The sequence below is a fragment of the Cryobacterium sp. M91 genome, from assembly GCF_002929615.1.
Lineage (GTDB): Bacteria > Actinomycetota > Actinomycetes > Actinomycetales > Microbacteriaceae > Cryobacterium > Cryobacterium levicorallinum.
Window position 1 is genome coordinate 1 of the sequence record NZ_PJJT01000076.1, and the last position, 101,911, is coordinate 101,911.

General features: G+C 64.5%; 95 protein-coding genes, 2 tRNA genes and 1 pseudogene. 36 read left to right on the plus strand and 62 right to left on the minus strand.

What is annotated here, in order from left to right; all coding sequences use genetic code 11:
• Positions 1–89: 89 nt before the first annotated feature.
• The 3 genes and pseudogenes from CXY80_RS05105 to CXY80_RS05115 all read left to right on the plus strand — a co-directional run.
• Positions 90–899, plus strand: a pseudogene (locus CXY80_RS05105) (IS256 family transposase); the annotation flags it as partial.
• Positions 900–995: 96 nt separating this feature from the next.
• Positions 996–1,187, plus strand: coding sequence for a hypothetical protein (locus tag CXY80_RS05110; RefSeq protein WP_104131832.1), 192 nt, complete (start codon positions 996–998; stop codon positions 1,185–1,187).
• A 45-nt stretch (positions 1,188–1,232) separates the two neighbouring features.
• Entirely contained in the window at positions 1,233–1,808 is a 576-nt protein-coding gene (locus CXY80_RS05115) for a hypothetical protein (protein ID WP_104131833.1), read from the plus strand.
• A 230-nt stretch (positions 1,809–2,038) separates the two neighbouring features.
• On the opposite strand, the gene CXY80_RS05120 is transcribed toward CXY80_RS05115, so the two are convergent.
• The 5 genes from CXY80_RS05120 to serS form a co-directional block, all read right to left on the minus strand.
• Positions 2,039–2,127 (minus strand) — tRNA-Ser (locus tag CXY80_RS05120).
• Between the two features lie 102 nt (positions 2,128–2,229).
• On the minus strand, positions 2,230–3,534 hold the full coding sequence (locus CXY80_RS05125; protein ID WP_092452485.1) for an LCP family protein: 1,305 nt from the start codon (positions 3,532–3,534) through the stop codon (positions 2,230–2,232).
• A gap of 86 nt (positions 3,535–3,620) precedes the next feature.
• Positions 3,621–3,705: transfer RNA gene (locus CXY80_RS05130), tRNA-Ser, on the minus strand.
• A gap of 122 nt (positions 3,706–3,827) precedes the next feature.
• On the minus strand, positions 3,828–4,643 hold the full coding sequence (locus CXY80_RS05135) for an HAD family hydrolase (RefSeq protein WP_092452482.1): 816 nt from the start codon (positions 4,641–4,643) through the stop codon (positions 3,828–3,830).
• A complete protein-coding gene (gene serS, locus CXY80_RS05140; protein WP_104131834.1) occupies positions 4,640–5,920 on the minus strand; it encodes a serine--tRNA ligase in 1,281 nt (426 codons plus the stop codon). The genes CXY80_RS05135 and serS overlap by 4 nt, the downstream gene beginning before the upstream one ends.
• 63 nt (positions 5,921–5,983) lie before the next feature.
• Here serS and CXY80_RS05145 point away from each other — a divergent pair, with 63 nt between their 5' ends.
• Positions 5,984–6,967: a diacylglycerol kinase family protein gene (locus CXY80_RS05145; protein ID WP_104131835.1), complete on the plus strand. Its 984-nt coding sequence runs from the start codon at positions 5,984–5,986 to the stop codon at positions 6,965–6,967.
• 32 nt (positions 6,968–6,999) lie between these two features.
• Here the strand turns inward: CXY80_RS05145 and CXY80_RS05150 are convergent, their stop codons facing one another.
• Complete coding sequence (locus tag CXY80_RS05150; protein WP_104131836.1) at positions 7,000–7,491, minus strand: hypothetical protein; 492 nt, start codon at positions 7,489–7,491, stop codon at positions 7,000–7,002.
• On the minus strand, positions 7,488–8,444 hold the full coding sequence (pheA, locus tag CXY80_RS05155) for a prephenate dehydratase (RefSeq protein WP_104131837.1): 957 nt from the start codon (positions 8,442–8,444) through the stop codon (positions 7,488–7,490). The genes CXY80_RS05150 and pheA overlap by 4 nt, the downstream gene beginning before the upstream one ends.
• Positions 8,445–8,479: 35 nt before the next feature.
• On the opposite strand from pheA, the gene pgm reads away from it, so the two are divergent.
• Positions 8,480–10,096: a phosphoglucomutase (alpha-D-glucose-1,6-bisphosphate-dependent) gene (gene pgm / locus CXY80_RS05160; protein WP_104131838.1), complete on the plus strand. Its 1,617-nt coding sequence runs from the start codon at positions 8,480–8,482 to the stop codon at positions 10,094–10,096.
• Here the strand turns inward: pgm and CXY80_RS05165 are convergent.
• Both CXY80_RS05165 and CXY80_RS19410 read right to left on the minus strand, forming a co-directional pair.
• Complete coding sequence (locus CXY80_RS05165) at positions 10,093–10,797, minus strand: amidase domain-containing protein (protein WP_158251571.1); 705 nt, start codon at positions 10,795–10,797, stop codon at positions 10,093–10,095. The genes pgm and CXY80_RS05165 overlap by 4 nt on opposite strands.
• 27 nt (positions 10,798–10,824) lie before the next feature.
• Positions 10,825–10,962: a hypothetical protein gene (locus tag CXY80_RS19410; RefSeq protein ID WP_158251572.1), complete on the minus strand. Its 138-nt coding sequence runs from the start codon at positions 10,960–10,962 to the stop codon at positions 10,825–10,827.
• A 180-nt stretch (positions 10,963–11,142) separates the two neighbouring features.
• On the opposite strand from CXY80_RS19410, the gene CXY80_RS05170 reads away from it, so the two are divergent.
• Positions 11,143–12,558: a GH1 family beta-glucosidase gene (locus CXY80_RS05170; RefSeq protein WP_104131840.1), complete on the plus strand. Its 1,416-nt coding sequence runs from the start codon at positions 11,143–11,145 to the stop codon at positions 12,556–12,558.
• Positions 12,559–12,681: 123 nt separating this feature from the next.
• Here the strand turns inward: CXY80_RS05170 and CXY80_RS05175 are convergent, their stop codons facing one another.
• Complete coding sequence (locus CXY80_RS05175) at positions 12,682–13,605, minus strand: LLM class F420-dependent oxidoreductase (RefSeq protein ID WP_092452458.1); 924 nt, start codon at positions 13,603–13,605, stop codon at positions 12,682–12,684.
• Positions 13,602–14,498 carry a site-specific DNA-methyltransferase gene (locus CXY80_RS05180; RefSeq protein ID WP_092452455.1) on the minus strand — a complete coding sequence of 299 codons (897 nt, stop codon included), beginning with the start codon at positions 14,496–14,498 and terminating at the stop codon, positions 13,602–13,604. The genes CXY80_RS05175 and CXY80_RS05180 overlap by 4 nt, the downstream gene beginning before the upstream one ends.
• A 49-nt stretch (positions 14,499–14,547) precedes the next feature.
• Here CXY80_RS05180 and CXY80_RS05185 point away from each other — a divergent pair, with 49 nt between their 5' ends.
• Positions 14,548–14,886 carry a GNAT family N-acetyltransferase gene (locus tag CXY80_RS05185; RefSeq protein WP_092452452.1) on the plus strand — a complete coding sequence of 113 codons (339 nt, stop codon included), beginning with the start codon at positions 14,548–14,550 and terminating at the stop codon, positions 14,884–14,886.
• A 71-nt stretch (positions 14,887–14,957) separates the two neighbouring features.
• Here CXY80_RS05185 and CXY80_RS05190 read toward each other — a convergent pair whose 3' ends face one another.
• Complete coding sequence (locus CXY80_RS05190) at positions 14,958–16,010, minus strand: biotin/lipoate A/B protein ligase family protein (protein WP_104131841.1); 1,053 nt, start codon at positions 16,008–16,010, stop codon at positions 14,958–14,960.
• Positions 16,011–16,019: 9 nt separating this feature from the next.
• Positions 16,020–16,862 carry an alpha/beta fold hydrolase gene (locus CXY80_RS05195; protein WP_104131842.1) on the minus strand — a complete coding sequence of 281 codons (843 nt, stop codon included), beginning with the start codon at positions 16,860–16,862 and terminating at the stop codon, positions 16,020–16,022.
• Positions 16,863–16,946: 84 nt separating this feature from the next.
• Here CXY80_RS05195 and CXY80_RS05200 point away from each other — a divergent pair, with 84 nt between their 5' ends.
• Together CXY80_RS05200 and CXY80_RS05205 are read left to right on the plus strand one after the other, a co-directional pair.
• On the plus strand, positions 16,947–17,438 hold the full coding sequence (locus CXY80_RS05200) for a MarR family winged helix-turn-helix transcriptional regulator (protein WP_104131843.1): 492 nt from the start codon (positions 16,947–16,949) through the stop codon (positions 17,436–17,438).
• A 5-nt stretch (positions 17,439–17,443) separates the two neighbouring features.
• Positions 17,444–18,853 carry an MFS transporter gene (locus tag CXY80_RS05205; protein WP_104131844.1) on the plus strand — a complete coding sequence of 470 codons (1,410 nt, stop codon included), beginning with the start codon at positions 17,444–17,446 and terminating at the stop codon, positions 18,851–18,853.
• An 83-nt stretch (positions 18,854–18,936) separates the two neighbouring features.
• On the opposite strand, the gene CXY80_RS05210 is transcribed toward CXY80_RS05205, so the two are convergent.
• Positions 18,937–20,217 carry a peptide MFS transporter gene (locus tag CXY80_RS05210; RefSeq protein WP_104131845.1) on the minus strand — a complete coding sequence of 427 codons (1,281 nt, stop codon included), beginning with the start codon at positions 20,215–20,217 and terminating at the stop codon, positions 18,937–18,939.
• Between the two features lie 166 nt (positions 20,218–20,383).
• Here CXY80_RS05210 and CXY80_RS05215 point away from each other — a divergent pair, with 166 nt between their 5' ends.
• From CXY80_RS05215 to CXY80_RS05230, 4 genes are all read left to right on the plus strand, one after another.
• Positions 20,384–21,310, plus strand: coding sequence for a 2-hydroxyacid dehydrogenase (locus tag CXY80_RS05215; RefSeq protein ID WP_104131846.1), 927 nt, complete (start codon positions 20,384–20,386; stop codon positions 21,308–21,310).
• Positions 21,311–21,350: 40 nt separating this feature from the next.
• Positions 21,351–21,680, plus strand: a complete 330-nt coding sequence (locus CXY80_RS05220; RefSeq protein WP_092452431.1) for a metal-sulfur cluster assembly factor — start codon at positions 21,351–21,353, stop codon at positions 21,678–21,680.
• A gap of 244 nt (positions 21,681–21,924) precedes the next feature.
• On the plus strand, positions 21,925–22,626 hold the full coding sequence (locus CXY80_RS05225) for a FadR/GntR family transcriptional regulator (RefSeq protein WP_104131847.1): 702 nt from the start codon (positions 21,925–21,927) through the stop codon (positions 22,624–22,626).
• A gap of 12 nt (positions 22,627–22,638) precedes the next feature.
• On the plus strand, positions 22,639–24,033 hold the full coding sequence (locus tag CXY80_RS05230) for an alpha-hydroxy acid oxidase (protein WP_104131848.1): 1,395 nt from the start codon (positions 22,639–22,641) through the stop codon (positions 24,031–24,033).
• 37 nt (positions 24,034–24,070) lie between these two features.
• On the opposite strand, the gene CXY80_RS05235 is transcribed toward CXY80_RS05230, so the two are convergent.
• From CXY80_RS05235 to ddaH, 5 genes are all read right to left on the minus strand, one after another.
• Complete coding sequence (locus CXY80_RS05235; RefSeq protein WP_104131849.1) at positions 24,071–24,442, minus strand: type II toxin-antitoxin system death-on-curing family toxin; 372 nt, start codon at positions 24,440–24,442, stop codon at positions 24,071–24,073.
• Positions 24,439–24,645, minus strand: a complete 207-nt coding sequence (locus CXY80_RS05240; protein ID WP_170851596.1) for a ribbon-helix-helix protein, CopG family — start codon at positions 24,643–24,645, stop codon at positions 24,439–24,441. Before CXY80_RS05240 ends, CXY80_RS05235 begins: the two co-directional genes overlap by 4 nt.
• 45 nt (positions 24,646–24,690) lie before the next feature.
• Positions 24,691–25,653, minus strand: a complete 963-nt coding sequence (locus CXY80_RS05245; RefSeq protein WP_104131850.1) for an acetylxylan esterase — start codon at positions 25,651–25,653, stop codon at positions 24,691–24,693.
• A gap of 152 nt (positions 25,654–25,805) precedes the next feature.
• Entirely contained in the window at positions 25,806–27,068 is a 1,263-nt protein-coding gene (rocD, locus tag CXY80_RS05250) for an ornithine--oxo-acid transaminase (protein ID WP_104131884.1), read from the minus strand.
• 26 nt (positions 27,069–27,094) lie between these two features.
• Entirely contained in the window at positions 27,095–27,949 is an 855-nt protein-coding gene (gene ddaH / locus CXY80_RS05255; protein WP_104131851.1) for a dimethylargininase, read from the minus strand.
• 226 nt (positions 27,950–28,175) lie between these two features.
• On the opposite strand from ddaH, the gene CXY80_RS05260 reads away from it, so the two are divergent.
• Positions 28,176–28,613 carry an Lrp/AsnC family transcriptional regulator gene (locus CXY80_RS05260; protein WP_092452413.1) on the plus strand — a complete coding sequence of 146 codons (438 nt, stop codon included), beginning with the start codon at positions 28,176–28,178 and terminating at the stop codon, positions 28,611–28,613.
• Positions 28,614–28,622: 9 nt separating this feature from the next.
• Here the strand turns inward: CXY80_RS05260 and CXY80_RS05265 are convergent, their stop codons facing one another.
• A complete protein-coding gene (locus CXY80_RS05265; protein WP_104131852.1) occupies positions 28,623–29,393 on the minus strand; it encodes an ABC transporter permease in 771 nt (256 codons plus the stop codon).
• A gap of 169 nt (positions 29,394–29,562) precedes the next feature.
• Between CXY80_RS05265 and CXY80_RS05270 the strand changes: the two genes are divergently transcribed.
• The 3 genes from CXY80_RS05270 to CXY80_RS05280 all read left to right on the plus strand — a co-directional run bounded on the left by CXY80_RS05270 (position 29,563) and on the right by CXY80_RS05280 (position 31,430).
• Positions 29,563–29,937, plus strand: a complete 375-nt coding sequence (locus tag CXY80_RS05270) for a GntR family transcriptional regulator (RefSeq protein WP_092452408.1) — start codon at positions 29,563–29,565, stop codon at positions 29,935–29,937.
• A 141-nt stretch (positions 29,938–30,078) separates the two neighbouring features.
• The gene (locus CXY80_RS05275; RefSeq protein ID WP_146070684.1) at positions 30,079–31,071 is read left to right on the plus strand and encodes a hypothetical protein; all 993 of its coding nucleotides are present in this window, start codon (positions 30,079–30,081) and stop codon (positions 31,069–31,071) included.
• The gene (locus tag CXY80_RS05280) at positions 31,068–31,430 is read left to right on the plus strand and encodes a GntR family transcriptional regulator (RefSeq protein WP_369828635.1); all 363 of its coding nucleotides are present in this window, start codon (positions 31,068–31,070) and stop codon (positions 31,428–31,430) included. Before CXY80_RS05275 ends, CXY80_RS05280 begins: the two co-directional genes overlap by 4 nt.
• A gap of 63 nt (positions 31,431–31,493) precedes the next feature.
• Here the strand turns inward: CXY80_RS05280 and CXY80_RS05285 are convergent, their stop codons facing one another.
• The 4 genes from CXY80_RS05285 to CXY80_RS05300 all read right to left on the minus strand — a co-directional run bounded on the left by CXY80_RS05285 (position 31,494) and on the right by CXY80_RS05300 (position 40,484).
• On the minus strand, positions 31,494–32,483 hold the full coding sequence (locus tag CXY80_RS05285; RefSeq protein ID WP_104131854.1) for an NAD(P)-dependent oxidoreductase: 990 nt from the start codon (positions 32,481–32,483) through the stop codon (positions 31,494–31,496).
• A 10-nt stretch (positions 32,484–32,493) separates the two neighbouring features.
• On the minus strand, positions 32,494–35,532 hold the full coding sequence (locus tag CXY80_RS05290; protein WP_233195014.1) for an alpha/beta fold hydrolase: 3,039 nt from the start codon (positions 35,530–35,532) through the stop codon (positions 32,494–32,496).
• Positions 35,533–35,757: 225 nt separating this feature from the next.
• Complete coding sequence (locus tag CXY80_RS05295; RefSeq protein ID WP_092452398.1) at positions 35,758–36,780, minus strand: 3-oxoacyl-ACP synthase III; 1,023 nt, start codon at positions 36,778–36,780, stop codon at positions 35,758–35,760.
• Positions 36,781–36,902: 122 nt separating this feature from the next.
• Positions 36,903–40,484 (minus strand): bifunctional proline dehydrogenase/L-glutamate gamma-semialdehyde dehydrogenase, encoded by a 3,582-nt coding sequence (locus tag CXY80_RS05300; protein WP_104131886.1) that lies wholly within the window; start codon positions 40,482–40,484, stop codon positions 36,903–36,905.
• A gap of 156 nt (positions 40,485–40,640) precedes the next feature.
• On the opposite strand from CXY80_RS05300, the gene CXY80_RS05305 reads away from it, so the two are divergent.
• The 3 genes from CXY80_RS05305 (at position 40,641) to CXY80_RS05315 (ending at position 43,935) form a co-directional block, all read left to right on the plus strand.
• Complete coding sequence (locus CXY80_RS05305; protein WP_092452395.1) at positions 40,641–41,606, plus strand: LysR family transcriptional regulator; 966 nt, start codon at positions 40,641–40,643, stop codon at positions 41,604–41,606.
• 135 nt (positions 41,607–41,741) lie between these two features.
• On the plus strand, positions 41,742–43,343 hold the full coding sequence (locus CXY80_RS05310) for an NAD(P)/FAD-dependent oxidoreductase (RefSeq protein WP_104131855.1): 1,602 nt from the start codon (positions 41,742–41,744) through the stop codon (positions 43,341–43,343).
• A gap of 85 nt (positions 43,344–43,428) precedes the next feature.
• The gene (locus CXY80_RS05315) at positions 43,429–43,935 is read left to right on the plus strand and encodes an SRPBCC domain-containing protein (protein WP_092452531.1); all 507 of its coding nucleotides are present in this window, start codon (positions 43,429–43,431) and stop codon (positions 43,933–43,935) included.
• Positions 43,936–44,036: 101 nt separating this feature from the next.
• Here the strand turns inward: CXY80_RS05315 and CXY80_RS05320 are convergent, their stop codons facing one another.
• Positions 44,037–44,684 carry a GNAT family N-acetyltransferase gene (locus CXY80_RS05320; protein WP_233195016.1) on the minus strand — a complete coding sequence of 216 codons (648 nt, stop codon included), beginning with the start codon at positions 44,682–44,684 and terminating at the stop codon, positions 44,037–44,039.
• A 194-nt stretch (positions 44,685–44,878) separates the two neighbouring features.
• Here CXY80_RS05320 and CXY80_RS05325 point away from each other — a divergent pair, with 194 nt between their 5' ends.
• The 4 genes from CXY80_RS05325 to CXY80_RS05340 all read left to right on the plus strand — a co-directional run bounded on the left by CXY80_RS05325 (position 44,879) and on the right by CXY80_RS05340 (position 49,055).
• Positions 44,879–45,769, plus strand: coding sequence for an HNH endonuclease signature motif containing protein (locus CXY80_RS05325; protein WP_158251573.1), 891 nt, complete (start codon positions 44,879–44,881; stop codon positions 45,767–45,769).
• A 319-nt stretch (positions 45,770–46,088) separates the two neighbouring features.
• Positions 46,089–47,237 (plus strand): methionine ABC transporter ATP-binding protein, encoded by a 1,149-nt coding sequence (locus CXY80_RS05330; RefSeq protein WP_104131857.1) that lies wholly within the window; start codon positions 46,089–46,091, stop codon positions 47,235–47,237.
• A complete protein-coding gene (locus CXY80_RS05335; RefSeq protein ID WP_092448170.1) occupies positions 47,234–48,001 on the plus strand; it encodes a methionine ABC transporter permease in 768 nt (255 codons plus the stop codon). Before CXY80_RS05330 ends, CXY80_RS05335 begins: the two co-directional genes overlap by 4 nt.
• A 37-nt stretch (positions 48,002–48,038) precedes the next feature.
• The gene (locus CXY80_RS05340) at positions 48,039–49,055 is read left to right on the plus strand and encodes a MetQ/NlpA family ABC transporter substrate-binding protein (RefSeq protein ID WP_233195019.1); all 1,017 of its coding nucleotides are present in this window, start codon (positions 48,039–48,041) and stop codon (positions 49,053–49,055) included.
• 682 nt (positions 49,056–49,737) lie between these two features.
• Here CXY80_RS05340 and CXY80_RS05345 read toward each other — a convergent pair.
• Entirely contained in the window at positions 49,738–50,406 is a 669-nt protein-coding gene (locus tag CXY80_RS05345; protein ID WP_199182228.1) for a thioesterase family protein, read from the minus strand.
• Here CXY80_RS05345 and CXY80_RS05350 point away from each other — a divergent pair.
• The gene (locus CXY80_RS05350; protein WP_104131859.1) at positions 50,405–51,043 is read left to right on the plus strand and encodes a LysE family translocator; all 639 of its coding nucleotides are present in this window, start codon (positions 50,405–50,407) and stop codon (positions 51,041–51,043) included. The genes CXY80_RS05345 and CXY80_RS05350 overlap by 2 nt on opposite strands.
• Here CXY80_RS05350 and CXY80_RS05355 read toward each other — a convergent pair.
• Positions 51,040–52,152 carry an alpha/beta hydrolase gene (locus CXY80_RS05355; RefSeq protein ID WP_233195022.1) on the minus strand — a complete coding sequence of 371 codons (1,113 nt, stop codon included), beginning with the start codon at positions 52,150–52,152 and terminating at the stop codon, positions 51,040–51,042. The two genes, CXY80_RS05350 and CXY80_RS05355, sit on opposite strands and share 4 nt — an antisense overlap.
• Before the next feature lie 74 nt (positions 52,153–52,226).
• On the minus strand, positions 52,227–52,688 hold the full coding sequence (locus CXY80_RS05360) for a YbhB/YbcL family Raf kinase inhibitor-like protein (protein WP_092448208.1): 462 nt from the start codon (positions 52,686–52,688) through the stop codon (positions 52,227–52,229).
• A 119-nt stretch (positions 52,689–52,807) separates the two neighbouring features.
• On the opposite strand from CXY80_RS05360, the gene CXY80_RS05365 reads away from it, so the two are divergent.
• The 3 genes from CXY80_RS05365 (at position 52,808) to CXY80_RS05375 (ending at position 55,530) form a co-directional block, all read left to right on the plus strand.
• A complete protein-coding gene (locus CXY80_RS05365) occupies positions 52,808–53,713 on the plus strand; it encodes a rhodanese-related sulfurtransferase (protein WP_092448167.1) in 906 nt (301 codons plus the stop codon).
• Between the two features lie 81 nt (positions 53,714–53,794).
• Complete coding sequence (locus CXY80_RS05370; RefSeq protein ID WP_104131860.1) at positions 53,795–54,697, plus strand: ATP-binding cassette domain-containing protein; 903 nt, start codon at positions 53,795–53,797, stop codon at positions 54,695–54,697.
• On the plus strand, positions 54,694–55,530 hold the full coding sequence (locus tag CXY80_RS05375) for an ABC transporter permease (protein ID WP_104131861.1): 837 nt from the start codon (positions 54,694–54,696) through the stop codon (positions 55,528–55,530). Before CXY80_RS05370 ends, CXY80_RS05375 begins: the two co-directional genes overlap by 4 nt.
• Positions 55,531–55,560: 30 nt before the next feature.
• On the opposite strand, the gene pepD is transcribed toward CXY80_RS05375, so the two are convergent.
• The 6 genes from pepD to CXY80_RS05405 all read right to left on the minus strand — a co-directional run bounded on the left by pepD (position 55,561) and on the right by CXY80_RS05405 (position 63,546).
• On the minus strand, positions 55,561–57,057 hold the full coding sequence (pepD, locus tag CXY80_RS05380) for a beta-Ala-His dipeptidase (RefSeq protein WP_104131862.1): 1,497 nt from the start codon (positions 57,055–57,057) through the stop codon (positions 55,561–55,563).
• Positions 57,058–57,115: 58 nt separating this feature from the next.
• On the minus strand, positions 57,116–58,123 hold the full coding sequence (locus tag CXY80_RS05385) for an ABC transporter permease (protein ID WP_092448163.1): 1,008 nt from the start codon (positions 58,121–58,123) through the stop codon (positions 57,116–57,118).
• Positions 58,123–59,691: a sugar ABC transporter ATP-binding protein gene (locus CXY80_RS05390; protein ID WP_092448162.1), complete on the minus strand. Its 1,569-nt coding sequence runs from the start codon at positions 59,689–59,691 to the stop codon at positions 58,123–58,125. Before CXY80_RS05390 ends, CXY80_RS05385 begins: the two co-directional genes overlap by 1 nt.
• A complete protein-coding gene (locus CXY80_RS05395; protein ID WP_092448161.1) occupies positions 59,655–60,704 on the minus strand; it encodes an ABC transporter permease in 1,050 nt (349 codons plus the stop codon). Before CXY80_RS05395 ends, CXY80_RS05390 begins: the two co-directional genes overlap by 37 nt.
• A gap of 96 nt (positions 60,705–60,800) precedes the next feature.
• Positions 60,801–61,955, minus strand: coding sequence for a sugar ABC transporter substrate-binding protein (locus CXY80_RS05400; RefSeq protein ID WP_092448160.1), 1,155 nt, complete (start codon positions 61,953–61,955; stop codon positions 60,801–60,803).
• Positions 61,956–62,124: 169 nt separating this feature from the next.
• Positions 62,125–63,546: an epoxide hydrolase family protein gene (locus CXY80_RS05405; RefSeq protein ID WP_158251575.1), complete on the minus strand. Its 1,422-nt coding sequence runs from the start codon at positions 63,544–63,546 to the stop codon at positions 62,125–62,127.
• Between the two features lie 101 nt (positions 63,547–63,647).
• Here CXY80_RS05405 and CXY80_RS05410 point away from each other — a divergent pair, with 101 nt between their 5' ends.
• A complete protein-coding gene (locus CXY80_RS05410; RefSeq protein ID WP_092448158.1) occupies positions 63,648–64,595 on the plus strand; it encodes a 3-keto-5-aminohexanoate cleavage protein in 948 nt (315 codons plus the stop codon).
• 83 nt (positions 64,596–64,678) lie between these two features.
• Positions 64,679–66,214: an FGGY family carbohydrate kinase gene (locus tag CXY80_RS05415; RefSeq protein WP_104131889.1), complete on the plus strand. Its 1,536-nt coding sequence runs from the start codon at positions 64,679–64,681 to the stop codon at positions 66,212–66,214.
• A gap of 53 nt (positions 66,215–66,267) precedes the next feature.
• On the opposite strand, the gene CXY80_RS19085 is transcribed toward CXY80_RS05415, so the two are convergent.
• The 14 genes from CXY80_RS19085 to CXY80_RS05490 form a co-directional block, all read right to left on the minus strand.
• Entirely contained in the window at positions 66,268–66,711 is a 444-nt protein-coding gene (locus CXY80_RS19085; protein WP_146070685.1) for a hypothetical protein, read from the minus strand.
• A gap of 365 nt (positions 66,712–67,076) precedes the next feature.
• Positions 67,077–67,754 (minus strand): 2-oxo acid dehydrogenase subunit E2, encoded by a 678-nt coding sequence (locus CXY80_RS05430; RefSeq protein WP_092448155.1) that lies wholly within the window; start codon positions 67,752–67,754, stop codon positions 67,077–67,079.
• Entirely contained in the window at positions 67,751–68,623 is an 873-nt protein-coding gene (locus CXY80_RS05435) for a class II fructose-bisphosphate aldolase (RefSeq protein WP_092448206.1), read from the minus strand. Before CXY80_RS05435 ends, CXY80_RS05430 begins: the two co-directional genes overlap by 4 nt.
• 34 nt (positions 68,624–68,657) lie before the next feature.
• Complete coding sequence (locus CXY80_RS05440) at positions 68,658–70,214, minus strand: glycerol kinase GlpK (RefSeq protein WP_104131866.1); 1,557 nt, start codon at positions 70,212–70,214, stop codon at positions 68,658–68,660.
• Positions 70,211–71,917: a glycerol-3-phosphate dehydrogenase gene (glpD, locus tag CXY80_RS05445; RefSeq protein ID WP_104131867.1), complete on the minus strand. Its 1,707-nt coding sequence runs from the start codon at positions 71,915–71,917 to the stop codon at positions 70,211–70,213. Before glpD ends, CXY80_RS05440 begins: the two co-directional genes overlap by 4 nt.
• Positions 71,918–71,979: 62 nt before the next feature.
• The gene (locus tag CXY80_RS05450) at positions 71,980–72,222 is read right to left on the minus strand and encodes a biotin/lipoyl-containing protein (protein ID WP_092448152.1); all 243 of its coding nucleotides are present in this window, start codon (positions 72,220–72,222) and stop codon (positions 71,980–71,982) included.
• Between the two features lie 37 nt (positions 72,223–72,259).
• Positions 72,260–73,291: an alpha-ketoacid dehydrogenase subunit beta gene (locus tag CXY80_RS05455; protein ID WP_092448151.1), complete on the minus strand. Its 1,032-nt coding sequence runs from the start codon at positions 73,289–73,291 to the stop codon at positions 72,260–72,262.
• Positions 73,288–74,271: a thiamine pyrophosphate-dependent dehydrogenase E1 component subunit alpha gene (locus CXY80_RS05460; RefSeq protein WP_199182229.1), complete on the minus strand. Its 984-nt coding sequence runs from the start codon at positions 74,269–74,271 to the stop codon at positions 73,288–73,290. The genes CXY80_RS05455 and CXY80_RS05460 overlap by 4 nt, the downstream gene beginning before the upstream one ends.
• 116 nt (positions 74,272–74,387) lie before the next feature.
• Positions 74,388–75,257, minus strand: a complete 870-nt coding sequence (locus CXY80_RS05465) for an HAD-IIA family hydrolase (RefSeq protein WP_104131868.1) — start codon at positions 75,255–75,257, stop codon at positions 74,388–74,390.
• Entirely contained in the window at positions 75,254–76,765 is a 1,512-nt protein-coding gene (locus tag CXY80_RS05470) for an FGGY-family carbohydrate kinase (RefSeq protein ID WP_104131869.1), read from the minus strand. Before CXY80_RS05470 ends, CXY80_RS05465 begins: the two co-directional genes overlap by 4 nt.
• A complete protein-coding gene (locus CXY80_RS05475; protein ID WP_092448148.1) occupies positions 76,765–78,210 on the minus strand; it encodes an iron-containing alcohol dehydrogenase in 1,446 nt (481 codons plus the stop codon). The genes CXY80_RS05470 and CXY80_RS05475 overlap by 1 nt, the downstream gene beginning before the upstream one ends.
• A complete protein-coding gene (locus CXY80_RS05480; RefSeq protein WP_233195027.1) occupies positions 78,207–79,130 on the minus strand; it encodes an ABC transporter permease in 924 nt (307 codons plus the stop codon). Before CXY80_RS05480 ends, CXY80_RS05475 begins: the two co-directional genes overlap by 4 nt.
• A 116-nt stretch (positions 79,131–79,246) precedes the next feature.
• A complete protein-coding gene (locus CXY80_RS05485) occupies positions 79,247–80,854 on the minus strand; it encodes a sugar ABC transporter ATP-binding protein (protein WP_233195029.1) in 1,608 nt (535 codons plus the stop codon).
• 84 nt (positions 80,855–80,938) lie between these two features.
• Entirely contained in the window at positions 80,939–81,940 is a 1,002-nt protein-coding gene (locus CXY80_RS05490; RefSeq protein ID WP_158251576.1) for a substrate-binding domain-containing protein, read from the minus strand.
• A 239-nt stretch (positions 81,941–82,179) separates the two neighbouring features.
• Here CXY80_RS05490 and CXY80_RS05495 point away from each other — a divergent pair, with 239 nt between their 5' ends.
• A complete protein-coding gene (locus tag CXY80_RS05495; RefSeq protein WP_092448145.1) occupies positions 82,180–83,169 on the plus strand; it encodes a sugar-binding transcriptional regulator in 990 nt (329 codons plus the stop codon).
• Between the two features lie 45 nt (positions 83,170–83,214).
• Here the strand turns inward: CXY80_RS05495 and CXY80_RS05500 are convergent, their stop codons facing one another.
• The 12 genes from CXY80_RS05500 to hemE form a co-directional block, all read right to left on the minus strand.
• Positions 83,215–83,565: a hypothetical protein gene (locus tag CXY80_RS05500; protein WP_104131871.1), complete on the minus strand. Its 351-nt coding sequence runs from the start codon at positions 83,563–83,565 to the stop codon at positions 83,215–83,217.
• 125 nt (positions 83,566–83,690) lie between these two features.
• Positions 83,691–85,064, minus strand: a complete 1,374-nt coding sequence (gene hemL / locus CXY80_RS05505; RefSeq protein ID WP_092448143.1) for a glutamate-1-semialdehyde 2,1-aminomutase — start codon at positions 85,062–85,064, stop codon at positions 83,691–83,693.
• Complete coding sequence (gene hemB / locus CXY80_RS05510) at positions 85,061–86,044, minus strand: porphobilinogen synthase (protein WP_104131872.1); 984 nt, start codon at positions 86,042–86,044, stop codon at positions 85,061–85,063. Before hemB ends, hemL begins: the two co-directional genes overlap by 4 nt.
• A gap of 58 nt (positions 86,045–86,102) precedes the next feature.
• Entirely contained in the window at positions 86,103–86,891 is a 789-nt protein-coding gene (locus tag CXY80_RS05515) for a uroporphyrinogen-III synthase (protein ID WP_104131873.1), read from the minus strand.
• A 4-nt stretch (positions 86,892–86,895) separates the two neighbouring features.
• On the minus strand, positions 86,896–87,849 hold the full coding sequence (gene hemC / locus CXY80_RS05520; RefSeq protein WP_104131874.1) for a hydroxymethylbilane synthase: 954 nt from the start codon (positions 87,847–87,849) through the stop codon (positions 86,896–86,898).
• Complete coding sequence (locus CXY80_RS05525) at positions 87,846–88,970, minus strand: ferrochelatase (RefSeq protein ID WP_233195031.1); 1,125 nt, start codon at positions 88,968–88,970, stop codon at positions 87,846–87,848. Before CXY80_RS05525 ends, hemC begins: the two co-directional genes overlap by 4 nt.
• Positions 88,970–89,722: a hydrogen peroxide-dependent heme synthase gene (hemQ, locus tag CXY80_RS20035; protein WP_104131876.1), complete on the minus strand. Its 753-nt coding sequence runs from the start codon at positions 89,720–89,722 to the stop codon at positions 88,970–88,972. Before hemQ ends, CXY80_RS05525 begins: the two co-directional genes overlap by 1 nt.
• A gap of 72 nt (positions 89,723–89,794) precedes the next feature.
• Positions 89,795–90,043: a DUF3618 domain-containing protein gene (locus CXY80_RS05535; RefSeq protein ID WP_092448138.1), complete on the minus strand. Its 249-nt coding sequence runs from the start codon at positions 90,041–90,043 to the stop codon at positions 89,795–89,797.
• On the minus strand, positions 90,030–90,449 hold the full coding sequence (locus tag CXY80_RS05540; protein WP_092448137.1) for a phage holin family protein: 420 nt from the start codon (positions 90,447–90,449) through the stop codon (positions 90,030–90,032). The genes CXY80_RS05535 and CXY80_RS05540 overlap by 14 nt, the downstream gene beginning before the upstream one ends.
• A 75-nt stretch (positions 90,450–90,524) precedes the next feature.
• Positions 90,525–90,938, minus strand: a complete 414-nt coding sequence (locus tag CXY80_RS05545) for a hypothetical protein (RefSeq protein ID WP_104131877.1) — start codon at positions 90,936–90,938, stop codon at positions 90,525–90,527.
• 225 nt (positions 90,939–91,163) lie between these two features.
• Positions 91,164–92,690, minus strand: coding sequence for an NAD(P)/FAD-dependent oxidoreductase (locus CXY80_RS05550; RefSeq protein WP_104131878.1), 1,527 nt, complete (start codon positions 92,688–92,690; stop codon positions 91,164–91,166).
• Positions 92,691–92,698: 8 nt separating this feature from the next.
• Positions 92,699–93,805 carry a uroporphyrinogen decarboxylase gene (hemE, locus tag CXY80_RS05555; RefSeq protein ID WP_104131879.1) on the minus strand — a complete coding sequence of 369 codons (1,107 nt, stop codon included), beginning with the start codon at positions 93,803–93,805 and terminating at the stop codon, positions 92,699–92,701.
• Positions 93,806–93,877: 72 nt separating this feature from the next.
• Here hemE and CXY80_RS05560 point away from each other — a divergent pair, with 72 nt between their 5' ends.
• On the plus strand, positions 93,878–95,257 hold the full coding sequence (locus CXY80_RS05560; RefSeq protein ID WP_104131880.1) for a glutamyl-tRNA reductase: 1,380 nt from the start codon (positions 93,878–93,880) through the stop codon (positions 95,255–95,257).
• Between the two features lie 117 nt (positions 95,258–95,374).
• On the opposite strand, the gene CXY80_RS05565 is transcribed toward CXY80_RS05560, so the two are convergent.
• A complete protein-coding gene (locus CXY80_RS05565; RefSeq protein WP_104131881.1) occupies positions 95,375–96,424 on the minus strand; it encodes an alcohol dehydrogenase catalytic domain-containing protein in 1,050 nt (349 codons plus the stop codon).
• Between the two features lie 73 nt (positions 96,425–96,497).
• Positions 96,498–97,883, minus strand: coding sequence for a glycine--tRNA ligase (locus tag CXY80_RS05570; protein ID WP_104131882.1), 1,386 nt, complete (start codon positions 97,881–97,883; stop codon positions 96,498–96,500).
• A gap of 163 nt (positions 97,884–98,046) precedes the next feature.
• Here CXY80_RS05570 and CXY80_RS05575 point away from each other — a divergent pair, with 163 nt between their 5' ends.
• From CXY80_RS05575 to CXY80_RS20045, 4 genes are all read left to right on the plus strand, one after another.
• Positions 98,047–100,320: a carbon starvation CstA family protein gene (locus CXY80_RS05575; protein WP_104131883.1), complete on the plus strand. Its 2,274-nt coding sequence runs from the start codon at positions 98,047–98,049 to the stop codon at positions 100,318–100,320.
• Positions 100,320–100,553, plus strand: coding sequence for a YbdD/YjiX family protein (locus CXY80_RS05580; RefSeq protein WP_092448129.1), 234 nt, complete (start codon positions 100,320–100,322; stop codon positions 100,551–100,553). The genes CXY80_RS05575 and CXY80_RS05580 overlap by 1 nt, the downstream gene beginning before the upstream one ends.
• Before the next feature lie 94 nt (positions 100,554–100,647).
• The gene (locus CXY80_RS20040) at positions 100,648–101,073 is read left to right on the plus strand and encodes a hypothetical protein (RefSeq protein ID WP_233195033.1); all 426 of its coding nucleotides are present in this window, start codon (positions 100,648–100,650) and stop codon (positions 101,071–101,073) included.
• A 12-nt stretch (positions 101,074–101,085) separates the two neighbouring features.
• Positions 101,086–101,787 (plus strand): hypothetical protein, encoded by a 702-nt coding sequence (locus CXY80_RS20045; RefSeq protein WP_233195035.1) that lies wholly within the window; start codon positions 101,086–101,088, stop codon positions 101,785–101,787.
• The last annotated feature ends 124 nt before the right edge of the window (positions 101,788–101,911 follow it).

Below are 101,911 nucleotides of genomic sequence, written 5' to 3' on the forward strand. Positions count from 1 at the left end.
CAAAGACCGCACACCCCATCAGGCCATGAGACGATTAGGACACAGAACTAAGGCACACACGATTCGCAACGACCAGTAGAAACTGCCCCCTCTACCCGGTGATCTTCCTCGACGCGTTGATCATCAAAATTCGTGATGGTGCTCACGTGCGGAACAAGGCCGCGCACATCGCAGTCGGCGTGGACATGGACGGCATCAAGCACGTGTTGGGTATCTGGGTGCAGCAGACCGAGGGCGCGAAGTTCTGGGCCGGCGTCTGCGCCGAGCTGGCCAACCGTGGCGTGAAGGACGTCCTCATCGTTTGCTGCGACGGCCTGACCGGGTTCCCCGAAGCGATCGAATCGACCTGGCCACAGGCGACCGTGCAAACGTGTGTCGTGCACCTGCTTCGCGCCGCGATGCGGTTCGTGAGCTACAAGGATCGTAAGCAGATCGCGACCGCGTTGAAGCCGATCTACACCGCGGCCACCGCCGACGCGGCCTGGGACGAGCTCACCATGTTCGCGGCTTCGCCGCTCGGCGTGAGGTATCCGGCGACGGTGAAAACGTTCGAGGACGCGTGGGAACGCTTCACCCCGTTCCTTGCCTTCCCGCCCGACCTGCGCCGCGTCATCTACACAACGAACAGCATCGAGTCGCTGAACTACCAGCTGCGCAAAGTGACCAAGAACCGCGGTCACTTCCCCAGCGATGAAGCCGCGATCAAGATGCTGTGGCTCGCGATCTGCAACATCGAAGACAAACGCGCCCGAGCCCGAGCCAAGGAGCGCGGCGGCACCCGCGAGACCACACGCAAGGCCGCCGGCCGCCTCGTCGAAGGCCAAATCGTGACGAACTGGAAGCTCGCCCTCAGCCAGCTCGCCCTGGTCTATCCAGACCGAATCAACCCCCACCTCTAACAAAATTCCCAACACTTACACAAAACACTTGACAGGCTCCGAGGCTGTAGAACCGGTCGGGGAACTCGGGCCGGTTCAGACACCCTTTAGGCCACTTTGGCCGAAATTGGCGCCAAGCCGGTCTTCGACTACGACAAAGACGAACAAGGCCAGACCACCTTCTACGAGGACCTCATCCAAGTCGGCGGCCAGTGGTACGTGAACTACATGCCCCAGGACCTTATCCACGCCCTCGACCTCTACCGAAAGGACCGGAAGGCTGCTGACACCGGCGTGCCCGTTGACTAGGAAACGCCCGAAGACGACGCCATCCTCTCCAGCGACTCAAACCCCGTGCGTCAAGCCAAAGAACTGCGAGACCAGCGAATCGCCGAACGTGAAAAGTACCGCGCCAAGCCCAAGGGCAAGTGCCGGCCCGACGGCTCACGCCAATACCTCTATCCTGACCCCAAGAACTACGACGGTTTAGCCGTCGACCACAAGACCGGTGAACTCATCGAGCCCATCCGCAAGAAGACCGTCGTGATACCCGCCGGGAAAGACCCCGCCAAGGACAAAGCCCTGAAGTACGGGCAGACCTACCCCCACAAAAGTCCAGTGTGGAAGGGTTTCTACGCACTGCGCAACACCGTCGAATCGCAGAACGCATTCATCAAGGACTCCGCAACCGAAGACATCGCCTCCCCCATGAAACGGCGTGCGCGTGGCAATACCTTTGCGTCGCTGGCCGTGACACTCGCACTCGTCTCAGCCAACATCCGAAAGATTTTGACGTTCATTCAGAGCGAGCTGGCCCGAGTGCCGCTCACCTCGAAGAACAAGTCCTTCGCGAGCACGTACTATTCCAGCGCTGAAATCACGGCGGCGACGCCACCCACCGACACGGCGCCGTCACCACCACCCAGCTAGCCGCCCGGTCGTCAACAATTCCGTTACCTGCAGCAAAAGTCGCTTCGCCCTGCCAAAAACAGGGCGCAGCGGTGTTTAACCGCCGACCACGCGCCGATCACAGCATTTCTTGGGGCTAGCACTCCCAGAATCGGCGCCTTAACGCAGAAAACCGGCGATGCGATCGCCGGTTTTTTGTTGCCGCAAGAATTTCGTAAACTAAACGCCGGAATTACGTGAATTCCTCGATGCGGAGACGGAGGGATTTGAACCCTCGGTACCCTTGCGGGTACTCCACCTTAGCAGGGTGGTGCACTAAGCCGAACTATGCGACGTCTCCTTGGTGTCCGCTTGCGCAAACACACTCCCCCATCTTAGCCGTACCCCGGGCATCCGTTCTGACCATGAAAAATCACGGCCCGAAAACGGATGCCAGGCCCGGCTACTGGTTTTCGAGCGTACGGCCCCTGGTGCAGGTGTAGTCGCCAGCGGTTTGGCCGGTCACCGACTCCGACAGCACCACGCCCGGGTCTTCGGTGGCGACGGGAGCCTCGGTCGCAGTCGGATCGGCGGTCGCCGAAGGATCGGCCGTTGCCGCGGGATCGGTGGTCGCGGACGGTTCCGGCTCGGCTTCAACGGGAGCGTTCGGATCGGCCTCGGTGCCGCGCCCGGTGGTTCCGCTCAGGGTCAGCGGCTGGTCGGCGGCAACCGCCTCGAACAGGTTGTCGAAGGCCGGCTGCACGGCTTTCACCCCGCCGGTCGTACTGCCGGTCGGCACCTGCGCGAAGACAACCTGGTCGAGGTCGATGTCCTTGAGCGCGATAGCAATGGACGCGAGGGTCGTCACACTGCTCAGGCTGTCGGAGAGGCGCATGTTGGCCGTGACCGCCTTGGCCAGGGCGTACACCTTGGTCGGGTCAGAGAGCGTGTCAGCGCTCTTGATCGTGCGCACGAGCGACGACATGAACAACTGCTGGTTGTTGATGCGGGTGAGGTCGCCACCATCGCCGAGGCCGTGGCGGGTGCGCAGAAACTGCAGAGCCTCGTAGCCCTCGAGCGTGTGCTCTCCCGGGTCGAGGAAGGTTCCGGTGTACTCGTCTTCGATGCGGGTGGCCACGCAGACCGGAACGCCGCCAACGGCGGAGGACATGGCCATGACGCCGCTGAACTGCACCTCGGCCGCAAACGGGATGGAGAGGCCGGTGAGTTTCTCGACGGTCAGCACGGTGCAGGCGAGTCCGCCGTAGGTGAGCGTCGTGTTGATCTTCTGGCTGCTCATTGCGCTGTGCGACCCGCTGCCGTCTTCCTTTGGGCAGGAGGGGATGGCGACGAACATGTCGCGGGGAAAGCTGATGACCGAGGCGTTGCTGTGGTCTTCGGAGATGTGCAGCAGCATGGTCACGTCGTTGAGGTCGCCGGTGGAATCCTCCGGGCCGAACCTGGCCTCCTGGCCGACGCGACTGTCGCTGCCGACGACGAGCATGTTCACGCCCCCGTCGATGGCGCCGATCGACGGAACCGGACCGTTGCCCTCATTGGCCAGGTGCACGCTCGGTGGCGCGCTCTGAACGACGTCGTAGGTGGCAATGGCGGCCACGGAGAATCCACTGACCAGAACGACCGCCACGCTGCCCGCAATGAATTTCGCAACGGCAACCGCAGCGTTCGACTTTTTGAGCCGGCCGTGACGGGCAACAGTTTTGAGGTTCTTGGAACCGGCACTGCGGGGGCGAAGTTGGTCGCTCACTCATGTCCTCTCATCGGGTTGTGGGCTTGGGTCAGCCTGAGGCGACAATCATTGTGCGCCGGTGGTGGTGCGTTTCACTGGTGCTGCGGAGGGCGTGGGATTCGAACCCACGAGACATTTCTGCCCACCAGTTTTCAAGACTGGCTCCATCGGCCGCTCGGACAGCCCTCCCGGTTTGCCCATTCCCAGCACGAAAATGCCCTGCCGGGAAGAATTGGGCGAACTGGCCCGATTCTAGCGGATGGCAGACTGCTCAGGCTGACAGAGGTGCCTGAAAAACGGCTGGATGCGAGTCAGAGCGTGCGCAACACCGTGGCCAGGCCATCGCTGGTCACGTTGCCGGTGATCTCCGACCCAGCGGCGAGAACGTCGTCGGGCGACTCGCCCATGGCCACGCCACGACCGAATTCGGCGGCCCATTGCAGCATGTCAATGTCGTTGCGTCCGTCGCCGACGGCCATCACGCGCTCACGCGGCACACCCATGGCCACGCGCACCCGCTCCATCGCGGTTGACTTGTTGACGCCGTCGGGGGCGATATCGAGCCAGGCGGTCCACCCGATCGCATAGCTCACCCGGTTCAGCCCCATGCGCTCGACCACCTGGAGAAAATCCTCCATGTCGTGGTCGGGCGAGATGACGACCACGCGGGTCGCCTGGTGTTTCAGCAGCTCGTCAAAGTCGACCCGTTCACTGTCCATGCCGATCGTGGCATCGGGAATCGGTTCGGTGTAGCGGTAAAAGCCATGCTCGTCTTCGACCGCAAAGCGGGCCGAGCCGAGGTGCGCCCGAATCGAGGTGAGCACATCGCTCGGGTCGAAGGTTTCCACCCATTCACGGCGGTAGCCGAGCGGGGCGGTGGCGTCGCGGTGCATCGTGATGGCCCCGTTGGAGCAGACCACGTAGCGCGGCGAAATTCCGAGTCGGTCGAGAACCGGCAGGGCAGCGGCGGCCGAGCGCCCGGTGGCGAGCATAACCTCGTGGCCCTGCAAGGCGAGCCGGGCGACCTCGTCGATCACGGACTGGCTGATCGAGCCGTCCTCGTGCATCGTGGTGCCGTCGATGTCGAGGGCGACCAGCCACGGCTCTTCGCTGACGATCGACGTCACTTCGCGCCCTTCACCTGGAGGGGCGTGAGCACCTCGAGGCCGCCGAGGTAAGGCCGCAGCGCCTCGGGGACGCTCACCGAGCCATCCGCTTGCTGATGCGTTTCGAGCATGGCGACGAGCCAGCGGGTGGTGGCGAGCGTGCCGTTGAGGGTCGCGACCGGCGCAGTCTTGCCCGATTCGGTGCGATAACGGATGTCCAGGCGGCGCGCCTGGTAGGTGGTGCAGTTGCTCGTGCTGGTCAGCTCGCGGAACGCGTTCTGGCTGGGCACCCAAGCCTCGATGTCGAACTTGCGGGCGGCGCTCGACCCGAGGTCGCCGGCGGCCACATCGATCACCCGGTAGCTCAGGCCGAGGGACTGCAACATGCCCTCCTGCAGGGCCACGAGGCGATCGTGCTCGGCTTCGGCATTTTCGGGCAGCACGTAGGTGAACATTTCGAGCTTGTTGAACTGGTGCACGCGAATGATGCCGCGGGTGTCTTTTCCGCCCGAACCGGCCTCGCGGCGGTAGCAGGTGCTCCAGCCGGCGTAGCGCAGCGGCTCCTCGGACAGGTCGAGGATCTCGTCTTTGTGGTAGCCGGCAAGAGCGACCTCGCTCGTGCCGGTGAGGTACAGGTCGTCGGCGGGCAGGTAGTAGACCTCGTCGTTGTGCTCGCCGAGAAAACCGGTACCGTCCATGATTTCGGGGCGCACGAGGGTGGGGGTGATGAGCGGCACGAAGCCCGCTTCGAGTGCCCGGTCGAGCGCCATGTTCATGAGCGCGATTTCGAGGCGGGCGCCGATGCCTTTGAGAAAGTAGAAGCGGGTGCCGGAAACCTTGGCGCCGCGGGGCATGTCGATGGCACCGAGCAATTCGCCGAGTTCTAGATGGTCGCGCGGTTCGAAGTCGAACACGGGGGCCTCGCCGTGGGTGCGCAGGGTCACGAAGTTGGCCTCGTCACCGGCCGGAACGCCGTCGATGATGGGGTTGGCGATGGTTTTCACGATTGCCGTGAAGCGGGCATCGGCCTCGCCGGCGATGACCCCGGCTGCCTTCACCTCGGCGGCAAGACTCTGCGCTTCGGCGACGAGGGCCTTCTTCTGCGCACTGGGCGCGGCCGCGACACGCTTCCCGAACAGGTTCTGGGCTGCCCGCAGGTCTTCGAAGGCTGTGATCGCAGAACGCCGTTCGGCGTCGGCGGCGAGCGCGGCTTCTACCGCTTCGACGGAGTCACCACGGGCCCCCTGCGAACGCTTGAAGAGGTCAGGGTTTTCGCGTAACAGCACCGGATCAATCACCCGGCCAGTCTACAAGTGCGCGCTGACGGGCAAACGCGGAGTCAACCCAGTAGCCTAGGCCTCGTGACCGCCTCCGAACGCCGCAACCAGCACGCCGCCGTCGTCTACAACCCGGTGAAAGTTGACCTCGCCAAGCTGCGGGCCAGCGTGGCCGCGGCCGAGCAGTCTGCCGGCTGGGGCGAAACGCAGTGGTTTGAAACGAGCAAGGATGACGTCGGTCAGGCCGCCACCAAACAGGCGCTCGGCGCTGGCGCTTCGATGGTGCTCTCGGCCGGCGGCGATGGCACGGTTCGCGCGGTAGCCGAGGCGCTGCGTGACTCCGGCGTGCGCATGGCGATCGTGCCGTCGGGCACCGGCAACCTGCTCGCGCGCAACCTCGATCTGCCGCTCGGCAGCATCGACGCGGCCACCGCGATCGCCTTCAGCGGCGAGGACAAGTCCATCGACCTCGGCGTCGCCAGCATCACCACCGAGGCCGGGGCGGTCGAGGAACACGTATTTCTGGTCATGGCCGGTGTCGGCCTCGACGCGCAGATGATCGCCCACACCCGCGACGACCTGAAGAAGCAGGTGGGCTGGCTCGCCTACGTGGACGGGGTTGCGCGGGCACTGCCGAAGGCGCGGCCATTTCGCATCCGCTACAGCGTTGCCGGACGCACCGACCGCCCGGCGCAGGTGAGCGCCATTCTCGTCGCCAACTGCGGACTGCTGCCGGGAAATATTCAGTTTCTGCCTCACGCTCGCCTCGACGACGGCATTCTCGACATTGCCGTGCTGCAGCCCAAGGGTGTGCTCGGCTGGCTGACCATCTGGCGACGGGTGACCTGGGAGAACGGCGTGCTGCGTCGCTCGGCGGTGGGGCGACGCATGATTGCGGCTACGGAGTCATCGAATGAGCGCGTGATGACGACCCTGCGCGGGCCCGATATTCGCATCGCTCTTGAGCACCCGCAGGATTTCGAGCTCGACGGCGACGAGTTCGGGCTGGTGCAGAAGGTGCGGCTGAACGCCGATGCGGGCGCGCTGATCGTGCGTGTGCCGGCCTGAGTGAGATGGCCTGAGTGAGATGGCTGAGCTAGCTATCGGCGCGACGATCGGGAACGCCACCGCAGGGCGTGGGCGAACAGCAGGCCCACAACGGTGAGTAGACCGGTGGAGATCATTGCGGGCGCGAGAGCGTAGATCAACTGCTGCATCACCATCTCGATGGGTACCTCCGCACTCGAGGATCCGGCGAAGCCCGAGCTGAAATAGGTGGCAGTAATCGTGCGCACCTGCAGGATCATCCCGCCGATGATGAGGGCTGGCCCAAGAATCCACAAGGCGATGATGAACGGATTACGCGGCTCGTATTGGTCGAGAGGCTCGTCGTCGTCAGCTGTACCGTCTGCAGGCACGGGAAGCGCGCCCGAGTCGCGCCCGGCTGTGCCGACGAATGCTTCTGGCTGGTTGGGAGAGGTGGGCGCGAACAGTTCGGTCATCGCCGAGCCACCGGAATCCGCCGAGTCACCGGGCTCATAGCCACGCTGATACCGGGCATCGTGATTCGGGTCAAAGCGCGGGTCGGTCATTGGGTGGGCTCCCCCGCGATCAGTCCGCGCAGCCAGTCGCGGGCCTCGATGAAGATGCCGTCGTCGTAGCGCGAGGTGAACTCGATCGGGCGCTTGTCGGCCCGCGGATACGACCCGAGAAAGATCACCTTGGGGCTGAACCGGCGTAGGCCCAGCAACGCGTCGGCGACCCGTTCGTCGAGGATGTGCCCCTCGGCATCGACGACGAAGCGGTAGCGACCGAGGGAATCGCCGATCGGCCGGGATTGGATGAGGCTGAGGTTCACGCCGCGGGTGGCGAACTGCTCGAGCATTTCGAGCAGGGCACCGGAGCGGTCACTTGGCAGCTCGATGATGAGGCTGGTCTTGTCGGCGCCGGTCGGTGCGGTGAGTTCGGCGGTGCGGCCGACCAGCACGAACCGAGTGACGGCGTTGGGGTTGTCCCCGATATTCGAGGCGAGAACGACGAGGTCGTGGTGTTTGTCGATTCCGGGCGGGGCGATCGCGGCATCCGCTTGATCGGTGCTTAAGAGGGCGGAGGCAGCGGCGACGTTGCTCGATGCGGGGATGTGGCCGTGGCTCGGCAGGGTCTGTTCGAGCCAGATGCGGCACTGCCCGTAGGCGACCGGGTGCGCATTAACGACCCGCACGTCGGCCAGAGTCGCGCCTGGGCGGGCGACGAGCACGAAATTCACCGGCACCAGATATTCGCCGATAATGCGCAGGTTTGGCACGCTGGCCAGGGCGTCCTGCGTGGCGGTGACGCCGCCGTCGACGGAATTCTCGATGGCGATCATGGCCGCGAAACTGCGGCCGGAGACGACATCAGCGAAGGCCTCGCCCACGTTGTTGACCGGGCGCCAGATCTGGCCGCGCGCCTCGGGCACCTGCGCGAGGGCCGCTTCGGTAAAGGTTCCGGCCGGGCCCAGATAGCTGTAGGTGCGGGTCTGGGCTGGATTCGGCGCGTCGGGCATGGCTGACAGCCTACCGGTGGTGCCAGACTGTGCTCATGAGCGAACGCGCGGGCACCCGAGCCCTGGAATCTGACCTGATCGACGTCGATGGGCTGGTCAAGGCCTATTACGATTTGAAACCGGATGTCGCGGTCCCAGCCCAGAGGGTCGTTTTCGGCACCTCCGGGCATCGCGGGAGTTCGCTGAACACCGCGTTCAACGAGGACCACATCAGCGCCACCACCCAGGCCATCGTGGAATATCGCGCGGGCCAGGGCATTACAGGGCCCCTGTTCATCGGCACCGATCCGCACGCCCTGAGCGGTCCGGCCTACACGACCGCCCTCGAGGTGCTCGTCGCCAACGGCGTGCGTGTGCTGGTCGACGAGTTCGACGACTACGTGCCCACCCCGTCGTTGTCGCACGCCATTTTGGCCTACAACCGCGGCGAGCACGGCGACCTGGCCGACGGCATCGTCGTCACCCCGAGCCACAACCCGCCAATGGACGGCGGCTTCAAGTACAACCCGCCGCACGGCGGTCCGGCCGACAGCGACGCCACTTCCTGGATCGCGGGCCGCGCCAACGAGCTCATCGCGGGCGGCCTCGACGGCGTGCTACGGAGCGAGCCGAGCGCCGTGGAAACCTACGACTTTCGCGGCAACTACGTCAACGACCTCGAAAACATCATCGACATGCAGGCCATCCGCACCAGCGGAATCCGCATCGGCGCCGACCCGCTCGGCGGCGCGAGCGTCCGCTACTGGGGCGCCATCCGCGACCGCTACGAAATCGACCTCGTCGTGGTCAACCCGAAGGTCGACCCGACCTGGCGATTCATGACGCTGGACTGGGACGAGAAGATCCGGATGGATCCGTCGAGCGCGTCGGTGATGGCATCCGTTGTCGCGCACAAAGACGAGTACGACATTCTGACCGGCAACGACGCCGACGCCGACCGGCACGGCATCGTCACGCCCGACGCTGGCCTGATGAACCCGAACCACTTTCTGGCCGTCGCGATCGACTACCTGTACAGCCACCGCGAAGGCTGGAAGATCGACGCCGCAGTCGGCAAGACTCTCGTCTCGTCGACCATGATCGACCGGGTCACCGGCTTTCTCGGCCGCGACCTGTGGGAGGTGCCGGTCGGCTTCAAATGGTTCGTGCCCGGCCTCATCGACGGCTCGGTGGCGTTCGGCGGCGAGGAGAGCGCCGGCGCGAGCTTCGTGCGCTTCGACGGCACCGTCTGGACCACCGACAAGGACGGCATTCTGTTGGCCCTGCTGGCCGCCGAGATTCTCGCGGTCACCGGCAAGACGCCCTCGCGGCGGTATGCGGAACTGACCGAGCATTTCGGCGCACCGTCCTATGCGCGAGTGGATGCCGCGGCCACGCCCGCGCAGAAGGCCGCCCTGGCCAAGCTCGACGGCTCGATGATCACGGCTACGGAGTTAGCCGGCGAGAAGATCACCGGCAAATTCAGCGTTGCGCCCGGCAACGGCGCTGCGATCGGCGGAGTGAAGGTCACCACCGAGAACGCCTGGTTCGCGGCGCGGCCGAGCGGCACCGAAGACGTCTACAAGATCTACGCCGAGTCGTTTCTGGGTGACGACCACCTGGCGCAGGTTCAGCTCGAGGCCAAGGCCATCGTCGACGCCGCGATCGCCTAAGGAACACTCCAGTAGTACGCCGTGCCGCCCGGGTGATCCACGGTGATTGCCGTGTCGACCGAGCGGAAGTCGGAATCGAGGGTGTGCCCGGCGAACGAGATCTCGATCGTGTCGCCGACCTTCTCCACCCTGGTGACAATGGCGGTGTGGTCGCGGTCGCCGGAATTGTCCCAGTCGAACTGCACGATGTCGCCGACCTTGACCTGATCACGCTGCTGATCGGTCAGGGCGGCGGCCTTGCCGGTCTGCGCGATGTAGTTCATGAATGCTGTGGAACTGCGCCAGGCGGCCGAGGCGTCGTAGGCGTTGCCATTCTTCGGGCTCGACCAGACGCTGTCCATGGTCCAGCCGCGGGCGATCATGGCCTGGCTGGCGAAGTTGACGCAGTCGTTCTCGCCGAGCACGCCCCACTCGGCTGTGTTGTAGTTTTCCAGGCTCCAGTGCGCGAGGAGGTAATCGATCTGCGCGGCGACGGGGGCGCTGAGGCCAGGCTCCGCCTCGACCGGGGCCGCAGCGGCCGTGTCGGCGGGGGTGGCGCGAACCGGTTCCTGCGTTGTGGCTGAGGTTGCGGAATCCGGTGTCTGCGCCGTCTTGGTGGGGTCGGCCGGTCCTTCGAGGGCCTGCACGACGAGCGCCGTCGCGCCGACCGCGAGCACGGCACCCACGGCCGTCGTCAGGCCGAGTCGCTGCCACCTTGTCAACTGCACGTTGTACTCACTTCTGATTGTTTAAACGCTGAGCGCGGCGCTCAGATAAAGGCCGATCGCCGCGAGCGCGACGACCACTCCAACGATGAGAACCCCGATCAAAAACCGGCGCCGGGTGCGCCGCTGATCGGCCTCGGTGGGTTCGTTGTTCTGCAACATGTTTCGAGCTTAGCTGCGCCGAATCTGAGAGCCCCGAATGCCGCGTGCATCCCTGCCGAGATCTCAGCCGCGACGACCCGTTCTGGGCGATTGCGGGGAGGGTTCGACTTGATATCCGCAGTTACGCGAGCCATCGTCAAAGCACTGGTCCAATGTCTCGCCGCGGGGTACCGTTTCGTCATGTCGCAGATCACACCCACACCGTTCACCTGGCCGCACGGATTTCTCTGGGGGTCGGCGACGGCCGCCGCGCAGATCGAGGGCGCCGGCCACGCCGGTGGCAAGGAAGATTCGATCTGGGATGCGTTCGCGCGGGTGAAGGGCGCCATCGCGGGCGACGACGACCTTGAGACAGCGGTCGATCACTACCACCGGATGCCCGCCGATGTGCGGCTCATGTCCTCGCTCGGCCTCGACGCCTACCGGTTCTCGACCAGCTGGGCCCGCGTGCGCCCGGGCGATCGAGCGATGAACCTCGAGGGGCTGGACTTCTACTCCCGCCTGGTCGACGAGCTGCTCGGCGCCGGCATTCTGCCCTGGCTCACCCTGTACCACTGGGACCTGCCGCAGGCCCTCGAGGAGGAAGGCGGCTGGGCGAACCGCGACACCGCCTACCGGTTCGTCGACTACGCAAGGGATGTCTACTCCGCGCTGGGCGACCGGGTCACCCACTGGACCACCTTCAACGAGCCGTTCTGCTCCTCACTGCTCGGCTACGGATCGGGCGCCCATGCGCCGGGCCGGCAAGATGGCCGGGCTACGGTCGCTGCGGTGCATCACCAGCACCTCGCGCACGGGCTCGCGGTGAACGCGCTGCGCTCGGCCGGGGCGCAGAACCTCGGGATCACCCTGAATCTCACAAATGCCGTACCGCGCGATGCGGCCGACCCGATCGACATTGAAGCGGCCCGTCGACTCGACTCGCTCGCCAACCGCATCTTCCTCGACCCACTGCTGCGCGGCACCTACCCCGACGACACCCTGCACGACCTCGAGCCGTTCGGACTCGCCGAGGTCATCCACTCCGATGACCTTTCCATCATCAGCTCCCCGCTGGATTTTCTGGGGGTCAACCACTATCACGATGACCTCGTGAGCGGCCATGCGGATGCCTCGGCGACCGATGGTCACGCCGGAGGCGCCGACCGGCCCGTCGGTTCGCCGTGGATCGGATCGGAGTACATCACCTTCCCCAGCCGCGGACTGCCCCGCACCGCGATGGACTGGGAGGTCAACCCCGACGGCCTGCGCCTGCTGCTGGTGCGGCTCGGTCAGGAGTACGACCGGCTGCCGCCGCTCTACGTCACCGAGAACGGCGCCGCCTACGACGACACGGTGAGCGCCGACGGCGCCGTGCACGATGCGGAACGCACGGAGTACATCGTGGCGCACATCAACAAGGTGGGTGAGGCGATCGCGGCCGGCGCCGACGTGCGCGGGTACTTCGTCTGGTCACTGCTCGACAACTTTGAGTGGTCGTACGGCTACGAGAAACGGTTTGGCATCGTGCGGGTCGACTACAAGACGCTCGAACGCACGGTGAAGGACAGTGGGCGCATGTACGCGGCGCACATTCGGGCGGCACAGGGGGGCTGAGCCGGGCGCCGCCCGGGCCTCGCGGCACGTGTTTAGGAGGTTGGCACTGGTTTGAACACGTGCGAGCTCCCCAAACGCTTGCCACCGACGGATGCCGGCGCCGCGGCATCCGCTCGGCGCGCCTCAGCGCAGCTGCGGAACCACCTCGGCGGCCAAAAACTCCAGGTGCTCGAGGTCGGACAGATCCATGATCTGCAGGTAGACGCACTCGACGCCGGAATCGGCGAGAGCGCCGAGTCGGTCGACGATCTCGGAGGCGGTGCCTGCAAGGCCGTGCTCACGCAGCTCGGCCGGCTCGCGACCGACCGAGGCCGCCCGGCGGGCGAACTCCGTCTCATCCGAGCCGCCGACGGCGATCAGCGCCGCCGAGTAGGTGAGCTCGGCCGGGTCGCGGTCGATGGCCTCACAGGCCGCCCGCACGCCGTCGAACTTGCCCGCAATGTCGGCGAAGTCGGGAAACGGCAGGTTGAACTCGGTCGCGAAGCGAGCCGCGAGTTTCGGGGTGCGCTTGGCACCGCCGCCACCCACGATCACCGGCACTCGCGCCTGTGTGGGCTTCGGCAGCGCCGGCGAATCGACGAGGGTGTAGTGCTCGCCGGCGAAGTCGTAGCGGGCCCCGACCGGGGTGTTCCACAGCCCGGTGATGATCTCGAGCTGTTCCTCGAGCAGGCCGAACCGTTTGTCCGGAAACGGGATGCCGTAGGCGAGGTGCTCCTGCTCGAACCAGCCGGTGCCAAGGCCGAGCTCGACGCGCCCACCCGACATCTGGTCGACCTGCGCGACCTGGATGGCCAGAATTCCCGGCGGCCGGTAGGTCACCGAGGAGACCAGGGTACCCAAACGGATGCGTTTTGTCTCCCGCGCCAACCCGGCGAGGGTGGTCCAGGCATCCGTCGGGCCGGGCAGGCCATCACCGTCACCCATGACCTGGTAATGGTCGCTGCGAAAGAATGCGTCGAAGCCGAGCCGCTCGGTGGCCTGCGCGACGGCCAGGACGTCATCGTAGCTGGCACCCTGCTGGGGCTCGGTGAAAATGCGAAATTTCATGGGTTCTCCTGAGTTAGTTCTAGAAATTCGACGCCTGGCACCAGCTCGAACCGGGCACGCATCACGACGAGTGCTTCGGGGTTCTGGTCGATCAGTACGAAGCGACGGCCGAGGGCGGCCGCGACGGCTCCGGTGGTGCCGCTGCCAGCGAAGAAGTCGAGCACCCAGTCGCCCTCGCGACTGGACGCCTGGATGATGCGCCGCAGGATTCCGACCGGTTTCTGGGTGGGGTAGCCGGTTTTCTCCTTGCCGGTGGGCGAGACGATGGTGTGCCACCAGACATCCGTCGGCAGTTTGCCCTTGGCGACTTTTTCGGGCGTGACCAGACCAGGGGCCATATACGGCTCCCGGTCTACGGTCGTGGAGTCGAAGTAGTAGCTGGCCGGATTCTTCACGTAGACCAGAATCGTGTCGTGTTTGGTCGGCCACTTGTTCTTCGATTTGGCACCGTAATCGTAAGCCCAGATGAGCTCGTTGAGAAAGCATTCCCGGCCGAACAGGGCGTCGAGAAGCACCTTGGCGTAGTGCGCTTCGCGGTAATCGAGGTGCAGGTAGAGCGTGCCGTCGTCGGCCAGCAGCCGCCAGGCCTCGATCAGGCGCGGCTCCAGAAAAGCCCAATAGTCCTCAAACTGGTCGTCGTAGCCGAGCAGGTCGCCCTTGATGCGCTCGTAGCGCTGGCCCTTGAATCCGGTGATCGTTCCGGTCGCGTGGGATCCATCGGTGGCGACCGAACGCACCGACGTGGTGGTCTGGCGTTTCTGTGACCGGCCGGTGTTGAACGGCGGGTCGAGATAGATCAGGGTGAAGGCACCGTCCGGCAGGCTCGGCAACACCTTGAGGTTGTTGGCGTGGATGACACGGCTCGGACTGGTCGGTGTCCACGAGAAAGGCATTTGTCTATTCTTTCAGCCTCCGCGCCGTCTATCGGTTTAGTCTGTCTGGATGACTGCTGAATCGGCTACCATCCACTCGCAGGATCTGGCTGAAGCCGGCACTCTGCAGGTGCGCCACACCCCCGAGCAGAACCGGTACACGGTCTGGCTCGGCGACGACTGCGTCGGCCTGGCCGACTACGTCACCACGCAATCGGCGGTGCATTTCACTCACACCGAGGTCGACCCGACCCGGCGCGCCCACGGTTTGGCGAGCATCCTGGTCGAGCAGGCGCTCGACGACGTGCGCGTGCGCACCGACCTGGCCGTGGTGGCCGATTGTTCGTATGTGGCGCATTGGATCGACACGCACGCGGAGTACCAGGACCTGCTGACCCGCGGCCGGTAGCCGGTAGCCGGTAGCCGGTAGCCGGTAGCCGGTAGCCGATTCTGGGTGAGCGGATGTCGGCATCCGCTCATCTAGGGAACCCGGGTCAGCCATTCCTCGGTGCTGAACTTGTTCGCGACGAGCTCGGTGGCCTTGGCGTATTCCTCGGCGGTGACGTCGCCCTCGGAGGCATCGTAGAGGCCGGTGAAGGTCTCCTTCATGCGTTCGATGATCTCGGCACGGCTCAGGCCGGTCTGGCTGCGCAACGGATCGACGCGCTTGGCGGCACTCGTAATGCCCTTGTCGCTGAGTTTTTCGCGGCCAATGCGCAGCACCTGCACCATTTTTTCGCCGTCCATGTCGTAGCTCATGGTGACGTGGTGCAGTACGGCGCCGCTTCCGAGACGTTTCTGGGCGGCCCCGCCGATCTTGCCGGTCGGGCTCGTGATGTCATTGAGCGGCTGGTAGTGCGCGTCGATGCCGAGCGATTTGAGCGCGGTGATGACCCACTCGTCCAGAAAGGCGTAGGAGTCGGCGAAGCTCATGCCCTGCACGAGGTCGGTCGGCGCGTAGATCGAATAGGTGATGACCGAGCCGGCCTCCATGAACATGGCGCCGCCGCCGCTGATGCGCCGAACCACGGTGAAGCCGTACTTCGCGGCGTTCTCGGGGTCGACCTCGTTTTTGAGCGACTGAAAACTGCCGATGACGACGGCCGGTTCGTTCCACTCCCAGATGCGTAGGGTGGGTTGGCGTCGTCCCTCGCCGACCTCGGTGGCGAGCACCTCGTCGAGGGCCATCTGCAGCACGGGCGCGACCGGCGTCTGGGAGTGGATGATCTGCCAGTCGTAGTCGCGCCAGGTGCTCGCCTGCGCGAGCGACCGACGAATGGCGACCGCGACGGCCTCCGGCGAGAAGCCGAGCAGAATCGCGCCGGCCGGCAGCGCGCCACGCACGGCGTCCGCGATCGCAGCGGCCGTACTGCCGGCGGGCAGGCCGGTCACCGCCGCGTTGATGTCCTCGAGGGCATCGTCGGGTTCGAGAAAGAAATCCCCGGCCAGACGAAAATTGGCGATGACATCGTCGACGACATCGAGATCAACGACGACCAGTTTGCCGCCCGGAACCTTATATTCACCATGCATGGTTTCAGCCTACGGCGTGAATCGTTCGTCGAGCCAGGAGACGAGGTCGCCGATGACCTCGTCGCGGTTGATCTCGTTGAAGACCTCGTGGCGCGCACCCGGGTACACGATCAGGCGCACATCGCGCAACCCCGACCGCTTGATATAAGAGGTCACCAGTTTGAGCGCGCTGCGTTCGCCGCCGACGGTGTCGTCGCCGCCGACTAGCACGAGCATGGGCAGTTCGCTGGGCAGATTTTTCGCTGGCCGGCCGAACAGGCGGGCAGCCTCACGCAGGCCGAACAGCTTGGCGAGCGGCGTCGCCGTGGTCAGCGGGTCGGCCACGAACGCCTGCGCTACGGCCGGGTCCCGGCTGAGCCACTCGACTCCGGTCGTGCCGAGTGTTTTGTGCTTGCGGTTAAGGTCGCCGCCGTCGAGATAGCCCGGCCAGCGGTAGGCGCTGCCGGAGAGCACGATCGCGTCGTACTCGGCGGCGTGCGCGTTCACGATCATTTGGGCCATGAACGATCCCCAGCTGTGTCCGAGCAGCACGAGGGGCAGTGTCGGGTTTTCTGAGCGGATGATTCCACTCAGCTTATGCACGCCGGCCACGGCCGCGCGCAGCCCGCCGGCGCCCAGCCGACCAAGTTTCGTGTGGTCACCGCCATGCTGGGCTAGCCCGGTCTGGCCGTGGCCGAGGTGGTCGTCGGCGTAGACGCTGTAGCCGGCTCGATTAAGGTCCGCGGCGAGCGCCGCGTAGCGCTGGGCGTGTTCGCCGACGCCGTGGGCGAGCTGGATCACGGCTTTGGGGGCGTCGATCGGCCAGACGTAGTAGGTGACGACCAGGCCAGAGGCATCCGTATATGTGGGCACGAGGATATTCTGCCCTGTTCCGGGCCTGCTGCCAATATACTTAGCATAGCTAATTTGCTATGCTAAGGATATATGGAATCACGAATGCACCCCAAGACCGCGGCCCTCGGCGTCATCAAGGCGCAGCCGCCCCTGAACAGCGAGCCCGTCGCGGCGAACAACACCGCCGAGCTCAGCCACGAATTTCGTCTGGCCAACGGCCGCCTCGCCCGCCGCCTGCGCCAGGAGAAGGCCGAGAACGAACTCGGCAGCGGCCAGTTCTCAGCCCTCGGCGTGCTCTACGTGCACGGCCCGTTAACGCTCACCGAACTCAGCGAGTTCGAGCGCGTCACCCCGCCGTCAATGACCCGCACGGTCAAATGCCTCGTCGATGCCGGCCTCGTCGCCCGCACCGATTCCACCCTCGACGGCCGCAAGATCGTGCTGCGCACAACGGATGCCGCGAGCGAGATGATGACCGAGACCCGCAAGCGTCGAGATGCCTGGCTGGTGCAACGCGTCGCCCAGCTCAGTCCCGCCCAGCGCAGCACCCTCGCCGATGCGACCATCATCATGAAGGAGCTCGCCGACAGTTGAGTGCCATGTTTCGCTCGCTGAGCGTCGTCAATTACCGCATCTGGTTCGCGGGGGCTTTGGTGTCGAACATCGGCACATGGATGCAGCGCACCGCCCAGGACTGGATCGTTCTCACCCAGCTCACCAACTACGACGCGACAGCGGTCGGCATCACCATGGCGCTGCAGCTCGGCCCGCAGCTCGTGCTCATGCCGTGGTCCGGCCTCATCGCCGACCGCTTCAACCGGCGCAAGCTGCTCATTCTCACCCAGACCCTGATGGGCCTGCTCGCGCTCGGCCTCGGCATTCTGACCGTGCTCGAGGTGGCCCAGCTCTGGCACGTCTACCTGTTCGCCCTCGGCCTCGGCGTCGTCGCCGCCATCGACGCGCCCGCCCGTCAGACCTTCGTCTCCGAGCTCGTCGCCGAAGACCAGCTGTCGAACGCGGTCGCGCTGAACTCAGCGTCATTCCACGGTGCACGCCTGATCGGGCCGGCCGCCGCCGGTCTGCTCACGGTCGCCGTCGGCGCCGGCTGGGTCTTCATGATCAACGCGGTCACCTTCGCCGCGACCGTCTTCGCCATGACGCTGCTGCGCACCCACCAGCTACGTCGCCAACCGAAGGCAAGCCGGGAGCGCGGCCAACTCCTCGCCGGCTTCCGCTACGTGCGGGGTCGCTCCGACATCGTCGTCGTCATGATCGCGGTCTTTCTGATCGGCACCTTCGGCCTCAACTTCGCCATCTTCACCTCGACCATGGCCACAATCGAGTTCGGCCAGGGCGCTGCAGAGTTCGGCCTGCTCAGCTCGATCATGGCCATCGGCGCTGTCATCGGCGCGCTCCTCGCCGCCCGGCGCAGCCGCGCCAGGCTCCGCCTGATCGTGCTCGGCGCCGCCCTGTTCGGCCTGGCCTGCGCCCTGTCGGCCATTATGCCGACATATGCCACTTTCGCCATATCTCTCACCCTGGTCGGCCTGTCGTCGCTCACCCTGATGACCACCGCGAACGCCTACGTGCAAACGACGACCCGCCCCGAGATGCGCGGCCGCGTCATGGCGCTCTACATGGCCATCTTCGTCGGCGGCACTCCCCTCGGCGCCCCGCTGGTCGGCTGGGTAGCGGATGCATTCGGCCCGCGCTGGGCGCTCGGCCTCGCCGGGGTCTCCGGCCTGTTGGCCGCACTGGTCGTGCTGTTTTGGATGGTGCGGTATCGCCGGCTTCGGGTGCAGGTGCATCCGTTCTCGGCGCCCCGGGTGCGCGTTCTGCACGCCGGCGACGGGCGCGAGGCGCCGTCGGTGCGGCCGAGGCGCCGAGGCCGGTCCGCCGTGCTGGAGCGGGAGCAGGCGCCGGCCGCGCCCGAGGGATCGGAGCCCGACCTCGATCGAGAGACCGCGACCCGGGAGATCGCGATCGTCGAGGCGACGGTTCCGCGCTAACTTCGGGCGGTTGCCACTGAGTAGACAACTTCGATGGGTTACGACCCCGCAGCACCCGACAAAGTTGTCCGCTGAAGGACGGCCTAGCGAACCCCACCCATCAGGCGCAGCACCGGGCGGGAGATCAGAACGAGCAGGAGCCCGAGCACAATCGCGATGCTGCCGAGCGCGCTGAAGTAGACCCGCCCTGGCGCAGTGGCGTACCAGGTGGCGAGCACACCCGACACGGCGGAGCCGAGCGCGACCGAGAGAAAGAACAGAGCCACCATCTGTGTCTTGAAGACCTCCGGCGCGAGCTTGGTGGCGACCGAGAGTCCGACCGGTGAGAGCAGCAGCTCGGCAATCGTAAAGACCAGCAGAATTCCGATCATCGCCAGGAGTGGCGTCGAGTTCGCGGCACCGCCGGCGAACGGCAGGAACAGCAGGAAGGCGCCGCCCATCACGGCGGTTCCCACCGCGAACTTGATCTGCGTGGAGGGCTGCCGCGTTCCCAACCTGGTCCACAGGGAGGCGAAGATGCCGGAGAGCACGATGATGAGCACGGGATTGATGGACTGCACACAGGACACCGGCATCTCCCAGCCGAACAGCGCGCGGTCGAGTCGCTCGTCCGAGTAGATCGTGACGACCGTGAATTGCTGTTGGTAGAGCGACCAGAACGCCGCACTAGCGATAAATAGCGGAATGAAGGCGTAGACCCGTTTGCGCTCGACCGTGGTGATCTGGCAGTTCGTCAGGATCACCACGAAGTAGGCAATTGTCCCGACGATCGTCAGCCCGATCACGATGGTGACCAGATTGCTCGCGGTAATCATCCCGGTGAGCCCGAGCACGACAATAACGCCGAGCGTCGCGATCGCAATGACGGTGTAGCGGGGCCAGCGTGAACGCGGCAGAGGATCGGAAACCCGCCGGGCGGCATCCGGCGCGTAGAGCGTGCCGACAACGGATGTTGCGTTCGCCTTCAGTCCACCGCTGCCGATAGCCACCAGGATGAGGCCAGCGACGAGCCCACCGATTCCGGGCACGACGGCCAGGGCGATGTGGCCGAGCATAATGGCGATGGCGCTGCAGAACAGCACCCGCTCCGAGCCGAGGAGACGATCGGCGATCCAGGCGCCGAGGATCGTTGCGAGGTAGACGCCACCGCCGTATGCACCGACGATGCCGGCCGCAGTGGTCTGCGGGATTCCCAGGCCGCCGTCGGCCGCCGAGAAGTATAAATACAACAACAGGATGCCCTGCATGCCGTAAAAGGAAAACCGCTCCCACATCTCGACGCCGAAGATGTTGGCGAGTGAACGCGGCTGTCCAAAGAAGGAGCGGTCATCGCGGGCAGCGGCGTGGTCGACGACTTTGCTCATGCGCCATGATTATCAATCGCCCCGGGAGAAAACATCGACCGGCTCCTGCCGAAGCAGGAGGCACACCGCCGGAACCCCCGACACGGGCGCGGGATGGTCCAGGCGACCTCGCCGCTCTACACGCCACCCTCGGCTCCGAGCACCGGTGTCCGTCTAGGCTTGACCGATGAGCTCCGAAACCCTGCGCGTCAGCCTGCCCGACCCCGACCTGCGCGCCGCCCTCGGCGAGCTGCCCGATGGCGTCGAGGTCATCGAGTGGGCGATGGAAGGCCCGGCACCTATTCCCGAGATCGACCTTGTCGTGACACCGTACATGGGCGCCGCCAACCGGGTGGCCCACCTCGCGGGCGTGCGCACCCGGCTCGTGCAGAGCCAGTCCATCGGCTACGACGGCATCGACACGCTGCTGCCCGCCGGGCACGTGTTCGCCAACGCCGCCTCCGTGCACGAGACCTCGACCGCCGAGCTCACCCTCGCTCTGATTCTGGCCTCCCAGCGCGGCATCGACGACTTCGTACGCGCCGCCGAGCGGGGCGAGTGGGCGCCAGCGCAGCACGCGAGCCTGGCCGACCGCACCGTGCTGCTGCTCGGTTACGGCGGCGTCGGCCACGCCATCGAAACCCGGCTGCTTGCCTTCGAAACCACGGTCATTCGCGTCGCCCGCACCGCCCGCACCGACGAACGCGGCACGATCTACGGCTTCGAGTCCCTGCCCGAACTGCTTTCGAGGGCCGATATCGTCGCGGTCGGCGTGCCGCTCACGCCGGAAACCACCGGCATGGTCGATGACGCGTTCCTGTCGCTCATGCCGGGCGGCGCCCTGCTGGTGAACATCGCCCGCGGCCCGGTCGCCGACACGGAGGCGCTGCTCGCTCACGCCACCAGCGGCCGAATCCGGCTCGCGCTCGACGTGACCGATCCGGAACCGCTGCCGGCGGGGCATCCACTTTTCGCGCTGCCCAACGTGATCATCTCCCCCCACGTGGGCGGCGCCTCGAGCGCGATGCTGCCACGCATGGCCCTGCTCGTTCGCCAGCAAATAGAACGGATGCTGCGCGGCGAGACCCCGATCAACGTCGTGTTGACGAGTTAGTCGGGCACTGCGCGCCCCGCCGCGACCGTAGGCTGGGACCATGGTCTCAGCACTCACTCCGGCACGCCAGGATGACATCGAAGAAGCACTCAAAAACGTGATGGACATCGAGATCGGCATCAACGTCTTCGACCTCGGCCTGATCTACGGCCTGGCCTGGGACGACGACACCGACACACTCGTCATCCAAATGACCCTCACCTCGGCCGGCTGCCCCGAGCAGGAGGTATTGACGGAGCAAACCGAGCAGGCCCTCGTCGGCGTGGTCGAACGCCATCGGATCAACTGGGTCTGGATGCCGCCGTGGACGCCCGACAAGATCACCGACGACGGTCGCGACATGATCAGCGCCCTCGGTCTGAGGCTGTAACCACCCACTGTCTCTGCGGCTGGGGCAACCCGGCCACGTGCTCCTGCCTCGAACGGATGCCTGAGTCCCGCGCGAGTTACTTCCCTCCGCCCTGGTGCGCCCGGGCGACGCGCGTCGCGCTGTCGCTTGGTGCAGACGCGTGTGCACCAAACGGGCGCTCCCAAGTTATGACGATTTGCCTATCGCGCGACCGGGTGATCCTCGTGTAACCTGTGGTCAGACCACATGATTCTGAGAGGACCCGATGACCGCCCCACGCGCCTGGCAGGTCGTGCTCGACGCTGTTGAACGCGACCTGCTCGACGGCCGGCTCAGCCCGGGAGACCACCTGCCGCCCGAGCGCACCCTTGCCGCCGACCTGGGCGTCGGCCGATCCAGTGTACGCGAGGCCCTACGCGTGCTCGAAGTGCTCGGTCTGATCCGCACCGCGGTCGGTTCCGGTCCCTCGGCGGGCGCGATTATCGTCGCCCGCCCCGGCGGTGGCATGTCCGCGCTCATGCGCCTGCAGGTCGCGGCCCAGGGCTTTGCGGTGGCCGACGTGGTCAAAACCCGACTCGTGCTTGAGGGCTCGATCGTCACCGACCTCGTGGCCGCAGGCTCCCCCGACCTGGCCGCCTCCGCGCAGATCCTCACCGCGATGGAAAACCAGACCCTCACCGAAGCCGAATTTCTCGCCCTCGACGCGGCGTTCCACCTCGCCCTCGCCGAAACGAGCGGCAACCAGGTCGTCACGGCGACGATGGCCGGCCTCCGCAGCGCGATCGAGGGGTACGCGCGGGCCGGCGCGGCGGGCCTCGAGAACTGGCCGGCAACATCCGCTCGCCTGATGCTGGAGCATCGCGGCATTCTGGCCGCCATTCTGTCCGGTGAAGCGGATGCCGCCCGCCTCGCGATGCACGCCCACATCTCCGGCTACTACGCCGAAACCCACCTGCGCGATCACTAGAGAAGGACGACCATGGTTCAACGACGCATCCCCAAAATCAAAGATCTCGCCCCGCTGATGAAATTCAAGAGCCCGGAGCTCAACGCGAAGAAGCGCCGGCTGGCCGCCGCGCTCACGATCGCGGACCTGCGCGCCATCGCCCAGAAGCGCACGCCGAAGGCCGCCTTCGACTACACCGAGGGCGCGGCCGAGGCCGAAATATCGCTCGGCCGGGCCCGCCAGGCCTTTGAGGACATCGAGTTCCACCCGTCGATCTTGCGCGACGTGTCGACCGTGACGACCGGCTGGGATGTGCTCGGGGCGCAGGTTTCGCAGCCGTTCGGTATCGCGCCCACCGGATTCACCCGCATGATGCAGACCGAGGGCGAGACCGCCGGGGCGCACGCGGCGGCTCGGGCCGGAATCCCCTTCGCGCTGTCGACCATGGGTACCACCTCGATCGAAGACGTCAAGGCCGCCAACCCGAACGGCCGCAACTGGTTCCAGCTGTACATGTGGAAGGACCGCGACCGGTCGATGGCCCTCGTGGACCGGGCCGCGAAGGCCGGTTTCGACACGCTGCTGGTGACCGTGGACGTGCCCGTGGCGGGCGCCCGGCTGCGCGACAAGCGCAATGGCTTCTCGATTCCGCCGGCGCTCACCCTCGGCACGGTCCTCAACGCGCTGCCCCGGCCGGAGTGGTGGATCAACTTTCTGACCACCGAACCGCTCGTCTTCGCGAGTCTTGACCGCTGGAGCGGCACGGTCGCTGACCTGCTCGACACGATGTTCGACCCCACGGTCGACTTCGAGGACCTGGCCTGGATCAAGGCGCAGTGGCCCGGCAAGGTCGTCGTCAAGGGCGTGCAGAACCTCGAGGACGCCAAGCGCCTCGTCGATCTCGGCGTCGACGGCATCACCCTCTCGAACCATGGCGGTCGCCAGCTCGACCGGGCGCCAATTCCGTTCCGCCTGCTGCCGCAGGTCGCGCGCGAGGTCGGTGCGCACACCGAGGTGCACCTCGACACGGGCATCATGTCGGGCGCCGACATCGTGGCTTCGATCGCGCTCGGCGCGCGCTTCACCATGATCGGCCGCGCCTACCTCTACGGCCTGATGGCCGGCGGTGAGGCCGGGGTCGACCGCACGATCCAGATTCTGTCGGAGCAGGTCAGCCGCACGATGCGGCTGCTCGGAGTGAACTCGCTCGAGGAGCTGAACCCCGGGCACGTGACGCAGCTGTCCCAGCTGATGCCGGTCGCCGCTCCCATGGTCGCCGCGGCCGAGGCTGTTCCCGCGCGGAAGGCTCCGGTACGCAAGGCTCCGGTAGGCACAGCCGCTGCGCCGAAACAGAGCGTCGGTGCATCCGCTGCCGTGACGGTCACGCCGGTCAAGCGGGCGCCGAGGAAGACGGCACCGCCGAAATAGCCCCCGCGGCGCAGCCCGGTCCGGGTTGCGCCGCGGCTTATGGCCGTTGGACCCGATGCGCCGCGATGCGGCGTTCAGATTCGTCGAGGTCGATAATTCCTTCGGCGACGCCGATCACGAAGTCGAACCCCTCGTTGGCGGTGAAATCGTGAGCAAATCCGTTGATCCACAAAAAGAGAACCATCAGGGTCCAACCGGTGCGCTTGTTTCCGTCCACGAGCGGATGATTACGCACGAGCGATTCGAGCAAGGCTGCGGCCTTGCGATCAAACGTCGGGTAGGCATCCGTTCCAAACATGGACGCCGACGGCCGGGCCAGCGCAGATGCGAGGAGGCCGGCGTCCCGTACGTGGAATCCGTAGCGCTCGGTCACCTGAAGCGCGTCGGCGACCTCCAGGTATCGGGTCATGCGTCTTCGAGCCGCTGCAGCAACTCGGCGTCATGGGTCAGTACGAACTGTAGGCCCGACTCGATTTCATCTCGACGCGAGTAGCGGTCGACAATCAGCGTTGCCCCCTGCAGCAGCAGAGCGTGCTTCGACACGTGTTGTGCCGCCGCGAGCTCTTCCAGTTGACGATCGAGCTCCTCCGGGATGCGCACATTGATAGCCATACCAAAATGGTACCGCCATTGGTTTTTGGCGGCAAGAGCCGAACGTCAGGCCAGGTTCTCGCGGAACGCCCGCAGTGCGAGCGCGTCGTCTTCCCAGGCGCCGCCCTCATGCCCGTTGTATGGCCAGACCGTGATCTGCTTCGGGCCGGCATAGTTGTTGTAGGCCGCGAAGACAGTCGATGGCGGGCAAATCGGATCCATCAGTGCCGCCGTCATGGTCACCGGCGCGGTGGCCCGCTTGGCGAAATTGACGCCGTCGAAGTAGGACAGCACGTCGTGCACACGAGCCACCTTGAGCCGGTGGGTCGCCAGATATTGGCCCAGCTCGCGGTACGGCTGCGCGTCGGTGATAACGGATGCCCGCGGAAAGTCGCACAGAAACGGCACCCGAGCGACCACGGCGGAAAGGTCCGGAACCAGTCCGGCCACGGCGAGTGCGATTCCACCGCCCTGACTGGTGCCCATCACGCCGACGCGGGCTTCGTCGACGAGCGCCAGGCTGCGGGCCGCCGCGACGGCGCGCACGGCGTCGGTGAAGAGGCGGCGGTAATAGTAGGTCTCGCGGGAGTCAATGCCGCGAGTCATAAACCCTGGGACCTGTGGGCCGCTCCCGGCGTCATCGGCAGTATCGCCGGCGCTGCCGCCGTAGCCCTGCCCGCGCAGGTCCATCTCGAAGTGGGCGAAACCGGCGGATGCCCACAGCAGATTCTCGAAAGCCTGCCCGCGTCCCCGGCCGTAGCCGTGAAACTGCACGATGGTCGGCAGCGGACCGCTCGCGCCGACGGGCACCCGCAGCCAGGCCTTGATCGGCTGCCCGCCGAAGCCGGCGAAGGTCAGGTCGAACACGTCCAGCGTGCTGAGCCCGGCGTCGACCTTCAAGGCTGTGACATTAAGCGGATGGCCCTCGGCCTCGGCGAGGGTGTCGGCCCAGAACGCGTCGAAGTCGCCCGGGTCGGCCTGGCCGCTGCGATAGGCACGGAGTTCGGCTTCGGGCAGGTCGGTGTACATGCCCTTCAGCCTAGAGCCGCCCGCCTGGCGCCGTAGCCGTCACGCAGGGGCATCCGCTCTTGCGGTGGCTGATTCAGGAAACGCGCGTTCGCCGAGCCGCGATCCCCGCGGAACGGGGCGGGCCGGGCCGGTGCCGCGAACCGACCGGAGGCCTACTTCGCGGCGGTGAGGTCGGCCAGCACCAGGCGCAACTGCTCGACAGCCCAGTCCACGTCGTCAGCCGAGACGACGATCGGCGGGGCGAGCCGAATGGTCGAGCCGTGGGTGTCCTTGGCGAGCACGCCGCGGGCGAGCAGCGCCTCGCAGACGACGCGGCCCGGGGCCAGCGCGGGGTCGATGTCGATGCCGGCCCAGAGACCGACGCCGCGCACCTCGACCACGCCGTGGCCGATCAGCGCCGAGAGCCCGGCATGAAGGCGTGCACCGAGTTCGGTCGCTCGCTTCTGGTATTCGCCCGTGGCCAGCATTTTCACGACGGCCAGGCCCACGGCGGCGGCGAGCGGGTTGCCACCGAAGGTGGAGCCGTGCTCGCCGGGGTGCAGCACTCCGAGTACGTCGGTGTTGCCGACGACCGCCGACACCGGCACGATGCCGCCACCGAGGGCCTTGCCGAGCAGGTAAAGGTCGGGCACGACGCCGACCAGGTCGCAGGCGAAGGTCGAGCCGGTGCGGCCGAGCCCCGACTGGATTTCATCGGCGATGAACAGCACGTTCAGACGCGTCGTAATCTCGCGCACGGCCGGCAGATAGGCCGCCGGCGGCACGACGATGCCGGCCTCGCCCTGGATCGGTTCGAGCAGCACGGCGACGGTGTTCTCGTCGATGGCAGCCTCGAGCGCCGCGGCGTCGCCGTAGGGCACGGTGCGAAAACCGGGTGTGAACGGTCCGAAACCGGCGCGGGCCGATTCGTCGTCGGAGAAGCTGATGATGGTGGTGGTGCGGCCGTGAAAGTTGCCGGCGGCGACGATGATGTTGGCCAGATCGGGCGCGACGCCCTTGACTCGGTAGCCCCAGGCGCGGGCGACTTTGATGCCGGATTCGACGGCCTCGGCGCCGGTGTTCACGGGCAGCACCATGTCTTTGCCGGCGAGTTCGGAGAGCGCGGTGACGAACGGGCCGAGCTGGTCGTTGTAGAAGGCGCGGCTGGTCAGCGTGATGCGGCCGAGCTGCGCACGGGCGGCGTCAAGCAGAACCGGGTTGGAGTGCCCGAAGTTCACGGCGGAATACGCGGCGAGACAGTCCAGATAGCGGTGACCGGCGACATCCGTTACCCAGGCGCCGTCACCGGTCGCGACAACGACCTCGAGCGGGTGGTAATTGTGCGCGGCGTGCGCGCTTTCCTGGGCGATCAGTGCGGTGGCTTCAGGCGAAACGGATGCTACGGGCACGGTCTCGGCGGTCAGGTTCGTGGTCATATCGTGCTCCTTCAGGTTGGGCGCGGTCATCGGCGCAGCTCGAGCGTGCAGCACTTGACGCCGCCGCCGCCGAGCAGCAACTCGGACAGGTCGACGCCGATCGGGTTGTAGCCGCGGGCGCGCAGCTGCTGTTCGAAGTCCTTGGCGCGGGCGGCGATGACGACGTTGTAGCCGTCGGAGTAGGAGTTGAGTCCGAGGATGGAGGCATCCTCTTCGGTGACGATAATGGCGTCGGGATAACGTTCCTGCAGAATCGCGAGGCTCGGAGCATCGAACGCGCTCGGCAGGTACGCGATATTGCTGTCATCGAGCACGGCAACGGCGGTGTCGAGGTGGTAAAAGCTCGGGTTGATTAGGCGCAGGGTGATGACCGGGCGGCCGGCGATAATCGAGAGCTCTGCATGGCTGTTCGAATCGCTACGAAAGCCGGTGCCGGCCAGAATAACGTCACCGACCAGCAAAAAGTCGCCCTCGCCCTCGTTGGTTTCGATCGGCACGCGCACGTCGAAGCCGTTGGTGCCGAACCAGTCCATGTAGGCGGGACCTTCGGGCTGGCGCTGTACGTGGGTAAACTTGGCGCCGTAGGCCTGGTTGTCGATGACGAATCCGCCGTTGGCCGCGTAGACCATGTCGGGCAGGCCGTCGATCGGCTCGATCAGCTGCACGTCGTAACCGAGGCCGACGTAGGTGTCGTACAGGGTCTGCCACTGCTCGACGGCGAGCGAGGTGTCGGTGGGCAGGGCCGGGTCCATCCAGGGGTTGATGCGGTAGACCACGGTGAAGAACTGCGGCTTGCACATGAGAATGGTGCGCTTGGTGGCGGTGCGCACCGGAACGGCCGATTCTTCGGAGAGGACGGGGGTGGCTGAGTTGATCGACATGAGGCTCCTTCGTCGTTTCGCGGACCTGAAAACCCACGAAACGTAGGGTGAATGGCGGACCAGGTCGCTCACGAGAGCCCAGCGCGATCGAACCACGATCGTTCCGGGACGCCAGCCTTAGTCTCACACAGCACGATTCAACGTTTCACGCTGATCTGCGCAATAAATCTTCGAGAATGACCGTCGGGACGCACGTTTGCGCACAGCGATCGCCTAGACTCGGCCCATGGACAACCTAGACCACAGCATTCTCGACCTGCTGCGCCAGAATGCGCGTGCCGGCTACGGCGATATCGGATCCGTCGTGGGGCTGTCGGCATCCGCTGTGAAACGTCGCGTTGATCGGCTGGTGGCCGACAAGGTCATTCGCAGCTTCACCATTCAGGTCGACCCGGCCGTCGACGGTATGAGCACGGAAGCCTATGTCGAGCTGTTCTGCCGCGGCACGGTGGCGCCCGACGAACTGCTGCGCATTCTCTCCGGCGTGCCGGAGGTGGTCGATGCCGGAACGATCACCGGCAGCGCCGATGCCATGGTGCACATTCGCGCCCGGGACATTCCCGGCCTCGAGGCGGCCCTCGAAAAGGTGCGCCTCGCGCCCAACGTCGACCACACCCGGAGCGCGATCGTCTTGTCCCGCCTGATTCACCGTTCGGTCGAGTAATTTCGAGGGCTAGTCCGTGGGGACGGGCTTTTGGCGCACCGGGCCGACCAAGTGCAGCAGGGTTACCGCGGCGATCGACCCGGCGCAGAGGATGCCGGCGAGCACGACGATCTGAAACCGGCCGGCCTCCAGCGGCGATGCTCCGCCAAAGAGCGCGCCGACGAACGCCCCGGGCAACGTCACGAGGCCGGTGGTTTTGGTCTGATCCGTGGACGGGATGATGGCGAAATAGACCGCTTGCCGGGCGAGTTCCCGGGTGGACTGGCTCGGTGTGGCGCCGAGCGCGAGCCAGCCCTCGACCTCGTCCCAGTGGTCGCCGACCGCTTCGGTGAAGCGCCGACCGCTCAGCGTCGCGATCGACATGGCATTGCCGATGACGATGCCGCCGATGGCGAGCACGTAGCGCGGCGAAAATTCAATCGCTCCGGTCGTGAACACGATCGTCAGCGTGACGACAACACCGAGCCCCATCGCCGCAGCAACCCGTACCAGGTGGCGCCGGTTGAAGCCGATCCTCCGGGCCACCGTGCCAACGGCCGCCGCAAACATGACGAGCAGTCCGACACCGACCCAGAGCGGATCGTTGATGATTCCGCTGAGGATCAGGCTGATCGCGGCCAGCTGCAGGGTACCGCGCAGCAGGGCCAACGCCGGCGCGAACGGATGCTGCGTGCGATAGCCGCGCAGCACCGTCACGACCACCGCCAGAAGCAGCATGACACCGACCAGGGTGGGCAGCAGCCCGGCCAGCTGGGCGGGCAGATCGGCCGGGAAAGTCATGAGTTCGAGCCTACCGAGCCGCCGCGGCCTCACGAACGGTGCTTCGTGGGCGTTGAGGCAGGCAGGCACCCGCGCTCTCGGACATTCTGGAGGAACGTACCAACGGTATGCTGTTGCAGCATCCGTTGTAGCGGGGCAAAATTGTCCATAACGTTGAACGGAGGGTCCCGTGCCCGCTTCCTTTGTTGCCATTGATTCCCAGTCGAGTACGCCGCCGTTCGAACAGTTGCGCAGCCAGGTGATTGCGGCCGTGCGCTCCGGCGAGCTCGCCCACGACACTCGCCTGCCGACCGTGCGTGCCCTCGCCGCTGAACTCGGCCTCGCCACGAACACGGTCGCCCGCGCCTATCGTGAGCTGGAGCGTGACGCCGTCATTGAAACCCGCGGCCGATTCGGGTCATTCATCGCTCCCAATGGCGATGCGGCGGCGCGGCAGGCCCAGGCGGCCGCCGCGTCGTTCGCCGCTCGCATTCAGCAGCTCGGGGTGAGCCGGGAGGAGGCGCTCGCTCTCGTCACCGAAGCTCTGGAGCGTCCCAGCGCCTGAACCGCTGGTGCTGTGCTCTTTCTGGGTGCATTGAGTTTTCGCGGTCAGGCACGGCCAGGACAGCTTTTCCTGCCGAGCACCTATTGCCACAGTTGTTTGTATTGCTACTCTGGTACAAAACGCACACAAAGGGAGGGTTTTGTGAATCCGGTCTTGGTGATTTTGGCAGCGCTGGTGATGGCGGGTCTCGGCATCCGTTTGGCCTATATCTCAAGAGCCGAACCGCGCAGACGGATGCTGCACGCCTACTCTCAGCAGGTCGGGCTCGCGTTGGTGCCCGGGATCGTTCCCGAGCTGTCGCGCCGACTCTATCGCCGGGAACGTGCCGGGGTCGTCGGAGCGATGATCGGACTCGTCGTCGGAGCGGCGGCGCTCGTCTCGATGGGCGGGAGCGAGAGCCCGTGGAACGGACTTCTGGTCGGGGTCACGATGACGGTTGCGTCGACAAGCGCCGTGATCCTCAACGATTCGCATGCGGCCTTCGCCCCGGTTCCCGAGGCGCCGCGACTCGCGCGCAGCCTGTCGCCCCGGCTGGCCGACTATGTCACGCCGCTCGACCGCACGTTTTCGCTGGGATTCCTGGCGCTGGCCACCCTCGGCTACATTGCCGTGCTCGGAGTCATCGCGATCAACCCTGAGCGGGTGTTCGATGACGTTTCGGTGCGAACTATTCTCTGGCCGGCCGGACTGCTCCTGGCCCTCGCGGCTGCAGCGAGCCTGCTCACCTGGGCGGCAGCCGGGGCGCTGCTCGATCGCGGCCAGCCGGCCAGCACATCCATCGAACTGGCCTGGAGCGATGCCTTTCGCAGCACCACCCTGCGCAGCCTGGTCGGGATCCCGGGCATCATTGCGGCCGTCAGTACCTGCGTGTTGTTCCTGTCACTCAGCGACTCGATCTATCTGCCGGAGCCCGGCTCGGTCGGGGAGATTCTGGTCGAATCGTTCACGATAATGGGACCGGTGCTGGTCTTCGCCCTAATCGGTTGGAGCGTGACGAGCCTGCGCAATCGCAGCACCACGCACTACCTGCGTCGACTGTGGCCCGAGACAGCCATGGAACTCGACCGGCGCCGGCGCGGCCCAACCGCCGACAACTGGCCCGACGAAGACAGCCGAGAGAAGACCTCGGCATGATGCTGCTGGTCGATCCGCGCTCCGCCACACCGCCCTACGAACAGTTGCGGGTGCAGGTACTCGCCGCCGTTCGTGCGGGTTCACTGGCCCCCGGCGACAAGCTGCCGACCGTGCGCAAACTCGCGGACGATCTGGGGCTCGCCGCCAACACCGTGGCCCGCGCCTACCGTGAGCTCGAGCGCGACGAAGTAATCGAGACGCGCGGCCGCAACGGTTCCTTCATCGCCGCCAGTGGGGATGCCGCCCAGCAGCACGTGCAGGCCGCCGCCGCCGCGTTCGCCGCCCGGGCGCGCAAGCTCGGCGTGGCCCCCGAGGAGGCGCTCACGTTCGCGCGCGCGGCCCTCGGGTTTCGCGCGTAGCGCCTGCCGCCCACACCAAAGCGGTCTGGGCCCGAGCACAGTGGTGGGCGGAGCGGGTCGCAGCTAGGGGCGAGCGCGATAGTGCGCGGCGAGACGCCCGAAGCCCTCGTCAAGTGAGACCGCGGGGGTCCAGTGAAGGTCGGCGCGGGTGCGGCGCTGGTCGAACCAGTGCGCGGTCGAGAGCTGTTCGGCCAGAAACCGGGTCATTGGCGGCTCGTCGACACCCGGGCGACGCCGCCAGATGGCCTCGATGAGCGAGCCGACACCGCGGGCAGCGGATGCCGGCACCCGCCAGGTCGGCGCCGGCACGTTGGCCGCGCCGCAGATTCCGGCGAGGATGTCCGCAACTGGGCGCGGTTCCCCGTTGGTGATCACGTAGCTCTGGCCATGCACGGTGACAGCTGCGTCGAGCGCGGCATGAATGGCCGAAGCCGCGTTATCGACGTAGGTCGTGTCGATCAGTGCAGCGCCGTGGCCGAGCAGCGGCAGCCGACCGGAGCGCGCACGGTCGACGATGCGCTCGATCAGCTGGGTATCGCCGGGACCCCAGACCAGGTGCGGGCGCACGGCGACCACGCTGAATCCGGGAGCATCGGCGGCCAGCGCGAGCAGTTCGGCGTGAGCCTTGGTGCGGGCGTAGTCGCCGCGAGCGTGTTCCGGCGCGGCCGGCAGCGCGTCCGAACCCATGATCGAACTGCCGGCATGAGCGACCGACGGTGAGGACACGTAGACGAACCGGGAGACGCCGGCCTGCTGCGCAGCCTGCAGCACCGTGCGGGTGCCGCCGACATTCACCGCCGCAAACTCGTCCGGATCCCCGGTGAGCGAGACCTTCGCGGCGAGGTGCACGACCGCGTCCATGCCGCTGACGGCATAGGCGAGACCGGCGTACGGGGTGTCGGCCGGCGTCGTGATGGAGCCGTGCACGTCCTCGACGCCGGCCACGCCGGATGGCCGCCGCTGAAAGGTGCGCACCTCGTGCCCGGCCGCGCTGATGCGCTCAGCGACGGCGCGACCGAGAAAGCCGCTGGCTCCGGTCACCAGCACTCTCATGGCGCGCCCCTCATGGCTTAGTCCAGCGACCGCCAGAGAGGATGCCGGTGGCCCAGCGCGACAGCCGGCTGCGGTCGATCTTGGAGTTGTGCCGAATATCGGTGGGCAGTCCGGGCACGACGAGCACCGCGGCGACCGGCGAGCCGACAGCGGCGCGCACGGCGGCGGCGAGCGGAGCGGATGCCCGGTGCACGCTGCGGGCCGGCGGCACGGTTTCGATCACGGCGACCTGCTGCTGGGTACCGACCGGGCCGACCCCGACGAAGGCCGCACGAGCAACGTCGGGCAGCGTTTCGATGCGCTGCTCCGGACCGACCGGGGTGACGACGCCACCAGCGGTCACGATGACATGCGGCATGCGGCCCTCGACCCAGAGGCGGCCAGCGCTGTCGAGGTGACCGACGTCGCCGGTTCGATGCCAGCGTTCGCCGGGCACCCCGCCGCGACGCGAGGCCCGTTCGGTGAGCCAGAGCCGGTCGTAGTGGTCCTTGACGTGCGGCGCCGACACGACGATCTCGCCGGTCACGTTGGGCTGCTCCGACAACTCACCAACGGATGCCCCACTCGCGTCGAGCGCGCTGATCCGGATGCGCGTGGTCTGCGTCGACCCCCCGACGCAGACTCCCCCGGCCGGGTTCACTTCAGCCGACGTTGCAATGAGCGCGGCCTCACCATCTCCGCCGGTCGAGCTTGCCGAGACCGCAGTGTCGGGCAGTGAGGCAGTGGACGGGTCCGACTCGCCGTCGTGCGCTGCGGCATCCGCTCTGCGAGGCATGGAAACACTCGCAGTGGCAGCCCGGATGCCCTCGAGCGTGATGTCGGCCATGAGCAGGCCCTCGGTCATGCCGTACGGGGTGTGCGCGGTCGCTTGCGGCATGAGCGTCGCGGCCTGGGCGAGCAGGCTCTCGGAGATTGGCGCGCCGGCCGAGAGAAAACGCTGAACCCCGGCGAGGGCCGCGTGATCGGCGGGGGTGAGCGCGCCGGCGGTCGCGACGACGTTCACGAGCGCGGCGGGCGAGAGAAAGACGACCGTCGCGTCGATGGCGGCCACGGCGGCCGCGACGGCGGTGGCGGTGAGGGTTTTGGGGGCCGTGACGTCCATATCGGGGGTGACCGAGCGGGCGCCGAGGGCCGGGCCGAGCAGGGCGAACGGGGCGAATCCGGCGACGAGACCGGTTCCGACGCCCACTCCGTACTGCAGAAAGAGGGCATTGCTCACAGCAGAGAGCTGGCCGTGCGTGTAGACGACGCCCTTGGCCGGGCCGGTCGATCCGGAGGTGAACAGTACGGCGGCCGGGTCGGTCGGTGCGGGGCCGGGCGGGAGTGCGTCGTCGGCGTCCAGGCGCGCCTGGCCCAACTGCACGAGCTCGGCGAGAGTCTGCTCGATGCTCAGGAGCGCGCCCATCGGTGCCGGGTAGCGCGCCGTGGAGATTTTGCGTCCGGGCCAGCCGAGGGCGCGGGCGGCCATGAGGCCGGGCGCTGCGCCGATGACGAAGTCGGGACGAGCGCCGCGCACGGCGCGAGTGAGGCCGGCCAGGCCGAGGCCGGCATCCGCTACGACAACGATCGCGCCGATGCGCACGCAGGCGTAGAGCACCGCTGTGAGGTCGGCGCTCGGCGGAACCAGCAGCGAGACGCGGTCGCCGGGCTTGACGCCGATGAAGACGAGACCGGCCGCGATCTGGCGTACGCGCCGCGACAACAAGCGCCAGCTGACGGTGCGTGGGGCCGGCTGCATATCGACGAGGGCGGTCTCGTCGGAGTTTTGCAATTCGTCGAGGTAATACCAAAGTGGATGCGTCCCCGCGGCTTCCCACGCGGCTTGCGGTCCCCCTACGGCGGTCTCGGCCAACGGAGATGGTGCGACCGCCTCGGCGCCCGAAGTGGCGGTGAGCAGCGTGCTGGACGCTCCCATCCGCTGATCGAGCTTGCCGAGATCGCCAGTCCGGGAGGGGGACGTGACCGCATTAGCCGCATCGTCGGGAGTGACCGCGACAGCGTCGCCGAGCCAGAGCAGCGCGGCAGCACTGTAGTCCGCATCCTCGGCCAGCAGATGCCCAGCGCCCTCGAACCGGTGCACGCGGGCGTGCGGCATCCGCCGGGCCAGGTCGTCGAGGTAGCGGTCGCTGAAGATTGGATCGCGGGGACCCCAAAGCAGCAGCGTCGGCACCGCGAGGGCGCGCGCGCCCTCCGCTATGCGGTCGAGTTCAGGCCGACTTTCGTGGCTCAGTGCGACCGGAATGTCGGCGACGAACCCGCCGATTCCCCCGCGTCGAGCGCTCGTCAAATACGGAGCTCGGTAGCCTCGCTTGACCTCGGTCGATAGCGACGGATGCGCCAGCGCCAGCGTCGTGGCCAGAAACGCCGGCGTCGCCACGGTCGCCGGGCCGAGAATTCCACGACCGAGGGCGAGCCGCAGTGGCGCCGGAATCGGATCGCCAGCGCTCTGATGCACCGCCGTATTGAGCAGCATGACTCCGGCCAGCAGTTCGGGGTGGTCGACGGCCCAGCCGAGCGAGACGACTCCTCCCCAGTCATGGCCGAGGGTGACGACCGGGCCGGCCAGGTCGAGGGCGTCGGTGAGGTCGCCGAGGTCCTGCACCCGGCGGGCCAGTGGGCGAAAACCTCCGGTGCGCTCGGAGAAACCCATGTCAAGCTGGTCGACGGCGATCACGCGCCAGGCGAGCGCACCCGACGCCGCTGCATCCGTTGCCGACGACAGCAGGCCGCGCCAGAGGTAGGACCAGGTCGGGTTGCCGTGCACGCACAGAATCGTTCCGACCGGAATCACGCCGAGCGCGTCGAGCTGCGGGCCATTGTCGAGCAGGTGCCAGCCGTGCGTCACGCCACTCGCCGTGCTGCCGGTTGCCGCGGCACCCAAATCGCTGCCCAACCCACCCGCTAGGCCGCCTGCAGCGCTGCCTTCCGGAACCTCGATCAGGCGCGACCACTCTGGGTCGAGCCCCGTCAGTCCGGCCGGCGGGAGTGTCGCCGGGGCTGGCACCAGGCGCGGAAGGCGGTTAGCTGCGGTTGCGCGGGAAGTGGTCACAGTGTTTCTTCTCCGATTGGGTCATGCACCTGACTACCGAAATCCTGCTGCTGGTTGCTTGGCCGTGACAGTGCAGCGGATGCTCGTCCAGTCATTTAATGGGGCCAAAGGTGGCACCTCGCGAGGTGCCTCGTTCAGCCCAGCCAACCGAACGGCTACCTCCTGCGGCAACGTAGGCTCCGGTGCCCAGAGGCATCCGGACGAAGTGGCTGGAGGCCAACACGATCACCAGACGAGTTCCATCATGGCGGTGTTGAGGCCGGAACCGACGCCCATCAGCAGCACCCGGTTGCCCGGTTGCAGCTTCGACGCCTCCTGGGAGAGGGTGATCGGAATCGATGCCGGGCCGACATTGCCAAGCTTCGGATAGGTCAGCGGAACCTTGGTTTTGTCCATGCCAGTCGCCTTGACGATGGCGTTGGTGTGCACGTCCGAGACCTGGTGCACGATGTAGCGGTCCATGTTGGACCAGCTCCAGTCGCGCTTCGCCTCGGTCCAGGCCGACACGACCAGTTCCATGCCGCCCTTGAGCAGCGCCTTCGCGTCGGTGAACATGCCATCGACGCTGCCGACGCAGAGTCCGTTGAACTGAGTGGCCGCGCGGGTGACTCCTCCGAGGATGCGGTGGCCGGCGGGGTGGGCATCCGCTGGACCGAGCACGGCGGCGGCAGCGCCGGAGCCGAGGGTGAGGCTGGCGAACTCACTCATGAAGTCTTTGCGCTTGATGCCCGGGCGACCGAGGCGGTCAATCGTGTTGGTCTGGATCTCGTCGGCGTCTTCACCGTCGATGATCACGGCGTACTTGATCTGCCCGCTGTCGATGAGCTGGGCGGCGAGGGTCATGCCGTTGACGAAGCCGAGGCAGGCGTTGGCAATGTCGAAGTTGATCGCCGACGACGGCAGGCCGAGGCCGTGGTGAATACGCACGGCAACAGAGGGTTCGAGGTGCTTGCGGGTGACCGAGGTATTGATGAGCAGGCCCACGTCGCTCGGCTTGATGCCAGCCTCTTTTAGCGCGATTTTGCCGGCCTTGACCGCGGCGTCATCGAAGGTCTCGTCCGGGCCCCAATTGCGTCGCTCGTAGACACCGGCGACGCGCTGCAGCAGCCCGGTCGGCAGTTTGAGGCGCGTCAATACGGGCTTCAACCGTCGGTCGATTTCTTCCGACGTCGTGATCAGCGGCGCCATCAGACTCGCGACCGACAACAAGGCGACGTTTCGATGCGTCGTCGTCGCGTTTCCGTTCAAGCGTGAACCCCTGTCGAATTGTGGACAGCGGTAATCATACGTCCCCTAACAGTTTGACCCACGAAACTGTATGTAAACCGCACGTGGCCTGTGTGCCCGCTCGGGGCACACAGGCAGATGGGCTAGATCACACCGTCCGAGAGCGTGCTCGGGTTACCGAACCGGTGCGCGGTGATCGAGATGGCCTGTTCGCGCAGGAACGGCAGCACCTCGATGCGGCCGGCCTGGGTGACAGCGTTCGAATACACCGCGATGTCCGGGCTGCCGGCCAGCGCCTCGGCGAGAGCGGATGCCGCCTCCCGCGCCCCGAGCACCGGGTCACTGCCGATCAGACGCACCCGGCTGGCGGTGATGCCGCCGGTGCGGGCCCGTGCGAGCCACTCCTCGTCGCTTTCGATGAACACCGGAATCTCGCGGTCGGCCAGGATATTGCGCACGGCTGGCGGAACCGGAATGGTGCTCGAGACGTCGAAGCGCGACGTGGACAGCGTTGCGGCGGCGATCACGCGCAGCAGCTGGGCGAGCGTTCCCGACTCGGTCAGGCGCACGGTGACCGGCAGCGCGCGGTAGCGGAACAGGTTGCGCTCCACTCCGAGCCCGGTGGCGTCGCGCACGACGTTGAATTCCTCGCGCCAGGCCAGGGCGTCGCTCACGGCCGAGCGGCGCAGCACGTCGAAGTCGGCGTAGTCGAGGAACGGCTGGCTGGCTTCGATGATGTCGGTGACTCGCTGCTCCAGGCCACGCAGGTGCAGCGTCGAGCTGTTGCGGCCGGGTTCGTTGACCCAGCTGCCGAGGCCGAGCAGGTAGTTCGGTCCGCCGGCCTTGGTGCCGGCGCCCACGGCCGAGCGCTTCCAGCCGCCGAACGGCTGACGCTGCACAATAGCGCCGGTGATGCCGCGGTTGACGTAGAGGTTGCCGGCTTCGATCGTGTCGACCCAGAGGGCCAGCTCGTCGGCGTCGAGCGAGTGCAGTCCGGTGGTCAGGCCGAAGTCGACGGCATTCTGAAAGCGGATGGCTTCTTCCAGATTGCGTGCGTGCATCACGCCGAGTACCGGTCCGAAGAACTCGGTCAGGTGGAAATACGATCCGGGCGTGACGCCGGTGCGGATGCCCGGCGACCACAGCTTGCCGGTCTCATCGAGCTGCCGGGGCTCTACCAGCCACTGTTCTTCGGCGCCGAGGGTGGTGAGCGCGTGCAGCAGTTTGCCGTCGGCCGGCATCATGATCGGGCCCATCTGGGTGACCGGGTCACTCGCCGGGCCGACCTTGATCGAGGTCGCGGCGTCGACCAACTGGCCGAGGAACCGCTCCGACTTCGCGACCGATCCGACCAGAATCACCAGGCTCGCGGCCGAGCATTTCTGTCCGGCGTGGCCGAAGGCGCTCTTCACCACGTCGGCGGCGGCCAGGTCGAAGTCGGCCGACGGCGTCACAATGATGGCGTTCTTGCCGCTTGTTTCGGCGAGCAGGGGCAGGTCATGACGGAATGAACGGAACAGCTCGGCCGTCTCATAGCCGCCGGTGAGGATGACCCGGTTCACCGCGGGGTGCGCGATGAGCTTGGCGCCGAGATCGCGGTCGGGCAGGTTCACCAGCGCGAGCAGCTCGCGCGGGATGCCGGCTTCCCAGAGCGCTTCGACGACGATGGCGCCGGTGCGCTGGGCTACTGCGGCGGGCTTGATCACGACGCCGGCACCCGAGGCGAGGGCGGCGAGGACACCGCCGGCCGGAATGGCGGTCGGGAAGTTCCACGGCGGGGTGACCACGATGAGCTTGGACGGCACGAAGATGGCGCCCTGCACCCGGTCGAGGTCTTTGGCTCGTTCGGCGTAGTAGTTGGCGAAGTCGATGGCCTCGCTCACCTCGGCGTCACCCTCGGCAATGGTCTTGCCGCACTCGCTCGCCATGACCTCGATCAGGCGGTCACGGTTCGCGGCGAGCGCCAGGGCGGCGCGGTGCAGCACGGCGGCACGTTCGGCGCCGGTCTTCTGGCCCCAGGCGTTTCCGGCTTCGAGCACACCGTCGATGATCGTATTCAGCGCTGCCTCATCGGCAACGGCGGCGGCCTCGACCGTCTCGGTACCGAGAACGGATGCGTCGGCGCGGGCCAAAATCCGACGGCCCCAGGCGCGGTTCGCGGGCAGCGACGGGTCGGTGTCCGGCTCGTTGTGGAACGTCGAGTGGGTGGGCACCGAGCCGCGGGTGATACCGAGCAGTACGCCGGTCAGTTGCGGGTCGTCGTCGGCGGCGGTCTCGGCGTCAAGGCTGCGGGCATCCGTTGCGGCGGCGGCCAGGCGATCAAGGTCGTAGCTGCTCGAACGATCCTGCACGCGGTTGGGGGTGGGGACCCGGTCATCGAGCGCGTCGAGCGAGGCCTGGAAACGGGCCTTTTCGCGGTCGAACAGCTCGGGGTTGCTGGTCAGCTCGAACACGGCCGACATGAAGTTCTCCGAGCTCGCGTTCTCTTCGAGCCGGCGAATGAGGTAGCTGATGGCCACGTCGAACTCTGAAGGGTCGACGACCGGTGTGTAGAGCAGCAGCTGGCCGACGTCCTTGCGCACGGCCTGGGCCTGGCCGGTCGCCATGCCGAGCAGCATCTCGAACTCGACCTTGTCGTCGACGCCGCGGGCGACGCTGAGCAGGTGCGCCCAGGCCACGTCGAACAGGTTGTGGCCGGCGATGCCGAGCTTGACGGCATCCGTGTTCTGCGGGGTGAGCGCCCAGTTGAGCACCCGCTTGTAGTTGGTGTCGCTGTCTTGCTTGGTGCCGAAGGTTGCGAGCGGCCAGTCGTGCACGGCGGCATCGACGTGCTCCATGGCGAGGTTGGCGCCCTTGACCAGGCGCACCTTGATTGGGGCCCCGCCGGCCGCGCGGCGGTTCTGGGCCCAGTGGGTGAGGCCCTGAATGGCGCTGAGGGCGTCGGGCAGGTAGGCCTGCAGCACGATACCGGCCTCAAGCTGGGCGAGCTGCGGCTGGTCGAGCAGGCCCTCGAACACCGCAATGGTGAGGTCGAGGTCGCGGTATTCCTCCATGTCCAGGTTGATGAATTTCGGGGTAGCGGATTGTGCTGCGAACTCAAACAGCGGTGTCAGGCGCTCGATCACGCGGGCGACGGTCTCGTCGAACGCCCACATCGAGAGCTGGCTGGCGATCGAGGACACCTTGATCGAGACGTAGTCCACGTCGGTGCGTTCGAGGATGCGCTTGGTGCCTTCGAGGCGTTCGAGCGCTTCTTTCTCGCCGAGCACGGATTCGCCGAGCAGATTGATATTGAGGCGGTTGCCGCCTTCTTTCAGGTGAACGAGCGCGGGGCCGAGCTTGTCGGGGGTGGCGTCGACGACGAGGTGGCCGACCATCTGGCGCAACACGGTGCGGGCGGCCGGGATGACGACCCAGGGCAGCACCGGTCCGAGCATTCCACCGAGACCGATCGCCGCGCGCATCGGTGCGGGCAGAAAACCGGGCGCCTTCTTGGCGACCTTTTGCAGGCTGTAGCCGGCGACCATCTTGTCTTCGGGACGCATGACGCCGTCGACGAATCCCACCGTGAAGTCGAGGCCGTTGGGGTCCTTCAGCACGCCGGCGAGCCGCTCGGCCGCGGCATCCGCTGGGATGGTGGCACTTTCGTCAAGCCATTTCTTAACGAGCTTGACGACCTCCGAACTGAAATCCTCGTTGGCGGGACGGGTGGAGGCGTTGGTCATGGTCACGAGACTAGTCTTTCGTTCGCGGTGGGTGGCTCTGATGCTTCAAGTCTGAGGCCAGCCTATATTTAGCAAAAGCAATTGTTTATGCATGATATTCGTTACAATTTCTAATGATTTGGTTTTCGGTGGGTTGATGGGTGTAAGGGGCAGTGGATGCTGGACGTCAGGCGGCTGCGACTGCTGCGTGAATTGAAGATTCGCGGCACCCTCGCCGGGGTCGCCGAGGCCCTCGCCTACAGCCCTTCGGCGGTGTCGCAACAGCTCGCGCTGCTCGAAAAGGAGGCCGGCGTCGTGCTGTTGAAGAAGGTCGGCCGCCGGGTGCAGCTCACGCCGCAGGCCGAGATTCTTGTCGAGCACACCACCTACCTGCTGGAGCGACTCGAACTCGCCGAAGCGGACCTGCGCGCGAGCACCACGACCGTGTCGGGCACCGTGCGGGTGGCCGTGTTCCAGTCGGCGGCCCTTGCGGTGATTCCCCGGGCGCTCACCTTTCTGGCGGAAGACTATCCGGCGCTGCGCGTCGAAGTGACCGAGCGCGAGCCAGAACGTGGCCTGTTCGAGGTCGCCGCGCGCGACTTCGACCTCGTACTCGCCGAGCAGTACCCCGGCCATACTCGCGCGCACTGGCCCGACCTCGACCGGGTCAATCTGGCCACGGATGCGCTGCGGCTCGCGGTGCCGCCCGAAGATGCCAGCTCGGGCCGCGTGCGTGCGGCGACGCTGGAGGAGACCGCCGGGCTGCCCTGGGTGATGGAACCTGTCGGCACAGCATCGCGGCAATGGGCCACGCAGCTCTGCCGCTCCGCCGGGTTCGAACCGGACGTTCGGTTTGAGACCGCCGACCTGATCGCGCACATCCGCTTGATTGAATCGGGCAATGCGGTGGGCATTCTGCCCGACCTGGTTTGGGCGGGGCGGATGCCGGCCGTGCAGCTGCACGATCTGCCGGGCACCCCGCATCGCACCCTGTTTTCGGCCGCGCGCCGGTCGAGCGCGCAGCGGCCGGGGGTGGTCGCGGTGCGCGGCGCCCTCGACCGGGCGGTGAGCAAGGTGGCAAAGCCCACCGAATCCGACCCGCTGGAGCCGCCGCGCCCGTTCGAGCCCCTCGCGCCGGTGTAGCGGGCCGCCCTCCTCCTCCTCCTCCTGCGAGAGCGGGTCAAGTGCTGCTTCAGCACCCCCGAAGCAACCGTTTACCCGCTTTCGCGTGCAGACGTGGGCGCGGGGTGACACGGAGCCGGTGGGTAGGCTCGGCGCATGAGCGAACCCACACACGACGTCGTGATCATCGGAGGCGGCCACAACGGCCTCGTCGCCGCCACCTACCTCGCCCAAGCCGGACGCAGCGTACTCGTGCTCGAGCGGGAGCCGCAGGTCGGTGGCGCTGCCATTTCAACGGATGCCTTTGCCGGCGTCGATGCGCGCCTGTCGCGCTACTCCTACCTGGTGAGCCTGCTGCCGGCCAGAATCATTCGCGAGCTGGGGCTCGACATTGAACTCGCCCGACGGCGGTATTCGTCATATACGCCGATGCCGGGCGTCGCGTCTACTGGCAGCGCGTCGGCTGACAGCGCAGCCGGGCTGCTGGTCGATCACGGCGACGCCGCGGCGACCAGGGACTCGTTCGCGCGCATCGGGGCTGCGGCCGATTTCGACGCGTGGAACGCGTTCTACGAGGACACCGCTCGACTGGCGCGCGCCGTGTTCCCCACGGTCTGCGAACCGCTGCTCACCCGCTCGGAGGCCAAGCGGCTGGTCGACGACGACGAGCTCTGGACCGCGCTGATCGAGCAGCCGCTCGGCCTGACCATCAGCGACCGCTTCGAGAACGACCTCGTGCGCGGCGTCGTGGCCACCGACGGGCTGATCGGAACGTTCACGAGCCTCGCCGACCACAGTCTCGACGCGAACCGCTGCTTCCTGTTCCACGTGATCGGCAATGGAACCGGGGACTGGGACGTGCCGATCGGCGGCATGGGCGCCGTGACCGGGGCGCTCGAGCGGGCGGCCCGCGCTGCCGGCGCGCGACTTGAAGTCGGGGCTGAAGTCACATCGGTCAGCGCCGATGGAGCCGTGGAGTACTTCCAGGAGGGTCGCGTCAAGAGGGCGCACGGCGGGGTGATTTTGGCGAACGTCGCGCCCTGGTCGCTGCGGGAGCTACTGGGCGCTGGAGAAACGGCATCCGCTGTAATAGAAAAGCCGGAGGGCGCGCAGGTGAAGGTCAACCTGCTGCTGACCCGGTTGCCGCAACTGTTGGACGCGAGCGTCGCGCCCGAGGCCGCGTTCGGCGGCACTTTTCATATCAACGAGTCGTACGAGCAATTGCAGGCCGCGTATGAGCAGGCGCTGGCCGGAGAGATTCCCTCCGTTTTGCCGTGCGAGATCTACTGTCATTCGCTGACCGATCCGAGCATTCTTTCGCCCGAACTCGCCCAGGCCGGGGCGCACACGCTCACCGTTTTCGCCCTGCACACGCCCCATCGCGCGCTCACCGAGACCAACAACGACGAGATGCGGGCGCAGTTGCAGGCCGCAGTGCTGCGTTCGCTCAATTCGGTGCTGGCCGAGCCGATCGAACCCCTCATAATGACGGATGCTGCCGGTCGTCCCTGCATCGAAACCAAGACCACGCTCGACCTCGAGCAGGCGCTGAATCTGCCCGGCGGCAATATTTTTCACGGCGGGCTGTCCTGGCCGTTCCTCGAGGATGACGAGCCGCGCGGCACGCCAGCCGAGCGCTGGGGAGTAGCCACCTCGCATCCGCGCATATTGATCTGCGGGGCCGGTGCGAGGCGCGGCGGCGGGGTCAGCGGGCTCGGCGGCCACAACGCCGCGATGGCCGTGCTCGAGGGTGCGTAGTAGACGGATCAACGCTTGTAGCCGACGGGTTGAAAGTGGCCTAGCCTGAGAGAAGACTCGCGTTTCACTCAAAGTGGAGGTCACCATGTCAGCCAAGCCCACCGGTCGTCTCGTTCACCGCGAGGACGGCCTGTACCTCATGCTCAATCGGCTCTTCAATGCGCCGATCGAACAAGTCTGGGCGAGCCTGACCCGCCCGGCCGAGCTGGAGAAGTGGATCGGCACCTTTACCGGTTCGCCGGCCACCGGAGCGGTCAAGTTCAAGATGACCGCCGAACCCGATGCTAAGTGGGAGTACGTGAGCGTTCGCGAATGCCAGGCTCCGCACCGGTTCAACGGTGATTTCGGCAAGGGTGAGGATTCCTGGCGGGCCATGTTCCACCTGGTCGAGGGCGACGGCATGACCAACCTGACCTTCGGGCAGCGCCTGCGGAGCCCGTCGGAAGCTTCCACGGTTGGCCCCGGATGGGACTACTACCTCGATCGCCTGGTGGCCTCGCGCGCCGGTCTGCCGCTACCGCAGTGGGAGCACTACTACCCCGCGCACGCCCAGTTCTACAAGGACCTGATCGTTCCTGCTCGCACCGCCTGAACGCTAACGTTCGGCGAATTGCTCTGGGTCTGCGGCCTCACGGCGCAGACCCGGGGTTGCGACGACGTCCGGTGCCTGGCACTGCTGGCTCGGCGGCTTCCTCAGCGCGCGCCCGCAGCCCAGTGGTCTCTCGTGATTGCATAATCGACATTGCCTTGGTCGGAGCCGGGGATAGGGCCGGCGATCCCTTCGTCGCGAGTGCCTAGATAGGTCAGGCCGAGGCGACTCATCACTGCACGAGATCCTGCATTGACGGTCATCGTTTCGGCGAAGATTTGGGTCAGCCCCACGTCGTCGAAGCCGTAAGCGAGCAGGGCGGCGGCACCTTCAGACGCCAATCCCTGGCGCCAGAAGTCTGGCTTCAGGCGATACCCCAGTTCTGCTTGCCCTCGCGCATCGTCGTCCGCCGGCGCAAGGAGCCACCAGCCAACGAACTCTGCTTCAAGAAAACCAGCCCAGAAGCCAAGACCGTCTCGCGCTACGTCGAGCCGTTCTTGATGGTGCTTTTCCACTACCGAACGATCCCGAGGTGAGCCGGCCCCCAGATAACGCATGACGCCGGGGCTTGCGTCAAGGGTGACCTCGTATTCGAGATGCTCGTGTGCCAGTGGAATGAGAACCAACCGGCTGGTCTGGAGGGTGCATTGGATCATCTCCCGACTATTGCAGCCAGCCAGGCTACCGGCCAGTTCGAAGTGGGCGCGGGCGGACAGGAGAACGGCGCGCTGTTGGCCACGGAGATTGCCCACTTATGGCCAACGGATGGTACTGGCGATGTCAGGTTTATGCAGACCTAGCCCCAACTGCCCACGCCCCCGACGCCGAGCGGGCTGGCACTCACCGCGAGGAGGCACCCCGCTCCCGAATATCGTATACAACTCTGAAAAATCTTCAACACATTACTGAGGATATATCGTCTTCAGGTGCTCTTTCAGCTATAATTATGGGTGCCGGCGCGATCACTCCGGAGACCGCGGGACTGTCGGGAGCGGGCATCCGCTTCGCACCCGACTACCTGCGGGCGCAAGCGATGGAATGGCAGGGCCGGCTCGACCCCGACGGCACCGCCCCGGGAGACGACGCCGTCGAGGCAAAGAGCACACTGACGTTCGGCCTGCTCCGCAACGGGCTCTACCCGCTGCGCGCCGACGTCACCGCCGAACTCCGCGGTGTTATGGACACCCTCTTCGACACCTACCTGTCGGCGCGATCCCGCACCCCCATCTTCCTACCCACCGAACTGCTCGAGAGCCGCAATAAGCCCGAGCTGGACGGCATCGACGGTATCGACGGGGTGGAGAGCATCCCCGGCTCGGCCACTTTCGGCACGGAACCATTCAGTGCCGACCCATTCACCGGCGACCCCCGATTCGACGGAGACCGCCGCACCGCCGGCGAGAAACGCGCCGACATCCTCCGCGCCATCCTCGAAGCGGCCGCACGAGACCCGAAAACCCCAACCATGGGCGGAGCCGTCCCCACCGTCATGGTGCACATCAACGCCGTCGACCTCGACCAGGGCCGCGGCGTCGGCTGGATCGACGGCATCGAAGCACCCGTGTCGTTTCGCCGGGTGCAAGAACTCATCTGCGCAGGCGGCTACCAGCAAGCCCTCTTCGGCGAGAACGGCGACGTGCTCTACCTCGGCGACAAAATCCGCTGCTTCACCGCCAAACAACGCGCCGCGATCGCCGCCCGCGACGGCGGCTGCATCATCCCCGGCTGCACCATCCCCGCCCGCTGGACCGAAGTCCACCACGTCCTCCCCTGGCACGAAGGAGGGCTAACCAACATCGACAACGTGCGCTGCCCGGCCCCAGCCACCACCACGTGATCCATAGAGGCTGAAGGGTGCAGGTCGTCGACAACGTGCGCTGGTTCGCCCCACCAGCGAGCATCGACCCCAGCCGCAAACCCAAGCGCCGCTGGAAACTTTTCGTACCGAGACCACCACGACCCCCCGGGCTGTTTTCTGCTGGTTGAGCAACGCGCTCTGGCACGAGTCGAAACCCCGCCGCATCTTCTGATTTCGAGACGATCGCTCCGAGACCTGCTCAACCAGCGGAAGTCGTTCGCGTCACACATCGTCACGCGACGCAACATTGTTTCGCCGCGGTTAGGCGCCGCGCCGCGCCGACAATAGGCTCACGGCCATGATCAGCATCGAACAACTGACCAAGGTCTACGGTCACGGCGCCAAAGCGACGGTCGTCCTCGACCGGCTCGACTTCCGCGTCGACGCCGCCGAGATCTTCGCCGTCGTCGGACCGAGCGGCGCCGGCAAGTCGACCCTCGCGCAGTGCGTCAACCTGCTCGAGCGGCCCACGTCCGGTTCGGTGCTTGTCAACGGCGAGAACCTCTCCCAGCTCGGCGAGCGCCAGCTGCGCGCGGCCCGCCGCCGCATCGGAACGATCTTCCAGTCCGACGGCCTCTACAGCCGTCGCACGGCCGCCCAGAATGTCGCGTTACCGCTCGAATACCTCGGCGTCACCACCGCCGAGGCGAAGCGCCGCGTCGCCGAATTGCTCGACCGCGTCGGGCTCTCCGACCGCGCCGGACACTACCCGCACCAGCTCTCCGGCGGCCAGCGCCAGCGCGTCGGTATCGCCCGCGCGCTCGCGTTGCGCCCGCAGGTGCTGCTCTCCGACGAGGCGACATCCGGCCTCGACCCCGAGTCGACGGCATCCATCGTCTCCCTGCTCAAGGAGCTTCGTGACGACCTCGACCTCTCCATCCTGTTCATCACCCACGAGATGGACACCGTGCTCCAGGTTGCGGACGCCGTCGCCCGTCTCGACCACGGCCACATCGTCGAGTCCGGGCGCATCGTCGACTTGCTGCGCGACCCGGCATCCGCCCTCGGCCGCGCCCTCCGCCCGGCCCGCCCGCACGCCACACCGCAGCTGGGCGAGACGCACTGGTTCGTGAGCTACACCTCCGGCGCGGTGCCGGCCGACTGGGTGCTACGGCTGGCCAGCGAGCTCGACGCCCCGGTCTCCGTGCTCGGCGCGTCGATCGAGACCGTCGCCGGCCAGACGGTCGGGCACGCGAACATCGGCGTGCGCGCGGTCGAACCGGCCCTGCTTGTTGAGACTGCCCGCCGCCTGGGGCTGGATGCCCGGCCCGTGCCCGAGGATCCGGAGGCTGCGGCTCTGGCCGACCGGTCGGCGGAGGAGTCTTCGAGGTCCTCGGATGGCGGGCGTTCGACGTCCGCGGATGCGTCCGCCCCGGCTGCGGCAGGCGACACAACCCCGGCGGCCTCGATCTCGTCCACAGTGCCCGCACTGGAGCGTGTTGCATGAGCGCTGCCCTGAGCGTGCTCGCCACCGGCATCCGCACGGCCCTTCCGACGAACAACAACGTGCCGATCGCCGAGATCCCGGCGCTCGTGTTCCCGGCGCTGATCGACACCCTCATCATGGTCGGCATCGTCATGGTCATCGTCGTGCTGGTCGGGGTGCCGCTTGGCGCGCTCGTGCACAACCTCGCGCCTGGCGGCCTAGTCGAGAACCCCGCGCTACACCAGTCGATCAGCTGGATCGTCAGCATCGGCCGGTCGCTGCCGTTCCTCATCCTGATGGCGTCGATCGTTCCGTTCACGCGCTTCATCACCGGAACCAACATCGGCATCGCCGCGGCCGTCGTGCCGATGGCGATCGCCGGGATCGCGTTCTTCACCCGCATTGTCGAGAACTCGCTGCGTGGCGTACCGCCCACGCTCGTGCGGGTCGCGAGGGCGTCCGGTGCGTCGCCTCTGCAGATCGTCCGCACCGCGCAGTTGAGCGAGGCGCTGCCCGCGATCATTGGCGGGCTCACGATCAACACGATCGCGATGATCGAGTACTCGGCGATCGCCGGCACGATCGGCGCCGGCGGCATCGGATACGTGGCGGTGACCTACGGCTACCAGCGCTTCGACAACACCGTCATGCTCGCGACGATCATCATCCTCGTCGCGACGGTCGCCACGGTGCAGCTGCTCGGAGACCGGCTCGTGCGACTGGCGACGCCGCACGCCCGCGAGCGCCAGCCGAGGCGCGCGAAGTCGATGCCCGTCCCACGCTGAGCGCGGGGACGCTTCCGTCGAACCACCCTTGCCTGGCATGAGTCTCCCCACCCGGCATCCGCTCGACCCTGCCACCCGCCCGTTCACGCCACTGCGTCACCACGACTCCAGCACCTCGAAAGGAAACACCATGTCCCAAGGCACGATCACCAAACCCACCTCGCAGGACCCCGACGAGCCGCACGGCTTCGAGCTCAAGACGCGCCGCCGCTGGCCCTGGATCGCCGGCGCCTCGGTGGCCGTCGTCGCGGTCGCCGCCGCGATCGGCATCCCGCTGCTCAATCCGAGCGTCTCGCCGAACGAGGTCGCGGGCGCCACGCTCGTCATCGCGACGGCGGAGGGCAACGCGGCCGAGCAGGCCCTCGTCGAGTTCGTCGCCAAGAACGTGGCCGCCGACTATGGGATCACGGTCGCCTTCAGGGGACTCTCCGACAGCAACACGATCAACCGTGCGGTGAGCGAGGGCGAGGTCGCTGGCACGATCTACCAGCACAAGCTCTGGCTGAGCCAGGTGCTCGAGGCCAACCCCGACTTCCGGGAGACGGCGGCGACACCGGTCTTCCGGTGGGGCTTCGGGCTATGGTCCGAGAAGTGGGGCAGCGTCGAGGATATCCCGAATGGCGCCACCATCTCGCTCTACTCCGACCCCGCCAACGAGGCACAGGGGCTATGGCTGCTCGAGAACGCCGGGCTCATCACCCTCAAAGACGGCGCAACCGCCGGCACCGCGACCCAGGACGACATCGCGTCGAATCCGAAGAACCTGAAGTTCGTGCTGCTCGACTTCGCCGCCCAGTCGCGCGCGCTGCCCGACATCGATGCCGCCGCCGGGTACACCGAGTACTACCTCGCCGCAAAGATCCCGCTCGAGCAGCAAATCTTCGCCCCCGCCGCACCGGACGACTTCGCCGGCCAGCTCACGATCGGCAGCGACTACGCCGACACCGACAACATCAAGAAGCTCGTCGCGGCCTTCCAGGACCCGGCCGTGCAGAAGTTCCTCGCGGCCGATCCGTCGGTGAAGGGAATCCTGCTGCCACTCAACAAGCAGTAGCGCGACTGGCGGGGATCGGATGCCGCCAGCATCCCGGCCCCTTTCCCTTTCACCATTCGGGAGTTCCTGGGCGGTGCGACCGTCAGAATTTAGGAGTATCTGGCCAGCATGACCTTCGAGGGCCGGGGCGCTGTCCCACCAGCAACATCCGCCTCGTGGGCCACACCAAATCCTGAATGATGATGGCCACCCGTTTCGCCACCTCCTGAATAATGACAAAGAGCGTTCGCTATGGGCGAGCGAAAAGGGATCACATTTGCTCAGAAAGCCCGCCTGAGCTTGAATAAGCAACGTAACTCGGGAGCCCGGTAGGGCGATTGAAGGCAACGAATTAGGCACCGAAGGCGCATCGTACCTCGCCACAGGCCAAGGTTGGGGTCGTATTAGCAACGTATCGACAACGGGGTCCTATTGTGCTGGTACCACCACCACATGATCGACATCAGCGGCTGGAAAATCCGCATGATCCACGGCCGACCCCAACTACTCGGCCCACTCCTCTGGGACCCGTCCCAAATCTGGCGACCCGCCCAAACCCACCGGGCCAATACGCCCAGCCCGGAACCACCCTGGCGCACGTGAGCCGAAGAGGTCGATTTTCATGGAAAGACCAAGCGCCCCGCAGTCAAGTCGCCCTCGCGTTGCGAGCATGGATTCCCCCGACGTCACCGTATCCGCGCGGTTAGTTCCAGATGCTGGGGGCGGGAGCGCGCGTGGGCGGGACCGCCGCGGTGGCTGCCCACTCCAGCAGCCAGTCGGGCACGCTCACGTTGTCGGGGGCGACGCCGATGGCCTCGAGCAGTTCGTCGATCGTGACGATTCCACCGGTGCGCTTGAGAAAGCGACCACGAATGTGACCGTGGGCGTAGATTTCGGGCGTGCCATCGGCATCCGGTCGTACGAAGCGCTGCTCGACGTACACGGCTTTCTCATCGAACCCGATGATGCGCGACTCGACCGTGAACTTCTGGCCGAGCTTGAGCGACTTGCGAAAACTGATCGTTTCCGACACGACGACCGGATACCAGCCTTGCCGTTTGAAGATCGTCCAGACGCCGGTGCGGTGCAGCATGTCGAAGCGGGCCACGTCCATGATCGACAGGTAGACACCGTTGTTCATGTGCCGCAAAATGTCCTGGTCGGTGGGCAGCGTCACGAAGTTGGTGCGCGCCACGTCGAAGTGACCGAGCCGGGGGCCGAACTGCGACAGCAGGGCATGGAGGAGGGTTCTGAAGAACATATGCACGACCACGATGCTAGCGAGGCCGCGGTGCAGGCGAGCAATCCGTTGTGGGTGAGCGCCAGCATCCGTCTCTCCAGACCAGCTTGCCTGCACGATATGCTCAAACATGGTTTCCCTGCCCACCCTGCTGACGTTCGCCCTCGCGTCGATCGCGCTCATCGTCATTCCCGGCCCGACCGTGCTGTTTGTGATCGGGCGTTCGCTCGCTCTCGGACGCCTCGGTGGCTTTCTCAGCGTTCTCGGCAACGCTCTCGGTCTGATTCCGGTGATCATCGCGGTTTCGCTCGGACTCGGCGCAATCGTGACCCAGTCCGTGCTGCTGTTCACGATCGTGAAGTTCGCCGGTGCCGCGTACATCATCTATCTCGGGGTGCAGGCTATTCGAAACCGGCACAAGGCGGCCCGGATGAGCGAGGCCCGCGTGGCGCGTAAAACCAAGTGGCGGCTCGTGTTCGAGGGGTTCGTGGTGGGGCTCAGCAATCCGAAGTCGCTCGTGTTCTTCATCGCGGTACTGCCGCAGTTCGTGAACTATCGGGCTGGCGATGTGCCGCTGCAGCTGGCAGTGCTTGGGCTGGTCTTCGTGGTGCTTGCCCTGCTCGGCGACAGCACCTGGGCTCTCGCGGCCGGCACGGCGCGGACCTGGTTCGCAAAATCACCGAAACGCGTCGAGAATCTCTCCTCGGCCGGCGGCGTGATCATGATCGGGCTCGGCGGGGTGCTCGCCGCGACCGGCGCACGGTCCTAAACAGCGACCACCGCGCGCGGCGCGACCGCACGCACGAAGGCGCCGAGGCGGCGGTAGACCTCCTGCGATTCCGGATGCGAGTCGTCCTGCTGCCAGGTGTGCTTGGTGTTGACGCTGCGACGTCCGTAAATCAGGGTGTCCACCCAGATCTTGCGCGCCCGCAGCGCCTCGATGAAGTTGAGGTTGGCGCGATAGAAATAGTCCCGCTCCGAGGTCGTGACGAACACCGGCGGAAAGCCCCGGTCGAGCCACTCGATCGGCGACATGAACCGGGCAGCTGTGCGCAGGTGCAGCCCGCGGCCCCGCTCGGGCAGCAGCATCCGCACGAAATTGAGGCTCAAGACGAATCCGCGGTCGAACAGCACCGAAAAGTCGGCAATGCTGCAGTGCTGCACCAGACCGCGCAGATGGCGGGCAGTGACCGGGGGACGAATGCCGTAGTGCTCGGCGAGTTCGGGCGCATAGGCGGCGGCCGTGAGCAGCGCGGCGATGTGGCCGCCCGCGGAATCGCCACCGAGCACGATGCGCGTCGGGTCGCCGCCATAGGCCGCGACATTGCGGGCGACCCAGTCGAGCACCGCGTTGCCGTCCTGCATCATGTGGCCCAGCTGAAACCGCGTCGCCATGCGGTAGTTGGCGTTGATGACGATCATGCCCTCAGCGGCCTGGCTTGCGCAATATTTGGTCAGCGGATCCTTGTCGCCCGAGGTCCAGCCGCCACCGTGAAAGTACACGTAGACCGGCAGGGGCGCCGCTACGGCATCCGTGCGCTTGGGCACGAGGACGTCGAGCCGGTGAATCTTCTGCCCGTCGCCGATGTAGTCGATATCGAGGTCGTACTCCACGGAGTCGATCGGGTGCAGATTGAACTTGTGCACCGGTGTCGCGGGGCGCAACATGAGTGCGCGCCAAGCCCAGACCGGCAACCGACGGATGCCCGTCTCCCGATGCGTAGACCGATCAACGGTGACACCGTCCGCGTGCAAACGGATACCGTGCAGCCAGGCCGGTGCGCGGCGGTCAGCGCGGGCGGTGCCCGCCGAAGTCGAGGGGTGTGCTGCGAAGGGAGTGGGACGAACGATGTCGAATGCGGTACTGGTGTAACTCATCACCTGAGGTTATGTCGACTCCCCCGAATCCCCGCTGAGAGCTACCCCATATGGGGTGAACTCCCGGTTTCAACTCAGGCAGCGGATGCCCCGCCCGCGACCCCGGTCGCCTCCAGCACCGCACGCGCGAGCGTGTGAAAGTGCAGGTTGAAGCCGAGAACGGCCGGCGTCGACTGCGCGTCGAGATCAAGCATGGGAACGTCGACGGCGTGCACGATGAATTGGTAGCGGTGGGTGCCTGTTCCCGGCGGCGGTCCGGCACCGGAGAAGGAGGTCAGGCGCTGCTCGTTCGGCAACACGAGCGAGCCGGACGGCAGGGCATCGACTCCGGCGGGCAGCTCGGTCACCGATACCGGCAGGTTCGCTACCGCCCAGTGCCAAAACCCGGAGCCGGTCGGGGCATCGGGGTCGTACACAGTCAGGGCGAAACTCCGGGTCTCGGGCGGGAAGCCTGTCCAGGCCAGCTGGGGGGAGACATCCGCTCCCCCGGCACCGGCACCGTATTGGGGCGCGGCGAGGGGGCCGCCGTCGGTCATGTCGGCGCTCGTGAGAGAGAACTGGGGCACTTCGCCGAAGCGGGCGAGCGGATCTACGGTCACGAGGGGCCTCCTATTTGTTGTGCGGCCAGCCTACGCGCCCCTAATAAAATGGGCTCATGGCCATTCCGAAGATTCTGCTCTATTACATCTTCACTCCCCTGGCCGATCCAGACGCTGTGCGGCTCTGGCAACGCGACCTGTGCGCCGGGCTCGGCCTGCGCGGGCGCATCCTGATCTCCAAGGACGGCCTGAACGGCACGGTCGGCGGCGACCTGCCGGCGATCAAGAAGTACATTCGCAGGACCCGCGACTACCCGGCGTTCAAGAACATCGATTTCAAGTTCAGCGAGGGCACCGGGCTCGACTCGCACGGCCACAGCCTCGACTTTCCCAAGCTCGTGGTCAAGGTGCGCGACGAAATCGTGAGCTTCGGAGCCCCCGGCGAACTGCGCGTCGACGCGAACGGCGTCATCGGCGGCGGAACCAAGCTGCAACCGGCCGAGCTCAATATGCTCGTCGCCGAGCGGGGCGATGAAGTCGTCTTCTTCGACGGGCGCAATAAGTTCGAGGCCGAGATCGGCCATTTTCGGGACGCGGTCGTGCCGGATGTGGCCAATACCCGCGAGTTCGTGGCCGAGCTCGACAGCGGTAAATACGACCATCTCAAGGGCAAGCCGGTCGTGACCTACTGCACCGGCGGCATCCGTTGTGAGGTGCTGAGCGGTCTCATGAAATCGCGCGGATTCGGCGAGGTGTACCAGCTCGACGGTGGCATCGTGCGCTACGGCGAGACCTTCGGCAACGAAGGCCTGTGGTCGGGTTCGCTCTACGTCTTCGACCAGCGGATGTCCATCGACTTCGCCCCAGAGGCTGCCGTACTCGGCAGCTGCCAGGTCTGCGCGGCACCGACCACGAACATGCGCAACTGCCGGGACGCCTCCTGCCGGGAGCAACTCGTGGTCTGCCCCGAGTGCGTTGCGCTGGCTGCTCCGACCTGCGAACAGCATGCCCTCACCAAATAATCCCCGGTCGGCAGCCGAAAACACCCAAACGGGGAATAGGCTGGGAGCACTATTTCTTGAAGCAGCACAGAGGGGAGTCGGATGCCTACCGGCGCGCTCATCGAGTTCACGAACATCAGCAAACGCTTTGGCGGTGTCATCGCGGTCAACGATCTGTCCTTCACAGTCGAACCCGGCCGGGTCACCGGCTTTCTCGGACCGAACGGCGCCGGAAAGACCACTTCCCTGCGTATTCTGCTCGGGCTGGTCGCCGCGAGCAGCGGAACGGCCACCTTCGGCGGCGTGCGCTATCGCGACCTGCCGCATCCGCTTAAAACGGTCGGGGCCGCCCTCGAAGCGGCGAGTTTTCACCCGGGTCGTTCTGCTCGCGACCACCTCGGCGTCTACGCCATCGCCGCCGGACTGCCGCGCACCCGGGTGCTGGAGGTGCTCACCCAGGTGGGCCTCGCCGCCCATGCCGCCCAACGCGTCGGCGGTTACTCGCTCGGCATGCGTCAGCGCCTCGGCCTCGCCTATGCCCTGCTCGGCGACCCGGGCGTACTGGTTCTCGACGAGCCGATCAACGGGCTCGACCCGGAGGGCATCCGCTGGATTCGGGGGTTTTTGCGCGACATGGCCGCCGAAGGACGCACCGTTCTGGTCAGTTCGCACCTGCTCTCCGAGGTGCAGCAGAGCGTCGACGATGTCGTCATCATCGCCCGCGGCGAGCTCGTGCACCTCGGGCCCTTGTCGAGCCTCGACACGGATGCCGCGGCCCAGACGATCGTGGATTCTCCCGACCGCGAGAACCTCGCCACCGCACTCACGGCGGCCGGCATCACCTTCACGACCGGCCGCACCGGACTAATCGCGGCAACCAGCGACCCGGCCCTGCTCGGCCACCTCGCCTTCGAAGCCGGGGTCGAACTGAGCGTGCTGCATCGGCAGAAAGCCGGCCTGGAAGACTCGTTTCTCGCCCTCGTCGGCGGAGGCCACTCACTATGACTTCGTTCCTGCGGTCCATTGCGGCCGAATTCGCCAAGATTTTCACCACTCGCCTCTGGTGGATACTCGCCCTCGTACTGTTTGGCTACATCGGGCTGCTGGCCGGCGGCCTCGCCGCTCTGTTCTCCGGGCTTCAGTCCGGTGTGATCAGCCCCGATACTGTAAATACCGGCGGCGGCGCGCTGAGCGGTTTCGGGAGTCTCCCACCCATCATCTATAGCTTCGCATCGTCGGTCGGCTACGTCTTTCCGGTGCTGATCGGTGCCCTCGCGACGACCGGCGAGTTTCGCCACCAGACGCTGACCCCGACGTTTCTGGCGACACCACGCCGCGGGGTCGTGCTCGGCGCCAAGACGGTCACACTCCTCTTGGTCGGCGCGGCATTCGGTCTCATCGCGCTGGCGGCATCCGTTGGTATCGGCGGCGGCGTCATGAGTGCTTTCGATGTGGATGCGCTGCTACTCGATTCGGAGACCTGGCTCCTGGTAGCTCGTTCGGTGCTCGCCATGGCCCTGTGGGCCGCGATCGGCGTCGGTCTCGGCGTGCTCGTGCCCAATCAGGTCGCCTCGATCGTGATCGTGCTCGCCTTCACCCAGTTCGTCGAACCTCTGCTGCGGCTCGCGGCCTCTTTTCTCGAGGTCACCGCGAAGATCGGCAACTTTCTACCCGGTGCCGCCTCCGACGCCCTAGTCGGCGCGAGCATCTTCACGGTTATGAACCCGGCCGGCGCAGCGCCCCTGGACTGGTGGCAGGGCGGCCTCGTGCTGCTCGGCTACGCGCTCGTGGCCACCGTCATCGGGTACGCCGTGAGCTGGAAGAAGGACGTCAGCTAGCTGCAGCCCCACGGCGCTACCGGCGCGTGCCTATCCCAGTCGCGACACGACACTCTTAATCAACGGCCAGACGCGCTCCACGGACTTGTGGTTCACCCGCTCCGCTGACGAATGCAGGGCTTGAAGCTCAGTGCCGATCGAGATGATGTCGGCTACCGGCACCCGCATGCTGAACATGCCCAGCTCGAGTGAGCACTGTGACACCTCAATGTTGGGTTCTTTGCCGAGCACGTCACGATAGGCCTCGGATGCCGCTGCGAGCAGCTCCGAGTCAGGACGATACGGGAACTCTGCAGCGTCGAGGCCGTAGAGTTCGAACACGACCCCACCGGCGGCGAGCGCGACGAGCGCCTGTATTCGCTCGACCAACTCGTGCTTCCGCGAGGTGAGGGCAGACGTGACCGTCGACATCACGCGCGCACCTTCAGGAGCCGGCCGCACCGTTCCGAGGTTGTTCGACGTCTCTACGCGACCGGGAACGTGAAGGTTCCAACTGATCACCCCATGAGGAATGAGGCGCAAAATGGACATGAGCCGCAGCCCTGCGCCGCGTGAAAATGAACTATCGGGGCGTATTGCACTCTTGAGCTCGACGCGAATAGCAGGGTCAGAAAGCTCGTACTCTCTCTTGAGCTCGCCGTCTAGCTGGGCAATGAGCGCCTCGATCGAATCAGTGTCTGCGTCTCCGAAGACGATGACAGCGGATGCGTCGGCCGGGATCGCACTGTTCTGGGCGCCTCCGAACGGGTTGCTAATGCGCAATTCGTGCGCACCCGCCAATTTGTGGACCGCACGAGCCAGCACCTGCAGAGCGTTCGCCCGCTCCAGCTGAATGTCGAATTCGCAGTGACCGCCGTTGAGCCCGCGCACCTCAAGCGAGCGCGCACTGGTCAAGTCAACAGGCACTGGCTCAAACTCACCGGGGACATCAACGGTGAACGTCACGTCGCCGCTGCACCCCGCGAGGATCTCCTCGTCCGTGATCCAGTTAAAATCGATCATGCGGCGCCCAACAAGTTGCCCGACGTTGAATTGTCCGGCCCCCACCTTGCCCTTTTCCTCCATGGCGGTGAGGACTGCCTCCAGCGGCGGATGAGGGATGTCCTTTGATTCAAGCAACGCAAGTATGTAGGACACTCCGATTCCGTTGTCCGCGCCCAGAGAGGTTCCAGCCGCCGAGATGTACTCGCCGTCGACGAGGAGGCTCAGCGGTTGTTTCACGAAGTCGAACTCGACCCCCTCTGCCTTTTCGCAGACCATATCCAAGTGGCCGTGCAGGATTAGCGGTGCTGCATTCTCAAGGCCGCCCTGACCGGGCTTGCGCACGAGTACGCAGTGCAGGTCATCCTTCGTCGCCTCGAGTCCACACGAGCGCGCGAAATCCACAACCCAGTTGGCGACCTGCTCTTCGTTACCCGAGCCTCGCGGGATGCTCGTGAGCACCTCGAAGAATCGGAAAACCTCGCGGGGCTCGAGGTCTTTAAGCACGCCAGAGTTGGTCGCTTCCATGATGTCCATAGTGGGCATGTGTGTTCCCTCTCGTTTGTTACTTGCGTTTGTTACTTGCGTTTGTTCGTTACGTTAATTACTTAACAATGCTTGATTTGTTGCGCGACATGGTGAGGGCAACCACCGCGATGATGACCGCGCCGTAGACCAGGCTCTGCGCTTGGGCCTCGATGCCGACCGCGGTCGTCGCGATGGGAACAAGGGCAATGGTCAGCGCTCCGAAAATCACTGTGAGCGGATTAACTACACCTCCGGAGATCGACGTTCCTCCGATTAGAGCTGCGGCGATGGCGGGCAGCAGCAGGTCGCTGCCCAGGCCGGTGGGTGACGCTGACCCCGCCTGCGCGATGATCGCGATGCCGGCGAGTCCGGCGGCAAACCCGGAGAGAGCAAAGGCGAGTACCTTGAGCGCGCGCGTTCGCACCGCGGAGAAGATCGCTGCGGATTCGTTCTTTCCGATGGCCGTCATTCCACGGCCGATGCGGGTGTACCGCAGAAGCACCCAGAGAGCGACCGCAAGCAGGACGCCCATCCAGAACGTCATCGGCACATTGGCGATCCCGCTTTCGTACAACGAGTGGACGCCCTCCCCGTTGCTGGCGACGTAGACGGTCGTCCGGCCGCTGACCACGAGCGCGACTGCTTGAAAAATTCCCAACGTGCCCAGTGTCAGCGCGAAGGACGGTACCTGCGCGTATGCCAGGATCAGACCGTTCACGGCGCCAAAGGCGGTGGTGGCCAGGAGCACGATGATCGGAGATAGTCCCGCTACGGGCCCGAGCGTGAGTGCAAGAAGAATTGCGCCCAGCAGCCCGATCGCGGCATTCGACAGGTCGATCGACCCGACGTTGAGCACCATGGCCTGCCCGAGTGCCAGCAACAGGATGGGGGCCGACGACGACGCGATTACCGCGAGCCCTCCGCTCCCGATGAATGCTGGCGTGAGGATCGCAACAACGGCGAGTATCGCAAGGAAAATGACAATCGGGCCAATCGCATGCCAGCCTCCGATGCGCTTCATAGACTGCAACTTTTCGCGGGCAGGCACGGCGATCTTCGTTGTCTCGCTGTCAGTCTTGAACATCACAGCATCCTTTCGAGCAGGTCCAGAGTGGCGGGATTATCGTGCCCAAGGTCGTAGACGCCTGAGATCCGACCGTCGCGCATCACCACGATGTCGTCGGCGATGTCAAGCGCCTCTTCGATCGTGTCGGGAATGAGGATGATCGCGGTTCCGTCATCGCATACCGACCGGATCTGCGCTTTGACTGTCTCACCCGCGCCCGGGTCGAGGCCTCGGAGTGGGTGGTCAAGTACGAGCGCCTTCAGCTCCGAAGAGTTCAACCACTTGGCAAGGACGACCTTCTGCTGGTTACCGCCAGAAAAGTCCTGAAGCATGTGCTCGGGCTCCCGAGGCCGGATGTCCAGCTTCTCAAACCACATACGTGCCAGAGACAGCCTGCGTCGGGGAAGCTCGAACGGCCCGATGGCGGCGGAACCTGGATGCGTGAGCGTGATGTTTTGATCCGCCGGCATTTCCCCGACCATTCCCTCAGTCTTGCGCTCCGCGGGAACGTAGCCCACACCAAGGGCGACGGCCTTCTTAATGGACAAGTGGTGCCCGGAGTAACCCGCGATCGAGATGGATCCGGAATCGAAGCCCTCTGCCCCAAATATCGCTCGCGCTACGGACTCTCGGCCGGAACCACTAGTACCCAGAATGGCCAGGATGCGACCCGGGTAGGCATCGATCGATACCTCAGTATAGGCGCCGGCCTTCGTGAGATCGTGGATCGAGATGACCGGGCTACTGTCCGGCTCAATACTGTGGCGGTCTCGAACGGCGGCATGAGTTTCCCGACCGACCATGAGCCGGAATAGTTCCTCTTCGGTCACGTCATCGACTCGTCGGTCGGCGATCAACTCGCCATCGCGCATGACGACGACGCGATCGCAGATACGCATGACCTCGTCGAGTCGGTGCGAGACGAAGATTACCGAGCCGATGTTGCGAAGCTTGGAGATTTCCCTCTCCAGAATTTCGGTCTCCGTTCTCTCCAGAATCGCGGTCGGTTCGTCGAGGATCACGAGAGGAGTCGTGTGGCTGGAGGCACTTACCCGGATCGCCCGTGCGATCTCCACCATCTGGCGATCAACGAATGACAGGTCGCTGACCCGCGTTCTCGGATTCAAGTGCGATCCGATGAGGTCGAGCGCCTTGGCTGCGTCCGCGTGGAGGCGTCGCCAGTTGTATAGCCCCAACCGGTTGATCCCGCCCCGGCCGATTGGGGTGTTGACCTCGATGTTTTCGGCGACGGTGAGGTTCGTGAACAGTGATTGCTCCTGGTGCACGACCCCAATCCCTGCGCGCAAGGCATCGGCTGGTCCGCGGAACTGGACTTCCCGTCCGTTTACCGCGATTGTTCCTCCATCGTGCCGATAGTTGCCCGAAAGTATTTTTAGTAGCGTGGACTTGCCAGCGCCGTTCTCTCCAATAAGGCCGATGACCTCACCGGATCGAATGCTGAGGGACACACCGCGAACGGCATGATTCGATCCAAAGCTTTTAGAGACTGCGTCCAGGTGAAGCACTGCGGGAGTTGTGGTCACGTCGCTCACTTTGCCACCCGCAATCTGTCGCGCTGAGACCACGCTGCGAACACGATTGCCGCGACCAGGATCACTCCGGTGACGGCCGACTGATAGCTCGATTCGACGCCGGAGAGGATGAGTCCATTATTGAGGATCGTCAGCAAGAACACGCCCAGTACGGTGCGCAGGATTCCCCCTTTTCCGCCGCCGAGGTGCGTACCTCCGATGACAACCGCAGGGATGACGATGAAGAGCACACCGGAGCCTACGGTGGGCGACCCGATGTCGAGTTGGACGGTGGCAAGGATTCCGCCGAGGCCACTGAGCACAGCGGCAATGGCGAAGACGGCAACCTTGACGCGGAAAGCGGGAAGGCCCGCCGAGCGCACGATCGTCTCGCTGTTTCCAATAGCAAGAGTTACCCGGCCGATTCGGGTACTGCGTAGAACGAGTATGCCGAGGCCAATAACGATCAGCGCCACCCAGAAGGAGTTAGGCAGACCGAGGGTAATGTGCGAAGTCCAGCCGCTGAGCGCCTCGTCTTCGAGGCGAGGGAGAAGGTCGGTCCCGTAGAGCATTGTGGCGATTCCGAGCCCTACGTACCACATTCCCAGGGTGACGATAAAAGAGGGTACTTTTAGTGCGGTGAAAATGAGGCCGCTGGCGACACCCAGCACGACGGCCACGCCGAGGGCGATGACCCAAGCCCATGGTCCCAGGTCCGCTCCTCCACGCGAGTTGGCGCTGAGGAGGATCCAGGTCATTCCGGTTGCCCCCATGACCCCCTCCACGGACAGGTCGATGGATCCGAGAAGGATGACCAGGGTCGCGCCGACGGCAACGATCAAGGGAATGGCGGACTGGGTGAGCACGTTCTGAAAGTTGGATGCCGTCAGAAAACGCTCGTTAAACAGGGAAAAAACACCGATAAGGACGGCCAGAGCCACGAGTAGACTCAGCGGCTCGGCCAGACCCCGGAACCGAGCGCGGCGCTCGATACCGGATTCGCGGATCCTGATCGCGGTGGTATTTATGCCTCCCGCGCCCTGTTCCGCTAAAACTTTGTGAACCATGAAAATTCTCCTCGCAGATACCGATCACATAATGGTGATGCGCCTGTTCCCGGCCCTCGTCTGTTGACGAGGGCCGGGAACAGGCTGGCCGTAATACTACGACGTGGGCAGGACCTCTGGTCCGCCGCCGCCGACGAGAGTCGCCGGCTCGGTGTCCCACGGGCCAGTCTTAATGAGCTCATCAACGAAGTTAGCTGCAGCATCGGGACCGTCGTACTGAAGGTAGTCGTCTAGCGTGTCGGGCGTGACGCACTTGATGTCGAAGAAACTCGTGCGCTTCTCCTTGGGCAATTCGGACGGGACGATCTCTCCGGTCGCGGCCAGGTAGGCCGTGTAGAGGCCGATGGCGGAGGCCATGTAGCCGCGGTGGAAGGTTTCCCCGACAATGGCGTTGTTGCCGTAGCCGTTCTTCATCATTTCCACGGTGTCGGGGTACAGACCGTCGGAGGCGAACTTGACCTTGTCCAGCAAACCCGCGTCCTCGAAGGCCTGGATCGCGCCAAGCTGCATGCCGTCATCGGCACTCCAGACGCCGTTGATCTGATCCCCGTACTTCGCGATCAGGTCCTTGGAATTCTGGTTGGCGAGCTGCGGGTCCCAGTTCGAAGCCTGCTTCTCGAGAATTTTGATGTCGGGGTAGTTCTCACGCATCTCGGCTTCGAAGCCGGCGACACGCGTCGCGCTGGTCGTGCTGTCCTCCACGCCAGGGAACATGATCACGTTGCCCTTACCTCCCAGCGAATCACCGATTGCCTTAGCGTTGCAGCGGCCTGAGTCCACGCCAGCGTGCTTCTGAAAGGCCACAAAGTTGTCGCCCGAGTCCCAGGGCTCGAAGTCGTCGGGCTTGTTCCACCAGATCGATACGAAACCGCCGGCACGCTCCACGGCGTCCACGATTGTCGGGGCGTCCGAGCTCGCCACGGTGTTGACGAACATCACGACCTTCTTGCCCTGCGCCAAAATCGCCTGAATCTTTGAGATTTCAGTCTGCGACGAGCCCTGCGAGTCAATGATCTCGAGAGGAATGTCCAGTTTTTTGGAGAGGGCCTTCGCTCCCTCAATGTTGGCGATGAAGTAGGGGTTGGTGGTGTTGATCACGGATGCAACGAGGACTAGGTCCTCCTTAGCAATCGGCCCAGAGGAAGCCTTGTCGGCTCCGCTTGCGGTTGACGTGCACCCGGCGAGTGCGAGCGCAGCAACAGCCGCGAAGGCCGCGAGGCGGAGAACGCCGCGTTTGTTCTTGAGAGACATCTTTGACTCCTATATTTAGTTCTACTGCATTTTTATTCAGTAGATCGGTATTGATTCATAGTGACATTATGCGAGTGGACGTGCACATGCAAGAAGTTTTCGGTCAATGCCCCACACGTGACCGAACCGTTATAATTCGGCTCCGACGTGGGGAGCTCTTCTTGGGGCGTCAGCTCAGAGTTCGGAAGAAATCCCGAACGTCGGCCACGTAGATTTCCGGTTCCTCCAGAGGCGCGAAGTGGCCACCGCTGCTGTGCACCCGGTACTGCTGGAGGTTAAAGTACTTCTCCGTCCAGGTTTTCGGCGGCTTGTAAATCTCGCCCGGATAGATCGAAACCGCGGTCGGCACTCCCACGACGGGGACCCGGTCATGACTGGGCGTCCACGGGTTCCCGCGGCACTCCCAGTAATACCGGGAAGACGTTCCGCCTGTTCCCGTGAGAAAGTACACCGCGGCGGTCGTGATCAAGTCTTCCTTAGGCCAGACACCCTCGAATGCCTCCGTGCCGCTACCACGTTCCGCGAGGCCCCAAAAATACCGCTTCTCCGTGATCCAAGCCAACTGGGCGGCCGGGGAGTCGGCGACGAGCGCCGCAAGCGTCTGTGGCTTCGTCAACTGGAGCTCCCCGTAGCCGCTCTCATTCTCGACGAACAACTTGCCGCGTTCAAACCAGCCTGCTTCGTCAGTCGAATATTCGCTCGAAGCCGGCAGTCCCAGAGCAGGGTCGTACTCGACACCCTCGGGCTGGTCGGGATGCTCCGCGAGGTAGTGCGACAACTGAGCGGGAAAGTGCGTGTAGACGCCGATGACGTCGGATTCGTACTTGTGCCCGTGCTGCTGGGCGATCAGCGCCCCCCAGTCCCCCCCAGCGGTGGCATAGCGCTCATACCCGAGCACCTGCTTCATCAGGACGTTCTCGAGATCGGCGGTCTTCCAGAAATTCCACCCCGTCTCCGTCAGTGGCGAGGAGAACCCGTAGCCGGGCAGAGAGATGAGAACCACATCGAACGAATCACACTCCTGACCGCCGAATTTCACCGGGTCGGTCAGCGGCTCGATGATTTTGCGAACGTCCCAGAAAGTCCAGGGCCAGCCATGGTGGAGAAGCAGCGGCTTCGGGTTTAGGCCCTTGCCGCGCACGTGGATGAAGTGGAGGGGAACGCCCATCAGGTCGACCTTGAAATGTGGCAGCTCGTTCATCCGGCGCTCCACAGCACGCCAGTCATACTCATTGATCCAGTAGTCGATAAGAGTGCGGTGATACTCGGTGTTGTATCCGTACCGCCAATCTTCGTTGGCGAAGTCTTGCGGAAAGCGTGTCCGCTTCAGCCGCTCCATCATGTCGTGAAGATCTGCATCGGGGATACGGATCTCGTACGGACGAACATCAAAAGAATTTGACAATCTTGAACCTCCTTGTTCAGTGCAGGACACGTATCGAATTTTATATTCAGCATTTGCGTGTATATTCACTTTACATCCCGACGGGGTATATGTGGCGACGAATCGTGCCAACTGAGAAGTTGCGCTCGTTCGTCTATTCATGCGGTTCGGCGAAAGGCTGGTCGACTCGAAGTTGAGCTCCAGCACCTGCGCTACAGTCTGCGGACGGGAACCGAACGTCGTTGTTCGGCTTTGCGAAGGCATCAAATCGCTGCACATGCAGCCCTCGTGAGAAAGAGAAGTGAACCATGGGCACTGCCCTCGACAAATATGCAGATATGAAGCCGAACTGGGATTATCCGGTCATCATCGAGTCTCACATCAACGGCATCCGCACGAAAGAAATGAACCCGAACACCCCAATTTCTTACGATGAAATTGCGGAAGATGCTATTCGGTGCTGGGAGGCCGGCGCGGGCGCGATCCACGCACACAACACCAGTTTCGATCTCATGGGCAAAGACGCGTACAAGGACTACATGCGCACCTGGGACAAGGTGCTGCAGAAACATCCCGACATCACCTGGTACCCCACCACCTGTAATAACCTTCGCCTCAAGGGAGACGAGAACGGGCTTCAGCACGTACCCTTCCTCGTCGAGAACGCAAACGTTCGAATCGCCTGTGTCGACACCGGGCTCACGCTCTTCGCTACAGAAACGGATGCCGATGGTTACCTCATCGGCCCCGAATTCGGTTTCAACTACGAGCGCGTTGCCAGCCAAATCAGGATGCTGCGCGAGCACAATACCCCCATGGTCTTCGGCGTCTACGAACCAGGGCACCTCCGGCACGCCATGCACTATGTCAACAACGGGCTCTCCACGCCCGGATCGATGTGGGATTTCTACCTCATCGGAGACTATGGTCTGACCGCTACGAAACCCATCGGAACGAACGGCATGAAGCCGACTCTGGAGAGCTTGTATTACTACCTCTCGATGATCGAGGAAGCGAAGGTCAAGCACCCCTGGTACATCTCGATCTGGGGCCAAGGGGCACTCGACGACACCTCGATCCTCCGCAGGGCCATCGAGCTCGGGGGCCACATTAAGACTGGACTGGAACTCTTCTACGATCCGGCCCGCAACCCCACGAACCTTGAGCTGCTTCAGCAGGCCCAGGAAATCGCCCGTGAGGTGGGCCGCCCCATTGCAACCCCGGACGAGACCAGAGCTCTGTACAAAATCAAGTAATTCACTTCCGGCGAATCTTTGACAAGCTGCACACGTCATGTGAGCCTTGGAAACTTGCATTCAATGATGAATAGGTGTTCAACATGTCACCCAGCACCAAGATTGTTCTCCCGGCAATTGTGGCCGTGGACCAAGGAACCAGCTCAACGAAGACAATCGTCGTCGACGGAGAAGGGCGAATCCTTAGTCGTGCTTCCGTCAAGGTATCCCGGGTAGATGCCCGACCCGGCTGGGTCGAACAGGACGCTGAGGAAATAAGGTCGAGTGTTATTAGTTCGATCACTGCGGCACTCGCAGGGCTGGATGGTGACGTCGACATTCGCGGAATCGGCTTGAGCAACCAACGCGAGTCGGCCGTTGTCTGGGACCGGGAGACCGGCAAGGCACTTGGCCCCATGCTCGGCTGGCAAGACCGTCGAACAGCAAGTCGGGTAGCGGAATACGAGGATCTGGGCTGGGGCGACATTGTGCGCCACAAGACGGGGCTCCCGCTTGACCCCATGTTTTCGGCTCTGAAAATCCAATGGCTGCTTGACCAGATCGACCCTGATAGAACCGCTTCGATGGCCGGTCGTATTGCAGTCGGGACCGTGGACTCCTGGCTTGTTCATTCCCTTACCGGGGAACATCGGATTGAACTCGGCAACGCGAGCCGCACTCAACTATTGAATCTCGAGTCAGCGAGCTGGGATCTCGAGCTCCTCGAGCTTTTTCAGATTCCTCTCCGGTGCATGCCGCGTCTCGCGGCATCAAGCGAACCAACTGGCCCCATTGTGGGTGTGCCAGTGCTGCCTGCGGATACTCGGATTTACGCAGTACTGGGCGATTCTCACGCGGCTCTTTTTGCTCACGGGGTTCGAGGCCCTGGACAAGTCAAGGCGACGCATGGCAGCGGCAGCTCGGTCATGGGATTGCTCCAACCGGGCGCGCCAGACCCTGCCGACAGGAGGGGTTTGGTGCGCACCATCGCGTGGGCCACCCCTGATCCGGTATACGCTTTCGAGGGCACAATTCTTTCCACCGGCGCCACTCTCCTATGGTTGGGTCAGTTGCTGGGAATGGGCCCCGGACAGTTGAGTGCAATCGCCCAGACAGTTTCCACGAGCCAAGGTGTGGACTTGGTACCTGCTTTTGCAGGCCTGGGTGCCCCTTATTGGGACGAGAAAGCGGTTGCTGTGATTTGTGGGTTTGGTCTTGGAACCAAACCCGCTGAGCTGGCCCGTGCAGCCTTCGAATCGGTGGCTCTTCAGACGGAAGCTCTATTCGAGGCCGTCGAACAGCTATTGGGTGCACGAATAGAGACCGTACTCACCGATGGAGGTCCGTCACAGAACGATTGGCTCATGCAGCTGCAAGCAGATTTTAGCCAACGAGACGTCATTCGTAGCAATATCGCGGAGCTCTCAGCTACCGGGGCCGCCCATTTGGCGGGCATCTCGTCGGGGTTATGGAGCGCCGACGAATGCGCACGACTCCCCCGCGAAACCTCAGTCTTCCTTCCCGGCATGGACCCAGTGCAATCTCTTGTACGCAGAGAACGCTGGCGATCGGCTGTCGCCCGCTCCCGTGGGCGTTCTGCCGATTACCTACCGAGCGACGAAGAAAAAAATTCAAGCTGACCAATGCCACGCCAGAAGCAACGACTGTTTCGCCCCCTGAATTCATTCGTGGATCATGATTCCAGGCGATTCGCTAAGACGTGATACTGAATTTCGCCGCTCCGATGACCAGCAAACGCCCGAACGATGGACTCGGTAACATCGCCGGCGGTCATTCCTCTCGCTTCAGAGAGCACCGACCCGAATGTGCGTTCGTTCCAGGCGAAGTCGAGCTCACGGTTCACCGCGACCAGAACGTCGATGAGTGCACCAGTTTCAGCGACGGGAATTGAGGCACTCATGAGGCGTGCGCCACGTGTCACGCGTTGCGCCGTTCCCACGAGCTTCACCTGGCCGCGGGCATTAACACTGTAAGTTCCGGGGCAGTATTCGCCCGGCACGGGACCCACCCGCGCATCCACTCCCAACTCTCGCAGGACATCAGCGAACTGATTCCCTACCGTCTTGAAATGAGCTTCGTTATCGAGACCTCCGTACGCACCATCTTCAACGTTCACGAGATCAACGACTAGGCATGATTCATCGTACGCAACCGCTCGTCCTCCGGCGGGTCGTATCACAGGCGTGAATCCATGGCTGGCAGCTGCGCTCACCGCAGCAGGGAATCCAGGGAGCAAGCTCTCGCGTCGACTGAAAGCAACGGTCGGCTCCGGCTGGTAGACCCGAACCAGCCGGGGGGTTTCTGGGTTCGCCGCGACGTACTTGAGCATTCGCAGAGATACGTCCAGATCCCCAGCTGCGCCGTGTCCGACGCTGTGAGTGACGAGCAATGCATCCATACGTGATTCTCGCAGATTGGCTGGTTCCGGGCCGCGAGTCGTCACTCCAGACACAGACGACTCATCCGAGCGGCGGGAGTTGGCTAAACGGCAATCGGAGTGGTGAGGGCATCACTGAATGCCTTCAGGAAAGTTGCGCCGGTGGCTCCGTCTACTGAGCGGTGGTCACAGGTCAAAGTGAACTCCGCGATCGGTAGCCACTCGCCACCCGCCTCGGTCCAGACGTGTCGTTTCTTTGTGGCCCCGACAGCGAGGATCGCGGACTGCGGAATGTTAAGAATTGCATCGAATCGATCGATTCCCATCATCCCGAGGTTGGAGATGGTGAAGGTTCCGCCGGTGATGTCGTCCCTGACCAGGGTTCCTGTGCGGGCGCGATCGACAGCTTCACGACGGCGTGCCGCGATCTCAGTCATGGTCAGGCGATCAGCACCGTGGATTACCGGCACCGTGAGGCCCTTATCGGTGGCCACGGCGACGCCGACATTCGCCTCACTAAAAACGGTCACTTCATCGTCACCGACGTAGCTGTTAAGTGCTGGCACTGCAATAAGCGCCTGAGCTGCTGCTGCGACCAGGACGTCCGTGACGGTCGCTTCCGGCACAACCTGCTTTACCTTCGAAGCTTCCGTCATATCAATCTCGATGGTCAGGTGGAAGACTGGCGCTTCCCACGCCGCTACCATACGACGTGCAGCTGTGCGCCGGATCCCTTTCAGCGGCGTTGTCACTCCGACGGGCGCAGCCGTTGTGTCGCTCATGCCGTGACTGCCTGGGCGAGATTCTGGTTCTGCGATCGATCTGCGCAGCCGAACTCGCGCATCTTCTGAACGGTGGCTTCGATCATTTGACGCCGGCCTTCAGCCATTCCGTCTTCTAACTGACGATCGCCTAGTGCCCAGGTTTCTTCTATACCGCGGCGGAAAGCATGACGCAGGTCGGTGTCGGCATTGAGTTTGTTAATCCCCGCAGCGATCGCAGCACGAATGTCATCGAGCGGAACGCCGGATGCGCCGTGAAGGACCAGGGGGATGCCGGTCACGTCGCGAATGCGCGCAATGCGTTCGATGTCGAGGGGCAACGGCTCCGTAGCCGTCACACCGTGCATAACCCCGGCCGAAATTGCCAGAAAATCGACCCCGGTTTCAGCGACGAAGCGTTCGGCTTCGTCCACGCTCGTGTAGAAGTCCGGCCAGTTGATGGCCGTATTCGCATCCGGGATCTTGCCAAGTTCAGCTTCCACCGGAACGCCGAATGAGTGACAAACTTTTACGACATACTTCGTGGCTTTGATATTGTCTTCAAAGTCCAGGTGGGAGCCGTCGAACATGATGGAGTCAAAGCCCAGCCGCAGGGCTTCGAAAACTTCGTCATACGTTCCGTGGTCAAGGTGAATGACGGCTTGGGCGTCTGATTTGCTCAGTTCGCGCTGTGTCATCCGAAATGATTCGGCGAGACCCATGTGTGGCACTACCGCGCGCCCCACTTGCATGAACACAGGGGCATCCGCCAATTCGGCCGCCTGGAGCAGCGCCTGTGTTGTCTCGACGTTGTGCATGTTGAAACCGCCAACGGCGTAGCCTCCGCGACGGGCGCTTTCAACTATTTCTGCCGGGTCAAATTTGCCCATGGTCATTCCTCTTTCGTTCGTGTTGGGGATATTTTTAGCGCGCAACCAGCAGCGGCTGGTTGTCTGCGGGAAGTATTTGTGAGGAGGGTTTGCGAAGGGGCAACCCGCGGGCGGCAGTGACAGCATCCTGCCAACCGGCGTAGAGCTCCTCACGCCGCGTCTCCGACATGGCTGGCTCAAATACACGCTCGACTCGCCAGGACGCAGCGATGTCGTCCGCCCCGTTCCACAGGCCAACGCCGGATCCAGCGACGTGCGCTACGCCGAGGGCAGTGCGTTCGAGTCCATGCGGTCGATGCACGGCTATGCCGAGGATGTCTGCTTGAAATTGGCAGAGGAAATCATTCGCAATCCCCCCACCGTCGACTTTGAGGGTGGGTATGCGCATACCACCTCGGGCTAGGGCGTCGATGTTGTCGCGAGTTTGGTAGGCCATTGCCTCTAGGGCCGCCCGGACGACGTGCTCAATGCCAGTTTCTAGCGTGAGCCCAACAATCGCACCCCGAACGTTCCGGTCCCAGTGCGGGTCGCAGAGTCCGGCAAATGCCGGAACAAAGTACACGCCGCCATTGTCGGGAACACTGGCAGCAAGCGCTTCGCTGCTTTCCGAAGAATCAATCGCCCGCATTTTGTCGCGAAGCCAGTGCAAAGTTTGACCGCTATGAAAAACGACGCCCTCGGCTTCATAGGTCGTTCGACCGCCAAGCGTCCACGCGACGCTGCTGGTCATACCGTCAACGATTAGGGGTGCATCGCCGACGTTGACCGTGAGGACACCCGCCGTTCCATAGGTGTTCTTCGCGGATCCGGCTTCCAGACATGCCTGGCCAAAGAGTCCGGCTTGCTGATCAGCCAAAATGGCCATTACCGGAACACTCGCCGCGTGGCCGCCCGGCAGCACGGCAGCATCTAAATAGCCAAAACAGGAGTCGGATGGCACGACTTCAGGCAGCAACTCCATCGGGATACCGTACGCAGCGCACAGCCATTCGTCCCACTTGCATTCGCCAATATTAAACAAGGCGGTACGCGAAGCCGAACTGGGATCCGTCAGGTGGGAGCGCCCACCGGTGAGATTCCATAACAACCAAGTTTCGACGGTGCCAGCGGCTAGTTCTCCCAGCTGCGCCCGCCTTCTCACATCTGGCACGTGCTCGAGGAGCCAAGCCAGCTTGCCAGCCGAGAAGAACGAGTCGTTGCGCAGCCCCGTCCGGGCGCGGATTTGCCCATCGAGGCCGTCGGCTGACCACCGAGCGACGATGTCATCTGTCTGCTTCGACATCCACATGATTGCGTTATAGACCGGCTGCCCGGTTTGACGGTCCCAGATGAGGCAGGTTTCACGGTGGGTAGTCACGCCGACCGCGGCAATGTCGGAAGCGGTCACGCCTGCCTGGGCCATGGTTCGGTCCATGGCCCCCTTCGCAGCGTTCCACAGGTCCCACGGGTCAAGTTCGACCCAACCCGTAGAGGGGAAACGTGCCTTAATCGGTGTTGCGGATTCGCTTACGATTCGACCGTCAGGATCAACGAGTATCGCTCGCGCGCTGCTGGATCCTTCATCTAGCGCAAGAACATAGCGCTTGCTCACGTGGTTTCCCCTGAACCGGTGCCGGCCGCATCAATACCATTCGACTGCGATTTCGGGGCGCGGCCGGGCACAGCAAGATGTTCCAGCCACTTCTCGTAGCCGGCAATTTCCACCGCGCGGCGCTGGGCGTCCCAGCCCAGAGTCTCGCCCAAAATGCCGGCTGCCCGAGATACCGAAGCCAATCCGTGACCGGGTTCAAAAGCGATGAGGGTGCGTCGTGCATACACGTCCGTCAGCGACTTGGCCATTTCATACTTCACCGCAAAGACCAGCTCTGCCGCGATCGCATTCGACAGTGGGTCGAATTTTTCGCCGAGCGAGGCATCCGCCCTGACGAGATCCAACACGGAATCCGCGCGAACTCCGTAAATTTTCAGGAGTCGCTTCTTGGTTTCCCGGTCCAGGCCAGGTGCAGCGATAAATGCCTTCTGAAATTCCGGCCAGTTCGCCACGCGTGCGCCGGGTAATGGCATATCCCGCGTGCTGGTTTTCGTTCGTGGTCGACCCAGGCTGCGGTACGTGATATCAACGGCATCTTCGGCCAGCTGACGGAACGTGGTCAGCTTGCCGCCAACGACGGAGAACAAGCCCTTTCGCCCAGTACCAGCGTGGTCATGAATGACGTGGCTCCGGGGGATCTTCCACTCCGGCACCCCGGGGGCATACGGCAGCGGACGCACACCGCTGTAGGTGAAGAGGATGTCGTCGACGGTGAGCTTCGCCTGCGGAATGAGTGCGTTCACCTCGGCGAGGAGGTACTCAACCTCATTGGACTCCGCACGCGCGGTTCCCGGCTCGTCGTCGTACAACGCGTCGGTGCACCCGATCAAAAAGCGCCCCATCCACGGAATGACCAGAACAAGGCGTCCGTCGGACTGAGACTCGTAGTAGACCACGTCAGTGGGCGCGCCCTCGAAGGCGTCAACAATAATGTGGCTGCCCTTTGAACCGCCAATGAGCTGCTTCTCAGTCTGGGCCAGATTGGATTTTGGCGTGGCATTCAACACCCAGTCCAACCAGGGCCCCGCCGCATTCATAACCACGGAACCATAGATTTCACGGCTTTCACCGGTCGCGGCGTCGGAGTAGCGCACGCCGGTTACGGTCGTACCGCGCGACAGGAGCGAGTCCACCCTGGAGTGTGTCAGGATGACGGCGCCATCTGCCTGCGCGGCGATGGCGAGCTCAACGCACAGGCGTTCGGCGTATTCAACCTGGCCGTCGATGAACAGCGCCGCACCGCCGAGCCCCTTTTTTTCCATTCCGCCAAAGCGCGCGAGCACTTTCTCGCGGGACAGGATGCGATGATTCGGCGGCGTTTTATCAAACGACAACACGTCATAGGCGATCATGCCCAGCCGGATCAACCATGCCGGACGCTTATTCTTTGCGTAGAACGGCATGAGCAACGGAACGGGACGGACAAGGTGGGGCGCCAGTTTGAAGAGGCGCTCTCGCTCCTTGAGCGATTCGCGCACCAAGGCAAAATCCTTGTGCTCAAGGTATCTCAGACCACCGTGAATGAGTCGTCCAGACCACGCTGAAACACCGCTGCACAAGTCGTCTTGTTCAACCACGGCCACACGCAGGCCGCGGGAGGCGGCGTCCCGAGCTATGCCAAGGCCATTTATCCCAGCCCCGATCACAATGAGATCAAATGGCACCACGGGAAGTGGCGACGCTTGTACTTCTTCGTTCGACATGAGTTCCTTGCTGTCTTTCGTAGAAAGTTGGCCTGACTGCGCACCCCGCCCGCCCGCCATGGTTAGTCCGTCTCGATGACCGCGATAACGGTGCGAACCGGAACGGTCTCACCCTCCGCCATGAGGATTTCGATGAGCGTTCCAGTAGCCGGCGACTCGAGAGATTCTTCGACTTTTTCCGACTCGATGTCCGCGAGAGGCTCGTCCTCTTGAACCTTGTCTCCCACCTTCTTGAGCCACTCAACGATGGTGCCTTCACTCATTCCCATGCCCCACTGGGGCAACAGAACATCCACTCTAGCCATGCGATTTCCTTCTTTTCTTAAGCGCTCGTGCGGTAAATCAGCGGATGATTGACGCTGATGTAAGTGCAGGTTCCAGATCGAGAACACGACGAATCGCGGCGGCGATGGTCAGTCGTGTCGGATACATCTGGCTCTCCAACGACGGGCTGAACGGTATCTGCATGTCGGGAGCCGTAACGCGAACGATCGGCGCTCGAAGGGCGTCGAACGCGTCCTCAGCCACGATGGCGCTGATCTCAGCGGCGGCACCACACGTGCGGTGGGCGGGCTCGGCAACGACGAGGCGACCAGTTTTTACCACCGAACGGACTATGGCGTCCCGATCGAGGGGAACAAGCGTGCGCGGGTCGATAATTTCCACCGAAACGCCTTCGGCGGCAAGATCCTCTGCTGCAAGAATTGCCTCCGGAACGGAACCTGAAATGGCGACCACGGTCACGTCGGTACCTTCACGCACAGTGCGAGCGACACCGAGGGGTATCCAGAATTCGTTGTCGTCGACCTCTTCCTTCGTTCCCCACAAGAGACAGGCCTCGAAGGTAAGCACCGGGTCGTCGGAATCGATTGCGGCGCGAAGCAGTCCCTTGGCATCTGACGGGCTCGACGGCGCGATGATCTTCAACCCTGGCACGTTCATGAACATCGGGTACGGGCGGTCAGAATGGTGAGCTCCCGTATTCATGCCATAGAACATGGCGGAGCGAAAGACGACCGGCATAGAAGCCTGTCCACCAAACATGTACCGGTTCTTGGCCACCTGATTGACGAACTGGTCCATGGCCATGTACAGGAAGCTGGAATAGGAGAGGTCAACGATTGGCCGCAGGCCGGTCATAGCGGCGCCCGCGGCGGCGCCAACAATTCCCTCTTCCGAAATTGGAGTGTTTCGGATCCGGTTCTTTCCGTACATCTGTAGGAAGTCACCCTTGTCGCTGCGGGACTTTCCGCCACCGGTGGTGCCGTAAACGTTTGCTTCGACATCCTCGCCGATAATGACGACGCGTTCATCAGCGTCCATGGCTTCGCGTTGTGCGGCGCCGATGGCGCCCAAGTAACTCATTACACTCATGCCGCTACCTCCTTGTCGGTATAGAGATCGTCAAACGCTACTGACGGATCGGGGTAAGGACTTTGGTTGGTGAACTCGACGGCAGCATCCACCTCGGCGAGAACATCGGCTTCGAGTTCGTCCAGCTGTGCCGGATCGAATCCCTGGCCCTCAAGGTACTCGCGGAGCATAACGATGGGATCTTTGCTGAGCCAGGCGGCGCGCTCGTCGGCGTCCCGGTAGTCCGTCTTGAGACGAAGGCCTTCGGAGTGCTCGTTGTAGCGGTAGGTCACAACTTCAACGAGCGAGGGGCCCTCGCCAGCACGAGCGCGATCGACCGCTGCGCTCACTGCTTCATACACGGCGAGGATGTCCTGGCCATTTTCGACCCGGATACCCGGCATTCCGAAGCCGGCCGCACGCTCGGCGATGACGCCGGACGTAACCGTGTGCGCGGGAGTGCTCAGCGCATACTGGTTGTTCTCGCATAGGAAGATCATGGGAAGCTTCCATACGCCAGCGAGGTTCATCGACTCGTAGAGGACGCCCTGGTTGGCTGCCCCATCTCCGAAGAACGCGAGAGCAACCTTGCCGTTGTTCAAGACTTTCGACGACAGCGCTGCGCCGGTGGCGATAGGAATCGAGGAACCGACGATTCCCGACTCGCCGAGGCTTCCCACGGCGAAGTCGGCCAGGTGAAGGGAGCCGCCCTTGCCCTTGCAGACTCCGGTTGCCTTGCCGACGAGTTCGGCCATTAGCGGACCCAGCGGTGAGCCTTTGCCGATCGGGTGGCCGTGGCTGCGGTGGTTCCCGGACATGTAGTCACCGTCGCCGAGGGCCATAGTCGCCCCGACGACCTGAGCTTCTTGACCAATGCTGGTGTGCACCGTGCCGGGGATGTGACCGCGCTTGACCATCTTCGAGGCTCGCTCATCGAACGCTCGAATCCGCAACATGCGCCTCTGCATCTCGAGCAGAGTATCGCGTGACAAATCTGCCATCGGAACCGCCTTTCACCAACGCCTGCGTTGGACTCAACATCCAGAGAGCCTGAATATATATACTGCCTGTGATTGACTATTCTACGCGGGTCTATGTTGGCGACGCAAGGCGACCGCTAGATATTCCAACCGAGTTCGTCTCGAAGCTGGGTCGGAATCAAATGATCGACCCGGTCGAGCACAAAGGATGGTCGCTGATCGCTCTCACGCTCTTCCACCATGGCGATTGAACTGTCGCCGGTGAGCACGAGGGCGGAATCCATGACCGCGTTGAGAGCCATTTGAATATCCGTGTACAGACGGTCGCCGACCATGATGCAGTCACGGACATCCATTTTGAGCGCTTCGGTCACGGTGTCGATCATGATCTGATCCGGTTTGCCCGCATTGGCCTGACTCTTGACGCCCGTGCACGCCTCGATCGCTGCGACAATGGCCGCCGCATCGGGCTGGCCGCGGCCGCCGGGGAATGGGCAGAATCGATCGGGATTGGTCGTGACCAAGATGGCGCGACCGAATTGCCAAATGGCGTCGAAAGCGATCTGAAGCTTTCGGTAATCGAACGTGCGGTCGTAGCTGGCGATGACGATGTCGATCTCTTGGGGATCTTCGGACATGCGAATTCCGGCGTTCCCGAGGGCCCGAATCAGGGGTGCTTCCGCGATCGGAAATACCACGGCGCCCGGATGCTCCCGCTGCAGCCAGGCCACAATACTCACCACAGAATTGACCACGTCTGATTCGTTAATCTGCAGGCCCAGACGCTCGAACTTTTCCACGTACATTCCCGGGTCGAGCGTGGGGTTGTTCGACAGGAAAACCGTCCGGCTCCCGCGTTCCTGCAGGTATTCGATCAGTCGCCGAGCACCGGGGAGCAATTTATCGCCGAGGTAAATGGTGCCGTCGAGGTCGAAGACGTAAGCCGGGTAGATACGAAGGGGAGAAGTTCGCAGAGATTCGACGCTGGCGTGTGTCGATGTGATCATGTCAGGGCTTTCTTGAGGGCAGAAAAAACGGGGCGTACTGATGGGTAAATTTCTTGATAAACCGCGAAGAATCGGTCGTAGGTCTCCGCCAGGTCTTCATTGGGGTCGAACCGTTTACCGAAGGAGGTCATTGCAGAGCTGGCCTCCCGCACTGTGGGATAGATCCCAGCTCCGGCCGCCGCCAGCATTCCCGCGCCCAGGCACGTGCTCTCCTGCTGTCCCGAGATGAGAATGGGGCGCCGCAGTACGTCGGCGAGGATCTGACACCACAACGCGCTTTGGGTGCCGCCTCCCATGGCTACAACGAGTGAGATCGGTTCCGACAGACCAAGTTCAACTCGATCGAAACAGAGGCGAAGTTCATAAGCCAGACCCTCCAGTACCGCCCGATAAATGTGCGCTCGACTGTGGATGCCGGTCAGGCCGAGGATTATTCCGCGTGCGTTGTGGTCCCAGTACGGGGTCAGTGCCCCGTTCCAGTAAGGGACCACGAGCAGACCGTTGCACCCCGGAGCGATGTGCGCAGCCTCTAGCTCCAGGCGCTTCTCAATGGTGCCAGCGGGTTCCTGGACGTCTGGAGATTTCTCGACGAATGTGTCAATGAACCAGTTGATCATGTAGGTTCCGGCACCAATAAAGGATTCGAACGTGAAGGTGTCCGGAATAGACCCGGTGAGCGCACGGTAGGCGGAATTCGGTGAATAGGTGTCGCTGTAGGTGCCCGCTACCAACCCGGTGCCGAGATTGAGGTAGGCCCTACCGGGTTCGGTGATGCCCGCACCCAGTCCGGCGGCTTGTCCGTCGCCGGCGCCCGATATCACGCGCAGGCCTTCCGGGAGACCGAGCGCAGATCCCGCCGCCGCGCTCAGTTCGCCCAAGACCATTCCCGGCGGAACCAGGGTGCTGAGCTGGTCTCGGTGAAGTCCCGCTTCTCTCACCAACTCATCGTCGTAGTCCGCCGTGTTCAGGTTCACCAGCCCGAGAGGGTCGGCGCTGGCCACGGATGTGAGCCATTGATCCGTCATCTTATGGACGAGGTATCCGTGCACGTCGACGACGTGTTTGGTCTGGCGCAGCGTTTCTGGCTCGTGCGACTGGAGCCAGAGCAGCTTATAGAACGCGGGCGTTGTGTTCGGTGGTTTACCCGTGATGTCGTGCACGCGTTTGGTGCCTGCGGTCTCTACTTCGTAGGTTGCCCGGGCGTCCAACCACAGCATGGCGGGGCGAATAGGCTCTCCGAAGCCATCCAAACAGACAAACGTTTCGCGCTGGTGGGTGACACAAATTGATGCGATCCGATGCGCGTCCACGTTTCGCACCGCCTCGGTGACGGCAATACACATGGCACTCCACCATTGACGCGGGTCTTGTTCGCCGTAACCGATGGACGGAATACTCAGATCTAAGGACGACCGGCCCTCACCGACGAGCCGTCCCTGCGAATCCCACACCACACTCTTGACGCCCGTGGTCGAGCAATCTACGGACACCACAACATCTTGGGTCATCAGCCTTCCGCTACAGATGCGCTGGCGGCCCGAGCAATGACAAGGTCAACATCTTCGGCGGTCCACCAGCCGTAAAAGAAGAGCAGATCGACGACCGTGAAACGGTCTCGCATGAAGAGGCAGTTGAGTACGGCCCATTTCCAGACATCGGCGGTGACCCACTCGCCGAGCTGTGCCGGCTGGGAGGGCGCCCCGGCGATGCGAAGTCCGCTGGAGAGCGTGTCCGGCGTCGGCAGCGATCCCGAGAATACCGGCTCGTAGTCTTTCCAGTCCTGCAGGACCGCTAGCGCGCGAGGCTTGTTCTCGCGCCAATCCGCGAGCTTCGCACTGTAACCCGCCCAGCACTCGGCGCCCTTTTCCCCCGTCGGGTCGCACCAGTCGAACGCGGAGCGCACGCGTAGCTCGAGCTCATCATCGGTGGGGAAGTCCAGCGCCGGTGCGCCCTCGCCGAGGCGCTCGAACAGAAGCTGCCAGGCGGCCGCTCCGATGAGGGAAGCCACCCCCACTTGCGCGCCGTGAAGACCGATGGGCAGGTGGTGCGATCCCGAGTACATGTCGAGCATGTGACTGATGACGTGCTCAACCCCGGACAGGCACGCGGTCGTGCCGGCAACGCCGGTGCCGATTCCCCGAATGGCCAAGACTCGGGTGAGTTGCTCGACCGAGGCGCTGTCGCCATCCGAAAGACCGTTTCCCCACTCGCTGACGTCACCCGCAAATGCCAGCAATAGGTCGCGGGGCGTTTCGTGAAAGGTCGAATCCAGACCGAAGAGGGAGGCGAGGTACCAATCGGCCGGGGCCGTGTAAAGCGACAGAACTTCGCCGAAACCGGCCGTGTTCATTGCCCGAGGAGCGCCCGCGATCGTCACCGTGTCGGCAAGAACAGCGTTGGGCCATCGGGACGGGACCGTGCGCTTGACGCCGTTCTTGAGAATGACGGACACGTTGTCCGTGAAGCCGTCTACCGACGCGGCCGTCTGCACGACGACGAGGGGGATGTCGCCGTTTCGATTTGTGGCCACCTTGCCGATGTCGGTGATCGTGCCGCCGCCGATGGTGACAACACACTCCGCGGAACGGACCGCCTCGGTGGCCAGATCCAGCGACGCCTCGTTGGCCAGCAGATGAGCGTCATCGCCGAGAACGTAGGTTTCCACACTGAAGTTTTCGACGAGAAGGTCGGCGATTTTTGCTTTCAAGTCTTCGCCATCACGCAGGATCGTCGTCGAGTCCACCAGGATAATAACCTTGGCCCCGGCGCTCACCCGACCGGCCAGGCGCAGTTCCTCGCCGACCACCTCGCTAATTCTGTCGGTGGCAAGCGGCGAGATGTCCAGAAGCCGCAGCCCCAGCGGTACCAGTTCGTCCGCGCCGGGAGCAGCGGCAATAACCAGACGCAAGCTGTCTAGATCGGTGGGATCCGAGATGTCTAAGAATGAAGTCATGATTTCTTCCGGCTAGTGCGTCGATCCGTCATGACTGCGGCAACGATGACGAAGCCGACGACAACGGGCTGGAGGTTGGGGGAGACATTGAGAAGCGACATCCCGTTGTTGAGCACTCCGATGATCAGGAGGCCGACGAAAGTGCCGAGCATGCTCCCGGAGCCGCCAGACAGGCTCGCCCCGCCGATTACCACGACGGCGATCACATTAAGCAGATCGGCGACTCCAGCGGTCGGCTGGGCGGAGTCGAGCCGCGATGTAACGAGGAGGCCAGCAATCGCCGCGAGAATCCCGGCAATCACGTAAACGGCTATTTTGGCCCGTCGGATCGGCAGGCCCGAAAGTCGTGCTACCTCTTCATTTCCACCAATGGCGTAAAGCGCTCGACCGCTCGGCCGATACCGGAGCCAGAATGCCGTAATGGCAAAGATCAGAATAAGGACAATTCCCTGAATCGGGATGCCGATGAAACTGGTTGAGGTAATCGCCAAGAACCACTGCGGGAACCCGTTGACCGGGTTTCCATTCGTGAGGAAGAGGGCGAGGCCCGCAGCCGCAGACATCGTTGCGAGTGTGGCGATGAACGGCTGAAGCTTTCCATATGCAGTCAGAAGACCATTGATCAATCCGATCAATGCGCCGACAACCAGTCCGCCGACGAGGGCAATTTCAAAGGGGAGCTCGGCAACTCGGAATAGCCACGCCATCGACATGGAGCTCAAAGCCACCACCGAGCCGACGGAGAGATCGATGCCCCCGATGATAATAATCAGGACAGCACCAACCGACATCACGCCGATTGCTGAAACCTGGCTCAGAATATTGAGCAGGTTGCGCGGTGTGAGAAAGAACGGGGAAAGAAATGACAGCGCAATGAAGATGATGATCAGGCCGATAAGGGGGCCCGGAACACTGCCCATAACCGACGCCATCTTGCTTCCGGCGGTTGACTTCCACGACCCGGTGCCGAGGTCGGAGGGCGCAGCGGCGGCACTGTCCACCGCACCGGACGTGCGGGGCTCGTTATTGATTTGCGTCATTGTGATTCACTTCTTCCCTGTGGCGAGCTGCCGGGTTGGTTCGAGGGTTGGGCATCGTCACTCGAGTCGGTGATCAGCGCGAGCGCCATCACGGCTTCCGGGGTGGCGTCGGCGCGGTCGAGGATGCCGCGTTGCCTTCCGCCGGACATGACGAGGACACGGTGCGAGAGACCGAGGACTTCTTCGAGTTCGGAAGAAATGACGATGATGGCAACACCCTGTTCGGCCAACGATCGAATCGTCTTGTAGATGGCCATTTTTGCGCCAACATCTACGCCGCGGGTTGGTTCGTCGAGAATCAGCACACGCGGTCGCGTGACGAGCCATTTTCCGAGGAGGACCTTTTGCTGGTTACCCCCCGACAGCGAACCAACCGGAATGTCGAGCTTGCTTCTAATGTCGAGAAATTCCCGTTGCAGATTCGCTGTCGCGTTGACCGTGCGAACGGTCATTATTCCACCCGTTGTAAGGCTGGGCTCCCAGGGCAAGGTAATGTTTTCGGCGCCGGTGCGGTCCAGGTTAAGACCCTGACCCTTGCGATCTTCCGGGACCATAGCGATGCCGGCATTAATCGCTGAACGCGGTCCGCGGATCTTGACGGCAGTACCGTCAACCAGGATCTCCCCGGCGTCATGTCGATCGGCTCCGGCGATCGTTCGCACCATCTCGGTGCGACCGGCGCCGACGAGGCCCGAAAACCCGAGAATTTCTCCACGATTTACCGCAAAGTTAATTCCCTCAAAGACGCCGGTTCGACCGAGCCCGCGCACTTCGAGCGCAACCTCAGTGGTGGCGTCTTTGGGCGCGAGGTGGCTAAAGACAAAGTCTCGGCCAACCATTGCTCGAACAATGTCTTCTTTCGAAACGTCTCCCGTTTCCCACGCGGCTACCCGCTTACCGTCCCGCAGGCACACGACGGTATCTGCGAGGGTGCGAATTTCTTCCAACCGGTGGGAGATATAGACGATTCCAGCGCCCTGGTCACGCAAAATACGAATTTGGTCGAACACGCGCTCGGTTTCGGACTCGCCGAGGGAAGCAGAGGGTTCGTCAAAGATGATGTATCGCGGTTCGCGAGTTAGCGCCCGCGCAATTTCGATTTCTTGCTGGGCTGCTATCGACAAGCCAGCTACTTGACGCCGGGGATCGGTGTCAGAGCCAAGAAGCTTGAGGATACTGCGGGATTCTTCATTCATGAGCTTGCGGTCGACACGGCCGCGCCGCATCGGGAGCCGACCCAAGAAGATGTTCTCGGCAACCGACAGTTCGGAAACCATCCGAATTTCCTGGTGAATGAGCGCCACCCCGGCCTTGAGGGCATCGGCAGGCGACTGTGGATCGTAAATCTCTCCGTCGATGGTCATGCTGCCCCCGTCGGGGCGCACCATTCCCGCGATGATGGACGAAGTCGTCGACTTTCCCGCTCCGTTTTCCCCGACCAGCCCGAGCACACTGCCGGGGGTCAGGGAAAGATCCACTTGAGTTAGGACGGATGTTCCGCCGTAGCTCTTCGACAGCCCCAGGCAAACCAAGCCCGCCGAGGAACCATTCGCGTTGGACACCCGGTCCGCCGAATACAGGGTGTCGGATACTACTTCTGTCACCGTGTTCCACCTCGTTGCAGTCAAAGCTCAGTGGTGCGTATGGGGCCCTCACCTTCGGGACGGCCCCACACGCACCCGTTCTATTTAGAAGTCGGGCCCGTAAAACTTCGTCGGGTCGTTGTCCGCGACGTTTTCTTTGGTGACGAGGACAGTGTCCATGTACTGAAGTTCCGGAACGTCGGCCGTCTTTCCCTCCGCGATCTGGACCGCGTTCTTGACGGACATCTGACCCATGAGGTAAGGCTGCTGGGCCATGGTGGCCTGCGTCAGTCCGCCAGTGATGGCCTCAAACATGGTCGGGAACCCGTCGATTCCGACGAAGAACAGTCCTTCGCGGCCATCCTGCTTGGCTGCCTTGGCGGCGCCCATGGCCATCGCGTCACTCTCGCCGAAGAATGCCTTCAGGTTGGGGTTCGCGGTGAGGATGTTCTGCGCGGCGGTGAAGGCCTCAGTCTCGTCCCAATTTGCCGATTCCATCGCCACGACGTTGATGTCTGGATAATTCGCCAGCGCCTTGTCGCAGCCTTCGCTGCGCTGCAGTTCGGCCGTGGCTCCAAGCGGCCCCTGCAGAATTGCCAGGTCTCCAGCGCCACCGATCTGATCGAAAAGCCAGGTGCACAGTTCTTCGGCGGCCTTGACGCTGTCCGTTGCAATGTACGTGGCCAGTTTTCCATCACCCGATTCAGGCTTCTGGTCAACAGCAATGATCGGAATGCCCGCATCGTTGGCGAGCTTTACTCCCGCAGCGGCTGAAGTAGCGTCCTGAGCGATAAAGATGATGGCGCCGACCTGCTGAGTGATCAGGTCCTGTACCTGGTTCACCTGCTGGCTGGAGTTGTTGTTGGCCGACAGCGTGATCAGCTTGTAACCAGCCTCCTTTGCCGCCTGCTCCATTCCGTCGACGGCGGCAACATAGAACAGAGATTTCTGGTCGGCCACTGCGATTCCAATGGTTTTGTTTCCGCCAGCGGCGGGCTCCGTAGTGGATGGAGTGACCGTTTGGCTGCAGGCTGCGAATACGGAGGCTGCAGCAACAGCCCCCACCGCCGCAACGGCGATGCGCAGAGCAAAATTGCGTTTGATCATTACGTTTCTTCCTTGAAACATCATGGTTCATGACTTGTCCTGCGAGGACGAACGGAACTCGAACAATGTTGCCAACATATTTATGCTAGCCTGGACTGAAAATCCACCGTTCATCGAAACTATATGGGTCGGTGTTGAAGGTGTCAAATGAGAAACTGGGCATCAAAGCGCGAAACTCGTCTGGCACATCGAGGCTTGGAATGTCACGGCCCGGGTGACCAGAAAGATAGAGGAACAATTTGATCCACGACAGTGGCGCCGACGTTGAGCACCTACGCTTGATCACCAAAGTCGCGAGGCTTTATCACACGCGCAACATGCGTCAAACGGAGATTGCGAGCCTGCTCGGCGTGTCGCAGGCCCGCGTTTCGCGGCTGCTGCGCGCCGCCGAAGAGGCTAATGTAATCAGAACGATCGTCGTGATCCCTCCAGGTTTGCACGTGGACCTCGAAGACTCCCTCGAGCAAGAATTTGGTATCGATGAAGTTCACGTGGTGGACGTGATCGATGACGATGAGGCGCGCCTGACCCAAGACCTCGGAAACGCTGTGGCATCGATATTGCGCATCATGCCCTTAGAAACAAAAACGATAGGTTTCACTTCCTGGAGCCGATCGCTTCGAGAAATGACGTCAGCTCTACAACCCCTGCAACGTTTGGCCGCGACGCGAGTCGTGGAAATGCTGGGAGATGTCGGTCCGCCAACGCTCCAGCACGAAGCAACTCGTGCAACTCAGCGTTTGGCCCATCTCACCGGAGCCGCCGCCCTATTCTTGCGGGTCCCCGGTGTGGTGTCGTCCCGGGAAGTCAAGGCGGCAATACTCGGGCAGGACCTCCATACTCGGGCAGCCTTGAGCGCCCTAGACGAGATGGATATCGCCTTGATGGGTATCGGAAACTGCGAAATCGTACCGCCACTGGAGGCCGGAGGCAATTTCTTCAGCCAGGAGCAGTTTGATCTCGCGAAGTCGCTCGGAGCTGTTGGTGAAGTAAATCTCCGCTTCATCGATGCTCATGGTGAGCCGGTAATGTCAGAGCTCGATGAACTTGTCATCGGGGTGACCCTCAAGCAGCTGCGTAATACCGACCGAAGGCTCGGGGTGGCCGGTGGCCCCAGCAAATATAAGGCCATTCATGCCGCTATTTCTGGTGGATGGGTCAACGTACTTGTCACTGATGTTGTCACAGCAGAACACCTGATGGCACAGGGGCGCACGGCATTGTCCTAAGTTGGTGCCGCAAAGACAATGGCGCCCACGCCAAGCCCGAGTGGGTCAGGCGAGGAGTTTCAGCGAGTCGACGAAGTCGGCCGCGTGCTGGCTGGTGAGAATGACGCGGGCGAATTCTTCGTCGACCAGGTCGATCACCACGGCCGGGCGGTGACGCTTGATCGAGACGAAGTCCTTGCCGCCGTGAAACTTCCAGGTTCCGGCCGCCAGCACGAGCGGAATCATCGATCCCGGTGAGCGGATGCCGCGCAGCCAGATCCACGGATCTTCCGTGATGATCACCGAGCGGATGTTCTCCCGCTGCACCACAATCGAGTCACGCCGCAGCGCGAGCGTTCTTTCCGTGCGCGTCAAGTGGATCTCGAGCCGGTCGGAATGCACGCTCAGGGAAGCCATTATCCCAGTCTGCCCGGTCCGGCCCGAAAACTCGTTGTCTGACGCGAATAAAGCAGTAATGTCCCAGCGCAGGAACTCTCCAACTGAAGCACACGCTCCCGGCCGGTCCGGGAGCGTTTGCTCAATTAGACCGTTGGCTGGGCTGCCGCTGCAGCTTTGGCCGCGGCGGGCAGCGCCTCGAAGATGCGCCCGATCGCGCTCTGATCGTGTGCGTCGGAGACAAACCAGGCCTCGAACACGCTCGGCGGCAGCGAGACGCCGCCATCGAGCATGGCGTGAAAGAACGGGGCGTAGCGAAAAGCCTCCTGGCGCTGTACATCGGCGTAGGTGCGCGGAGCCGAACCCTGCGCCTCCTCGCCGAACACGAAGCTGAACAGGTTGCCGGCCCGCTGTACCCGGTGCGCGACACCCTCGGCGGCAAGCGAGGCAGAAACAGCCTCAGAGAGGATGATGGCGGTCGCGTTGAGCCGGTCATACACGCTCTCGTCGAGCAGGTTGAGCGTGGCGATGCCCGCCGCAACCGCGACCGGGTTGCCCGACAACGTTCCGGCTTGGTAGACCGGGCCGGTCGGTGCCAGAAAGTCCATCACATCGGCCCGGCCACCGAGGGCAGCAACGGGCAGGCCGCCGCCGATGATCTTGCCGAAGGCGAGCAGGTCGGGCGTGTAAAACTCTTCACCGGCCGACTCGAGACTGCTGGTCTCGAGTCCCCAGAAGCCCGAGCGACTCACTCGAAAACCGGTGAGCACCTCGTCGAGGATGAGCAGGGAACCGTTCTCGTGCGCGATCGCCGACAGGGCCGCGTTGAAGCCGGCATCCGGCGCGACGACGCCCATATTAGCGGCGGCAGCCTCGGTGATGATCGCGGCGATGCGCCCCGGGTGTGCCTCAAAGGCGGCGCGCACGGCGTCGAGGTCGTTGTACGGCAACACGAGGGTCTGCGCGGCGGTCGCGGCCGTGACGCCGGCCGAACCGGGCAGGGCGAGGGTAGCGAGGCCGGAACCGGCCTGGGCCAGCAGGCCGTCGGAGTGGCCGTGGTAGTGCCCGGCGAACTTGATCAGCAGGTCACGACCGGTGAAACCGCGGGCCAGTCGGATGGCGGTCATGGTCGCCTCGGTGCCGGTGGACACCAGGCGCAGCTTTTCGACCGCGCCGACCCTCTCGGCGACGAGCTCCGCCAGTTCGGTCTCGGCGGGCGTCGAGGCGCCAAAGGACAGGCCGAGAGCGGCGGCATCCTGAACGGCCTTGATGACCTCGGGATGGGCGTGGCCCAGAATGGCCGGTCCCCAGGAGTTGACGAGGTCGACGTATTCGCGACCGTCGGAGTCGGTGACATAGGCGCCGGCGGCCTTCACCAGAAACAGCGGGGTGCCGCCGACCGAGCCAAAGGCCCGCACCGGAGAGTTCACCCCCCCGGGAATGACCTTCCGGGCCCGGTCGAACAGCTCGTCGTTGCGGGTCGCCACGTGGTGCACTTCGGTTGACAGTGTGTCGGTCATGCTCGCTCCTCCTTGAGCCAGGTGGCCAATTCAACGGCCCAATAGGTAAGTACAGCGTCGGCACCGGCCCGACGGATGCTCAGCACCGACTCTTCGACGGCGCGGCGCCGGTCGATCCAGCCCTGCGCAGCTGCGGCTTCGATCATGGCGTATTCGCCAGAGACTTGATATGCCCAAACGGGAATATCACTCATCGCGGCGACCTCGGCGAGCACGTCGAGGTAGCTGCCGGCCGGTTTGACCATGACGATGTCGGCACCCTCGTCAATGTCCAGCTGGGCTTCGCGTACGCCCTCGCGTCGATTCGCCGGGTCGAGCTGGTAGGTGCGGCGGTCGCCGACCAAGGTCGAGGCGACGGCCTCCCGGAACGGGCCGTAGTAGGCCGAGGCGTACTTGGCCGAGTAAGCCAGCACAGCGGTGTCTTCGAAACCATTGGAGTCGAGGGTTTCGCGCACGGCGGCGACCTGGCCGTCCATCATGCCGGAGAGGCCGAGCAGCGCGGAACCGGCGCTCGCCTGGGCCAGCGCCATGTCGCGGTAGCGTTCGAGGGTCGCGTCGTTGTCGACATGGCCATCGGCGGCGAGCACGCCGCAATGGCCGTGGTCGGTGAATTCATCCAGGCACAAGTCGGTCTGCACCACGAGCGCATCACCGATCTCGTCGGCGAGAGCACGGGTGGCCAGGTTGAGGATGCCGTTGGGGTCGGTCGCGCCAGTCCCGGTCGCGTCGCGCACCTCTGGCACTCCGAACAGCATGATGCCCCCGACACCAGCTTCTGCCGCCTCAGCCACGGCCCGACGGGAGCTGTCGATGCTGTGCTGCACGACGCCGGGCATCGAGCTGATCGGCCGCTGCTCGTTGCCCTCCCGAATGAACATGGGGAGCACGAGCTCGGCCGGGTGGAGACGGATTTCACTGGCCAGGCGACGAAGCGCGCCGCTGGTGCGCAGTCGTCGTGGGCGGATAACGGGTTTGGTCACCCCTTTACACTACGCCGCCCGGCTGTGCATTTCGTTATCGGCTCGTTACAGGGCTGGGTCAGGCTGCTGGCGTGTTCCCCGCGAGTGCTGCATCGACGAGTGCATCGATGAGTGACTCGGCGCTGCGCTCCGAGGCGACAACGTCGACGCGCAGTCCGAGGGTCCGGGAGTCCCTGGCGGTCTGCGGGCCGATGCAGGCAACCAGGGTGCGTTCGGGAATGTCCCCGAACTGTTCGCGCACTTGACGAGCAACGCTGCCGCTCGTGACGAGTACGGCGTGCACGAGCCCAGCCTTAACGTCGGCGACCACCTGGTCGCTGACCGGAACACCGATGGTGCGGTAAGCGACGACCGATTCAACGTCGTGGCCGACGCGGCGCAGTCCCTCGCTGAGCAGCGGCTTGGCGATCTCACTGCGCAGGGTGAGCACGCGCAACGGAATAACCCCTGCGGTCGCGGTTTCCCATTCCTCGAGCAGTCCTCGGGCGGAGTTGTCTTCGGAGGGCACGATGTCCACGTGGTAGCCGGCCGCGATGAGTGCGGCGGCCGTGGTCTCACCGACGGCGGCGATGCGGGTTCCCGGGGCGACGACCGCGCGGTGCGACGAGAGTACGTCGACGGTCGTGGCGCTGGTGATGGTCATCCAGTCGAAATCCCCGGCGGCCAGACGGGTCAGCGCCGCGTTCAGAGCCGGCGCGTCATCGGTGGCGGCGAAGTTGATCATCGGTGCGACGATCGGGTGCGCGCCCTTGGCGCGCAGGTTCGCTGCGACCTGGTCGCCCCAGGGGCCGCCGCGCGGAACGAGAACTCGCCAGCCCGCGAGGGGCTTGGTCAGTCGATTGGTCACGTGGTCACTCAGTCACTTTCAGGGGAGCGAACTCGGCCGCGCCACCGGCCAGAAGATCTATGGACACTCGTTCGGCCACATCGAGCGCGGCTTCGGTGAGATGGGGTGCGGAGTGGGAATCGGGCGTCGCCGCGTGCGAGCTGGTGATCTTGCGGGATCCATCCGGGCTGTACACGGTTGCGGTGAGAAAGAGCAGTCCATCGTCGACCACGGCGGTGGCGCCGATCGGCGCGGCGCAACCGGCCTCCAGTCGGGCCAGCACGGTGCGTTCGGCGGTGGTTGTCGCCTGAGTAGAGCCATGGTTCATCGCCGCGAGTGCCACGCCGAGCAGGCGCTCCGGCTTGCCGTCACGCACCTCGATCGCGAGCGCACCCTGGCCGGGAGCGGTCGGCCAGGCTGACAGCTCGAGAAACTCCGGCGCGAGGGATTCGAGACGACCGAGACGACCTAGGCCAGCCGCGGCCAGCACGACGGCGTCGAGGTCGCCCTCGGCGACGCGCCCGATCCGAGTGTCGATGTTGCCGCGAATGTCCACGATCGTGAGGTCGGGGCGACGCTCCAGCAACTGGGCGACGCGGCGGGGCGAACCCGTACCGACGCGGGCACCCCCCGGAAGGGTGTCGAGGGTGAAGCCGGCGCGCGCGACCAGCACGTCGCGGGCATCCGCTCTCTTGGGGATTGCGCCAATGCGCAAGCCTGCGTGGGCCTCGGTCGGCAAATCTTTGAACGAGTGCACGATGACGTCGCACTCGTCATTCAGCAGGGCTTCACGCAGGGCGCTCGCGAACACTCCGGTGCCGCCGAGGCTCGAGAGTGGCTCGGTGGAGGTATCGCCGTGCGTGGTGACGCTCACGATTTCAACTTCGACGCCGGCCGACGCAGCGATGCGGTTGACGATGGTCTGGGTCTGCGCGAGGGCGAGGGCACTCGCGCGGGTACCTACTCGAATGACGGTCATGGTGCCATTCCCGCGACGGCCGGCTTGAAGCCGAGCCGCACGTTTTCACAGCAGCCGGGGCGACAGACGTCGTACCAGGGGCCGAGCGTGGTCTTGGCCGGACGGTCTTCGACCGGGGTGTCGTTGAGGCGTTCCTCGATCAGGTCGCCCAGGCCGCTGACGAAGTCGGGCGAAATGCCGGGGGTCGGTACGCGCACGGCGTGAATCCCGAACTTCGCACTGGTTTCCATGGCCTCGTTGTCGAGGTCCCACATGACCTCCATATGATCGCTCACGAAACCGAGCGGCACAATAATCACAGCACGGATGCCGCGGGCCGGCAGCAGGGCGATCGCATCGTTGATATCGGGTTCGAGCCACGGCATGCTGGGCGGTCCACTGCGGGACTGGTAGACCAGCTGCCATTGCGTTTTGAGCGGGGTGGACGCGTCTTCGGGTTCCACGAGGGAGTCCATGACGACCTGGGCGACGGCGCGGTGCTGCGCCTCGTAGGCGCCACCCTCGCCGAAGCCGCGATCGGCCGGGCCGCTCTTGTTGGCGTCCGTCATCGGGATCGAGTGGGTCGAGAACAGAATCTCGACCTCGGAGTCGACGTCGATGCCGGGCATGGCCGCGACGACATCCTGGAGTCCTTGGGTGACACCGACGATGAACGGGGTGACGAAGCCGGGGTGGTCGAAGAACTGGCGGATCTTGTCGATGTGGACCTTGTCGTTTAGGCCCGTGTCGGTCAGGGCTGCGGCGAAGTCTTCACGGTACTGGCGGCATCCGCTGTAGGAGCTGTAGGCACTCGTCGCGATGGCCAGCAGGCGATCCTGACCGGCATCGTGGGCCTCACTGATCGTGTCTTTCAGGTAGGGCGCCCAGTTTCGGTTGCCCCAGATCACGGGCAGGTCGATGCCTCGACGCTGGAGTTCAACCTGCAGAGCGGCCTTGAGCACGCGGTTCTGGTCGTTGATCGGGCTCACACCGCCGAAGTGGCGATAGTGGGTGGCCACCTCTTCGAGGCGCTCTTCCGGGATGCCGCGACCACCGGTCACGTTGCGCAGGAACGGAATCACGTCGTCCTGGCCTTCGGGTCCGCCAAAACCGGCGAGCAGCACTGCGTCGTAAGCGGTCATTACTGAAGCACCTCGACCAGCTCGGCGGTGGAGATGCGGCGTCCGGTATAGAACGGGATCTCCTCGCGCACGTGGCGACGCGCCTCGGTGTCGCGCAGGCCGCGCATCAGGTCGACGAGCTCGGTGAGCTCGTCGCTCTCGATCGGCAGCAGCCATTCGTAGTCGCCGAGGGCGAAGGCGGAGACGGTGTTGGCGATTGCACCGCGGTAGGCGGCGCCCTTGCGGCCGTGGTCGGCGAGCATGGCGCTGCGCTCAGCCTCGGGCAGCAGATACCACTCGAAGCTGCGCACGAAGGGGTAGATGGTGAGCCAGGCCTTGGGCTCGACTCCGCGCAGGAATCCGGGCACGTGGCTCTTGTTGAATTCGGCGTCCCGATGCACGCCCATGGCGTTCCAGGTTGGCAACAGGCTCTTCAGCAGGCGGCTGCGGCGCAGCTCACGGTTCGCCCACTGCAAGGTCTCTGCCTCGGGCGCGTGGGTCCAGATCATGACGTCGGAATCGGCCTTGAGGCCGGAGACATCGTAGAAGCCGCGCACGGTGACGCCCTCGGCTTCGATCAAGGCCACCACGTCGTCGAGCTCGTTCACGGCGTGCGGAACATCGCGGCCGTCGAGATCATCGGGGTTGTGCGGGTCTCTTCGCAGCACGGTAAAGAGGGTGAATCCTTGCGGCGAAGCCGCGGTTACCTCGGTATCGGTGGGAGTGGTGGGCTGAACGCTGGTTACTGCCTCTCCGGCAGCCGGGTGAGTCATGGGTCTAGTTTGCTCTGAATTGCCCCCGGTACCAAAATGAGCAGTGCGGTTGCTGTGAACCCACCCCACTTGCTACCGGTTTTTGGCCACCGCGGAGGCGCCGAACCAGACGATGACACCGACCACGGTCGCCGCACCGAGGGCGATGCTGATGAGGGCGGCCGGGCTGTCTTCGCCGAGTTGGTACAGGGCGTGGGTCAGGCGGCGGCGCTTGATGCGCAGCTGCTTGGGGATATTGAGCTTGTACTCGATCGCATCGAGCGTCGAGGCGAGCTCGGCGCGAGCGTGTCGGGCTTCGGCGCGCAGGTCATTTGTGGTCATATTCGCCAACTCCCTTGAATGCATCAACGTCGTGACGGATGCTCGCGTGCACGCCCTCTGGGTCGGGTTTCGTTGCCGCCTTCACCCGGTTGACGCCGATGAGCACGAGGAGTGCGGCAATGAGCAGGAGCACGACCAGCACGATGAGCGTGGCAAGCCACAGCGGCAGCACGAGGGCCAGCAAGATCACGAAGAGGGCAACGAGCACCCCGAGCGCGAAGAACAGAAAAGCCCCGGCCACGATGAAGAGGCCGGCACCGATGCCGAAATTCTTGGCTTTGGCCGTGAACTCGGCCTTGAAGGCATCGAGTTCGGCTTTCACGAGAGCGCTGATCTGGCCGGGCAGTTCCCCGATCAGCGCGAGCAACGGACGTTTGCTCTTCGGGTTGAATCCACTGCTAGTCACGAATTGCCTTCCCTGTTTTCGGGTGTCGTCGGGGTGTCGCGCCCGGCGATGTAACGGGTGTCCGAATTCTACGAGCTACTGGGCGTCGTCAGCCGCCGGCTTGGCCTTGGCCGTCGGTGTCGGCTTCTCGGTCGCCTTCGGCTTCGCGGCGGCCGTGCGGCTCGTCGTGGTGCTGGCCGTGGTTGCGGGGGCGGCGGCATCCGCTTTCGCTGACGTTGTCGAGGTCTGGGCAGCCGCCGTCTTGTTCCTCTTCTTTTTGGCGACAGCCTGCGTGACGGCCTTCTTGCCGGCGTTGTACAGGGTCACGGGAACGTCGCCGACGAGTTCGAGCGCGGCGTCGCGCACCTCGGTCACCCGGCGTTGCACAGGTTTGGCGTTCCAGAGGTCATTGGCGGCGGCGGCGATCTGGTCGTAACGTTTGCGGCCGGCGCGTGCACCGAGCACATAGCCAACGAGTCCGCCCGTGATGAACAGAAGCTTTCCGCGCATTGAGTCTCCACTTTCGTAAGGTCTCCCCAGAGTAACCCGGTTCGCCGTTTCGATCTCGGGTGATGCCCGGGTATGTCTCGTAGTGCTCGTATCAATACAGGAAGTGCACAGTTTGGGGCACCCGCGCGCCCACCGTTCGGGGGCCCGTGCATAACTGCGGAGAATCCGGCGAATCGGGCCGCATTCGCGGTTCAAGACGAGAATCACCGCGGTTCGGTACCGGGACTACTCGTCCGGCCCGGTGATGGTCAGGCCGAGGGCGGCGTGGCGGATGCGGTCGCCGGCCTCGAGTGCGTGTGGGATGACCGAGGCGAGGCCGGTTCCGGCCAGCCAGGCACCGGTGATCTCGATTGCGGGGGTCGCGGCGACGGCCTCGCGCACCTGCTGCGCGCGTTCCGGAGCACCGAGGGTGGCCGGCGACAGGGCGTCGCGCCACTCGGTGCGGGCGAAAGCGCGCACCGCGGCCGCTGCCAGTGGCACACCGAGCAGGGCGCTCGCGTCGTGCAGGGCGAGGGCCTGCAGCTCCTTGTCGCTCAGGTCGTCGGTCGGGTTGGGCTGGCCGGCACGGCCGTAAGACAGCCGCACGACGTGGCGGCCGGGGCCGGCCGCTTCGGCGACCCAGGCCCACTTCGCCGTGACGTGGGTGAGCGCTTTTGCGGTGACGTCGGGGGCATCGGCCGAGACGAGCACGCCGGTGCCGCGTGGGTGCGCGTCGAGGGCTGGCGCATCGAGCACGAGCGTGGTGAGAGTGACGGCAGTCGGTGCTGGCCAGTCGAGCTCGGCGAGAGCGTCGAACTGGTCACCGAGCGGGTTGACCAGGCGCAGTGCCTGCGCGCCCTGGGTCGCGATGATGAGGTAACGGGCGGTGAGGGTGCTGGTGGTTCGCTCGGCGGCGCTGTCGGCCGGGGCAGCGGGGTCGGTCGGGGCGGCATCTGCTTGCCGGGTGACGGTGACGGACCAGGTCGGCGCGTCGTCTGTGCCCGAGCGGGCCAGCGCTGTGGCCGTGGTTCCGGTCAGAATCGCCACGTCGTGGCGTTGCAGGGCGGCCACGATCGCGGCGGGCAGGCTGGCCATTCCGCCGAGCAGGCCGCCGACGTTGGACCCGGCCGGGGCGCCAGCACGCAGGGCCGAGACCGCGCCGGAGAGGGAGCCGGCCGTGGTGAGGGCACGGTTGAGTCCGGGGGCGACCACATCGATCTCGAGGTCGACGGCGCTCGTCGTGTAGACGCCGGACGCGACGGGTTCCACCAGCCGGTCGAGCACGCGCTGGCCCATGCGCTTCTTCACGAGGTCACCGAGGCTGTGCTCGCGGCCGATCGTGAGCACGGGCATGAGTCGGTCGGCGTAAGCGCGCAGCGACCCTTTCCAGCCAATGACGCGGCGCACGTCGTCGGAGAGCGGTGAACCGGGGATTCCTAGAACGCCGGCCTTGGGCAGCGGAACGCTCATCGCGGCATCCGCTTGCTTGAGGGCCGGCAAGTGCAGCCAGGCCCCGGCGACATTGGGGGCCACGACCTGGTCGGTGAGGCCGAGATCCTCGATGAATGACGCGACCGTGCCTCCGCGCACAGCGAAGCTCTCGGCGCCGCTGTCGAGGGTGAGCCCGTCGAGAACGTGGCCGGCGACCGGACCGCCGACGGCATCCGTTGTCTCGATGACGGTCACGGCCAGGCCGACCTGGGCGCATTCGCGGGCGGCGACCAGGCCGGCCACCCCCCCGCCGATGACGACAACGTCGATTGGTCTGGTCATGCTGGCTCCTACTCGGCCGCGCTGACGTCGTGCACGAGGCTGACCAGGCGGGTGAGCACGTCGGGGTCGGTGTCGGGCGGAACGCCGTGACCGAGGTTGAGCACGTGCGAGGGTGCGCTGCGTCCGCGTTCGAGGACGTCGCGCACGTGCGCTTCGAGCACGGGCCACGGCGCCGTCAGCAGGGCCGGGTCGACGTTTCCCTGTACCGGAACAGCTCCGCCGAGTCGGCGGTTGGCCTCATCGAGCGGCACCCGGTAGTCGACGCCTACGACGTCGGCGCCGATATTGTGCATTTCTTTCAGCAGTTCGCCGGTGCCCACGCCGAAATGCACGATCGGTGCATTGCGATCAGCGCCGTTGACGCTGTAGCTGAGGTCGCGCACGTGCGCGATCGCTGCCGCCGAAGCTGGCGCAACGGATGCCGCATAGTCGGCCAGTGACAGGGCTCCGGCCCACGAGTCAAACAGTTGGGCAGCGCTCGCGCCGGCGAGCACCTGGGCGCGCAGGAACCGGCCGGTGACATCGGCGGTCCAGGCCATGAGCCGCGCCCACGCTTCGGGCTCGGCGTGCATGAGCGTGCGGGCGTGGATGTGATCCTTCGACGGACCGCCCTCGACCAGGTACGCGGCCAGGGTGAATGGCGCGCCGGCGAAACCGATCAGCGGGGTCGATCCGAGCTGGGACACCGCGCGGCCCACGGCGTCGCGAATCGGCGCGAGAGCCTCATCGAGAATCGCGGGATCCAGGGCGGTGAGCTCGTCGACATCCGCTGACGTGCGCACGGCCTTGCCGAGCACCGGGCCCTTGCCGGCCACAATCGTCACATCGACACCGACGAGCTTGAGTGGAACGACGATGTCGCTGAAGAAGATTCCGGCGTCGACGTTGTGGCGCCGCACCGGCTGCAGCGAGATTTCGCTCGCCAGTTCGGGGTCGAGGCACACGTCGAGCATGCGCGTACCGACGCGCAGTTCACGGTATTCGGGCAGTGATCGCCCGGCCTGGCGCATGAACCACACCGGGGTCACGTCGGGTCGAACGCCCTGATAGGCCTGAATCAGGCGGGAGTCGGCGGTGAGGCCGGAGGAGAGTGGATGCTGCGCGTCGAGGATCATCCCCCCCATCCTCTCAAACATCCCTGACGATGCGCGCCGGAAGCGTACAGCAATAAGTCGTAGAATTGGCTAGTGCTCATTCTTCTGTCGGCCAGTCACAAAAACTCCACCTTCGATGTGCTGGAGAAATTGTCTGTCGGCGGAAGCGTTGCGGCCACCCGCATGGTCGAGCAGCACGGTCGGCTCAGCGGTGCCGTCGTCGTCGCGACCTGCAACCGCTTCGAGGCCTACCTCGATCTCGATGAACCCTACGGCGTGTCGCCGCTGCCCGCCGTGTACGCGGCGATCGAAGCCGTGAGCGCGAGCACCGGCGTCGCCGAAGACACCCTGCGTGACAATCTCACCCTCGTGCACGGTAATGGCGTTGCCGAGCACCTGTTCGCCGTGACCAGCGGCCTCGAATCGGTCGTCGTCGGCGAGGTCGAGATCGCCGGCCAGGTGCGGCGCGCACTGGAACAGGCTCGCGCCGATGGCACCACGAGCCCCGAACTTGAGCGTCTGTTTCAGCGCGCCTCCCAAACTTCTCGCGGCGTCAAGAATCGCACCGGCATCGGCTCGGCCGGCCGCTCGATCGTGCGCCTCGCCCTCGAACTGGCCGAAAGCCGGGTCAGCGACTGGTCGAGTGCCCGCGTGCTGCTCGTCGGTACCGGCCGCTACGCCGGCGCCTCGCTCGCCGCCCTGCGCGACCGCGGAGCCGAGAACGTTCGCGTCTACTCGCCGTCCGGGCGCGCCGTTGGATTCGCGACCTCGCACGGCATCGAAGCCGTTCCCGCTGCGGATTTCGCTGCCGAGGTGGCGCGTGCCGACGTTGTCGTCACCTGCACCCTGCGCGATGACCACGTGATCGATGCGGCCTTGATCAGTCGTGGCCGCGCCGAGATCGGCATTGATCCGTTCGCCATTTCGGGCGCCACCGCCGACGCTCCGACCCGCATCTGCCCGGCCGACGCCGGTCCAGAGGCGCCGCCGCAGCTCATCATCGACCTCGGCCTGCCCCGCAACGTCGCCCCCGACGTGACCCTGGTACCCGGCGTCGAGCTGCTCGACCTTGAAACCATCAGCATCCACGCCCCGCTCGAAGAGCTCAACGCCACGACCGAAGCCCGGGAAATCGTCGGCAAGGCGGCCCGCAAGTTCTCCGACGTTGCCGAAGAGCAGAGCCTCACCCCGGCCGTGGTGGCGCTACGCAGCTACGTGTTCGAGCTGCGCGACGCCGAAATCGCCCGGGCCCGCAGCCGCGGCGATTCGAGCGAGGCGACCGAGTCGGCCCTGCGCCACCTGGCCGGCGTGCTGCTGCACACTCCCATGGTGCGGGCCCGCGAGCTCGCCCGCGCCGGCGAGCAAGACGCCTACCTCGGGGGCCTCGACGCCCTGTTCGGCATCGACGTGACGCTACCCGCCACCGGCGCAGCGGATGCCGGTGCCACGGATGCCGGCGCAATCGCCTCCTAGCTTTCCCGAACGGCCGACCGTGTCGGCCAGCCCTGAGCATCCGTTCAGCGCCGCCTGCTGATACCGACGGGCCAGGCGCTGCGGTATCAGGGGGCCAAACGAGGCAATTCTCGAGGGTCAGATCGGCCGGGTCACCTCGATCAGGGTGACTCCGGCGGCCGCACCGGGCGTGGACATGGCGGCGAGTGCCGCAGGGGCTTCGGCGAGGGTGATTCGGCGGCTGATCAGGTCCTGAGGGCGCAACCCGCCGCTCAGCACAAGATCCAGCAGCGCCGGATAGTCGTGGGCGGGCATGCCATGGCTGCCGAGTACAGTCAGTTCCCGCGCAATCACCGTGCCGAGCGGTATCCGCGGGTCGTCCGCCAGCAGGCCGATCTGCACGTGCCGCCCACGCGTTGCCAGGGAACGGATGCCGATGGCCACCGTATTCTCCCGGCCGAGCGCCTCGAGACTCACGTCTGCACCCCCTGATGCGAGCGCCCGAATGCGCTCGACCACCTCGTCGTCGGGCAGTTCGGCCGAGTTGACGACGTGAGCAGCTCCCACCCGGCTCGCCGCCTCGAGCGCGTCGGAATTGATGTCGACGGCGATGACGAAGGCGCCGAGCGCCTGCCCAATCATGACCGCGCTTAGGCCGACTCCACCGCAGCCGACGACCACAAGGGTTTCGCCCGCCTGCAGCCGTGCCTGGTGCACGAGTCCGCGGAACGAGGTGGCGAACCGGCAGCCGAGCATCGCGGCAGCGCCGGCGTCGAGGTCATCGGGGATGGCGATGAGGTTCACGTCGGCGTTGTGCAGCGCGACCCGCTCGGCGTAGGAACCCCAGTGGGTGAATCCGGGCTGGGTCTGGTTGCGACAGACCTGTCCGTTGCCGGCGTCGCACTCCGGGCACTCGCCGCAGGCGCAGACGAACGGCACCGTCACGCGCTGACCAACCCGAAATCGGCGCACGAGCGGCCCGACAGCGTCGATCACGCCGACCAGTTCGTGGCCGGGAACGTGCGGCAGCGCAATGTCGGCGTCATGGCCGAGCCAGCCGTGCCAGTCGCTGCGGCAGAGTCCGGTCGCCTCGACCCGCACGATCACGCCCGCCGCACTTATCAGCGGCTCTGGCACCTCGCGCAGCACCGGAAGCACGCCGAATTCTTCGAAATAGACCGCTTTCATGCTCTACAGTCTGCCCGACGGATGCCCGCGGCGCGGTTTTCGAGACCGAGTCGCGGCATCCGTTGGTTGAACGCTACGCGCCGCGGAGGCGCGCGGCGAGGTAGGCCTCGAGCTCGGCGAGCGGCACGCGCTCCTGCGCCATGGTGTCGCGGTCGCGTACGGTGACGGCCTGGTCGTCGAGCGAGTCGAAGTCGACCGTGATGCAGAACGGGGTGCCGATCTCGTCCTGGCGACGGTAGCGACGGCCGATGGCGCCGGCGTCGTCGAAGTCGACGTTCCAGAGCTGGCGCAGGCTCGCGGCAAGCTCGCGCGCCATCGGGGAGAGCTTCTCGTTGCGCGACAGCGGCAGGATGGCGGCCTTGACCGGCGACAGGCGCGGGTCAAGCTTGAGCACGGTGCGCTTGTCGACGCCGCCCTTATTGTTCGGAACCTCTTCTTCGACATACGCATCGACCAGGAAGGCCATGAGCGAGCGGGTCAGGCCGGCCGCGGGCTCGATCACCCAGGGCGTCCAGCGCTCGTTTTTGGTCTGGTCGAAGTAGGAGAGGTCTTTACCGGATGCCTTGGCGTGCGTCGACAGGTCGAAGTCGCCGCGGTTCGCCACGCCCTCGAGTTCACCGAACTCGGTGCCCGTGAAGCCGAAGCGGTATTCGATATCGACGGTGCGCTTGGAGTAGTGCGAGAGCTTCTCGGCCGGGTGCTCGAACAGGCGCAGGTTTTCGGGGTTGATTCCGAGGTCGGTGTACCACTTCATGCGGGTGTCGATCCAGTACTGGTGCCAGGTCTCGTCCGTACCGGGCTCGACGAAGAATTCCATCTCCATCTGCTCGAACTCGCGGGTGCGAAAGATGAAGTTTCCGGGGGTGATCTCGTTACGAAAGCTCTTGCCGATCTGGCCGATGCCGAACGGAGGCTTGGAGCGCGACGCCTGCAGCACGTTGGCGAAGTTCACGAAAATGCCCTGCGCGGTTTCGGGGCGCAGGTAGTGCATACCGGCCTCGTCATCGACCGGGCCAAGGTAGGTCTTGAGCAGGCCGGAGAAGGCACGCGGCTCGGTCCAGATGTGACGATTGCCGCAGTTCGGGCAGGCAATGTCGTCGAGGCCGTTTTCGGGCGGGCGGCCCTTCTTCTCCTCATATTGCTCTTCGAGGTGGTCGGCGCGAAAACGCTTGTGGCAGCTCGTGCACTCGATCAGCGGGTCGCTGAAAACCTCGACGTGACCGGATGCTTCCCAGACCTGGCGAGGCAAAATCACGGAGGAGTCGAGGCCGACGACGTCGTCTCGGCTGGTGACCATCGAACGCCACCACTGCTTCTTGATGTTTTCTTTGAGCTCAACGCCGAGGGGTCCGTAGTCCCAGGCGGAGCGGGAACCGCCGTAGATCTCACCGGCCTGAAAAACGAAGCCGCGGTGGCGGGCGAGGGCGATGACGGAATCAAGATGAGTGGGTGCGGCCACGGTGGCTCCAATGGTCGAAGGCGCAGAATGCGAGCGAATGCCCGGTTATCCATTTTACGCGCTCGATCCGACCCGAGTTCCCGCTCTGGTTCGGAGCCTTTCTCGCGCGGAGGTAACGTTAGTAGGCAGATTCACAGGATTTGCCTTGGCTCAAGGAGGAGAAATGGGCGCCGCGTCCAACACGACCGAATCACCGACCGCTCTGAAACGGATTCCGCACGACCTCGCGGTCGCTCTGGATCCAGAGGAACTTGACGCCCACGATCGCCACTGGACGCCCCTAAAAATTGCGATCTGGTCAGCTATTTCACTGCTCGGCGGCCTCAGCTGGGTCATGCTCGCCGTCGTGCGCGGTGAAACCGTCAACGCGATCTGGTTCGTGTTCGCCGCGATCTGCACCTATCTCATTGGCTATCGTTTTTACTCGAAGTTCATCGAGAAGCACATCATTCGCCCGGATGACCGTCGCGCCACCCCGGCCGAGTACAAGGCCGATGGCAAGGACTTCGCCGCGACCGACCGTCGCGTGCTGTTCGGCCACCATTTCGCTGCCATCGCCGGCGCCGGCCCCTTGGTCGGCCCCGTTCTGGCCGCGCAGATGGGCTACCTGCCCGGCACTATCTGGATCATTGTCGGCGTCGTTCTCGCCGGCGCGGTACAGGATTACCTGATTCTGCACTTCAGCATGCGCCGCGGCGGTCGTTCGCTCGGCCAGATGGCCCGCGACGAACTCGGTGTGATCGGCGGCACCGCCGCCCTCATCGCGACCCTCGTGATCATGGTCATCATCGTGGCGATCCTCGCCCTCGTGGTGACGAACGCCCTCGCCGAAAGCCCGTGGGGCGTCTTCTCGGTCGGCATGACCATCCCGATCGCGCTGTTCATGGGCTGCTACCTGCGCTTCTTCCGCCCGGGCAAGATCACCGAAATATCCATCATCGGCTTCGTGCTGCTCATCGCCGCCATCATCGGCGGCGGCGTGGTGGCTGGCACCGACTGGGGTCAGACCTACCTGCTGCTCGACAAGGTGACCATCGCCTGGGGCATCATCCTCTACGGCTTCATCGCCGCTATCCTGCCGGTCTGGCTGCTGCTCGCCCCGCGCGACTACCTGTCGACCTTCATGAAGATCGGCACGATCGGCATGCTCGCCGTGGCGATCGTCATCATCCGTCCCGAAATCAGCGTGCCGGCCGTGAGCGAATTCGCATCGAGCGGCACCGGTCCGGTCGTCGCCGGAACGCTGTTCCCCTTCCTGTTCGTCACGATCGCCTGCGGCGCCCTGTCGGGTTTTCACGCGCTCATCGCCTCGGGAACCACGCCGAAGCTCATTCAGAAGGAACGCCAGACCCGCTTCATCGGTTACGGCGGCATGCTCATGGAGTCGCTCGTCGCGATCATGGCCCTCGTCGCCGCACTGTCGATCGACCGCGGCATCTACTTCGCCATGAACTCCTCGCCCGCCCTCACTGGCGGCACCGTGCAGGGTGCGGTCGCCTTCGTGAACAGCCTCGGCCTGACCGGCGTCAACCTCACGCCCGACATGCTGACCGATATGGCGACCAACGTCGGCGAGGAGTCGATCGTTTCCCGCACGGGCGGCGCGCCGACGCTCGCCGTCGGCCTCTCGCACATCATGCAGCAGCTCGTCGGTGGCACGTCAATGATGAGCTTCTGGTATCACTTCGCCATCATGTTCGAAGCACTCTTCATTCTCACCGCAGTGGATGCCGGCACCCGCGTCGCCCGCTTCATGCTGCAGGACAGCCTCGGCAACTTCTTCCCGAAGTTCAAGAACACCTCCTGGCGTCCTGGCGCCTGGGCCGCCACGGCCATCATGGTCGCCGCCTGGGGTGCAGTGCTGCTGATGGGGGTGGCCGATCCGCTCGGCGGCATCAACACGCTGTTCCCGCTGTTCGGAATCGCCAACCAGCTGCTTGCGGCGATCGCGCTGGCCGTGTGCATGGCCATCGTCGCCAAGCGTGGACTGTTCAGATACCTCTGGGTCGTGGCGCTTCCGCTCGGATTCGCTGCCGTCGTCACGATTTCGGCGTCGTTCCTGAAGATCTTCTCGACCACCCCGGGCATCGGTTACTTCGCGCAGAACCGCGCATTCTCCGAGGCCCTCGCCGCTGGCGAGACGAGCTTTGGCACCGCACCGAGCGTCGAAGCCATGGAAGCTGTCGTGCGCAACACGATGGTGCAGGGCGTGCTGTCGATCGTGTTCGTGGTGCTCGCGATCATCGTGATTCTCACGGCTCTTCAGGCCACTTGGAACGCGTACCGCAAGAACTCCAGTGCGACGAGTGAAGATGACGCCGTGCAGTCGCAGACCTACGCCCCGGCTGGATTCATCATGACCCCGCCCGAGAAGGTGCTGCAGGCCGAGTGGGATGCCCTGCCGGTGCACAAGAAGATCAAAATCAAGGGTCACTGATGACCCTGCTGGCGGGCGTCCGCAAGGGCGCCCGCGGGGTGGTTTGGTACCTCAAGGGGATCCTCGGCGAGGATGCCTACGAGAAATATGTGGCGCACCACGCGGCGCTGCATGCGGCCGGTGCTGATGACGGTACTGACGGCGCGGCACCGCATCCGCTTATGACTGAGCGGGAATTCTGGCGCGACCAGACCGACCGTCAGGATGCGAACCCGCAGGGACGCTGCTGCTAGAGGCGGATAGTCTGCGGCGAAGACGAGCGGGGGCGGGGCGCAGCGACTGAGCGCGCTCCGCCCTCGCCTCGACCGGCTGCCGCCGTGGGAGATCGTGCTGCTGATCTGGGCTATTTCGCGACTGCTCACGACGGCCCTGCTCGGCACCATGTTCGCCGTCGCCACCCGGTTGGACTGGACCTTCGCGCGCTATCGGAGCGACCCGAGTTTCTTCACCTTTTCGGGGTCGTGGGACAGTTCGTTCTACCGCCAGATCGCGCTGCACGGGTATCCGAGTGAGCTGCTGACGGACTTAAACGGCCAGGTCGAGCCCAACGTCTGGGCCTTTCTGCCGGTGTTTCCGTGGCTCGTGCGCGAGGTTTCGGCGCTGACCGGCCTGGACTTCTATGTCGCTGGCACACTCGTGGCGATGGCCTTCGGGGCCGGGGCGGCCCGCATGCTGTACCGGCTGCTGGCCCCGCGGGTGGGGGTTCATCCAGCGCTCTGGGCGGTCGCCCTGTTCTGTTTCGGGCCGCTGTAGTTCGTTCTGCAGGTGGCCTACGCCGAAAGCCTGTTTCTGCTCTTGGTGTTCGCGAGCCTCTGGCTTATGCTTCAGCGGCGCTATCTGCTGATGATTCCGTTCGCCGTCGTGGCGGCATTCACCCGGCCGGGCGTGCTCGCGTTGTCGCTGGCCCTCGCTCTGCTGCTGGTGCTGGTGCTGGTGCTGGTGCTGCGCTGGCGGGAGCGTGGTTTTGTCTGGCGTGAGCGCTGGGCGATCGTTGTTACCGGGCTGATCATAGCCGCGGCCGGCCTGGTCTGGCCGCTTGTAGCCGGCGCGGTCACCGGGGTTCCTGACGCCTACCTTGCCACAGAGCTGTCGTGGTGGACCGGCTTCGTCGGCCGGGTCGAGCTTGTGCCGCCCACGCCGTGGTTTCTGATGGCGTTTGAGTACCTCGGCGTGGTCGGAATTGTGCTGGTTCTGCTGCTCGCGGCGGGGTTTGGGTGGTGGTTGTCGCGGCGGGCGCTGCATCCGCTCCGACCGGAAATCGTGGCGTACTCGGCGAGCTACGGACTCTACCTGGTGGCCGTGTTTTTGCCGCAGCAGAGCCTGTTTCGGCTGCTGCTGCCGCTCGAAGCCGCTGCGGCGCACCCTGCTGGCCGGGTCGATCGCGCTGCAGCCGGTCGCGATCGTGCTGCTCTGGTTTGTCGGGTATCCCTGAGCTCGTACTTCGCCCATTTTTTCGCCGACCCGTGAGTTTCTGACGTCGAGCCGTGGGTTTGACCCCAAACCGCGCCGGCAAAGTCATATGGTCGTAGCAACGCTCTAGTGATTGGAGCGTTTTATGGTCAAGTTGTTTCCGCCGAATACTCGCACTGAG

Coding starts and splice junctions, on each gene's coding strand:
- CXY80_RS05580 (WP_092448129.1), top strand. CDS start 100,320: ATGACCCTGCTGGCGGGCGTCCGCAAGGGCGCCCGCGGGGTGGTTTGG.
- hemL (WP_092448143.1), bottom strand. CDS start 85,064: ATGACCGACACACTGTCAACCGAAGTGCACCACGTGGCGACCCGCAAC.
- CXY80_RS05150 (WP_104131836.1), bottom strand. CDS start 7,491: ATGACCGACCCGCGCTTTGACCCGAATCACGATGCCCGGTATCAGCGT.
- CXY80_RS05220 (WP_092452431.1), top strand. CDS start 21,351: ATGGTCTCAGCACTCACTCCGGCACGCCAGGATGACATCGAAGAAGCA.
- CXY80_RS05225 (WP_104131847.1), top strand. CDS start 21,925: ATGACCGCCCCACGCGCCTGGCAGGTCGTGCTCGACGCTGTTGAACGC.
- CXY80_RS05470 (WP_104131869.1), bottom strand. CDS start 76,765: ATGACCCAAGATGTTGTGGTGTCCGTAGATTGCTCGACCACGGGCGTC.
- CXY80_RS05565 (WP_104131881.1), bottom strand. CDS start 96,424: ATGAAAGCGGTCTATTTCGAAGAATTCGGCGTGCTTCCGGTGCTGCGC.
- CXY80_RS05365 (WP_092448167.1), top strand. CDS start 52,808: ATGGCCATTCCGAAGATTCTGCTCTATTACATCTTCACTCCCCTGGCC.
- CXY80_RS05305 (WP_092452395.1), top strand. CDS start 40,641: ATGCTGGACGTCAGGCGGCTGCGACTGCTGCGTGAATTGAAGATTCGC.
- CXY80_RS05490 (WP_158251576.1), bottom strand. CDS start 81,940: ATGATCAAACGCAATTTTGCTCTGCGCATCGCCGTTGCGGCGGTGGGG.
- CXY80_RS05355 (WP_233195022.1), bottom strand. CDS start 52,152: ATGAGTTACACCAGTACCGCATTCGACATCGTTCGTCCCACTCCCTTC.
- CXY80_RS05545 (WP_104131877.1), bottom strand. CDS start 90,938: ATGCGCGGAAAGCTTCTGTTCATCACGGGCGGACTCGTTGGCTATGTG.
- CXY80_RS05215 (WP_104131846.1), top strand. CDS start 20,384: ATGAGCTCCGAAACCCTGCGCGTCAGCCTGCCCGACCCCGACCTGCGC.
- ddaH (WP_104131851.1), bottom strand. CDS start 27,949: ATGTCGATCAACTCAGCCACCCCCGTCCTCTCCGAAGAATCGGCCGTT.
- CXY80_RS05360 (WP_092448208.1), bottom strand. CDS start 52,688: ATGACCGACGGCGGCCCCCTCGCCGCGCCCCAATACGGTGCCGGTGCC.
- CXY80_RS05375 (WP_104131861.1), top strand. CDS start 54,694: ATGACTTCGTTCCTGCGGTCCATTGCGGCCGAATTCGCCAAGATTTTC.
- CXY80_RS05260 (WP_092452413.1), top strand. CDS start 28,176: ATGGACAACCTAGACCACAGCATTCTCGACCTGCTGCGCCAGAATGCG.
- CXY80_RS05235 (WP_104131849.1), bottom strand. CDS start 24,442: ATGACCCGATACCTGGAGGTCGCCGACGCGCTTCAGGTGACCGAGCGC.
- CXY80_RS05190 (WP_104131841.1), bottom strand. CDS start 16,010: ATGCATGGTGAATATAAGGTTCCGGGCGGCAAACTGGTCGTCGTTGAT.
- CXY80_RS05480 (WP_233195027.1), bottom strand. CDS start 79,130: ATGGGCAGTGTTCCGGGCCCCCTTATCGGCCTGATCATCATCTTCATT.
- CXY80_RS05395 (WP_092448161.1), bottom strand. CDS start 60,704: ATGGTTCACAAAGTTTTAGCGGAACAGGGCGCGGGAGGCATAAATACC.
- CXY80_RS05315 (WP_092452531.1), top strand. CDS start 43,429: ATGTCAGCCAAGCCCACCGGTCGTCTCGTTCACCGCGAGGACGGCCTG.
- CXY80_RS05245 (WP_104131850.1), bottom strand. CDS start 25,653: ATGTACACCGACCTGCCCGAAGCCGAACTCCGTGCCTATCGCAGCGGC.
- CXY80_RS05460 (WP_199182229.1), bottom strand. CDS start 74,271: ATGGCAGATTTGTCACGCGATACTCTGCTCGAGATGCAGAGGCGCATG.
- CXY80_RS05335 (WP_092448170.1), top strand. CDS start 47,234: ATGAGCGCTGCCCTGAGCGTGCTCGCCACCGGCATCCGCACGGCCCTT.
- CXY80_RS05265 (WP_104131852.1), bottom strand. CDS start 29,393: ATGACTTTCCCGGCCGATCTGCCCGCCCAGCTGGCCGGGCTGCTGCCC.
- CXY80_RS05450 (WP_092448152.1), bottom strand. CDS start 72,222: ATGGCTAGAGTGGATGTTCTGTTGCCCCAGTGGGGCATGGGAATGAGT.
- pgm (WP_104131838.1), top strand. CDS start 8,480: ATGAGCGAACGCGCGGGCACCCGAGCCCTGGAATCTGACCTGATCGAC.
- CXY80_RS05410 (WP_092448158.1), top strand. CDS start 63,648: ATGGGCACTGCCCTCGACAAATATGCAGATATGAAGCCGAACTGGGAT.
- CXY80_RS05475 (WP_092448148.1), bottom strand. CDS start 78,210: ATGACTTCATTCTTAGACATCTCGGATCCCACCGATCTAGACAGCTTG.
- hemE (WP_104131879.1), bottom strand. CDS start 93,805: ATGATCCTCGACGCGCAGCATCCACTCTCCTCCGGCCTCACCGCCGAC.
- rocD (WP_104131884.1), bottom strand. CDS start 27,068: ATGACCACGAACCTGACCGCCGAGACCGTGCCCGTAGCATCCGTTTCG.
- CXY80_RS05175 (WP_092452458.1), bottom strand. CDS start 13,605: ATGAAATTTCGCATTTTCACCGAGCCCCAGCAGGGTGCCAGCTACGAT.
- CXY80_RS05430 (WP_092448155.1), bottom strand. CDS start 67,754: ATGAGCGACACAACGGCTGCGCCCGTCGGAGTGACAACGCCGCTGAAA.
- CXY80_RS05435 (WP_092448206.1), bottom strand. CDS start 68,623: ATGGGCAAATTTGACCCGGCAGAAATAGTTGAAAGCGCCCGTCGCGGA.
- CXY80_RS05205 (WP_104131844.1), top strand. CDS start 17,444: ATGTTTCGCTCGCTGAGCGTCGTCAATTACCGCATCTGGTTCGCGGGG.
- hemC (WP_104131874.1), bottom strand. CDS start 87,849: ATGACCGTCATTCGAGTAGGTACCCGCGCGAGTGCCCTCGCCCTCGCG.
- CXY80_RS05345 (WP_199182228.1), bottom strand. CDS start 50,406: ATGTTTGAGCATATCGTGCAGGCAAGCTGGTCTGGAGAGACGGATGCT.
- CXY80_RS05200 (WP_104131843.1), top strand. CDS start 16,947: ATGCACCCCAAGACCGCGGCCCTCGGCGTCATCAAGGCGCAGCCGCCC.
- CXY80_RS05500 (WP_104131871.1), bottom strand. CDS start 83,565: ATGGCTTCCCTGAGCGTGCATTCCGACCGGCTCGAGATCCACTTGACG.
- CXY80_RS05385 (WP_092448163.1), bottom strand. CDS start 58,123: ATGTTCAAGACTGACAGCGAGACAACGAAGATCGCCGTGCCTGCCCGC.
- pheA (WP_104131837.1), bottom strand. CDS start 8,444: ATGCCCGACGCGCCGAATCCAGCCCAGACCCGCACCTACAGCTATCTG.
- CXY80_RS05330 (WP_104131857.1), top strand. CDS start 46,089: ATGATCAGCATCGAACAACTGACCAAGGTCTACGGTCACGGCGCCAAA.
- CXY80_RS05340 (WP_233195019.1), top strand. CDS start 48,039: ATGAGTCTCCCCACCCGGCATCCGCTCGACCCTGCCACCCGCCCGTTC.
- CXY80_RS05300 (WP_104131886.1), bottom strand. CDS start 40,484: ATGACCAACGCCTCCACCCGTCCCGCCAACGAGGATTTCAGTTCGGAG.
- CXY80_RS05210 (WP_104131845.1), bottom strand. CDS start 20,217: ATGAGCAAAGTCGTCGACCACGCCGCTGCCCGCGATGACCGCTCCTTC.
- CXY80_RS05370 (WP_104131860.1), top strand. CDS start 53,795: ATGCCTACCGGCGCGCTCATCGAGTTCACGAACATCAGCAAACGCTTT.
- CXY80_RS05240 (WP_170851596.1), bottom strand. CDS start 24,645: ATGGCTATCAATGTGCGCATCCCGGAGGAGCTCGATCGTCAACTGGAA.
- CXY80_RS05170 (WP_104131840.1), top strand. CDS start 11,143: ATGTCGCAGATCACACCCACACCGTTCACCTGGCCGCACGGATTTCTC.
- CXY80_RS05525 (WP_233195031.1), bottom strand. CDS start 88,970: ATGACCGCTTACGACGCAGTGCTGCTCGCCGGTTTTGGCGGACCCGAA.
- CXY80_RS05285 (WP_104131854.1), bottom strand. CDS start 32,483: ATGAGAGTGCTGGTGACCGGAGCCAGCGGCTTTCTCGGTCGCGCCGTC.
- CXY80_RS05350 (WP_104131859.1), top strand. CDS start 50,405: ATGGTTTCCCTGCCCACCCTGCTGACGTTCGCCCTCGCGTCGATCGCG.
- hemQ (WP_104131876.1), bottom strand. CDS start 89,722: ATGACTCACCCGGCTGCCGGAGAGGCAGTAACCAGCGTTCAGCCCACC.
- CXY80_RS05400 (WP_092448160.1), bottom strand. CDS start 61,955: ATGTCTCTCAAGAACAAACGCGGCGTTCTCCGCCTCGCGGCCTTCGCG.
- CXY80_RS05185 (WP_092452452.1), top strand. CDS start 14,548: ATGACTGCTGAATCGGCTACCATCCACTCGCAGGATCTGGCTGAAGCC.
- CXY80_RS05180 (WP_092452455.1), bottom strand. CDS start 14,498: ATGCCTTTCTCGTGGACACCGACCAGTCCGAGCCGTGTCATCCACGCC.
- glpD (WP_104131867.1), bottom strand. CDS start 71,917: ATGTCGAACGAAGAAGTACAAGCGTCGCCACTTCCCGTGGTGCCATTT.
- CXY80_RS05550 (WP_104131878.1), bottom strand. CDS start 92,690: ATGACCAGACCAATCGACGTTGTCGTCATCGGCGGGGGGGTGGCCGGC.
- CXY80_RS05230 (WP_104131848.1), top strand. CDS start 22,639: ATGGTTCAACGACGCATCCCCAAAATCAAAGATCTCGCCCCGCTGATG.
- CXY80_RS05575 (WP_104131883.1), top strand. CDS start 98,047: ATGGGCGCCGCGTCCAACACGACCGAATCACCGACCGCTCTGAAACGG.
- pepD (WP_104131862.1), bottom strand. CDS start 57,057: ATGCCCACTATGGACATCATGGAAGCGACCAACTCTGGCGTGCTTAAA.
- CXY80_RS05465 (WP_104131868.1), bottom strand. CDS start 75,257: ATGATCACATCGACACACGCCAGCGTCGAATCTCTGCGAACTTCTCCC.
- CXY80_RS05415 (WP_104131889.1), top strand. CDS start 64,679: ATGTCACCCAGCACCAAGATTGTTCTCCCGGCAATTGTGGCCGTGGAC.
- CXY80_RS05280 (WP_369828635.1), top strand. CDS start 31,068: ATGATGCTGCTGGTCGATCCGCGCTCCGCCACACCGCCCTACGAACAG.
- CXY80_RS05325 (WP_158251573.1), top strand. CDS start 44,879: ATGGGTGCCGGCGCGATCACTCCGGAGACCGCGGGACTGTCGGGAGCG.
- CXY80_RS05310 (WP_104131855.1), top strand. CDS start 41,742: ATGAGCGAACCCACACACGACGTCGTGATCATCGGAGGCGGCCACAAC.
- CXY80_RS05535 (WP_092448138.1), bottom strand. CDS start 90,043: ATGACCACAAATGACCTGCGCGCCGAAGCCCGACACGCTCGCGCCGAG.
- CXY80_RS05455 (WP_092448151.1), bottom strand. CDS start 73,291: ATGAGTGTAATGAGTTACTTGGGCGCCATCGGCGCCGCACAACGCGAA.
- CXY80_RS19410 (WP_158251572.1), bottom strand. CDS start 10,962: ATGTTGCAGAACAACGAACCCACCGAGGCCGATCAGCGGCGCACCCGG.